At 60.9% G+C, this 112,123-nt stretch carries 113 protein-coding genes, 1 tRNA gene and 1 pseudogene (2 of these 115 only partly in view); 94 read left to right on the top strand and 21 right to left on the bottom strand.

The window, feature by feature from the left end; all coding sequences use genetic code 11:
• The 21 genes from RE432_RS18050 to RE432_RS17950 all read left to right on the top strand — a co-directional run.
• Nucleotides 1–825: the 3' portion of a TlpA disulfide reductase family protein gene (locus RE432_RS18050; protein WP_118994227.1), read on the top strand. 9 nt of this gene lie to the left of the window's left edge; 825 of the gene's 834 nt are visible here — the last part of the coding sequence; its start codon lies off the left edge, out of view; its stop codon occupies nt 823–825.
• Nucleotides 822–1,373: a TlpA disulfide reductase family protein gene (locus RE432_RS18045; RefSeq protein WP_118994228.1), complete on the top strand. Its 552-nt coding sequence runs from the start codon at nt 822–824 to the stop codon at nt 1,371–1,373. The genes RE432_RS18050 and RE432_RS18045 overlap by 4 nt, the downstream gene beginning before the upstream one ends.
• A gap of 35 nt (nt 1,374–1,408) precedes the next feature.
• Nucleotides 1,409–2,182, top strand: coding sequence for a thiol:disulfide interchange protein DsbG (gene dsbG / locus RE432_RS18040; RefSeq protein ID WP_118994229.1), 774 nt, complete (start codon nt 1,409–1,411; stop codon nt 2,180–2,182).
• Nucleotides 2,183–2,231: 49 nt separating this feature from the next.
• A complete protein-coding gene (locus RE432_RS18035) occupies nt 2,232–3,035 on the top strand; it encodes a sulfite exporter TauE/SafE family protein (protein ID WP_118994230.1) in 804 nt (267 codons plus the stop codon).
• A 74-nt stretch (nt 3,036–3,109) separates the two neighbouring features.
• Complete coding sequence (locus RE432_RS18030) at nt 3,110–4,477, top strand: dihydrolipoyl dehydrogenase (RefSeq protein WP_310934924.1); 1,368 nt, start codon at nt 3,110–3,112, stop codon at nt 4,475–4,477.
• Between the two features lie 27 nt (nt 4,478–4,504).
• Complete coding sequence (locus tag RE432_RS18025; protein ID WP_254499630.1) at nt 4,505–5,011, top strand: DUF302 domain-containing protein; 507 nt, start codon at nt 4,505–4,507, stop codon at nt 5,009–5,011.
• A gap of 583 nt (nt 5,012–5,594) precedes the next feature.
• On the top strand, nt 5,595–7,193 hold the full coding sequence (lnt, locus tag RE432_RS18020; protein WP_310934923.1) for an apolipoprotein N-acyltransferase: 1,599 nt from the start codon (nt 5,595–5,597) through the stop codon (nt 7,191–7,193).
• A 97-nt stretch (nt 7,194–7,290) separates the two neighbouring features.
• Complete coding sequence (locus RE432_RS18015; RefSeq protein ID WP_118994233.1) at nt 7,291–8,196, top strand: LysR family transcriptional regulator; 906 nt, start codon at nt 7,291–7,293, stop codon at nt 8,194–8,196.
• Nucleotides 8,197–8,228: 32 nt separating this feature from the next.
• The gene (locus tag RE432_RS18010; protein WP_118994234.1) at nt 8,229–8,495 is read left to right on the top strand and encodes an EexN family lipoprotein; all 267 of its coding nucleotides are present in this window, start codon (nt 8,229–8,231) and stop codon (nt 8,493–8,495) included.
• Nucleotides 8,496–8,728: 233 nt separating this feature from the next.
• Complete coding sequence (locus tag RE432_RS18005) at nt 8,729–10,744, top strand: conjugal transfer protein TraG (RefSeq protein WP_310934922.1); 2,016 nt, start codon at nt 8,729–8,731, stop codon at nt 10,742–10,744.
• Nucleotides 10,741–11,205 (top strand): ribbon-helix-helix protein, CopG family, encoded by a 465-nt coding sequence (locus tag RE432_RS18000; protein ID WP_118994236.1) that lies wholly within the window; start codon nt 10,741–10,743, stop codon nt 11,203–11,205. Before RE432_RS18005 ends, RE432_RS18000 begins: the two co-directional genes overlap by 4 nt.
• Nucleotides 11,202–12,272, top strand: coding sequence for a P-type conjugative transfer ATPase TrbB (trbB, locus tag RE432_RS17995; protein WP_118994237.1), 1,071 nt, complete (start codon nt 11,202–11,204; stop codon nt 12,270–12,272). Before RE432_RS18000 ends, trbB begins: the two co-directional genes overlap by 4 nt.
• Entirely contained in the window at nt 12,269–12,646 is a 378-nt protein-coding gene (locus tag RE432_RS17990; protein WP_118994238.1) for a TrbC/VirB2 family protein, read from the top strand. The genes trbB and RE432_RS17990 overlap by 4 nt, the downstream gene beginning before the upstream one ends.
• Nucleotides 12,643–12,927 (top strand): VirB3 family type IV secretion system protein, encoded by a 285-nt coding sequence (locus RE432_RS17985; protein WP_118994239.1) that lies wholly within the window; start codon nt 12,643–12,645, stop codon nt 12,925–12,927. The genes RE432_RS17990 and RE432_RS17985 overlap by 4 nt, the downstream gene beginning before the upstream one ends.
• Nucleotides 12,928–12,939: 12 nt before the next feature.
• The gene (gene trbE, locus RE432_RS17980; RefSeq protein ID WP_118994240.1) at nt 12,940–15,396 is read left to right on the top strand and encodes a conjugal transfer protein TrbE; all 2,457 of its coding nucleotides are present in this window, start codon (nt 12,940–12,942) and stop codon (nt 15,394–15,396) included.
• A complete protein-coding gene (trbJ, locus tag RE432_RS17975; RefSeq protein WP_118994241.1) occupies nt 15,393–16,133 on the top strand; it encodes a P-type conjugative transfer protein TrbJ in 741 nt (246 codons plus the stop codon). The genes trbE and trbJ overlap by 4 nt, the downstream gene beginning before the upstream one ends.
• A gap of 16 nt (nt 16,134–16,149) precedes the next feature.
• Nucleotides 16,150–17,397, top strand: coding sequence for a P-type conjugative transfer protein TrbL (gene trbL / locus RE432_RS17970; protein WP_118994242.1), 1,248 nt, complete (start codon nt 16,150–16,152; stop codon nt 17,395–17,397).
• Nucleotides 17,398–17,408: 11 nt separating this feature from the next.
• Entirely contained in the window at nt 17,409–18,113 is a 705-nt protein-coding gene (gene trbF, locus RE432_RS17965; protein WP_118994243.1) for a conjugal transfer protein TrbF, read from the top strand.
• Nucleotides 18,110–19,102, top strand: coding sequence for a P-type conjugative transfer protein TrbG (gene trbG, locus RE432_RS17960; protein ID WP_118994244.1), 993 nt, complete (start codon nt 18,110–18,112; stop codon nt 19,100–19,102). Before trbF ends, trbG begins: the two co-directional genes overlap by 4 nt.
• Nucleotides 19,103–19,104: 2 nt before the next feature.
• A complete protein-coding gene (locus tag RE432_RS17955; protein ID WP_254499622.1) occupies nt 19,105–20,445 on the top strand; it encodes a TrbI/VirB10 family protein in 1,341 nt (446 codons plus the stop codon).
• Nucleotides 20,399–20,641: a DUF2274 domain-containing protein gene (locus RE432_RS17950; protein WP_118994246.1), complete on the top strand. Its 243-nt coding sequence runs from the start codon at nt 20,399–20,401 to the stop codon at nt 20,639–20,641. The genes RE432_RS17955 and RE432_RS17950 overlap by 47 nt, the downstream gene beginning before the upstream one ends.
• Nucleotides 20,642–20,737: 96 nt before the next feature.
• On the opposite strand, the gene RE432_RS17945 is transcribed toward RE432_RS17950, so the two are convergent.
• Nucleotides 20,738–21,262 (bottom strand): rhodanese family protein, encoded by a 525-nt coding sequence (locus tag RE432_RS17945; RefSeq protein WP_118994247.1) that lies wholly within the window; start codon nt 21,260–21,262, stop codon nt 20,738–20,740.
• Between the two features lie 25 nt (nt 21,263–21,287).
• Entirely contained in the window at nt 21,288–21,587 is a 300-nt protein-coding gene (locus RE432_RS17940; RefSeq protein ID WP_228255684.1) for a helix-turn-helix transcriptional regulator, read from the bottom strand.
• Between the two features lie 87 nt (nt 21,588–21,674).
• On the opposite strand from RE432_RS17940, the gene RE432_RS17935 reads away from it, so the two are divergent.
• The 5 genes and pseudogenes from RE432_RS17935 to RE432_RS17915 all read left to right on the top strand — a co-directional run bounded on the left by RE432_RS17935 (nt 21,675) and on the right by RE432_RS17915 (nt 25,480).
• The gene (locus RE432_RS17935) at nt 21,675–22,547 is read left to right on the top strand and encodes an MBL fold metallo-hydrolase (RefSeq protein WP_118994249.1); all 873 of its coding nucleotides are present in this window, start codon (nt 21,675–21,677) and stop codon (nt 22,545–22,547) included.
• 281 nt (nt 22,548–22,828) lie between these two features.
• Nucleotides 22,829–23,008, top strand: a pseudogene (locus tag RE432_RS17930) (hypothetical protein); the annotation flags it as partial.
• Nucleotides 22,986–23,267: a DUF2274 domain-containing protein gene (locus tag RE432_RS19640; protein ID WP_118994250.1), complete on the top strand. Its 282-nt coding sequence runs from the start codon at nt 22,986–22,988 to the stop codon at nt 23,265–23,267. The pseudogene RE432_RS17930 and the gene RE432_RS19640, both read left to right, overlap by 23 nt.
• Nucleotides 23,268–23,364: 97 nt before the next feature.
• The gene (locus tag RE432_RS17920) at nt 23,365–24,270 is read left to right on the top strand and encodes an Abi family protein (protein WP_310934921.1); all 906 of its coding nucleotides are present in this window, start codon (nt 23,365–23,367) and stop codon (nt 24,268–24,270) included.
• Between the two features lie 583 nt (nt 24,271–24,853).
• Entirely contained in the window at nt 24,854–25,480 is a 627-nt protein-coding gene (locus tag RE432_RS17915) for a LysE family translocator (protein WP_310934920.1), read from the top strand.
• Nucleotides 25,481–25,561: 81 nt separating this feature from the next.
• Here RE432_RS17915 and RE432_RS17910 read toward each other — a convergent pair whose 3' ends face one another.
• Both RE432_RS17910 and RE432_RS17905 read right to left on the bottom strand, forming a co-directional pair.
• Entirely contained in the window at nt 25,562–26,602 is a 1,041-nt protein-coding gene (locus RE432_RS17910; RefSeq protein ID WP_310934919.1) for a metal ABC transporter solute-binding protein, Zn/Mn family, read from the bottom strand.
• A gap of 149 nt (nt 26,603–26,751) precedes the next feature.
• Nucleotides 26,752–27,444 carry a DUF421 domain-containing protein gene (locus RE432_RS17905; protein ID WP_310934918.1) on the bottom strand — a complete coding sequence of 231 codons (693 nt, stop codon included), beginning with the start codon at nt 27,442–27,444 and terminating at the stop codon, nt 26,752–26,754.
• A gap of 156 nt (nt 27,445–27,600) precedes the next feature.
• Between RE432_RS17905 and RE432_RS17900 the strand changes: the two genes are divergently transcribed.
• From RE432_RS17900 to RE432_RS17880, 5 genes are all read left to right on the top strand, one after another.
• Nucleotides 27,601–28,029, top strand: coding sequence for a DUF2231 domain-containing protein (locus RE432_RS17900; protein ID WP_310934917.1), 429 nt, complete (start codon nt 27,601–27,603; stop codon nt 28,027–28,029).
• An 11-nt stretch (nt 28,030–28,040) separates the two neighbouring features.
• Nucleotides 28,041–29,330: a sorbosone dehydrogenase family protein gene (locus RE432_RS17895; RefSeq protein ID WP_310934916.1), complete on the top strand. Its 1,290-nt coding sequence runs from the start codon at nt 28,041–28,043 to the stop codon at nt 29,328–29,330.
• Nucleotides 29,331–29,464: 134 nt separating this feature from the next.
• Nucleotides 29,465–29,746 carry a hypothetical protein gene (locus RE432_RS17890; protein ID WP_310934915.1) on the top strand — a complete coding sequence of 94 codons (282 nt, stop codon included), beginning with the start codon at nt 29,465–29,467 and terminating at the stop codon, nt 29,744–29,746.
• Nucleotides 29,746–29,982 carry a hypothetical protein gene (locus RE432_RS17885; protein ID WP_310934914.1) on the top strand — a complete coding sequence of 79 codons (237 nt, stop codon included), beginning with the start codon at nt 29,746–29,748 and terminating at the stop codon, nt 29,980–29,982. Before RE432_RS17890 ends, RE432_RS17885 begins: the two co-directional genes overlap by 1 nt.
• A gap of 157 nt (nt 29,983–30,139) precedes the next feature.
• Nucleotides 30,140–30,877 (top strand): SAM-dependent methyltransferase, encoded by a 738-nt coding sequence (locus tag RE432_RS17880; RefSeq protein ID WP_310934913.1) that lies wholly within the window; start codon nt 30,140–30,142, stop codon nt 30,875–30,877.
• Here RE432_RS17880 and RE432_RS17875 read toward each other — a convergent pair.
• The 6 genes from RE432_RS17875 to RE432_RS17850 form a co-directional block, all read right to left on the bottom strand.
• Nucleotides 30,841–31,593 carry a YggS family pyridoxal phosphate-dependent enzyme gene (locus RE432_RS17875; RefSeq protein ID WP_310934912.1) on the bottom strand — a complete coding sequence of 251 codons (753 nt, stop codon included), beginning with the start codon at nt 31,591–31,593 and terminating at the stop codon, nt 30,841–30,843. The genes RE432_RS17880 and RE432_RS17875 overlap by 37 nt on opposite strands.
• A gap of 105 nt (nt 31,594–31,698) precedes the next feature.
• Nucleotides 31,699–32,685: an LLM class flavin-dependent oxidoreductase gene (locus RE432_RS17870; RefSeq protein ID WP_310934911.1), complete on the bottom strand. Its 987-nt coding sequence runs from the start codon at nt 32,683–32,685 to the stop codon at nt 31,699–31,701.
• Nucleotides 32,686–32,715: 30 nt separating this feature from the next.
• Nucleotides 32,716–33,486, bottom strand: coding sequence for an alpha/beta fold hydrolase (locus RE432_RS17865; protein ID WP_310934910.1), 771 nt, complete (start codon nt 33,484–33,486; stop codon nt 32,716–32,718).
• Nucleotides 33,476–34,606: a DUF3182 family protein gene (locus RE432_RS17860; RefSeq protein ID WP_310935216.1), complete on the bottom strand. Its 1,131-nt coding sequence runs from the start codon at nt 34,604–34,606 to the stop codon at nt 33,476–33,478. The genes RE432_RS17865 and RE432_RS17860 overlap by 11 nt, the downstream gene beginning before the upstream one ends.
• Nucleotides 34,606–34,785 carry a hypothetical protein gene (locus RE432_RS17855; protein ID WP_310934909.1) on the bottom strand — a complete coding sequence of 60 codons (180 nt, stop codon included), beginning with the start codon at nt 34,783–34,785 and terminating at the stop codon, nt 34,606–34,608. The genes RE432_RS17860 and RE432_RS17855 overlap by 1 nt, the downstream gene beginning before the upstream one ends.
• A 78-nt stretch (nt 34,786–34,863) precedes the next feature.
• Nucleotides 34,864–35,349 (bottom strand): PRC-barrel domain-containing protein, encoded by a 486-nt coding sequence (locus tag RE432_RS17850; protein WP_310934908.1) that lies wholly within the window; start codon nt 35,347–35,349, stop codon nt 34,864–34,866.
• Between the two features lie 149 nt (nt 35,350–35,498).
• Here RE432_RS17850 and RE432_RS17845 point away from each other — a divergent pair, with 149 nt between their 5' ends.
• The 3 genes from RE432_RS17845 (at nt 35,499) to RE432_RS17835 (ending at nt 36,986) form a co-directional block, all read left to right on the top strand.
• Nucleotides 35,499–35,714, top strand: coding sequence for a glycine zipper 2TM domain-containing protein (locus RE432_RS17845; RefSeq protein WP_409079887.1), 216 nt, complete (start codon nt 35,499–35,501; stop codon nt 35,712–35,714).
• 34 nt (nt 35,715–35,748) lie between these two features.
• Nucleotides 35,749–35,895 (top strand): lmo0937 family membrane protein, encoded by a 147-nt coding sequence (locus RE432_RS17840; RefSeq protein WP_310934906.1) that lies wholly within the window; start codon nt 35,749–35,751, stop codon nt 35,893–35,895.
• Between the two features lie 233 nt (nt 35,896–36,128).
• A complete protein-coding gene (locus RE432_RS17835; protein WP_310934905.1) occupies nt 36,129–36,986 on the top strand; it encodes a mechanosensitive ion channel domain-containing protein in 858 nt (285 codons plus the stop codon).
• A 69-nt stretch (nt 36,987–37,055) separates the two neighbouring features.
• Here the strand turns inward: RE432_RS17835 and RE432_RS17830 are convergent, their stop codons facing one another.
• Entirely contained in the window at nt 37,056–37,826 is a 771-nt protein-coding gene (locus RE432_RS17830) for an IclR family transcriptional regulator (protein ID WP_310934904.1), read from the bottom strand.
• Nucleotides 37,827–37,963: 137 nt separating this feature from the next.
• On the opposite strand from RE432_RS17830, the gene RE432_RS17825 reads away from it, so the two are divergent.
• From RE432_RS17825 to RE432_RS17815, 3 genes are all read left to right on the top strand, one after another.
• On the top strand, nt 37,964–38,917 hold the full coding sequence (locus tag RE432_RS17825) for a tripartite tricarboxylate transporter substrate binding protein (protein ID WP_310934903.1): 954 nt from the start codon (nt 37,964–37,966) through the stop codon (nt 38,915–38,917).
• Between the two features lie 86 nt (nt 38,918–39,003).
• On the top strand, nt 39,004–39,675 hold the full coding sequence (locus RE432_RS17820; protein ID WP_310934902.1) for a 3-oxoacid CoA-transferase subunit A: 672 nt from the start codon (nt 39,004–39,006) through the stop codon (nt 39,673–39,675).
• Nucleotides 39,672–40,310, top strand: a complete 639-nt coding sequence (locus RE432_RS17815) for a 3-oxoacid CoA-transferase subunit B (RefSeq protein ID WP_310934901.1) — start codon at nt 39,672–39,674, stop codon at nt 40,308–40,310. Before RE432_RS17820 ends, RE432_RS17815 begins: the two co-directional genes overlap by 4 nt.
• Before the next feature lie 996 nt (nt 40,311–41,306).
• Here the strand turns inward: RE432_RS17815 and RE432_RS17810 are convergent.
• A complete protein-coding gene (locus RE432_RS17810; protein ID WP_310934900.1) occupies nt 41,307–42,149 on the bottom strand; it encodes an RNA methyltransferase in 843 nt (280 codons plus the stop codon).
• 104 nt (nt 42,150–42,253) lie between these two features.
• Here RE432_RS17810 and RE432_RS17805 point away from each other — a divergent pair, with 104 nt between their 5' ends.
• The 3 genes from RE432_RS17805 to RE432_RS17795 are packed head-to-tail and all read left to right on the top strand — an operon-like array spanning nt 42,254 to nt 45,510.
• Nucleotides 42,254–43,045: an inositol monophosphatase family protein gene (locus tag RE432_RS17805; protein ID WP_310934899.1), complete on the top strand. Its 792-nt coding sequence runs from the start codon at nt 42,254–42,256 to the stop codon at nt 43,043–43,045.
• 21 nt (nt 43,046–43,066) lie between these two features.
• Nucleotides 43,067–44,629 (top strand): TerC family protein, encoded by a 1,563-nt coding sequence (locus RE432_RS17800; protein WP_310934898.1) that lies wholly within the window; start codon nt 43,067–43,069, stop codon nt 44,627–44,629.
• Between the two features lie 2 nt (nt 44,630–44,631).
• Nucleotides 44,632–45,510, top strand: coding sequence for an undecaprenyl-diphosphate phosphatase (locus tag RE432_RS17795; RefSeq protein ID WP_310934897.1), 879 nt, complete (start codon nt 44,632–44,634; stop codon nt 45,508–45,510).
• Here RE432_RS17795 and RE432_RS17790 read toward each other — a convergent pair.
• The 3 genes from RE432_RS17790 to RE432_RS17780 form a co-directional block, all read right to left on the bottom strand.
• Nucleotides 45,507–46,304, bottom strand: a complete 798-nt coding sequence (locus RE432_RS17790) for a UDP-2,3-diacylglucosamine diphosphatase (RefSeq protein WP_310934896.1) — start codon at nt 46,302–46,304, stop codon at nt 45,507–45,509. The genes RE432_RS17795 and RE432_RS17790 overlap by 4 nt on opposite strands.
• Complete coding sequence (locus RE432_RS17785) at nt 46,297–46,806, bottom strand: peptidylprolyl isomerase (RefSeq protein ID WP_310934895.1); 510 nt, start codon at nt 46,804–46,806, stop codon at nt 46,297–46,299. The genes RE432_RS17790 and RE432_RS17785 overlap by 8 nt, the downstream gene beginning before the upstream one ends.
• Before the next feature lie 174 nt (nt 46,807–46,980).
• Entirely contained in the window at nt 46,981–47,754 is a 774-nt protein-coding gene (locus RE432_RS17780; RefSeq protein ID WP_310934894.1) for a tetratricopeptide repeat protein, read from the bottom strand.
• A 160-nt stretch (nt 47,755–47,914) separates the two neighbouring features.
• On the opposite strand from RE432_RS17780, the gene cysS reads away from it, so the two are divergent.
• The 6 genes from cysS to RE432_RS17750 all read left to right on the top strand — a co-directional run bounded on the left by cysS (nt 47,915) and on the right by RE432_RS17750 (nt 53,616).
• Nucleotides 47,915–49,363, top strand: coding sequence for a cysteine--tRNA ligase (gene cysS, locus RE432_RS17775; RefSeq protein ID WP_310934893.1), 1,449 nt, complete (start codon nt 47,915–47,917; stop codon nt 49,361–49,363).
• Nucleotides 49,364–49,376: 13 nt separating this feature from the next.
• A complete protein-coding gene (locus tag RE432_RS17770) occupies nt 49,377–50,024 on the top strand; it encodes a DNA-3-methyladenine glycosylase 2 family protein (RefSeq protein ID WP_310934892.1) in 648 nt (215 codons plus the stop codon).
• A gap of 36 nt (nt 50,025–50,060) precedes the next feature.
• Nucleotides 50,061–51,023 (top strand): acetyl-CoA carboxylase carboxyltransferase subunit alpha, encoded by a 963-nt coding sequence (locus tag RE432_RS17765; protein ID WP_310934891.1) that lies wholly within the window; start codon nt 50,061–50,063, stop codon nt 51,021–51,023.
• Between the two features lie 26 nt (nt 51,024–51,049).
• Nucleotides 51,050–52,078 carry a tRNA lysidine(34) synthetase TilS gene (gene tilS / locus RE432_RS17760; RefSeq protein WP_310934890.1) on the top strand — a complete coding sequence of 343 codons (1,029 nt, stop codon included), beginning with the start codon at nt 51,050–51,052 and terminating at the stop codon, nt 52,076–52,078.
• 72 nt (nt 52,079–52,150) lie between these two features.
• Nucleotides 52,151–53,416, top strand: coding sequence for an aspartate kinase (locus RE432_RS17755; RefSeq protein WP_310934889.1), 1,266 nt, complete (start codon nt 52,151–52,153; stop codon nt 53,414–53,416).
• 107 nt (nt 53,417–53,523) lie between these two features.
• A tRNA-Ser gene (locus RE432_RS17750) sits at nt 53,524–53,616 on the top strand.
• 250 nt (nt 53,617–53,866) lie between these two features.
• On the opposite strand, the gene RE432_RS17745 is transcribed toward RE432_RS17750, so the two are convergent.
• Entirely contained in the window at nt 53,867–54,352 is a 486-nt protein-coding gene (locus RE432_RS17745; protein ID WP_310934888.1) for an Lrp/AsnC family transcriptional regulator, read from the bottom strand.
• Nucleotides 54,353–54,477: 125 nt separating this feature from the next.
• On the opposite strand from RE432_RS17745, the gene RE432_RS17740 reads away from it, so the two are divergent.
• Both RE432_RS17740 and RE432_RS17735 read left to right on the top strand, forming a co-directional pair.
• Entirely contained in the window at nt 54,478–55,731 is a 1,254-nt protein-coding gene (locus RE432_RS17740; RefSeq protein WP_310934887.1) for a Zn-dependent hydrolase, read from the top strand.
• Between the two features lie 42 nt (nt 55,732–55,773).
• Nucleotides 55,774–56,991 carry a diaminopropionate ammonia-lyase gene (locus RE432_RS17735; protein WP_310934886.1) on the top strand — a complete coding sequence of 406 codons (1,218 nt, stop codon included), beginning with the start codon at nt 55,774–55,776 and terminating at the stop codon, nt 56,989–56,991.
• A 94-nt stretch (nt 56,992–57,085) separates the two neighbouring features.
• Here the strand turns inward: RE432_RS17735 and RE432_RS17730 are convergent, their stop codons facing one another.
• Complete coding sequence (locus tag RE432_RS17730; protein ID WP_310935215.1) at nt 57,086–57,757, bottom strand: metalloregulator ArsR/SmtB family transcription factor; 672 nt, start codon at nt 57,755–57,757, stop codon at nt 57,086–57,088.
• Nucleotides 57,758–58,052: 295 nt separating this feature from the next.
• Here RE432_RS17730 and soxC point away from each other — a divergent pair, with 295 nt between their 5' ends.
• From soxC to RE432_RS17680, 10 genes are all read left to right on the top strand, one after another.
• Nucleotides 58,053–59,429, top strand: coding sequence for a sulfite dehydrogenase (soxC, locus tag RE432_RS17725; protein WP_310934885.1), 1,377 nt, complete (start codon nt 58,053–58,055; stop codon nt 59,427–59,429).
• Nucleotides 59,413–60,552 carry a c-type cytochrome gene (locus RE432_RS17720; protein WP_310934884.1) on the top strand — a complete coding sequence of 380 codons (1,140 nt, stop codon included), beginning with the start codon at nt 59,413–59,415 and terminating at the stop codon, nt 60,550–60,552. The genes soxC and RE432_RS17720 overlap by 17 nt, the downstream gene beginning before the upstream one ends.
• Before the next feature lie 47 nt (nt 60,553–60,599).
• Complete coding sequence (soxY, locus tag RE432_RS17715) at nt 60,600–61,067, top strand: thiosulfate oxidation carrier protein SoxY (RefSeq protein ID WP_310934883.1); 468 nt, start codon at nt 60,600–60,602, stop codon at nt 61,065–61,067.
• A gap of 53 nt (nt 61,068–61,120) precedes the next feature.
• Entirely contained in the window at nt 61,121–61,435 is a 315-nt protein-coding gene (soxZ, locus tag RE432_RS17710) for a thiosulfate oxidation carrier complex protein SoxZ (RefSeq protein ID WP_310934882.1), read from the top strand.
• A 67-nt stretch (nt 61,436–61,502) separates the two neighbouring features.
• Nucleotides 61,503–62,327: a sulfur oxidation c-type cytochrome SoxA gene (soxA, locus tag RE432_RS17705; RefSeq protein ID WP_310934881.1), complete on the top strand. Its 825-nt coding sequence runs from the start codon at nt 61,503–61,505 to the stop codon at nt 62,325–62,327.
• 12 nt (nt 62,328–62,339) lie between these two features.
• Nucleotides 62,340–62,981: a sulfur oxidation c-type cytochrome SoxX gene (soxX, locus tag RE432_RS17700; protein ID WP_310934880.1), complete on the top strand. Its 642-nt coding sequence runs from the start codon at nt 62,340–62,342 to the stop codon at nt 62,979–62,981.
• Between the two features lie 38 nt (nt 62,982–63,019).
• The gene (locus RE432_RS17695; protein ID WP_310934879.1) at nt 63,020–63,529 is read left to right on the top strand and encodes a TlpA disulfide reductase family protein; all 510 of its coding nucleotides are present in this window, start codon (nt 63,020–63,022) and stop codon (nt 63,527–63,529) included.
• Nucleotides 63,530–63,625: 96 nt separating this feature from the next.
• Nucleotides 63,626–65,338 (top strand): thiosulfohydrolase SoxB, encoded by a 1,713-nt coding sequence (gene soxB, locus RE432_RS17690; RefSeq protein WP_310934878.1) that lies wholly within the window; start codon nt 63,626–63,628, stop codon nt 65,336–65,338.
• A gap of 39 nt (nt 65,339–65,377) precedes the next feature.
• On the top strand, nt 65,378–65,827 hold the full coding sequence (locus tag RE432_RS17685) for a DsrE family protein (RefSeq protein WP_310934877.1): 450 nt from the start codon (nt 65,378–65,380) through the stop codon (nt 65,825–65,827).
• A gap of 194 nt (nt 65,828–66,021) precedes the next feature.
• On the top strand, nt 66,022–66,852 hold the full coding sequence (locus RE432_RS17680) for an MBL fold metallo-hydrolase (protein ID WP_310934876.1): 831 nt from the start codon (nt 66,022–66,024) through the stop codon (nt 66,850–66,852).
• 101 nt (nt 66,853–66,953) lie between these two features.
• On the opposite strand, the gene RE432_RS17675 is transcribed toward RE432_RS17680, so the two are convergent.
• Nucleotides 66,954–67,460 carry a heme-binding protein gene (locus RE432_RS17675; protein WP_310934875.1) on the bottom strand — a complete coding sequence of 169 codons (507 nt, stop codon included), beginning with the start codon at nt 67,458–67,460 and terminating at the stop codon, nt 66,954–66,956.
• Between the two features lie 169 nt (nt 67,461–67,629).
• Here RE432_RS17675 and RE432_RS17670 point away from each other — a divergent pair, with 169 nt between their 5' ends.
• The 6 genes from RE432_RS17670 to RE432_RS17645 all read left to right on the top strand — a co-directional run bounded on the left by RE432_RS17670 (nt 67,630) and on the right by RE432_RS17645 (nt 73,346).
• Entirely contained in the window at nt 67,630–68,307 is a 678-nt protein-coding gene (locus RE432_RS17670) for a response regulator (RefSeq protein WP_310934874.1), read from the top strand.
• The gene (locus RE432_RS17665; RefSeq protein ID WP_310934873.1) at nt 68,304–69,662 is read left to right on the top strand and encodes an ATP-binding protein; all 1,359 of its coding nucleotides are present in this window, start codon (nt 68,304–68,306) and stop codon (nt 69,660–69,662) included. Before RE432_RS17670 ends, RE432_RS17665 begins: the two co-directional genes overlap by 4 nt.
• A 130-nt stretch (nt 69,663–69,792) precedes the next feature.
• Complete coding sequence (dsbD, locus tag RE432_RS17660; RefSeq protein ID WP_409079891.1) at nt 69,793–71,508, top strand: protein-disulfide reductase DsbD; 1,716 nt, start codon at nt 69,793–69,795, stop codon at nt 71,506–71,508.
• The gene (locus RE432_RS17655; RefSeq protein WP_310934871.1) at nt 71,505–72,308 is read left to right on the top strand and encodes a TlpA disulfide reductase family protein; all 804 of its coding nucleotides are present in this window, start codon (nt 71,505–71,507) and stop codon (nt 72,306–72,308) included. Before dsbD ends, RE432_RS17655 begins: the two co-directional genes overlap by 4 nt.
• Before the next feature lie 34 nt (nt 72,309–72,342).
• A complete protein-coding gene (gene dsbG / locus RE432_RS17650) occupies nt 72,343–73,116 on the top strand; it encodes a thiol:disulfide interchange protein DsbG (protein ID WP_310934870.1) in 774 nt (257 codons plus the stop codon).
• A 50-nt stretch (nt 73,117–73,166) separates the two neighbouring features.
• Complete coding sequence (locus RE432_RS17645) at nt 73,167–73,346, top strand: hypothetical protein (protein WP_310934869.1); 180 nt, start codon at nt 73,167–73,169, stop codon at nt 73,344–73,346.
• 110 nt (nt 73,347–73,456) lie between these two features.
• On the opposite strand, the gene RE432_RS17640 is transcribed toward RE432_RS17645, so the two are convergent.
• Complete coding sequence (locus tag RE432_RS17640; protein WP_310934868.1) at nt 73,457–73,642, bottom strand: CsbD family protein; 186 nt, start codon at nt 73,640–73,642, stop codon at nt 73,457–73,459.
• A gap of 495 nt (nt 73,643–74,137) precedes the next feature.
• Between RE432_RS17640 and tssA the strand changes: the two genes are divergently transcribed.
• From tssA to tssH, 8 genes are all read left to right on the top strand, one after another.
• Entirely contained in the window at nt 74,138–75,193 is a 1,056-nt protein-coding gene (gene tssA / locus RE432_RS17635) for a type VI secretion system protein TssA (RefSeq protein ID WP_310934867.1), read from the top strand.
• 56 nt (nt 75,194–75,249) lie between these two features.
• The gene (gene tssB / locus RE432_RS17630; protein WP_310934866.1) at nt 75,250–75,804 is read left to right on the top strand and encodes a type VI secretion system contractile sheath small subunit; all 555 of its coding nucleotides are present in this window, start codon (nt 75,250–75,252) and stop codon (nt 75,802–75,804) included.
• Nucleotides 75,805–75,817: 13 nt separating this feature from the next.
• Nucleotides 75,818–77,329, top strand: coding sequence for a type VI secretion system contractile sheath large subunit (gene tssC, locus RE432_RS17625; protein ID WP_310934864.1), 1,512 nt, complete (start codon nt 75,818–75,820; stop codon nt 77,327–77,329).
• A gap of 91 nt (nt 77,330–77,420) precedes the next feature.
• The gene (locus RE432_RS17620) at nt 77,421–77,903 is read left to right on the top strand and encodes a type VI secretion system tube protein Hcp (protein ID WP_310934863.1); all 483 of its coding nucleotides are present in this window, start codon (nt 77,421–77,423) and stop codon (nt 77,901–77,903) included.
• 78 nt (nt 77,904–77,981) lie between these two features.
• The gene (gene tssE, locus RE432_RS17615; protein ID WP_310934862.1) at nt 77,982–78,545 is read left to right on the top strand and encodes a type VI secretion system baseplate subunit TssE; all 564 of its coding nucleotides are present in this window, start codon (nt 77,982–77,984) and stop codon (nt 78,543–78,545) included.
• On the top strand, nt 78,545–80,434 hold the full coding sequence (tssF, locus tag RE432_RS17610) for a type VI secretion system baseplate subunit TssF (protein ID WP_310934860.1): 1,890 nt from the start codon (nt 78,545–78,547) through the stop codon (nt 80,432–80,434). Before tssE ends, tssF begins: the two co-directional genes overlap by 1 nt.
• A gap of 11 nt (nt 80,435–80,445) precedes the next feature.
• Entirely contained in the window at nt 80,446–81,519 is a 1,074-nt protein-coding gene (gene tssG / locus RE432_RS17605; protein WP_310934859.1) for a type VI secretion system baseplate subunit TssG, read from the top strand.
• 60 nt (nt 81,520–81,579) lie between these two features.
• Complete coding sequence (gene tssH, locus RE432_RS17600; RefSeq protein ID WP_310934858.1) at nt 81,580–84,201, top strand: type VI secretion system ATPase TssH; 2,622 nt, start codon at nt 81,580–81,582, stop codon at nt 84,199–84,201.
• Here the strand turns inward: tssH and RE432_RS17595 are convergent.
• Both RE432_RS17595 and RE432_RS17590 read right to left on the bottom strand, forming a co-directional pair.
• Nucleotides 84,186–84,911 carry an FHA domain-containing protein gene (locus RE432_RS17595; RefSeq protein ID WP_310934856.1) on the bottom strand — a complete coding sequence of 242 codons (726 nt, stop codon included), beginning with the start codon at nt 84,909–84,911 and terminating at the stop codon, nt 84,186–84,188. The two genes, tssH and RE432_RS17595, sit on opposite strands and share 16 nt — an antisense overlap.
• A gap of 28 nt (nt 84,912–84,939) precedes the next feature.
• The gene (locus RE432_RS17590; protein ID WP_310934855.1) at nt 84,940–85,389 is read right to left on the bottom strand and encodes a TssQ family T6SS-associated lipoprotein; all 450 of its coding nucleotides are present in this window, start codon (nt 85,387–85,389) and stop codon (nt 84,940–84,942) included.
• Nucleotides 85,390–85,629: 240 nt separating this feature from the next.
• On the opposite strand from RE432_RS17590, the gene tssJ reads away from it, so the two are divergent.
• The 22 genes from tssJ to RE432_RS17480 form a co-directional block, all read left to right on the top strand.
• A complete protein-coding gene (gene tssJ, locus RE432_RS17585) occupies nt 85,630–86,142 on the top strand; it encodes a type VI secretion system lipoprotein TssJ (protein ID WP_310934854.1) in 513 nt (170 codons plus the stop codon).
• 43 nt (nt 86,143–86,185) lie between these two features.
• A complete protein-coding gene (gene tssK / locus RE432_RS17580; RefSeq protein ID WP_310934853.1) occupies nt 86,186–87,517 on the top strand; it encodes a type VI secretion system baseplate subunit TssK in 1,332 nt (443 codons plus the stop codon).
• 17 nt (nt 87,518–87,534) lie between these two features.
• Nucleotides 87,535–88,851, top strand: a complete 1,317-nt coding sequence (locus tag RE432_RS17575; RefSeq protein ID WP_409079886.1) for a DotU family type VI secretion system protein — start codon at nt 87,535–87,537, stop codon at nt 88,849–88,851.
• On the top strand, nt 88,848–92,465 hold the full coding sequence (tssM, locus tag RE432_RS17570) for a type VI secretion system membrane subunit TssM (protein WP_310934852.1): 3,618 nt from the start codon (nt 88,848–88,850) through the stop codon (nt 92,463–92,465). Before RE432_RS17575 ends, tssM begins: the two co-directional genes overlap by 4 nt.
• A gap of 6 nt (nt 92,466–92,471) precedes the next feature.
• Nucleotides 92,472–93,203 (top strand): type VI secretion system-associated protein TagF, encoded by a 732-nt coding sequence (tagF, locus tag RE432_RS17565; protein WP_310934851.1) that lies wholly within the window; start codon nt 92,472–92,474, stop codon nt 93,201–93,203.
• A gap of 72 nt (nt 93,204–93,275) precedes the next feature.
• Complete coding sequence (locus RE432_RS17560; protein WP_310934850.1) at nt 93,276–94,673, top strand: hypothetical protein; 1,398 nt, start codon at nt 93,276–93,278, stop codon at nt 94,671–94,673.
• 146 nt (nt 94,674–94,819) lie between these two features.
• The gene (locus tag RE432_RS17555) at nt 94,820–95,479 is read left to right on the top strand and encodes a DUF3540 domain-containing protein (protein WP_310934849.1); all 660 of its coding nucleotides are present in this window, start codon (nt 94,820–94,822) and stop codon (nt 95,477–95,479) included.
• A 29-nt stretch (nt 95,480–95,508) separates the two neighbouring features.
• On the top strand, nt 95,509–97,857 hold the full coding sequence (locus tag RE432_RS17550; RefSeq protein WP_310934848.1) for a type VI secretion system tip protein TssI/VgrG: 2,349 nt from the start codon (nt 95,509–95,511) through the stop codon (nt 97,855–97,857).
• A gap of 61 nt (nt 97,858–97,918) precedes the next feature.
• Complete coding sequence (locus tag RE432_RS17545) at nt 97,919–98,395, top strand: DUF3592 domain-containing protein (RefSeq protein ID WP_310934847.1); 477 nt, start codon at nt 97,919–97,921, stop codon at nt 98,393–98,395.
• A gap of 21 nt (nt 98,396–98,416) precedes the next feature.
• On the top strand, nt 98,417–101,053 hold the full coding sequence (locus tag RE432_RS17540; RefSeq protein ID WP_310934846.1) for a DUF2169 domain-containing protein: 2,637 nt from the start codon (nt 98,417–98,419) through the stop codon (nt 101,051–101,053).
• Nucleotides 101,050–102,123, top strand: a complete 1,074-nt coding sequence (locus tag RE432_RS17535) for a pentapeptide repeat-containing protein (RefSeq protein ID WP_310934845.1) — start codon at nt 101,050–101,052, stop codon at nt 102,121–102,123. The genes RE432_RS17540 and RE432_RS17535 overlap by 4 nt, the downstream gene beginning before the upstream one ends.
• 15 nt (nt 102,124–102,138) lie before the next feature.
• Nucleotides 102,139–103,011, top strand: a complete 873-nt coding sequence (locus RE432_RS17530; RefSeq protein WP_310934843.1) for a PAAR-like domain-containing protein — start codon at nt 102,139–102,141, stop codon at nt 103,009–103,011.
• Nucleotides 103,012–103,028: 17 nt separating this feature from the next.
• On the top strand, nt 103,029–103,487 hold the full coding sequence (locus RE432_RS17525) for a hypothetical protein (protein ID WP_310934842.1): 459 nt from the start codon (nt 103,029–103,031) through the stop codon (nt 103,485–103,487).
• Nucleotides 103,474–103,908 (top strand): hypothetical protein, encoded by a 435-nt coding sequence (locus RE432_RS17520; RefSeq protein ID WP_310934841.1) that lies wholly within the window; start codon nt 103,474–103,476, stop codon nt 103,906–103,908. The genes RE432_RS17525 and RE432_RS17520 overlap by 14 nt, the downstream gene beginning before the upstream one ends.
• 304 nt (nt 103,909–104,212) lie before the next feature.
• Entirely contained in the window at nt 104,213–105,268 is a 1,056-nt protein-coding gene (gene dctP / locus RE432_RS17515) for a TRAP transporter substrate-binding protein DctP (RefSeq protein ID WP_310934840.1), read from the top strand.
• A gap of 77 nt (nt 105,269–105,345) precedes the next feature.
• Nucleotides 105,346–105,864: a TRAP transporter small permease subunit gene (locus tag RE432_RS17510; RefSeq protein WP_310934839.1), complete on the top strand. Its 519-nt coding sequence runs from the start codon at nt 105,346–105,348 to the stop codon at nt 105,862–105,864.
• Nucleotides 105,861–107,180: a TRAP transporter large permease subunit gene (locus RE432_RS17505; RefSeq protein WP_310934838.1), complete on the top strand. Its 1,320-nt coding sequence runs from the start codon at nt 105,861–105,863 to the stop codon at nt 107,178–107,180. The genes RE432_RS17510 and RE432_RS17505 overlap by 4 nt, the downstream gene beginning before the upstream one ends.
• Before the next feature lie 61 nt (nt 107,181–107,241).
• Nucleotides 107,242–107,892 carry a GntR family transcriptional regulator gene (locus RE432_RS17500; RefSeq protein ID WP_310934837.1) on the top strand — a complete coding sequence of 217 codons (651 nt, stop codon included), beginning with the start codon at nt 107,242–107,244 and terminating at the stop codon, nt 107,890–107,892.
• Between the two features lie 83 nt (nt 107,893–107,975).
• Nucleotides 107,976–108,851 carry a 4-hydroxy-tetrahydrodipicolinate synthase gene (dapA, locus tag RE432_RS17495; protein WP_310934835.1) on the top strand — a complete coding sequence of 292 codons (876 nt, stop codon included), beginning with the start codon at nt 107,976–107,978 and terminating at the stop codon, nt 108,849–108,851.
• Between the two features lie 9 nt (nt 108,852–108,860).
• Nucleotides 108,861–110,342: an aldehyde dehydrogenase gene (locus RE432_RS17490; RefSeq protein WP_310934833.1), complete on the top strand. Its 1,482-nt coding sequence runs from the start codon at nt 108,861–108,863 to the stop codon at nt 110,340–110,342.
• A 77-nt stretch (nt 110,343–110,419) separates the two neighbouring features.
• Complete coding sequence (locus RE432_RS17485) at nt 110,420–111,631, top strand: M20 aminoacylase family protein (protein ID WP_310934831.1); 1,212 nt, start codon at nt 110,420–110,422, stop codon at nt 111,629–111,631.
• Nucleotides 111,632–111,760: 129 nt separating this feature from the next.
• Nucleotides 111,761–112,123 carry the beginning of an alpha-L-glutamate ligase gene (locus RE432_RS17480; RefSeq protein WP_310934830.1) on the top strand. The gene runs 618 nt beyond the window's last position, so 363 of the gene's 981 nt are visible here — the first part of the coding sequence; its start codon is at nt 111,761–111,763; its stop codon lies off the right edge, out of view.

Raw genomic sequence — 112,123 nt, 5'->3', positions numbered from 1 at the left:
ATTGGTCCATTTCCTATACAGGTCGTCACGGTTATTGCCGCCGTACTGCTGGCTTGGCTGACAGCACGAATTGTCGGTCGGAGGACGCCTGATGTGTCTTACAAAGCCGCCGGATCAATGATTCTTGACGCCGTGTTTTGGGGGCTCTTGACGGCACGCTTGGCATACATTGCGCAGTGGTGGGAGGAGTACTCGGCCACACCCAGATCCATGATCGCCATCGGCGATGGTGGATTTGTCTGGTGGGTTGGCGTGCTGGTGGTCGTTGCTTACATCTGGCGGCGAACCCGGTCCGCTCAGATCTTGCGCGTCCCCGTGATGGCGGGCGTCATGGTCGGCGTCGCCGCATGGGCCCTCGCGGGCGGGGTGCTCGCTTTATTGCTGCGCGCCGCGCCGCCTTTGCCGGACCTGCAACTGGCGACGCTGGACGAACATCCCGTTTCGCTGAGCGAGTATGCGGGGCGCCCCATCGTGCTCAATCTTTGGGCGAGCTGGTGTCCGCCATGCCGACGCGAGATGCCGGTGTTTGAACAGGCTCAGACCGATTTTCCGGATGTGGCCTTCGTGTTGGTCAACCAAGGGGAAAGCGCGCAGCAGGCGCAGGCTTTTCTTGAAAGTGAGGGTTTGAGCTTGACGGATGTTTTACTTGACCCCGCTTCCGAGGCCATGCGCACAATGAACTCGCGTGGCTTGCCCACCACCTTGTTTTTCGATGCGCAAGGCCGTCAGGTGGACATGCATTTGGGCGAGATCACCATGCCCAGCCTCAAGGACAAGATGCTGCGTCGTTTTGACCTATCCTCCGGCTCGGGAGCCGAAAAATGATAACCAAGCTTACACCGGCTTTACGCCTGCTCATTCTTGTTGTCGTCACCCTCATGCTGATGGCGGGCTGCAATCAGGCAGACAACGCAGAAAACTCCTCAACAGCACTGGGATTGGAAGCTGACAAGCTGGCGCAGCAGGCCGCGCTGTCTTTGCCGGACTTGCAGTTAATGACGCTGGAGGAGCGTCCCGCCCACTTGAGTTCGTATGTGGGAGTGCCGGTCGTGCTCAATCTTTGGGCGACCTGGTGCCCACCATGCCGGCGCGAGATGCCGGTGCTCGAGCAGGCCCAGGCGGCATTTCCCGATGTAGCCTTCGTCTTGATCAATCAGGGGGAAAGCGCGCAACAGGCTAAAGCGTTTCTTCGTAGCGAAGGTCTGAATTTGAAGGATGTTCTGCTCGATCCATCGTCCAAGGCGATGCAGGAAATGCGGACGGGTGGCTTGCCCACTACCTTCCTTTTCGATGCACAAGGACGCATGGTGGACTTGCATTTAGGCGAGATCACGATGAGTGATCTCAAAGACAAGATATCACGCCATTTTTGACCATTCATTTAACCCAGTACGGATAAGGAACGACTATGTTTGCACCGCGGGTGCTTTTCGCTTTCATGACTGCGGCGCCTCTCATTCTGATGCCCAGCGGAGGCCTGGCCCAAGTCACGGATAAACCGCCAGTTATCGACGCGTTGGAAGACCAAGGTGTCATCTTCAAGCAGGAGTTCGAGGCCGGTAAAGGCGTGCGCGCCTTCGCCGGTGTTCTCGGCGACAGCCCCGTCGCGGTCTACGTCCTGGCCGATGGTAATGCCGTTGCGGGCACGCGCCTGAATGCCAAGGGCGAACCGATTGACCAAGCGACACTGCAGAGCCTGGTTGCCAAGCCAATCAGCGACCAGGCGTGGGCGCAGCTGGAGTCGGCCACGTGGGTGCTGGATGGCAAGGCAGACGCGCCGCGTATCGTCTATGCCTTCACCGATGCAAATTGTCCCTATTGCCATTTGTTCTGGGAGGCCGCGCGTCCGTGGGTTGATGCCGGAAAGGTCCAGTTGCGCCACCTGTTAGTCGGCGTCATCAAAGAGGACAGCCCGGCCAAAGCGGCGGCGATTCTTGGCGCAGCCGATCCTTCAGCCGCGTTGCGAGAGAATGAAGTCAAGTTCGACCAGGGCGGTATTACGCCCGCCAAGAGCGTACCGGACGATGTACAGCGGACGCTCGAAGATAATCAGATGCTCATGCTTTCGATGGGATTTCGAGGAACCCCTGGCATCATCGTTCAGGACGATAAAGGGTTGATCCAGAAGTACAACGGCATGCCGCAACAGGGCGCGTTGACCGAAGTGTTGGGTCCGCGCTGATGGATCATCTGAGTACAGACGTACGGAATTATGTGTCAAGGCAGGGGGCATGATGCTTAGTGGCGGGCTGCTTGGGCTTGTAATCGGCGCTGTCTTAGGACTCACTGGGGCTGGAGGCGGTATCTTTGCCGTACCGGCACTGGTGTTTGGCCTGGGTATGGATATGCGTGCGGCTGCTCCTATGGCACTCATGGCCGTTGGTTCCGCAGCGATGCTTGGTGCATTGCAAGGGCTGCGCCAAGGCCTTGTTCGGTACAAAGCCGCGATTGTCTTGGCGACAGCGGGTACCATTACTGCGCCACTCGGCATCAGGCTGGCTCACTGGCTTCCTTCCCGGTGGCTGAACTTGATCTTTGTCGCTGTCATGCTTGTGGTCGCCTACCGCATGTTCATGTCTTCACGCGGTGTTCAAAACGATGGCGAGTTGCCCCTGATGCAATCTGGGATTTGCAAAGTATCCAAGGAGACCGGACGCTTCATCTGGAACCCACGCACCGTCACAACGCTGGGCGGTATCGGAGTGGTCTCGGGCCTTTTTACCGGCATGTTGGGCATCGGCGGTGGATTCATCATCGTCCCCGCGCTGGGGTACTTCAGCGAACTTCGCATGCACAGCATCGTCGCAACATCTCTGTTGGTGATTGCACTGCTATCTGTAGTCACCGTCTTCATTGCGTCAGAACAAGGTCTTTCACTTACTGCTGCAACTTGGGCATTCTCGGCCGCCGCACTCGCAGGCATGGCGGGCGCTCGCTTGCTGGTGCCGAAGATTTCCTCAATGGTATTACAGCGAATTTTTGCCATCGCCTGCGTTGTGGTGGCGGCCATGATGCTCACGCGCAATATCGGCTAACGGTTCTTAGACAGGCGCGCTGTTGCGAACATGCTTCAACGCCCATTTCTTTAATTATGGATAAAGGGAGTTCAATGCCCAACCGGAAAATCGATGTCGCCATTATTGGCGCAGGCACTGCGGGAATCACAGCATTCCATGCGATAAAAGCTGCAGGCAAGCAAGTGGCTCTCATTGATCGAGGGCCACTGGGCACGACGTGTGCCCGCGTCGGATGTATGCCGTCGAAAGCTGCGTTGCATGCGGGTATGCGCTGGAAGACCGTAAAGCAATTGCCAGATGGCGCTGTGCTCTTCCCGCGAGGACGACAAGCTTTGTGGAAGCATGCTCGCGAGACACGGGACATGTTGGCCAACGGGGCAGCGGAGCGTACGCGCAATGCGGCAAAAGATAGTCTGATTCTGGCCGAAGCAAGCTTCATTGAACCTGGCGTCTTGCAGATAGGATCGGAGTGTCTCGAAGCCGATGCCTTTATTGTCGCTACCGGTTCTAGCCCTGTTGTGCCCAAAGCACTTGAAAGTGTTGCGACTAGAATCCTGACAACCGATACCCTTTTCGACCAGGAGTCTCTGCCGAAACGATTGGGAATTCTTGGCATGGGAGCGGTTGGCCTTGAGCTGGGTTTGGCGCTCGCTCGTCTAGACGTAGAAGTAATAGGAGCCGATCAGCGCCATACTATCGGTGGTATTCAAGATCCCATGGTTCAGGAGCGGGCCATTTCAGCATTCATAAGCGAGCTGCCGATGTGGCTGGGAGACTCGGTGGAAATCCACCTGGCGGGCGAAGGGGTACTCATGCGTACGAGTGAGCATAGTGCCGTTGTGGACCGCCTTCTGGTCGTCACAGGACGGGCTCCCAATACTGCTGCACTGAATCTGTCGGTTGCGGGAATTTCGCTGGATGATCAAGGTAGGCCATCTATTGACCCCGTTACCATGCAGGCCTCAGATGTGCCGATTTTCTTTGCCGGCGACGTGCAACCCGACCGAGCTTTGATGCACGAGGCAGCGGATGAAGGACTAATGGCGGCGCAGGCCGCATTGTCCTACTTGCGCGATGAGCAGCGGCCAAGTACTTCACGCCGAGTGCCGATGTCGATCTTGTTTACGGACCCGGATGTTTGCACTGTAGGGGTGTCCTACGATGCCGCGATGCAGCAGGGCGCGATCATAGGGTTGGCCGAAGGCAGTGGCAATGGTCGCTCCAAGATACTGGGTGCACAAGATAACCTGCTGCGAGTTTATGCCGAGCCGGATACGGGCATTTTGCTTGGCGCCAGCATGCTGCTGACTCGAGGTGAGCATATAGCGCACCTGCTCGCATGGGCGATTCAGGCGAAGCAAACCATCAATGATCTATTGACCATGCCGTACTACCATCCCTCCATCGAGGAGATGTTGCAGAGTGCATTGAAGTCGGCGTCCCAGCAAATCAGTGCTTGAAGTCATCTCAATTTATAGGAGCCGACTATGACTTTCCATGTCCGTTCAATTCTTATCTTTGTTCTTGGGTTGTCGAGCTTAATGGTTGCGGTGCAGGCCCCGGCAGCTACTCCCACTGAGGGATGGAAAGTGATAGATACCAGCCAAAGCTATTCGGAGTTACTAAGCCATCTAAAAGAGGCTGTTTCCGAGAGTGACCTGCAAGTGGTATTTGACGTCGGCCCCACAGAGGCTGCAGCAAAGCGAGGTATCGACATTCCAGGAAACCGAGTGATTGGTGTGTTCAATAACGAATTTGCCGTTGATATTCTGAACTTGAGCGTGTCGGCGATGATCGAAGCGCCAATTCGGTTCTATGTGACCGAAAGCGAACATGGCCAAGCTACGCTTTCATGGATTCAGCCTAGTCATATATACGCTCCATATATTGATTCTGCTGACAACGTAAACAGCGCAGAGAAGCTTCGTGAAAAGTCAAAGGAGCTTGATCTTCTCTTTTCGGGGATTGCAATAAGTGCCACGCAAAAGAAATAGAAGAAACGTGCTCGCATGGGTGGCTATGGCTATCAGCTTGGATAGCAAACTTGGATTCTCATTACGAGTAACACGATGCTTTAGCTTTTGCATTCCATATATAGCGTGGCCTTCGAGCCTCCACTTGCTTGATTTACCTTCCTAATTACGATGACCAGTATGCAACAAGATAATGAACTGAAAGTTGTGTTTCACGCACCGACGCCCGAGGCGCTTCAGCGGGCGCGTAACAACGCGATGAACTTGAGACGGGAGGACCCTGGAGCAGATGTGTGTATCGTCATTAATGCTGAGGCGGTTGCCGGAGCCTTGGATGAGGCGCATCCAGATGCGGATGAGTTCACATGGGTGTGTCCGAATACTCTTGCTCGAATCAATAGGGAGAATCGACAGCCGCTTCGCTTACTGGATAGAGCCGCAGTCCTTGAGCTTGTTCGCCTACAACAAAGCGGTTGGGCATACATTCGGTCGTAATAGCTTGTCCATCTGGCATAGCGTGTTCCCAAGCATAAAGTCAGCCTCTTTCCCGGTCGGGTATTTGCGTTCCGCTACGGTGTTGACCCTGTCTGGTGGCGTACACGCAATGACATTCGCGATAGGCCCGCTGCCTTCCTGGTCGTTGGCGATTGTACAGATCGCATCTTTGGCGGTGCTTGTGCGTGTCGTTGGCGATGCCAAGTCGCTTAAACAAGCTGCCATACGAGGTTGGTGGTTCGGCGCGGTGAGCTTCGGAGTCGGTTTGTACTGGCTCTTTATTAGCATGAATCACTATGGAGGTCTTTCCGCTACGCTGGCTGCTGCTGGTGTAATTGCGTTATCGGCCTTTCTGGCTTTATTTACCGGTATAGCATGTGCAATTTTTTCTTGGCTGCGGCCACCGTCTTTACGCACAGCGCCCCTAATGGGTGCTTTGGCTTGGTCGGGAGCATGGGCAAGTATGGAGTGGCTGCGCGCTGTGGCCTTTTCCGGGTTCCCATGGCTGAATATCGGCTACGCTCATGTTGATAGCCCGCTGGCAGGATGGGCGACAGTCCTGGGCGTGCATGGTACCGCGCTGTCAGCTGCGTTCGTAGCGGCTGCACTGGCCGCTCTTTGTTCGTCTCCTACTTCTTTGCGCCGGCCTGCCATTTTCACGCTGTCTGCGCTGGTAGTCGTCGTCGGCGTGGGCGAGCTTTTGACTCATGTCGAATGGGCTTCGGCCGAAGGTAAGCCATTGAATATTCGGCTAGTTCAAGGAAATATTAAGCAGTCTCAGAAGTTTGATCCGGCATTGCTTGAACTGGGCATTGCCAGGCACTTGCAGCTTGCGACGAAACCGCCTCTTCCTGACGAACCAGTTCCCGATCTAATCGTGCTGCCTGAGACCGTACTACCAGTATTCCAGGACCAGCTCGAAGCCCATGTCTGGAAAGCGTGGCGCGACGTTGCCGAGCGCCAGCACAGTACGATTGCTATGGGGGCGCCTCTTCGAATCGCACAAACGAACGGAGAGTTTCGGTATACCAATAGTGCAATTGGTTTTGACGCTAGTACGCCGGTGCAGCAGTTGATAGAAGGCACGATGCCGCAGCGATATGATAAGCGCCACTTGGTACCATGGGGCGAATATGTACCACCGGGCTTTGAGTGGTTCGTGCAGATGCTCGACATACCCATGGGCGAGTTCGACCGCGGTCCTATCCGACAGACTCCGTTCACGGTAGGCGATCAGCAACTGGCCTTCAACATTTGCTATGAGGACGTTTTCGGGCCGGAAATTCTACCGGCGTTACTCGCGAGCTCCGGCAGCGACGAAGGTGCGAGCGTTATCGTCAACATAAGCAATCTCGGCTGGTTCGGTGATACGTGGGCACTTCGCCAGCATCTACAAATCGGCCGGTTGCGCAGCATTGAGACTGCTCGACCTATGGTGACTTCCACCAACACCGGCATTACGGCATCTATTGATCCGCATGGCCGTGTTCTGGCCGCATTGCCCCCACACCGCTCTGGCGTGCTGCCGGTCACGGTGCAAGGTATGACGGGCCTAACCCCGTATACCCGCTTCGGCGATAGCCCCGTGCTGATGTTGGTAGCGGTATTTCTGGTGATTGCTGTCCGATGTCGTTATAGCCGTCGCTTGTCGAGCATGTGGCACTCGAATGCGCTGCAGTCCAGCAGCGGAAGTAACGGAGGCATTTGAGAAACCGGTCATCGATGGTGGGGAAAACACCTCTAACGAGCTACGGCATTTGCTAAGTGCTCGTGGGATCAGGTCAAGCTAATTAATGGAGAGTGCGGTGGAACTGCGTCATCTGCGTTGCTTTCTAGCGGTTGCTGAAGAGCTCCATTTTGCACGCGCCGCGGAGCGGCTCCACATCGAGCAGTCACCCCTGTCGCGCGCTATCAAAGAACTAGAAGATGAGTTGGGTGTTGTGTTATTCGCTCGAACTACACGAAGCACTCGACTGACCCGGGCGGGGCTGCTGTTCTTGGAGCATGCACAACGAGTCTTCGTCTCCTTAGAGCAAGCCAGAGACAGTGTCAAAGCGGCGGCCAATGGCTTCTACGGTCAATTGCGCTTCGCGTTATCCGATGGCATTACTCCATTACGCTTACCGGCCTTGTTAGCGCTCTGCCGCCAGGAGGAGCCTCAAGTTGAAATCCGCCTATTCGAGGTGCCTGTGTCGCAGCAGCTCAAAGGGCTGCAAGAAGACTTGTACGATGTGGGGCTTGCACAATCCAATGAGGTTGGAGATGGCATAGTTGCCGAACCGGTATGGAGCGACCCGCTGATGGTAGCCGTGCCGGCGAGACATCCGTTGCTGAGTTATAAGCGAATTCCTTTGAGTGAAGTCCTGCGGTATCCACTTGTGCTGTGTGATCCTTTGGCATGTGAAGGGTTCTCCCGTCAAATAGACCGGGTGTTGCGGCAGGCCGAAGTAGAGCCTCTAATCGCAGAGCGAGTTGCATCTTACGACCTGATGATGGCATTGGTGTCGGCGGGTTTTGCACTTAGCCTAGCTAGCGCCCCACATATTGCTGCAAGCCGGGAGCCAGGTATAGTGGCACGGCCGCTAGCGGGCCGCCCGCCGATGTTGATGACGTACCTGCTGCGTCGGGATGATGATGTTTCTGATGAGTTGTCCCGCTTTATCAAGCGCGTGCAGGCTATTGACATACTCCGTCAGTTCAAGCCGATGTAATCTGAAGTCGACTCTAAGGAGCAGATAGAGCCATGAAACGAGTCACCCTTATTCTTCTGGTAGCCACACTAAGCGGTTGCGGCCAATCAGAAATACCCGAACAGAAACCGGATGTCGCGACTGTAGAGGAGTTGGCTGCCGACCCGACGACGTTAAAAGAGCTACGCGAGCAGTGCAAAACAGATCGTACCAATATGGGAGATCTACTGTGTGACCGGGTGGCTCAAGCAACGCGCCAGCGCTTCTACGGTGACGGCACTGTACCTTACACCCCATCGGATACGCCACCCAAGTTCTGATTTGTCGGCATTTTCTGACAAATCCCGTTTTTCTTTGCCAACACGCCGCAGCGCGCCCACGCCTGCGGCTTTTTTCTTGTATTCGCTCCTATATGAATTGATGCTTTTTTCGTCAGCATTGTCCCGATAAGAGTCTTTGACCTGCACTGGCCCGGCACCGATCCTCATATGGCAGGCACACCCACGTGCCGCCTTTTTGAGGAATCAGCGCAGGAGACATCGGAGGCCAGGCTATGCAAGGGACGAACGTGCTGTTCGGGCAGATCGCCGTCGTATTCGGCATCGTGATCGCCGGCGTGTGGGGTGCCACACAATGGACAGCCGCCGCCCTGGGCTATCAGCTACGCCTGGGTTCGCCCTGGTTCGATGTCTACGGCACGCCGATCTATCTCCCTTGGAAACTGTTCGAGTGGTGGTTCTTCTTCGACGCCTATGCCTCCGAGGTTTTCAATATCGGTGGTCTGATCGCGGGCGGCAGCGGCCTGATTGCCGTGGTGGTTGCCATCGGCATGTCGATCTGGCGCTCGCGCCAGGCACGGATGGTCACCACCTACGGTTCAGCTCGCTGGGCCGAGACGAGCGACATCCGTGAAGCCGGACTGACCCAACCCGTTGGCGTTTTCCTCGGTCAGCACGAGGGGCAGTACCTGCGCCACGAAGGACCGGAGCATGTGCTGGCCTTCGCGCCCACGCGCTCGGGCAAAGGCGTGGGCCTGGTGGTGCCCACCTTACTCGCCTGGCCGGCGTCGGCCGTCATTCACGACATCAAGGGCGAGAACTGGCAGATCACGGTCGGGTGGCGCGCGCGCTTCTCGCACTGCCTGTTGTTCAACCCCACAGATAGCCAATCCGCAGGGTACAACCCGCTGCTGGAAGTACGGCGCGGCGCGCATGAAGTGCGCGATGTGCAGAATATCGCGGACATCTTGGTCGATCCCGAAGGTGCGCTGGAGCGCCGCAACCATTGGGAGAAAACCAGTCATGCGCTGCTGGTGGGCGCCATCCTGCATGTGCTCTATGCGGGCGAAGACAAGACGCTACGCGGCGTGGCGAACTTTCTGTCCGACCCGGCCTGCCCGTTCGAGCTGACCTTGCATCGGATGATGACGACCCCGCACCTGGGCACGGATGGGGATGAAGGCAGACCGCATCCGGTGGTGGCCTCCGCCGCGCGTGAAGTGCTCAACAAGTCGGATAACGAACGCTCGGGCGTGCTGTCCACCGCGATGTCGTTCCTCGGCCTGTACCGCGACCCCACGGTGGCCGAAGTCACTTCACGCTGCGACTGGCGCATTGCCGACCTGATCGCTGCCGACCATCCCGTGTCGCTCTATCTGGTGGTGCCGCCGTCCGACATCAGCCGCACCAAGCCGCTGATTCGCCTGATTCTCAATCAGATCGGGCGGCGGCTGACGGAATCGCTGGACGGTTCCGACGGCATCGCTCGCCGCCACAAGCTGCTGCTGATGCTCGATGAGTTCCCGGCCCTGGGCCGCCTGGACTTCTTCGAGACGGCGCTGGCCTTCATGGCCGGTTACGGCATCCGCAGCTTCCTGATCTCGCAGTCGCTCAACCAGATCGACAAGGCTTACGGCCAGAACCATTCCATTCTGGATAACTGCCATGTGCGCGTGACCTTCGCCACGAACGACGAGCGTACCGCCAAGCGGATTTCCGAAGCTTTGGGTACGGCCACCGAACTGCGCGCCCAGCGTAACTATGCGGGCCACCGGCTCGCACCCTGGTTGGGGCACCTGATGGTGTCGCGCCAGGAAACAGCGCGGCCGCTATTGACCCCCGGCGAAGTCATGCAGCTTCCTCCCGATGAGGCGGTGGTGATGGTTTCCAGCGTGGCGCCGATCAAGGCTAAGAAGCTGCGCTACTACCTGGATGCCAATTTCAAGCATCGCGTGCTGGCGCCGCCGGTACTTGCCGCCGGGCGCTATGCGGATGCACCGCCGGCCCGTCCCGATGATTGGAGCGGTCTGTCGATTCCGGCTGTTCCCGTTGCGCCCGCCTCGGCGGGTGGCGATGGCATGGCGGGCGTGGCCGATGACGGCGGCCCGCGCCATCGGCCCGAGCTAGACGAAGCCGCCACCTACAGCCCGCAGCCAGAGTACCCCGCCAGCGACCTGGCGCTGCTCGATGACGACGATCTGGCGCCTGTTCTTCCCAGCCAGCTTGATCCGGCCATGCAGCGCGTGGCGCGGCTGGCTGTCCTCGACCCTGATGACGGAATCCAGTTATGAGCCGATATCGCCTGAATCTCTTCATCCACCCTGAACACGCCAAGCGCCTGGACGAGCTGGCCGCCAAGAAAGGGGTGTCCAAATCGTCCATCGTCGCCGCCGCCTTGGCTTCGTGGCTCTCGCCCGATGCCGGCGACCAGCGCGAAGCGGCGATGGCCAAGCGCCTGGATCGCCTGTCACGCCAGTTCGAGCGCTTGGAGCGTGACCAGAATATCCAGATCGAAACGCTGGCGCTGTTCGTGCGCTACTACCTGACGGTCAGCACGCCGGTGCCCGAAGCCCATCAGGATGCGGCCCGTGCGCAGGGCAAGGCGCGCTTTGAGCAATTCGTCGAACAGCTTGGCCGCCACCTGCTGCGCGGTCGCAGCCTGGTGCGCGACGTGGTGGATGAGTTGCACCCCGAGCCGATACGTATGGACGACGCGCCAGCGCATTTCGAAGCGCAGGAGCGTGTCTCATGACTATCGCGCCGCAGTCCTTGCATGAACCTCGTTCGTCCGCGTCCACATCGCTGGACCGCCGCATCCAGATGCTGCGCACAGCAATGGGGCCGCTGATCGCCGCCGCGCTGGAAGACCCGGACGTGGTGGAAATCATGCTCAACCCCGACCGCAGCCTGTGGATGGATCGGCTCTCTACGGGCCGCACGCCGTTGGGCGTCGAGCTGTCCGAAGCCGATGGCGAGCGCATCATCCGGCTGGTCGCGACGCACGTTGGCGCGGAAGTGCATCGCGGCCAGCCGCTCTTGAGCGCTGAACTGCCCGAAACAGGCGAGCGCTTCGAGGGCATCTTGCCGCCCGCCGCACCCGGCCCGGCTTTTGCGCTACGCAAGCGGGCGGTGAGCATCCTCAGCCTGGATCGCTATGTGGCCGACGGCATCGTCACCGCTGATCAGGCCGGGTTTCTGCGGCTTGCGGTACGTGAGCGGCAGAACATCCTGATCGCCGGCGGCACCAGCACCGGCAAGACCACGCTTGCCAACGCCTTGTTGGCCGAGATCGCCGCCACGGGCGACCGCGTACTGGTGCTGGAAGACACCATTGAACTGCAATGCGCGGCCCGTGACCACGTGCCACTGCGCACCCGCGCCGGGGTCGTGTCGATGCAGGAGCTGGTGCGCGCCACCATGCGTCTGCGCCCCGACCGCGTGGTGGTTGGCGAAGTGCGCGGCGGCGAAGCCCTGGATCTCATCAAGGTCTGGGGCACCGGCCATCCCGGCGGTATCGCCACCATCCATGCTGGCTCCGCCTTGGGTGCGCTGCTGCGCCTGGAGCAACTGATTCTGGAAGTCGCGGTGAACCCGCCGCGTGCGCTCATCGCCGAGGCGGTCAACGTCGTGATCCACATCGCCGGACGGGGCCGTAAGCGCCGCGTCGAAAGCATTGCCCGTGTCATGGGTTTCGATGCGGCGGGCTATCGCCTGGGGGATGCGCTGGAGACGCCGCTTTCTGCACCGTCACCTATTTCCGATGCCGCACCCGCTGCGGCGATCTTCCCATCCCCTGATTCCGTTGGAGAACTGCCATGACGCCTGCTGATGTATTTCGTATTTCCGTGATTCCGCTTTCTACTATGAACCGCCTGCGTCTGCTTGTCCGGCCTGCCGCGCAAGGGTTGCTGCTGGCCATGATGTTGATGCTCCTGGCCGGCGCAGCACACGCCGCTGGTTCCTCCATGCCCTGGGAAGGGCCGCTGCAATCCATTCTGGAGTCCATTCAAGGGCCGGTGGCGCGCATTGTGGCGGTCATCATCATTATCGCCACGGGGCTGGCGCTCGCCTTTGGTGACACCAGCGGAGGCTTTCGCAAACTGATTCAAATTGTCTTTGGTCTGTCCATCGCGTTCGCCGCATCTTCGTTCTTCCTGTCGTTCTTTTCGTTCTCGGGCGGGGCCGTCGTATGAGTGTCGACACCAAAGGCGCATCGAGCTTCGCGTCCGGCTTTGAAATTCCGCTGCATCGCTCGCTGACCGAACCCATCCTGCTGGGCGGCGCACCGCGCACCGTGGCCATTGCCAACGGCACGCTGGCGGCTGCCGTGGGGCTGGGTCTGCAATTGTGGATACCGGGCGTCGTGCTGTGGATCGTCGGCCACTCTCTGGCGGTCTGGGGCGCGCGGCTGGACCCGCAGTTCATGCAGGTGTTCGCGCGCCACATTAAGCACAAATCGTTGCTGGACGTATAAGAGGATACCGTCATGCTGAACCTTGCCGAATATCGCCAGCGTCCCGCCTTGCTGGCAGACTGGCTGCCCTGGGCCGGATTGGTTGCGCCGGGCATCGTGCTGAATAAGGATGGTTCCTTTCAGCGCACGACTCGTTTTCGCGGACCTGATCTGGATAGCGCGACCCAAAGCGAGCTGATCGCCACGACGGCGCGCTTGAACAATGCACTACGGCGCCTGGGGTCGGGCTGGGCGCTTTTCATTGAGGCCGAGCGCCGCCCGGCGGCGGGCTACCCCCATTCGGACTTTCCTGAAGCCCTGTCCTGGCTGGTCGATCAGGAGCGCCGCGCCGCCTTCGAAGAGGCTGGGAATCACTTCGAGAGTGCCTATTACTTGACGTTCGTGTTCCTCCCACCCGAGGAGTCTCGCGCCCGCGCAGCGGGGCTGCTCTATGAGAACCGTCCCGCCGAAGGCGTGGACTGGCGTGAGCGGCTGGCCGCATTCGTAGCGGAAACGGATCGCGTCTTTGATCTACTTGATAGCGTGATGCCAGAAATCGGCTGGCTGGATGACAGCCAGACGCTCGCGTACCTGCATTCCACCATCTCGACACGGCGTTACGGCATCGGTGTGCCGGAAGTGCCGTTCCATCTGGATGCGCTGCTGAGCGATTGCGCACTGGTGGGTGGGCTGGCACCGACACTGGGCGACGCACATCTGCGCGTGGTATCGGTGCGGGGCTTCCCGACGTCCACCTGGCCGGGCATTTTGGATGACCTTAACCGGCTTGGTTTTGCCTATCGCTGGAGTACGCGCTTCATCTGTATGGACAAAGCCGAGGCGGAAAAGGAGCTGCGCCGCCTACGTCGTCAGTGGTTCGCCAAGCGCAAAAATGTCGTGGCGCTGCTGCGGGAAACGATTTTCCAGCAGGAGTCGCCTCTGGTCGATACCGATGCCAGCAACAAGGCCGCCGATGCAGATGCTGCCTTGCAGGAGTTGGGCAGTGATCAAGTCGCCTTTGGCTACGTCACCACTACCGTGACGATGCTGGATGCCGAACCCGCTGCGGCCGATGAAAAGCTGCGCATGATTGAACGCGTCATCCAGGGCCGGGGTTTTGTGACGATTCCTGAGACGCTGAATGCTGTGGATGCCTGGCTCTCGTCCATCCCCGGCAACGCCTACGCAAATGTACGGCAACCGATTGTGTCTACATTGAATCTGGCGCACATGATGCCGGTATCAGCAGTGTGGGCTGGACCGGAGAAAAACAACCATCTGGACGGCCCCCCGTTGATTATCACGCGCACCGAAGGCGCCACACCATTCCGGCTGGTGACGCATATCGGCGACGTGGGCCACACCCTGGTCGCAGGACCGACCGGCATGGGCAAGTCGGTGCTGCTGGCCGTCCTGGCCAAGCAGTTTCGCCGCTATCGCGGTTCACGTATTTTCGCCTTCGACATGGGCCGTTCAATGCGCGCCACCATCTTGGGCCTGGGCGGGGAGCACTATGACCTTGGCAATGATGGTGAGATTGCCTTTCAGCCGTTGGCGCGCATTGACCACGACGGCTACCGCACTTGGGCCGCAGAATGGATCGAAGGTCGCTTGCTGCACGAAGGCATGGCCGTCAGCCCCGACGATAAAGTCGCCATCTGGTCGGCGCTGGGGAGCCTCGCAGGTGCGCCGGTGGAGCAGCGCACGTTGACGGGTTTTTCCGTGCTGCTGCAATCGAACACATTGCGCCAAGCGCTTGCGCCCTATGTCCTGGGCGGCTCACACGGCAAGCTGCTGGATGCCGACCATGACCGGCTGGGCATGGCCGACGTGCAGGGCTTCGAGATGGAAGAATTGATGCACAGTCCGGCCGCCGTGCAGGCGGTGCTGCGCTATCTGTTTGCCAGGTTTGATGAACGCTTCGATGGTGCTCCCACCCTCCTGATTCTAGATGAAGCATGGTTGTTTCTCGATGAACCGTCCTTTGCCGCTCGTATCCGGCAGTGGTTGAAGACCCTGCGCAAAAAGAATGTCAGCGTCATCTTTGCCACGCAAAGCTTGGCTGATATCAAGGATTCGAGCATCGCGCCAGCCATCATCGAAAGCTGCTCCAGCCGCATCTTCCTGCCCAATCCACAGGCGACCGAACCGCAGATTCGCACGATCTACGAAGGCTTTGGCCTGAATAGCCGACAGATCGAGATTGTCGCCACCGCCCAACCCAAGCGCGACTACTACTACCAATCGCGTCTGGGCAATCGTCTGTTCGACCTTGACCTGGGACCGGCGACGCTGGCCTTTGCGGGGGTGTCCACCCCGCAAGACCAGCGCGACATCGACCGAATCCTGCTAGACGCTGGGGTCCCCGGCTTTGCGGGCGCTTGGCTGCGCCATCGCGGTCTGGGCTGGGCTGCCGATCTGCTGCCCGATTTTCCCGGTCTCTCGCCCGTTCCCGAGCTTTCCCCTTCATCCCTGGAGAACCTGCCATGAAAACCCGCGCGCTATCCGTATCGCTTGCCGTCGTGCTTTCGATGTCGTTACTCGCTGTTTCGCCCGCCTGGGCCTGGAAAACGGTCTTTGATCCGTCCAACTATACGCAAAATACGCTGACTGCCGTCCGCACGTTGGAGCAGATCAATAACCAGATTAGCCAGCTTCAGAACGAGGCGCAGATGTTGATGAATCAGGCACGTAATCTGGCGAGCCTGGATTTCAACGTCGTGAACCGTCTGCGTACCGCGCTGGCCGCCACCGACCGTTTGATCGGCCAGGCGCAGGGGCTCAGTTACGAGGTGGCGCACATGGATCAGGAATTCGCCCGCCTGTATCCCGACCAGTACGCCGCAACTGTCAGCGGCGACAGTATGGCTCAGGATGCGCGGGCGCGCTGGCAGAACACGCTTAATGGCTTGTACACGGCCATGCGGGTGCAGGCGCAAGCCTCGCAGAACCTGCGCGACGATGAAAGCGCGCTGGCAGATCTGGTGAACCAAAGCCAGTCGGCGCAAGGCGCGTTGCAGGCCATGCAGGCGACCAACCAGCTTCTGGCTTTACAGGCCAAACAGAGCATTCAGGCGCAGCAGCTTCAGATTACCCAGGATCGGGCTGCCGCCTTGGAGCTGGCCCAGCAAGCCGCCGTGACCGAGCGCGCCCGTGAAGTACGGCGGCGCTTCCAGGGCAGCGGCACGCCATACACGCCACAGGCCGTGACCTTCTACGGCAACTGACCGGAGCGCTTGAGCCATGAACGACGTGGCGGTGATCGACCGTTTTCTCGCTACCTTTGCGCAGTACATCGACTCGGGGTTCGGGCTGCTGCAAGGCGACGTGGCGTTTCTCACCGCCACCCTAGTTGTCATCGACATGACGCTGGCCGGCCTGTATTGGGCAATGGGTCACGCCAGCGGCCAGGGCGATGACGTGATCGCCAAGCTGCTGCGCAAGGTGCTTTACGTCGGCGCCTTTGCCTACATTATCGGCAATTTCAACGCGCTGGCTGGGATCCTGTTCCGCTCGTTCGCGGGATTGGGGCTGATGGCCTCGGGCTCGTCGTTGAGCATGGGTAACTTTCTGCAGCCAGGGCGGCTGGCCAAGACCGGCATTGATGCCGCCGCGCCGATTCTGGAGCAAATCGGCGACATGGCGGGCTTTCCCCAAGTATTCGCCAACATCGACCCCATCGTGGTGCTGTTCCTGGCCTGGATGGTGGTGGTGCTGAGCTTCTTCGTGCTCGCCATCCAGCTTTTTGTGACGTTGATCGAGTTTAAGCTGACCACGCTTGCCGGCTTTGTGCTGGTGCCGTTTGCCCTCTGGAACAAAACCTCGTTCCTTGCTGAGAAGGTACTGGGCAATGTGGTGTCTTCAGGGGTAAAGGTGCTGGTGCTGGCCGTGATCGTCGGCATTGGCAGCGGCTTGTTTGCCGAGTTCCAGGTGCATCCCGATGAGCCGTCCATCGACTATGCGCTGGTCATCATGCTGGCCTCGCTCTCTTTGCTGGCGCTAGGAATATTCGGGCCGGGCATCGCTACGGGGCTTGTCTCCGGCGGGCCGCAGTTGGGCGCGGGCTCCATGGCCGGTGCCGCCGTGGGTGCTGTCGGGACTGCGGTTGCCATCGGTGCGGCCGCCACAGGGGTGGGTGGTGCGGTGGCGGCAGGCGCGCGCATGGTCCCGGGTGCCGTCCGCATGACATCCGGCGCAGCGCGCTCCATCGGTTCAAGTGTGGGCAGCATCCGGTCGGCCTCTCAGACAGGTCCTACAGCGGGTAGCGGCCTTAAAGGAGCGGCGGGGGTGACTTCCGCTTCTGGCGCCGGGATAGGTGCGTCCGGTGTTGCGTCATCTGAACCAGCCGGCACCGCACAACCGGCCTGGGCCAAGCGCCTGCACCGCAGACAACAACTGACGCAAGCCGCCACGACTGCCGCCCATGCTCTACGCGGTGGGGATGGAGGCGGCACGGGCCAAGGTCCGAGCCTTCGTGATGCCGATTCATAAGGAGAACAACCATGCGTTTCAAACGACCGCAGGTGCGCTATGCCGAGACACCGCAACCTGCAACCCCATATCAATCCGCCGCCCAGGTCTGGGATGACCGGATCGGTTCGGCTCGCGTACAGGCCAAAAACTGGCGGCTTATGGCCTTCGGCTGCCTGCTGCTCGCGCTATTCATGGCCGGTGGCCTGGTGTGGCGCTCGATGCAGTCCACGATCGTTCCCTATGTAGTGGAGGTCGATAGCCTGGGGAATACGCGGGCGGTCGGCAAAGCTACAGAACCCTACAGCCCGAAGGAGGCTGAGATCGTTACGCATCTTGAACGCTTCATCAAGCTTGTTCGCTCGCTTTCTATTGACCCCGTGGTCGTGAGGGAAAGCTGGCTTGAGGCCTACCGCTACACGACGGATCGCGGTGCCGCCGTGCTGAACGAATATGCACGGCAGAACAGTCCTTTCGCAAAAGTGGGTAAGGAGTCCACAACTGTGGAGGTCTATAGCGTGGTTCGAGCCAGCGACATGACCTTCAACATTCGCTGGATTGAACGGCACTACGCCAACGGCGCTCTTGCGTCCACGCAGCGCTGGTCTGCCGTCATCACGCTTGTCCATAAGGCGCCGAAAACAGAGGACGAACTGAGAAAGAATTCCTTGGGCCTGTATGTCCATGGATTGTCCTGGAGTCGAGATTTGAACGTGTCGGAAGGAGCACAGCCATGATTAATGTTGTCCGCATGTGGGTTGCCCCCTTAACCCTGATCATCCTCGCTGGGTGCGCTACGCACGGCAAGCCACCACCAGCCATTTCGCTCGATGAGCCGGTAGCCGCCGAGCTGCTGCCCGAACCACCCAGCCCGGTCGAAGTGATTGCCGTGCCCGAACCGCTGGCGCTGCCGGCGCAACTGAAACCCTTGCCGGACACGGATGCGGGCAAGTCCACGCCCGAACCCACCGATGAAACCGTCCGGGTGTCCCGCGCCAATGCCGAAGCGCGGATTGCGCCCACACGCGAAGGTTATGTCAATGCCATTCAGGTCTGGCCCTATAGCGATGGGGCGCTTTATCAGGTCTATACCGGCGTGGGCCGCGTAACGGTGATTGCGCTGCAGCCCGGCGAGGAGCTGGTGACGGTGGCAGCCGGCGACACCGTGCGCTGGATCGTGGGCGACACGTCCAGCGGCAGCGGCGCGGACTTGCGCGTGAATGTGCTGGTCAAGCCTATCCGCTCAGGCCTGAAAACGAACCTCGTCATTACCACCAATCGCCGAACCTATCTGCTGGAACTGACGTCCACCGAAAAGACATGGATGGCGTCGGTGTCTTGGGAGTACCCGAAGGATCGGATGCTAGCCTTGCACCGCCAGAACCGGGCCGCGCAGGCTGGCGCGTCCGTCGATACCGGGCTGGCGCTGGAGAGCCTGCGCTTTCGGTATGCAGTCAGCGGCAGCAATCCGCCCTGGAAGCCGCTGCGCGCCTTTGATGACGGACAGAAGGTCTATATCCAGTTTCCTGCAGGGATTGCTCAAGGGGAGCTGCCACCGCTCTTTGTGATCGGTGCTGAGGGCGACGGTCAACTGGTCAACTATCGCTTCCGTTCGCCGTACTACATCGTGGATCGACTCTTTGGCGCAGCCGAACTGCGCCTGGGTGGTGATCGAGGCGACGTGGTGCGCATAGAGCGTACCGATGGCGTGGCGCGGAGGAACTGAGTATGAGCGAGGAACACAGATCCGAACAAGCCACGCCACAGGCGACGGATAAGGTGGCCCCCGAAACCGTGGCGCTGCGCGCACGGCCACGGCCCGTCACGCGACTAAACCGTCGCATGCTCGCCCTCCTGGTGGCAGGGCTGTCGGCGGCGGTCTTGGGTGCCACCATCTGGTCACTGCAACCGCAGCGGCGCGGCGCGGGCGAGCACACCGAGCTGTACAACGTCGACCGGGTGTCCAAGTCGGAAGGGTTGGACATCTTGCCCGCTGACTATTCCATGCTGTCGGCCCCGGACGTGCCGTCCGATGTGCCGGAGCTCGGGCCGCCCCTGCCGGGCGATCTGGGGCCGGCCATCGTGAATAGTCAGCAGCCGGCGGTTGCCACCTATGCGCCGCCGGGGGTTGACGCGCAAGCTGCCGAACGCGAAGCGCGGCGTAAGGAAGCAGAAGCAGCAGCCGCTTCACCTGTATTCTTCCGCACCGGCCAGCCCACGGTAACGGCTGCGCAGGCGATGCCTGTCGCGCCCGGAATGGATGATTCCTTAGCTGCGTTCGACCCGTTGGCCGCAGGGCCAGCCTCGACGGAGGCGCAACCTACCGATCCCACTGCGGCACAGAACCGGCAAGACCAGAAAGAAGCCTTCCTGCAATCCGGTTCTACGCAAACCCGTAATTCTGGGGATTTGCAAATGCCGGCCTCGCCGTATCAGGTTATGGCGGGGACTGTAATCGCCGCTGCGCTGGTTACGGGCATCAAGTCTGACCTTCCGGGGGATGTGATCGGCACCGTGACTGAACCCGTCTATGATTCCGCGACCGGCAAGCACCTGTTGATTCCCCAAGGTTCGCGCATCCTGGGGCGCTACAACAGCCAAGTCAGCTATGGGCAAAGTCGGGTGCAGGTCGTATGGCATCGGGTCATCCTGCCTGATACGGCCTCATTGACGCTGGATAACCTAGTTGGTGCCGACCCGACCGGGTTCGCCGGCCTGGAAGACGATGTGGACTGGCATTGGAATCGCATCATAGGCGGTGCCGTGCTGACGACGCTCTTGGGCGTCGGAGCCGAGTTGGCCGCGCCGGAAAACCGGCAGGACGGCAACCGCGTCATCATCGCCGGACGCGACAGCGCCCAGGACAACATCAATCAGGTCGGCCAAGAGATGACCCGGCGCAACATGAACATCCAGCCGACACTGACTATCCGTGCAGGAATGCCGGTGCGCATCATCGTCAACCGCGACCTGGTGCTGCGACCGTACCAGCCGCTTTTCTTCAACAAGGGAGCGTCACACAATGACCACCACCCGAAAACTGCGGCTGGGACCGCTTCCCAAGACTGAAACTGTCAAGGTAACCTTCGTATGTCCGGCCAGCCTGAAAGCCGATCTCGACCGCTATGCAGCGTTACACACGCAGACTTACGGGAAAACCGTGAGTACAGTGACGTTGATCCCGCACATGCTGGAGGCGTTCATAGCGGGAGATCGTGGGTTTAGAAGAGGTGGCGAATGGAGCAGCAGGGAGAAAAATGGCTGATTTGATGCCTTTTGCGAGTGCAGTGCGCCAGTCACATAGAAACGTCGGAAAGCCAGGAGCGTGGTGATAAGATGCCTGGAGGCAGACGTATCTAGCCTAGCCGGCCACAGCCTTACGATTCCATGGCATACGCATCAACAGGCGGGCCATCCCGCAGAATCCAGATACACCAGCAAACACCAGGCCAGCGCCGATGGTTGCCGACAGCGCATGAAACCAGGGCGAGACTGTGGCGCCCAGCACAGCGCCCAACAGGACCAGCGAGCCTGCCGTAATCTGCACCTGGCGCTGCAACTCCATCGGCTGGGAAGTATCTGTCACCACGGGCAGCCCGGCCTTCTTCCAGGCATCGAGTCCCCCGTCCAGTACATAAGCCTCGCAGGCCGCACATGCGCTGAGTGTCTGAGCATTGATACGTGTGCGATTGCCGGAACGGCAGTGAAAGATGAGGCCCGCCGTGGCGTCGAGCGGTGCTGAGCTTTTCAGATCTTCCATGGGGACGTGGCGTGCGGCGGCGATGTGCTCGCGAGCATATTCGTTCGCTGCACGGATGTCGATCAGGATTGCGCCGTGATTCATAAGGTCTCGGGCTGCTTGGGGGGAAATAGGCTTTAAAGACATGAAAATTGACTCCGGACAGTCGGGTTCAGGGGCAGAAAATAGCCTTGAGTGTGGCAATGAGGGTGGCCACGTTTGGGTTGTCGATCCGATAATGCAGCGTTTGTGCCTCTCGGCGGAACGTCACTAGGCCCTCTTCGCGCATCTTGGCCAGATGCTGGGACAGCGCGGATTGGCTCAAGGGTACGTATTCATGCAGCGCACCTACCGTCATTTCCCCATGCTCGATCAGTAAACAGAGGGTCAACAGGCGGTGCTCATTGCCGACGGTTCGTAACATGGCAGCCGCCTGCTTCGCTCCGTCTTGTAGGAACTGCTTGTCTTTCATAGTCACAATCACAATTTATTTCGTATTTTTCTAATTTAGCATAAACTAATATATATTCAAGACTCCGTACCCCTGGATGGACAAGTTATGTTTCCTGCCGCTGACATTCAGTCCTTCTTCGATGAAGCCACCAATACGGTGAGCTATCTAGTTTCTGACCCATCCACCCGCCAAGCCGCCATCATTGATCCGGTGCTGGATTACGACCACCGCAGCGGCAAGGCTTCCACCACCTCTGCTGATCGCATGCTGGCCGCCGTCCATGCGCGTGAACTGCAGATTGCATGGATTCTTGAAACCCATGCGCATGCGGATCACCTGAGCGCAGCGCCTTACCTCAAAACTCGTACAGGTGCGCCTGTCGCTATCGGTGAGCATATTCGCGACGTACAGCGGATTTTCCGTCCAGTGTTTAACCTGGACGATGTTTTCTGCGACGGCAGCGAGTTCGACCGGCTGTTTCGCGATGGCGAAACCTTCCACATCGGTGCGCTGACCGTAGAGGTTATGCATACGCCAGGCCATACGCCCGCCTGCGTGTCGTACCGTATCGGTGACGCTGTGTTCGTGGGGGACACCTTGTTCATGCCTGATTACGGCACGGCTCGCGCTGACTTTCCAGGCGGTAGCGCATATATGCTGTACCTGTCGATTCGTCGGCTTCTGGCGTTGCCGCCAAAAACGCGTCTGTTCATGTGCCACGACTACAAGGCTCCGGGGCGCACCGAGTATGCGTGGGAATCGACCGTTGCCGAGCAGTGCCAGAGCAATGTGCATGTGCGCGATGGCGTGGGTGCCGAGGCATTCACCGAGATGCGCCAGTCTCGCGATGCCACACTTCCGGCTCCCACGCTGCTGCTGCCTTCCATTCAGGTCAACATCCGTGCGGGCCGCTTGCCGGAGTCTGAATCCAACGGCGTGCGCTACCTCAAGATCCCCGTCAGTTTGGCCGAGGCATAGGCCGGTTTGCTGCATCGGATGTGATCGAGTGAGGTAGAAAAGTGACGAGCGTGCGCGGGCACATGTAGCATAAGTCAGCGGCACTGCTATTGCAGACCTGACTTCGCCAACGGAGCAAGCTCGACCTTGACGTTAAGCTCCAATGCGTGGAGGTGCCAGTGATGTAGTCCTTCGCAACTGCTTGGGTGACCGTTTTAAGTCCAAATGCGGTCAGCCCGTCCATGACTGAGCTCGCTGCAAGGCAGACATCGCCCACAGAAACTAGAGCGATAGCAGCGGCTCGCAACATGAACATCCAACCTACGTTGACCACCCGCTCAGGGTTGCCAGTGCACATCATCGTCAACCGTGATCTGGTGCTGAGGCCTTACCAACCGCTTTTCTTCAACAAGGGGGTGTTCACAATGAGCGCGACTAAAAAAACAGCGGCTTGGGCCGCTGCCGAAGACCGAAACTGTTAAGTTAACCTTCCCGTGTCTGACTGGCCTGAAGGCCGATCTAGACCGCTACGCAGAGCTGCACGCACAAACCTATGGGGAATCGGTCGATGCCGTGACACTGATTCCACACATGCTGGAAGCGTTCATGGCGGGGACCGGGGGTTCACGAAGGGCGGAGGACGTCGTGTTGTGTTTGCATCAGAGGCATTGCCGCGAACGGCTTGGCCCCAGTTTCTGTCGGCCTTTCCGGCGTTTGCGTGAGGAGGGCTGGTTGGGTTAGAATAGTCTCAACACACCCGCCACACGTCCTATCTTCGGGTAGGGTTCTGCTAACGCAGACGTGCAAAAGGCGGGTTTTTTGCGCCCATATTACGCCCATGGCAATAAATCGCATTCCATTTAGCAAACCAGCGTCCTCGCCGGAGCAGCTTCTCCAGAAGCTGGAGCGGCAGGGGTTGGTCGTGGATGATTTTAAGCGTGGGCAAGCGCGTAATTACATGCGTTTCGTGGGCGGATATCGTCTCAAAGGGTACTGGCATCATCTGGTCGATCCAGTCACGAAAAACTTTCCCGCTGGATATCGGTTCGAACAGATTGTCAGCCGCTGCGAGTTTGATAGAGAGCTGCGAGCCCTGACCATGGCTGCCGTCGAGCGCCTGGAAATTGCGGTGCGGGTCGTGATGGCAAACCATCTGAGTCTGAAGCATTCTCCGCATTGGTTCCTGGATGGTGACTTGTTCAGGCAAGGGCGGCGGCAGGGCGCAGCTGAGCTTGTGGCGAAGATCGAGGCCGAGGTAGATCGAGCCCGCGACAAGACATTTGTGAAGCATTATTTCTCGCGGTACAGCGAACCGCATCTTCCGCCCAGTTGGTCAGTATGCGAGTGCGTAACCTTTGGGCTTTGGTCCAGAACCTATCAGTTGCTGAAGAATCCCGATGATCGCAAAGCAATCAGTCGGCGCTTCAATGTGGATGCGACTGAAGTATTTGAATCGTGGATTCATACTCTGACAGTTGTACGGAACATGGTGGCTCATAGCGGGCAACTGCTTCGCGTGACGCTTGGCGTTGCTCCCAGAGATTATCGTAAGGCAGACATTCGGTTTTCCGATTCAAAATCGTTCTATGCCGTGGCAACGGTTATCAATTACCTATTGCGACAAATAGGCCTACCGCTGGAATGGTCAGAACAGTTGAAAGCCCTGTTTGCCAAATACCCAGAGGTGCATTTGGCAGAAATAGGCTTCCCGATAGATTGGGGAAATCGACCAGGCTGGCTGTAATTAGCATCGGATTTTTCCGTTCAATAATTCTCCACTATGCGACGGATATGAGAAGCAGGCATTCCATACGGCAGGGCAATACAGCGTACCTCAGCGAAGCGCTGCAAAGTATGCCTGCATACCCTTGAATATGCTCCACGTTGATGACCAAATTCTTGGGACAAATTTGGGACAATTCAGTCGCTAAATCATGCCAATCGATGCCCATATCAAGCCAGAGACAAGTAAGGCGTAGTTTTATTAACTAATTGATTATAAAAGATAATTTCGCCTTTCTGTCCCCGACAGCAACTGCTCCTCCTCCACCATCGGGGTGTGCGTGGATAAATCAGTTTTGCTCATTAAAATCAGCGGGTTGTTTTCTTTTCTGCAATGGTTTGGGGCAAATCCCGCCTTATGCGGCTGGATTCAGGATAGGCAAAAGATTTGCGCGGGCACGAAGTGCCATTGTAGTAAGAGATGGCCGGGAGTCCAGTGGCATATATTTGTTTCGAACAGCTTCCTTCCCGCTGGCTTGATTATCGCTACTATAGGGCCTTCCAAGTTCGCTTTTTGGCGTAAACCGTTTTGTGGGAGCAAGTGAATGATCGATCCGGCCACGTTGATCACCTTTACCGGGGTTGCAGTTGGTTTTGTCTTGCTGCCAGGCCCGGCCATGCTGCTGACGATCACCAGGGCGACGAGCTCGGGCACGCGGGTAGGCATCGCCACCGGTGCGGGCATCGCAGCCGGCGATATGATCCACACCTTGATGGCGGTCGTTGGAATCTCCGCGATTATCGCCGCTTCCGCCATGCTGTTCAGCATCATCAAATACATCGGCGCGGCGTATCTTGTTTACCTTGGGATCGGTGTGATCCTGAAGAAAAGCCTGATCGATCTGGCCCCGCAGACAAGGCCGATATCGACGGGAACGGCTTTTCGGCAAGCCATCCTGGCCGAGGTCCTGAATCCAAAAACCGCGCTCTTTTTCCTGGCGCTGCTGCCGCAGTTCGTACGGCCTGAAAATGGATCGGTCATGGTTCAGTTGGCGGTTCTGGGCATTCTGTATGTATTGCTGGGTTTTGCCGGAACGGTTGCTTTTGCACTGAGTGCGGGAACCTTGGGCAACTTCCTGCGCCGAAGCCCGAAAGTGCTGAAATGGCAGAATAAGGTGGTGGGAGGCATTTACTGCTTGCTGGGCGTGCGCCTGGCGCTGCAGGACCGCTGAATCGTTCTTGCTGCTTGGCGAGCGGGGGTGATGGCGGCCGATAACCCGGGCAAGGCGCAAAGGGGCATCGGCCGTCTTTTGTCATTCGCGGCCAAGAATGGCTTGCTGAATGGTCATGGCATTGTGGCGCATCATGTCGATATAGCTTGCCGCGGGGCCGTTTTCCGCCGACAGTGCATCTGAATACAGCGAGCCGCTCAGCTTCAGGCCGGTTTCCTGGGCAATTTGTCCGGTCAGGCGGGCGTTGCTGATGTTTTCCACGAAGATCGCCGACACGTGCTGTTCCTGGATTTGGCGTATCAGCGCGGCGATGGCCGCCGCCGATGGTTCGGCGCCTGTGGTCATGCTTTGCGGCGCAAGGAATCGAAGTCCGTACTCGCGAGCGAAATAGCCGAAGGCATCGTGCGATGTCATGATCGTGCGCCTGTCGGCGGGAATGGCGGCCATTGCCGTTCTGATCTGCGTGTCCAGGGCTTGCAACTGCTTGTCGTAGGCGGCGGCATTGGATTGGTAGGCGGCGCAGCCCTTGGTGTCGGCGGCGCAGAAGGCCTTGGCAATGTTGGCGACGTAAACCCGGGCATTGTTGACCGACTGCCAGGCGTGGGGGTCATACTCGCCATGGTGGTGTCCATGTTCATGGTCATGCTTATGGTCGTGTTCATGATCGTGCTTATGATCGTCGTCATGATCGTGCTTATGGTCGTCCTCATGGCCGTGGCTGTGGCCATGATCCTCTTTGCGCCCATGTGCGTGCTCTTCTTGCGTGTTGCGCAGCAAGTCGCCGCCCTGGGCAAGCTCGGCGACGGTTGCCTTGGTCCCGCTTGCTTTCAGCAGGCGATCAAGAAACCCTTCCAGATGCAGGCCGTTGGACAGGACTACGTCGGCCGCGCCGACGGCGGCGACATCGGCGGGTCTGGGTTCGTATACATGGGTGTCGCCATCCGGCCCCACCAGCGTAGTCAGCGCAATGCGCTCGCCGCCCACATTCCTGGCCAGATCGCCAATGATCGAAAAGGTGGCGACCACGTTGAGATCTTTGGCGGCGGCCACAGGGGCGGTCAAGCACAAGAGGATGGCGGCGCTGGCTGCGGCTGCAGCGGCGGATACCGTTGGCTTAGGCATGGGATTCCTTCCTGAAAAAATAGATATTGTTATGTTATAACATATCTTAAATCAGGCATTGAACCGGCCTTGTTGCCAGACCCGCTCTGTTTGGCAGGCAAGCAAGGCGCTACTTGCCCAGGCGGCCTCAGAGGTTCACGCCGAAGGGATCAGTGATTGCGCCGTGTGTTCAGGGCTGCGGACCACCGGGTATTCCGGCAGCGTTGGCATGTGGCTTGATCGCCCGCTGAAAGCGCTTGCACCCAACCGCAACGGCTGCAGGCATACAGATGATCGAACGGCGCGCATTCATGGGTCTTGCGATATTCCGGGGGCAGCACCGAGAGCCCGGGCCTTGTCGCTTCGGGCTCATAAAAGAACAGGCTGATGTTGCCGTCGACTTCGAGTATGGCAAGCCGGACTTGGCCCAGGTGTTCCACGCCTTGTTGGCGCAGCTCCATGAAAAACTCGTCATCGGTGATGTTCAGCTTATCCAGACTGGCCAACTCGTACAGCCCATCCCGGATCAGGGTGACAGGGTGGCCCTCCACCCAATCGTTGAAGCGGCGCGACCGCTGCATGGCGTAGGTGGTGGCGCGATACAGCAACAGAATAGTGGCAACCCCCATCACGACATGTACGATCGGCGTATCTTCGTACAGGACGACGTCACCCGCTGCGGAACCCAAGGTCAGGATCACCACTAGTTCAAATACAGATAACTGGCGGATGCCGCGACGCCCTGATGCCTTCAGGAACAGAAACACGATGGCATAGCCGGCGGCCGCGCGCACGGCCACTTCGCCCAGAAAAAGCAGCGGCATGTCGTTGAGTAAAACCCGTGACCAGTCGAAAGGAGTCATGTTGTACCTTTGGCGATTGCCTGTTGCCGGCTTCGGCAAACTATAACGCCATAACGGGCGCGGCACGACGCTTGCTGCCCATTTCCCCTAGATCGGACCCGCCGGTGTTGCTGATGCGCCGAGTCCCCGGTCTTGCCCATCGAGGAGGAAGTCGTTATGGCTGTGATGATTGAACGCAGATATTCTGAAGTGATCCATCCGCTGCATGCACTGTTGCTGGCGGGAACCATTCCCTTGTTTCTGGGCGCGGCGCTCAGTGATGCAGCCTACGCCGCGACTTACGAGATCCAGTGGAACAATTTTGCGTCCTGGCTGACCGCCGGCGGCCTGGTTTTTGGCGCTGCGGCCCTGGTCTTCGCGATCATCGACCTGTGCCGCGCCCATCGCCGTGCGCGAGGCGCCGCTATTTACGCGGGGCTGTTGCTGCTGATGTGGGTGCTTGGCTTTTTCAATGCGCTGATACACGCCCGGGACGCATGGGCCGGCATGCCCGCTGGCTTGAACTTGTCCGTCATCGTTACGGTACTGGCCTGCGCAGTCGCATGGTTCGGCTTTTGCACCCCGCACATGGGAGGAAGGAAATGAAACGCTTTGGCATGCTTACCGTTGTCACGTTTTCGGGAATGCTGGCTGCTTGCGGCGGCGAGACGCAACCCCTGCAATACGGCGCCGCGCCCGAACTCCCCCCACCTGAACGCGGCTTCTTGCCGGACATGGTGATTGCAAAACCTGCCGAATGGGGCGAGCAATTGCCGACGGTCCCGGATGGCTATACGATCAGCGCCATTGCCACCGGCCTGAAAATTCCGCGGCAAACCCTGGTGCTGCCCAACGGCGACATTCTGGTGGCCGAAGGCAAGGGCGGCAGTGCGCCCAGCCTCAAGCCCAAGGATGTGATCGCCGGCTATATCAAGGCCCAGGGCAACAGTCCGGTCCAGGGCGGCGACCGCCTGACTTTGCTGCGCGATGCGCAAGGCGATGGCGTTTATGAGTCGACGGTCTTTGCCGATAATTTGAATGCGCCTTACGGGCTGGCGCTGGTCGATGGAAACCTTTATGTGGCCAATCAGGATGCGCTGGTGCGATTCGACTACCAGCCCGGCCAGACCAAGGCAAGCGGTCCTCCGGAGACCGTCACGGCGCTGCCGTCGGAGATCAATCACCATTGGACCAAGGCGCTGGCCGCCAGTGCCGACGGGGAGTATCTGTATGTCGGCATCGGTTCCAACAGCAATATCACCGAACGCGGCATGACGGCGGAGGCGGATCGAGCCATGGTATGGCGGGTAAACGCGCGCAGCGGCGAGCACAAGCCCTATGCCACCGGCTTGCGCAATCCCACCGCATTGACCATTCAGCCCGACACCGGCCAACTGTGGTCGGTCGTGAATGAACGCGACGAAATCGGTCCAAATCTGGTTCCGGATTATCTGACCGCTGTCCAGGAAGGCGGCTTCTATGGCTGGCCGTACAGCTATTGGGGGCAGAACGTGGACGAGCGGGTCCGTCCGCAGGATCCGGATAAGGTGGCGTCGGCCATCAAGCCCGATTACAGCCTGGGGGCGCACGTGGCGGCGCTGGGCGTCGACTTTTCCAACGAGGCAATGGGTGCGCAGTTTGCCGATGGTGTCTTCGTGGGCGAGCACGGCAGCTGGAACCGGCCTGAACCCTCCGGCTATAAGGTCGTCTTCGTGCCGTTCAGCGACGGCCGTCCCGCTGGCCCGCCGGTTGATTTCGTGTCCGGCTTCCGCGATAGCGATGGCACGACGCGCGGCCGGCCGGTGGGGGTGACGGTGGACCCGGCTGGCGCCCTGATTGTGGCTGACGACTTGTCGAACACCATTTGGCGGATAACGCCATTAACAGCGGGCCAGCCCCCCGCATAAGCAGGCGGTGGCGGCGGGCAGCGCTTTCGCGGCACGAGTCCATACAGACGGGGCACGCCGCTTGCTGCCTGAATGGTTCAGGCGCTGTGCCGCACGCGCACAGTGTTTCACAACGGCCAGCAGAGGAGCAAACCATGCATAAAGATGAAGAATCGCGCAAACCCGAACGTGCCGACCGTGGTCCGTCTCACGCCGGAACGCATGCCGCGCGGCGCAATGAACCGGTGCAAAGCCGCAGCGCCGATCCGGGACAAAGCAGCTACGGCGGGTTTGCAAACCAGGATCCGCGTTTTCAGCGGCAGCAGCTCGGCGACTATTCGCGCGGCCAAAAGGCCGATGCCGACGCTCGGGGGCGTGCACAGAAAAAGGCGGTCCCCGCCCAGGACGCTTCGGATGACGATCAAGGAGAACCGTAATGGCAAAATGCGACCGCTGCGGCAACGACTACGACAAATCTTTTCAGGTCTCCGCGCATGACGGAAAGACATACACTTTCGACAGCTTTGAATGCGCCATTCATGTGATGGCCCCACTGTGCGTCCACTGCGGCGTAAAAATCATCGGTCATGGGCTGGAACAGGATGGGCGCATGTTCTGCTGCAATCATTGCGCGCAAGGTGAAGGGGTGACTCAGTTGCAGGACAGGACATAGTCCGGGCATAGACGCGCGAAAAGCTTCAAACACGCCGAGGTCGCAGCGGTCTGCTTGGCCTGATGGATGGCGCTTTTGAGCGCGATTGGTCAGAAGCGTTTATTTTGGGCATACTGAAGCATCAGCATTTCATGAGATTTTTCAGTATGTTGCGCTTATGACACCCGGCTATAGCACCAAGACCGAACGTATCGCCATTGCAGATACCGATGACCTGTTCATCCGCTCTTTGCTTGACCGCCAGCAGTATCATGATCCGGCGGGGATTGCACAGAGCCTGGGCATTTGCTCTGCCTCCTGGTCTTTGTTCGGCCTGTTGTGGCCGTCGAGCATGCAGTTGGCGGCATACATCGCCCGGCGCCCCGTCTGCCCCGACGAACGCATATTGGAGATCGGCTGCGGCCTTGCCTTGGCCAGCCTGGTGGGTCACCGGCGCGGAGCGCGCGTGACGGCCAGTGATTGCCATCCCCTGGCGTCAAGTTTCCTGGATCACAATCTGCAACTGAACCGTCTTCCCGACTTGAAGTACCGGCATGGGCAATGGGGGGCGGCGGACGTCCCCGCCGGGGTGCTGGACCTGGGCATCAAGGTACTGTCGGCGCGTTACGATCTGATCATCGGCAGCGATCTGCTGTACGAGCGCGATATGCCTGAAATGCTGGCCGACTTTATCGACGATCATGCCCGGCCCAACGCGGAAGTGTGGATTGTCGACCCCAATCGGGGCCATCGGCCTGCGTTCAATCGCCACATGGAGACGTTCGGATTCGAGCTCGAGCGCGACAGGCGCCTGCACGACAAGGCGGAAACCGATGCCGCCGGTGTGCGCTCCGAAGAATACCGGGGCCGTTTGCTGGTTTATCGGCGCGTGGCGGAAGCCTGCTCGGGCCAGTAGTAATCGTCGCCGTAGATGCGTCCGCCGAAGATGGCGGTGCCAATGCGTACTTCCGTCGAGCCTTCTTCGATGGCGATCTCGAAATCGCCGCTCATGCCCATCGACAGGCGGTCCATGTCGATGCCGTCTATGGCTTCCTGGCGCATCTGGTCGCGCAGTTCGCGCAGCTTGCGGAAGCAGGCCCGCACGGCGGCCTGGTCCGGCGCATTGATGGCAAGCGTCATCAGCCCGCGTATCTTCAGGGTGGGTATGTCGCGCGCCACCTGGCGCAGGAAGCCAGGCAGTTCTTCAGGCGGCAGCCCATACTTGCTGGGCTCGGATGAGGTCTTGATCTGCACCAGCGCATCGATGGCGCGGCCTTCTTGCTGAAGCCGGCGATCCAGTGCGATGGCAAGCTCCAGGCGGTCGAGCGACTGGATTTCCGATGCCATGCGGGCCACGTCCTTGGCCTTGTTGGTCTGCAGGTGCCCAATCATGACCCAGTCGATACCGCAGTCGGCCAGCGGGTCGTATTTGCTGCGGATTTCCTGGGCCTTGTTTTCGCCGAAGCGGCGGACGCCGGCTTTGACGGCCTCGCGTATGGCGTCTTCGCCAAAGGTTTTGCTGACGGGAAGCAAGGTGACGGCGTCGGGCGCGCGCCCGGCCTTCAGGGCGGCGCCGCGGATCCGGTCGTGGACGAGGGCGAGGCGCGATGCGATGGAACTGTCTTGATTCATGAGGCGTACTCGAAATGGCGGCGCCCTGGCCCGCAGGGCGCCTGAACACGGCAATGCCTTATTGTACGGCTCCTTGCCGGGCTGGATCGAAACGCCGCTGTTCCGCTATAGCGTGCCGCGCACCTGCGCAGTGATTTCGTACGAACGCAGCCGCGCTGCGTGGTCGAACATATTGGATGTGATCATCAGCTCGTCCGCACCGGTTTTGTCTATAAACGCCTTGAGCTGGCCCGCGACGGTATCGGGCGCGCCAATGGCCGAGCACGACAGCACGTGCTGCAGCAGGTCTTGGGCCGATGGGCCCAATTGTTCAAGATAGTGCCGCAGGGGCGGCGGCAGGCGCGAAGGACGGCCGCTGCGCAGATTGACGAAAGACTGCTGCCACGACGTCGCCAGGAACTGGGCCTCGTCGTCGGTATCGGCGGCAAAAACATTGAAACCCAGCATCACATAGGGTTTGTCCAACTGTGCCGAGGGCTTGAACGTGTCGCGGTAGAGCTGGATGGCGTGCATCATTTGCTGGGGCGCGAAATGAGAGGCAAAGGCGTAGGGCAGGCCCAGCGCGGCGGCCAGTTGGGCGCCGAACAGGCTGGACCCCAGGATCCAGATGGGAATGTCCACCCCTTTGCCGGGGACAGCCTGTACCGGCTGGCGCGGTTCGGCTGAAAAATAATCCATCAGTTCCAGGACATCGCGAGGAAACTCGTTGGCATCCGAAGACAGGTTGCGGCGCAGGGCGCGGGCGGTGGTCTGGTCGGAGCCCGGGGCGCGGCCCAGGCCCAGGTCGATGCGGCCGGGATAAAGCGATTCCAGCGTTCCGAACTGTTCTGCGATGACCAGGGGCGAATGGTTGGGCAGCATGATGCCGCCCGCGCCGACCCGTATGGTCGTGGTGCCGGCGGCAACATGGGCGATCAGAATCGAGGTGGCGGCGCTGGCAATGCCCGGCATGCCATGATGTTCGGCCATCCAATAGCGCTGATAGCCCCATCGCTCACCGTGCTGGGCAATATCCAGCGTGTTGCGGAACGACTCGGCGGCGGAGCTGCCTTCGATAATCGGGGAAAGGTCGAGTATGGAAAATGGAATCATTTGCCGTACATGGGGCCGGCCTGGCATAAATCAAGTGCGCTCGATGGGGATGCCGGGATGGGCGCCCACGCGGGCGCCGACGACCATTTCGGTAATCCAGCTCACCAGGATGGCGGTGTACGCCTGCTGGCTCGCTTTGTCGCTCAAGGCATGGTCGGCGCCGTCAACGACCCGGTGCGTCAACGAGTGGGAATTACGAAAGGCAGCCCGATAGCTCATGATGGTGGCATGGGGCACCAGGTGATCGTGTTCGGACTCGACGATCAATACGTCGCCGGTAAAACTGGCGCAGGCCGCCAGGGCGCGGTTCTCTTCGGGGGTGACGGGGGCGCCCCGGTAGACGGCCAGGTCCTCACGGTTCAACTGGCGCTTGGGCACGGCCCATTCCCCGTCCCGATATAAAGAGGGCACGCGCAAAGAGAGCCATTTGACCGGACGCATTGTGCTCAGTATGGTCGACAGATACGCGCCGTAACTGGTGCCCACCACGGCGATGGCGTTGGTGTCGATGGCGGGATGCTGGGCCAACAGGTCGTAGGCCGAGATGATATCGCGCAGGTTTTCTTCGCGTGTGACGGTTTTCTGGCGGTCGGAGCCTCTTTCGTGTCCGCGCAGGTCGAACGTCAGGCAGACGCAGCCCAGGCCGGCAATACCGCGGGCGCGATCCAGGTCGCGTTCCTGGCTGCCGCCCCAGCCGTGCACGAACAGGATGCCCGGCACTTTGGCGTGCGGCGTCAGGAAAGTGCCATCGACGTGTTCGTTATCGATGACGATCTGCACTTTGCTGCTGCTAGTTGCCATAGGGCTGCACCTTCACGTATTTATTCAACGGGCCGAGCTCGGGGTCTATGCCGCTGAACAGCGCCTCGGCGCCGGCCGGCGGCTCGGCGCGAGATCCGAAAAGCTCGACGGTCATGGCCCGTACCGACTGCAACTGCTCGTCCTCATGGAAGGCCTGTATGGCCGCGATTTCAGCCGCGCTGGCGCCGCCTATGCGCCAGCTTTGCTCCAGGACGCCGCAGCGCGGCTCACCGCGGCTGCTGGTGCCGCTGGCGATGTCGTAATTGCGACGGGAGGCAATCAGCCCGGTAAAGCAGCGCAGCGCGGCCTGGTCATACACCTGAGCCTTCGAAATGGCGGTTTGAAAGTCGGTGCTCAGGCTTAGATCCAGCAAGCGGTCGAAATCGCCCCGCACGATAATCAAGTCGGAGCCGCCATAAACCATCTCGCCGTTGTTGTCCTGGGTCAGGCACTGTGTTCCGACATAGCTTGCGACGATCCCGCCAATGCGTGCCTGTCCGACACTGAAGGTACTGACGTCGTTCAGGTTTTCTTCCAGGACCAGGCCGTAGCAGGCAAGCTCGTCCTGGTCTTGCGCGTCGAGCGCATGGTTCAGCTCGGCCTGGCTGGATACCACTTGCTGTCCCCGTCCCCCCGTTGCCAGGACCGGCTTGATGCGCACCGGGCCATCCCGCAGCAGTTGCCCTCCGGCTTCGCGCGCATCGTCCAGGGTGAAACTGGTGATGCCGGCCAGCACGCTGTCCTGTATGTCGCGTCCGAAAGCATGCGACCACCCCGCGGGTGCGCAGGCGTCGGCATGGAGCAGTGCGTGCGTAATGGCTTTTGTCGGCACGAAGGCGGCGGGGGCCACGCCGCCATACAGATCGCCGGTACTTCGTATGCCCAACTGGCGCGCAATGTCCGTGCCGATCAGCGTACAGGTGGGAATGGTATACAGCGGGCCGTCGTAGCGGCAGGCCGCATCGTACAGGCCGCCGAAATGCATTCCCAATACATCCGCGATGCGGGCGCCGAGCTTGAGATGAACCGTTCTTTCATGCTCGGGCTCATGTTTGCGCGCTGGATAGACGATGACAGTGCCCGGACTATGCCGCCCCGGCGAATCAGGCTTTGTCCCCATCAAGATGCTTTGTCGTCCGGTTTCGGGGTGGCAATGGACACAGGGTCGCTGGCCGGAAAGGAATCCTCGATGGCCTCGTCCAGTGCTTTATCCGTGGCTTCGTCGTTTTTCTTGGGGTTGTCCTGTTTGGTGGGAAAAGGCGTTTTCCCGCTTTCGGGTTTTTTGTCGGATGTAGACATGGTCAACTCCTGATAAGACGAAAAGAGACAATAAGGGCGGCGCCAGGAAGTGGCGCCGCCCATCGTATTTTCGCTGCGTTACTGGGTCACTTCGACCTTGGGCAGCGCTTTCAACTGGTCCTTGGTATAGCCGGCCAGAACCAGCTTGTCGCCATTCTGGGTGATTTCTTCAAAAGGAATGGCTACATTACGCTCGCCAAGACCAAGGAAGCCGCCGGCGCCCACAATGAAATAGGCCGCCTTCCCGTCCGAAGCCAGTACGACATCGCTGATGCTGCCGATTTTCTCGTCTCCCTCGTTATAGACAGTATTTCCGATGATCTTGTCCTTGACGCTCCAGCCCGAGATGGCTTCGACCACTTCCTCTTCCTTGGGAGGCGCGTCAGCGCCGGGCATGGCGCCGCCGCCTGCGCCTGCACCCGGTGCGGGAGCGGGCGCAGGGGCGGGTGCCGGTGCCGGGGCCTCCTGTGTGGCGCCGCCTTCAGGTGCGGTGGACTGCGCATAGACGACGGGCGCAATGGATAGCGGGAGCGAGCAAAGGGCAATGGCAAGAATTTTCTTCATACGGTTCTCCTGGTTATTGACCAAAAGGTCATTTACCCTGCAGCAAGCGCTGTGCCCAAGGGGTATTGGCCGTGGCGGGCACGGTGCTTGCTGAGCTGTAAAAGGCAAGTTGGCAGTCTGCTGCCCAAACCATTGAAAGGGGTATTGGAATGAAGAAGACGAAAAGAATTGCAAGCGCTACAGTTGTGTTGACGGTGTTATTGAGCCTGGGCGCATGTAGCGGCATGTCGAAGCAAGGAAAGAATACGGCCATAGGCGCAGGGGTAGGCGCGGTGGGCGGTGCGGTTCTGACCGGAGGCAGCGCGCTGGGCACCGTGGGCGGTGCTGCCGTGGGCGGTGTTGTAGGGCATGAAGCCAGTAAATAATACAAACGCAGCACATTTATAAAGGAAGATGCATATGCTTTACACCATTGCCGTTATTCTTGTTGTCCTGTGGCTTTTGGGGCTGGTTACCTCGTATACCGTAGGCGGCTTCATCCATATTCTTATTGTCGTGGCCATTATCATGGTGCTGGTGCGCCTGATCAGCGGCAGGTCGCTTTGACCACGGGAGCCTGAACAGCCCCACCCATCGCCGTGATGGCAGTGGGTGGGCAGTTTTCAACCGGGGGCGCTAAGCCTTTGTTATTGATTGCCTATTCCTGGTAGTCAAAAGCTTGTCCCCGCGCTTATCCACAATTTGCGTGGATAAGTTTTTGTGCGCCTGCGATAGGCGCAGCGGCCCGGGCCGGGTATCATGCGATCTGCTTCCCTACACAACTGCTCTGCGAACAAAAGATGCTGGAAAAAATGAATGAACTGGCGGCCCTGATGCCTGCCGTGGAATACCTTGCCTTCAATCTGGCCGTCACGCTGGTCATACTGGTGCTGGGCTGGGCTCTATCGTCATTTGCGGGGCGTAGCGTTCAAAAGCTGGCCAGCAGGTCGCCCAAGGTAGATCCCACCATTGTTCCAATGGTCTACACCGTCACGGTCTGGTCGATCAGGATTTTCGTCATCATTGCCGTGCTGGCGCGCTTCGGCGTACAAACCGCCAGCATCATCGCCGTACTGGGCGCGGCGGGCCTGGCGGTCGGCCTGGCGCTGCAGGGCACGCTGCAAAATATCGCGGCAGGCATCATGCTGCTGGCGCTACGTCCATTGCGGGCCGGCGAGTATGTCTCGGTCGTGGGCAAGGGCGATGGCACGGTGGCGGAAGTCGGCCTGTTCCTGACGCGCCTGATTCAGTTCGATGGCATTCACCTGACCCTGCCCAATAGCCTGGTATGGGGCAACCCCATCATCAATTACAGCAGGAACGCCACGCGCCGCCTGGATGTCGAAGTGGCTGTCCGTTATGGCGATGACCTCGAGCTGGCCATGCGCGAGCTTGGGGCCCTGATTCAAACGCATCAGTACGTATTAGCCGAACCCAAACCCCAGGTGATGGTGACGGGATACAGCGAAAGCACGACGACCGTGAACATGCGGGTATGGGTTGCCTCGGACAACTATTGGGATTTGCGCTTCGATCTGTACCGCAACGCCTTGCAGGTGCTGGGGCGCGCCGGTCTTAAAATGCCCATACCCCTGCGCGAGGTCCAGGCCAAGACGGTTGCCGAAGCGCTGGAGCAGGCCGACTCGTCCGCATCCTGACGCCGGGGCGTCAAGCCCGTGGCGTGTCGCCGCAGCCAGCATGCGAAGCGATGCGCTTGCCCCGGATGGTCAAAGTTTATCGGCCAGCGTTTTCAGCCCATCCTGTATCAGGCCCGCGATTTCGCGCTGGCGCAGGGCGGGCATGCGTTCGGTGATCGCGGTGACGCTGATGGCCAGATAGGGCTTTTTCCGGGCATCGCACAAAGCGCAGCCTACGCCCAGCGCGCCGCGCACTGCGTAATTGCCTACGACGGAATAGCCGCGCGTGCGCGTGTTCTGCACCAGTTGCCGCATCTCGCGCAGGGTCATGCCCCCATACTGCTCTATCTGCCTGCTGTTGTGCAAAATGATGTCCTCGACCAAGGCGTCGTCAAGCTTGGCCAGCAGGGCCATCCCGCCTGAACCGACGCCCAGCGGCTGTCGCTTGCCGGCGAACGTCGCAAGAATCTGCACAGGGTAGGGGCCGATTTCCCGCCAGAGGCTGACCGACTCATATTCGTCGCGTACCACCAGAAACACGGCGTCGCCCGTTTGCGCGGCAAGCTTTTGCATGACGGGCAAGGCCAGTTCGATGCGGGGGTCCTGATGAGGCGACGATACGGCAACGGTTGAGTGATTGGCCGAAAAACGCTTGGTGCCGTCGATGCTTTTGACAAAGCCTTCTTCCATCAGCGCGGCCAGCAATCGATAGATGGTGGGCCGCTGCAGGCCGGTCAGGCGCGCCAGATCGGTCACGCTCAGGCCGTTACCCGGGTTATCACGGAGCGTTCTGAGCAGATGCAGGCCGCGCCTGAGTGTGCGGGGGCCGGACGTCGCCGGTTCAGTCGGTAAAGTGTCCACGGGGCGTACGGGTAGATTGGAAGAAATGAAAACATGCTGGAAAATTCAGGTTCTATTATATAACTGTCCATACAGTGGACACCAAACAGGAGGATACTGTGTCAATTCATAGCAAATTCAAATCAGGCGTAAAGGTTTTGGGAAGCAGCTTGCTGCTTGCCGGCGCGCTTGGTTTCTCAAGCAGTGCCTCGGCGGCCTACCCTGACCATGCCATCCGCCTGGTTGTCGGTTTTTCGGCCGGCGGCACCACCGACGTGGTGGCGCGTATCGTGGGCAAGGAAATTGGCGATGCCCTGGGCCAACCCGTTGTCGTTGAAAACCGTCCGGGCGCAGGCAGCAATATTGCAACCGAAATGGTGGCGCGCGCCGATCCTGACGGCTATACCTTGTACATGGTGGCCGTAACCAGCGCGATCAACCAGACGCTGTACAAGAACCTGCGCTTCAATCTGGTCGAGGATTTCTCCCCGGTGGCCCTGGCCGTGCGCGTGCCCAATGTGTTGGTGGTGAACCCTAAAGTACCGGTCAACAGCGTGAAGGAACTGGTCGATTACGCCAAGGCCAATCCGGGCAAGCTGAATTTTGCCTCGTCGGGCAGCGGCACCTCCATACACATGGCGGGCGAGCTGTTCAAGCAACTGGCCGATATTGATGTTACCCATATCCCTTACAAGGGCAGCTCCCCGGCCACCACCGATCTGATCGGTGGCCAGGTCGACTACATGTTCGACAACATGCCCTCGGCATGGCCCCATGTCGAGGCCGACAAGCTGCGTGCGCTGGCAGTGACGACCGCCGATCGTTCCAAGACGGCTCCCAACCTGCCTACCATGCAGGAATCCGGTTTCCCGTCGTTCGACGTGTCGTCCTGGTTCGGCGTGATTGCGCCCAAGGGTACGCCTGACGATATCGTGACCAAGCTCAATGAGGCCATTCTGGCTGCACTGGCCAAACCCGAAGTTCAACAGCGTCTGGAAGACTTGGGCGCGGTGCCGGCGAAAACAACGCCCGCCGAGTTCGGTGATTTCATCAAGTCGGAAGTCGAAAGCTGGGCCAAAGTGGTCACCGCTTCGGGCGCGACGGTTGATTGATGCGCTAAGTGGTGTTTCCGATGGCCGGTCTTTTGGCTGGCCATCGGGCTGTTTGATCCTGCCTTGCGGCAGGAAATGGACGAGGCATGATTTCGAAGATTTTTGACAGTATGCGCGCCTGCCTGGAGGACGTTCCCGATGGGGCGGCCATCATGGTGGGGGGCTTTGGGCTGGCGGGCCAGCCCAAAGCGCTGATTGACGCTTTGCTGGACCAGGGCGCCAAGGACCTGGTCATCATCAACAACAACGCGGGCAATGGCGACACCGGTCTGGCTGCCTTGCTGGCGGCGGGGCGGGTACGCAAGATCGTCTGCTCTTTTCCGCGCCAGTCCGATTCCCATGTGTTCGATGCCCTGTATCGCGCGGGCAAGATCGAGTTGGAACTGGTGCCGCAGGGCAACCTGGCCGAAAGAATCCGGGCGGCCGGCGCGGGCATTGGCGGGTTCTATACCCCGACGGGCGCGGGAACGCCTCTGGCCGAGGGCAAAGAGCAGCGCCGTATCAATGGGCGCGACTATCTGCTGGAGTACCCCTTGCATGCCGACTACGCCCTGATCAAGGCTTTGCATGCCGATCGCTGGGGCAATCTGGTGTATCGCAAGACCGCCCGCAATTTCGGCCCCATCATGGCGACGGCGGCGCGTGTGGCCATTGCCCAGGTCGACAGCGTCGTCGAGCTGGGCGCGCTGGACCCCGAGGCCATTGTCACGCCGGGCCTTTTCGTTCAACGCGTCATTGCGACAGGAGCCTCTTCATGAACCGATTGACCCGAGACCGGATGGCAGCCCGTGTGGCGCAAGACATCCCCGAAGGCAGCGTCGTGAACCTGGGTATCGGTTTGCCCACCAAGGTGGCCAACTACCTGCCGGCGGACCGTGAAATCATGCTCCATAGCGAGAACGGTGTCGTGGGCATGGGGCCGGCGCCCGAGCCGGGCGCCGAAGATCCCGACCTGATCAACGCCGGCAAGCAGCCGGTTACGCTGTTGCCCGGCGGCGCTTTTTTTCATCATGCCGATTCTTTCGGCATGATGCGCGGCGGTCACCTGGACATCTGCGTGCTGGGGGCTTTCCAGGTGTCGCGGGGCGGCGATCTGGCCAACTGGCATACGGGCGAGGCCGACGCCATTCCGGCCGTGGGCGGGGCCATGGACCTGGCGATTGGCGCCAAGTCGGTCTATGTGCTGATGGATCTGCTGACCCGGGACGGTCAAAGCAAGCTGGTGGAGCAATGCACGTATCCCCTGACGGGGGTGGCCTGCGTGACGCGCGTCTATACCGATCTGGCGGTGTTCGATCTGAAGGACGGGCGGATTGTGCTGGTGGACGATGTGTCGGGCGCGGGTATCGATGCGCTTTCCCGCTTGGTGGGGATGGAAATCGTGGCCGGGTAATTTGTTTCTAGCTCGGGCTGTTTATTGTGTTCCAAACGGTTCGGTGCTTGATAAGCGACAGAACATGGTTCAGTGTCCCAAGCAGTAGAACGTTGTTCAGAGGTTCAAGTAGTACAACGTTGTTCAGCGTTTCAAGTAGTACAACGTTGTCTGGCGTGGGTGGGGGCACTCCGGCTACGGCGTGCTTGTTTCCGCATCTTCCTCGTCCGGCCGGGCGTCGGGCGAACTCACTCGCTACGCTCGTTCAGACAGCGCCCGACGAAAGCCCCCGGCCCTCCTTCGGAAGCCTGCGGCGCACGCCTAACCGCCGGACCGCCCCCACCCACGCCAGACAACTGCGGCATACGTTAGAAGTCGGCTGGACCGCTTCATCGGATTGTTCATATAAAGGCTCATGTGGGGGTGGGTTCATCATGGGGTGGTGCATATAGAAGCCTACACAAGAACTCCTATAAGAAACTTAGATGACGGCCCGCTTAGATAACGGCCCACTTAAAAAAAACGGCTTAACGGCTCACTTAGATCACGGTTCGCTTAAAAGTCCAGATAGGCATCCACATGGCCCCCTACATAAAAGGTGAGGGGCCCCCAACTTTCGCTCCTGCAAAAAGCCGGGTGTGGCAAAGGGCTGTGCAGGCGCCTCGCGCACGCCGGTTCAGGCGCGTAAATCGTGGATTCAAGAGTGCGGCCTGTTTGAGGCCGGCGCATGTCGGGCCACTGGCCCGACCGGCCGAGTTCCGCACTCGCCACGATTTGCGTGCCTGGACCGGGCAGCCCTGGCGCAGCCAGGGCCGTAGCGCGCGAAGCCGGAACAGCCCTTTGCCACACCCGGCTTTCTCAAGAACGAATCCACCTTACACAACCTACGCAGGCGATCAAGAACGAATCCACCTCACACAACCTATGCAGGCGATCAAGAACGAATCCGCCCCATAGAACAACCTACGCAGGCAATCAAGAACGAATCCCCAAGGCTACACACACGAAGACAGCCTTCTAGCCCCTTCGAGCCGCCTTGATCATCGCCGTGCACAAGCCGCGCAGCATATCGACCTCGTCGTGACTCAAGCCATTCCGGCCAAACATATGCCGCATGCGCGGCATCAGCTTCTTCGGATGCTGCGGGTCCAGGAAACCAACCTCCGTAATGGCCTGTTCCCAATGAACCATCAGCGCCTGAAGCTTCTCGTTGGGCGCCGGCTCGTCGCCGGCTTCGGCCTGGCCCTCGGTGCTGGGCAACAAAGGAAGCGAAGCCGCGCTGGCCAAGGCATAGCGCAGCTCCCACGCCGCCAGTTGAAGCGCCTGGGCCACATTCAGCGAACTGTACTCGGGATTGGCCGGAATATGGCAAACCCGCTGGCACAGGGCGATGTCCTCATTGGTCAGGCCCGACCGCTCCGTGCCCAGCACGATGGCGACCCGGCCCTGCGCAGGGCGCTGCAAATGCGCACAGCTGAGTTGCGCCGCTTCGCGGATATCGCAAGGCGGCGGGCCCAGCACGCGCGCCCGGGCGGTCAGGGCAAATGCCAGGGTCGTGAGGGCCAGCGCCTGCTCCAGCGTGGGCACGATGGTGACCGCCGCCAGCACATCGGTGGCGCCGCTGGCCAGCGACTGCGCCTCGGGCAGGTCAAGCACATCGGGAAAACGCGGCGCCACCAAGCATAGATCGTGAAAGCCCATGGTTTTGATGGCGCGCGCCGCCGCGCCCACATTGCCGGGGTGGCTGGGATGCACCATGACGAAACGAACATGCGCAAAAGCGGCCGCCGCATCGGCGGCGCCGCGTGCCGGCGTTTCAGGGTGAAACGGTTGCGATTCGGGAGAAAACGGCTGAGTCATTTAAAATAGATGCTTTCTTGCGTTGATCGCCAGGTCTTTTGCCTATGCAGCGGATCGAATCCGGCAATGCCAGGCCCAACAATTTTTGTTAAATACGGAATTTTATGCACCCGATGCTCAATACCGCCATCAAGGCGGCACGCCGTGCTGGCACCATCATCAATCGCGCCAGCCTCGACCTGGAACGTCTGCAAGTGGCACGCAAGGGGCCTAAAGATTATGTCACGGAAGTGGACCACGCTGCTGAAGAAGCCATTATCGATATCCTGCGCACCGCTTACCCCGACCATGGCTTCCTGGGCGAAGAATCCGGCACGCATCTGGCGACGGACCAGGGCGATGGGGAGCAGGCGGGGTACCAATGGATCATCGATCCGCTGGACGGCACCACGAATTTCATTCACGGCCTGCCCATCTACGCCATTTCCATTGCCCTGGCGCAGCATGGCCAGGTGACCCAGGCGGTGGTGTACGACCCCTCGCGCAATGAGCTTTTTACCGCCAGCCGTGGCGGCGGCGCCTTCCTGAACGACCGGCGCATACGCGTGTCGGGGCAGTTGCGCTATCACGATGCCTTGCTGGGCGCGCATGTGCCGGGCTCGGCCTCTTCGCCGACGACGGGGGGCCGTTTTGCCGGCATGTTGTCCGAGTGCGCCGCGGCACGCCGGCTGGGCTCGACGGTATTGGACCTGGCCTATGTCGCCGCCGGACGTCTGGATGGCTTCTGCGGCGTCAACCTCAAGCCCTGGGACTTGGCCGCCGGCAGCCTGCTGATCCTGGAAGCGGGCGGGCTGGTTGCCGATTTCGACGGTGAACAAGGCTGGATGAAAAGCGGCAGTGTGCTGGCGGCCACGCCCAAGCTGTTTCCGCAAATGCTGGGCTATCTGCAGGACTAATCTTCCTTTTGGGAGCGTTTGATGGAGTGGATGCTGGACCCGTCTGCATGGGTCGGCCTGCTTACCCTGGTCATCCTGGAAATTGTCCTGGGTATCGACAACCTGATCTTTATTGCCATTCTGGTCGAGAAGCTTCCGCCGGCATTGCGCGACCGGGCCCGGGTCATAGGATTGTCCCTGGCGCTATTGATGAGGCTGGCGCTGCTCTCGGTGATGTCCCGGCTGATCCAGCTCACCGCTCCGTTGTTCTCGGTGGGGCCGCTGGCGTTTTCGGGCAGGGACCTGATTCTGATCGTCGGCGGCTTTTTCCTGCTCTTCAAAGGCACGCTCGAACTGCACGAACGCGTCGAAGGCCGTACGCAGCACGCCTCGGGTTCGCGGCTGCATGCCAGCTTCTGGGTCATTGTGACCCAGATCGTCATCCTGGACGCGGTGTTCTCCATCGATGCCGTCATTACGGCGGTGGGGATGGTCGACCATCTGGCCATCATGATGATGGCGGTGGTGATTGCCATCGGGCTGATGCTGATTGCGTCCAAGCCGCTGACGCGCTTTGTGAACGCCCATCCTACCGTGGTCATTCTTTGCCTGGGCTTTCTGCTGACGATCGGTTTTTCGCTGGTGGCCGAAGGGTTCGGCTTTGCCGTGCCCAAAGGCTATCTGTATGCCGCCATCACCTTTTCGGTCATGATCGAAACGCTGAACCAGGTGGCCCGGCGAAACATGCGCCGGGCCGACGCCAGGCGCCCCTTGCGCGAAAGAACGGCCGAGGGCGTGCTGCGCATGCTGGGCAAGCAGCCCATGGCGGGCCCGGACCAAGAAGAGGCCGCCGCGCCAAGGCAGGTGTTCGAGGATGAAGAGCGCTATATGGTCAGCGGGGTCCTGACGCTGGCCGATCGTTCCATCCATTCCATCATGACGCCGCGCACGGATGTGTCGTGGATCAACCTGGATGACGAGCCGCAGGCCCAGCGCGAACAGATCGCCCAGACGCCCCATAGCTTTTTCCCGGTCTGCCGCGGTTCGCTCGACGAAGTGATCGGCATAGGCCGCGCCAAGGAAATGCTTGCCGACCTGATCGTGCACGGCAACATACGCCTGTCGCAGTTGCGCGATCCCATTATCGTGCACGAGTCGATGGGGATATTGCGGCTGATGGACACCCTGAAGCGTTCTCGCGGCCAGCTTGTCCTGGTGACCGATGAGTTTGGGGCCATCGAAGGCCTGGTGACCCCCATTGATGTATTCGAAGCGATTGCCGGTGAATTTCCCGACGAGGACGAAACCCCGGACATTGTCCAGGAAGGCCCGGATCGCTGGCGCGTGGACGGCGCGGCTGATCTTCATCATTTGGAATTGTTGCTGAATACAGAGGGCCTGGTCGACGATGACGAGGACTATTCGACACTGGCGGGCTACTTGCTTGAGCGGTTCGGGCATTTGCCCGAGCCAGGCGACCGTTGCGAACTGAAACAAGCACACACGACCTTCCGGTTTACCGTATTGCGTCTGGACGCCCGGCGTATTGCGACCGTGCGGATTGAGCGCCTGTATGATCAGGCGGATGATAATCACAATGAGTAACTATGACTGAAAGTACCTGGTTTATGTTGAAGGCCATGTTTTTAGGCCTGGTGGAAGGGCTCACCGAGTTCATCCCCGTTTCGAGTACCGCGCATTTGCTGCTGATTGGGGACTGGATCGATTTTTCGTCCAGCAGCGACAAAGTGTTCGAGGTCGTCATTCAGTTCGGGTCCATACTGGCGGTGATGTGGATATTCCGGGCGCGGTTGTGGCAGTTGATACACGGCACCCTGACGGGGGTGCGCAGCGAGGTCTTGTTTACGCGCAACCTGATCATCGCCTTTCTGCCCGCCGCCGTCATAGGCGCCCTGATGATCAAGTACATCAAGGCCTTGTTTCACAGTCCGGCCGTCTTTGTATTCACCCTGGTGGTGGGCGGGATGATCATGCTGTGGGTCGAGCGCAAGCCTCAGTATGCCAAGAACACCAGCGGCAATCCGCCGCAGGACGCGGGCCTGGACGACAGTGTGGCGTCGCAATTGGCCACCGCGCGCACCCTAGAGGAAATCACCTGGAAGCAGGCGCTGGTGGTGGGCTTTGCACAATGCCTGGCCATGGTGCCGGGCACTTCGCGTTCGGGGGCGACGATCATCAGCGGGATGATGGCCGGCATACAGCGTAAAACCGCCACCGAATTTTCCTTCTTCCTGGCCATGCCGACCATGCTGGCGGCAACGGTTTACGACCTGTATCGCAATATGGGCGCCCTGAACGAAACAGAAATGACCGCCATCGCCGTGGGTTTCGTGGCGGCCTTTCTAAGTGCGCTGGTGGTGGTGCGGGCGGTCCTGCGCTTCGTATCGAAACGAACCTACCGTCCTTTTGCCTGGTATCGCATCGGCTTGGGAACGGTTGTGCTGGCCTGGCTGCTGTTGCGTTAAGCCCCTGCCGCGGCGCCGGCTGGCGCCGCCGGGGCCAGGTGCAGCGCGCAGCCCTGGCTGCTGATTGCCAGCCAGCCGCCGCGTGCCGCGGCGCCGTGGTCGTAGTCCCAGTCGGGCAGCACAATACGCTGGCGCGCAATGCCATTGACCATCAGCGTATGGGTGGCGGGCCGATGGGTGTGGCCGTGCACCAGCGTGGCAATGTCATTGCCGGCAAAAGCTTTTTCAATGGCCGCCGGGCTGACGTCCATGATGTTGGCCGATTTGCCGCGATTGGCGGACATGCTGCGCTGGCGAGCCCAATGGGCGATGCCGCGCCTGAGCCCCAGGCTCAGGGCAAGAAAGACTTTCTGGACGGCGGGGCAGCGCACCACGCGCCGGAAGCGTTGATAGCTTTGGTCCGCCGTGCAATATTCATCGCCGTGCGACAGCAGGACGCGGCCTGCGTCCGTTTCCAGGCAAACCGGATCGGGCAACAGTTGAGCGCCCACATGCCGGGTCAATGATGTTCCGATCAGGAAGTCGCGGTTGCCGCGCCCCAGCCAGAGCGGCATCGTTGCCGATACCTGTTTGAACTTTTCGAGCGTTTCGCTGAGCCAGTCAGGCGGGGCGGCCAAGGCGAAATCATCGCCTATCCAGGCATCGAAAATGTCGCCGCATAAAATCAAGGCATCCGCCTGGACGCATGCCTGATCAAGAAATGCATGGAAGGCACGGGCCGTGGCCGGGGTGTCGGGCCCCAGATGGATATCCGACGCAACCCAGACCGTGCCCGTCAGCGGGAGGTTATTCAACGACCGTCGCTTTCTCGATGATGATGTCTTCGGCGGGCACGTCTTGATGGAAGCCCTTGTTGCCGGTTTTTACCGCTTTGATCTTGTCGACGACCTCGGTGCCTTCGACCACTTTGCCGAATACCGCATAGCCCCAGCCATTGGGCGTGGGCGAGGTAAAGTTCAGGAAGTCGTTGTCGGCGACGTTGATGAAGAACTGCGCTGTGGCGGAGTGCGGGTCGGCCGTGCGGGCCATGGCCAGCGTATAGCGGTCGTTCTTCAGGCCATTGTTGGCTTCGTTTTCAACTGGCGCGTGCGTCTGCTTTTGCTTCATGTTGGCGTCGAAGCCGCCGCCCTGGACCATGAAATTGTTGATCACGCGATGGAAAATGGTGCCGTCGTAAAAACCTTCGTTGACATAAGTCAGGAAGCTTTCGACCGTTTTGGGCGCTTTTTCAGCGTCCAGTTCGATCAGGATATCGCCCTGGCTGGTTTGAAGATTGACGCGTGGATGTGTGCTCATAGACTTACCTTGAGTAGAGTTGGGTGAGGCGGCCTGCGCGACGCTGCCCAGGCACAGGGCGAGCGATGTTGCGCAAGCGAGGCTGAAAACACGTAGCGGTGAGCCAAACGTGCCTGTAAAAAACGAAATTGAACGCATACGGATCCCGTGACGAAATGAACTGGTGAAAAAGGGCTATTGCGACAGGATGGCGCCCGCTTGCGCGGCTTTGGCGCCCGCCTGGCCGGCGCCGAGCCGGGCCGCTTCCTGGAAAGAGCGCTGTGCAAGCATCAGTTGGACCTGGCCCAGGTTTTCCTTGGCGGTGGCGTAATGCGGATTGGCCATGAGCGACATCGTCAGGGCATCGTAGGCCAGGTCGATCTTGCCTTGCTTGACGTATTCAGAGGCCAGGTTGTTCCAGGGTTCCGGCAGTTCGGGGTAGAGCGTGGTCATGTCCCGGTAGCCGGCGATGGCCTCGTTGTTGCGGCCCACCGCGGCGAGCGCCCGGGCATGCAGGAACAGCAACTGGACGTCGGTGCCAACGGTGCCTTGCGCTTCAAGCTGCGCCTGGCGCTTTTCAATGATCTGCAGCGCTTCCTGGTTCTGGCCCTGATCGAGCATGGCGCTGATGCGGGCAGTGATCTGCGACGAGGTCAGGGGAATTTGCGTGTCGATGCTGGGCGTCAGGGCTTCCAGCAGCTTGGCCAGGCCCTTCCAGCCGCCTTCTTCAGGGGCGGGGTCATGAAATAGCTTGTCGTCTTTAGCGGCTTGCTGCAAGCCTGTCGTGTCCACCTGGATGCCGCCTTCGATATCGCTGGCGGCAGGTTGGTCTGGACCCCCGTCCAGCGAGGCGTTAAGATCAACGTGCGGGGCAATGCCGGGCGCCGGAGTTTGCGCCCTGGCCGTTTGCACCGACAGCCCGCCGGCAAGAAGGGCAATCGCTAATACAGGACAAGAAATACGAAACACAGGTTTTGCACCTATATGTGAAGGTTGTGTTGCTGGCGGCTTGCTATACTAATCGACCATCATTTTAGCCTTGCTTGCCGGTTCGCGCCGAGTTTACAGCAAGCGGGGCCGTATTGATCGGGCCCGTAATCGACATTGACCGACAGATATTTATTCGCGCATGCTGCACATTTATAACACTCTTTCCCGCAACAAAGAGCCGCTCAAAACCGTGGAGCCCGGCCTTGTCCGCATGTATGTTTGCGGCATGACCGTCTACGACTTCTGCCACTTGGGCCATGCGCGGATGCTGGTGAGTTTCGATGTGGTGCAGCGCTGGCTCAGGGCCAGCGGCTACCAGGTCAAGTATGTGCGCAATATCACCGATATCGACGACAAGATCATCCGGCGCGCCGTCCAGAACGGGCAGCGGCTCAATCAGGTCACATCCTTTTTCATCGACGCCATGCACGCCGACGAGCGCGCGCTGGGCGTGGCCGCGCCCGACTTCGAGCCCCGCGCCACCGACTACGTGGGCGATATGCTGGGCATTATTAAGCGCCTCGAAGAGAACGGCCTGGCCTACCGGTCCGATGACGGCGACGTCAACTACGCGGTGCGCGGTTTTCCGGGCTACGGCAAGCTGTCGGGCAAGTCGCTGGACGACTTGCGCGCCGGCGAGCGCGTGGCGGTTGCCTCGGGCAAGCGCGATCCCCTTGATTTCGTGCTGTGGAAGGCGGCCAAAAGCGAAGAGCCGGCTGAATCCAAGTGGGAGTCCCCGTACGGCCTGGGCCGGCCGGGCTGGCATATCGAATGCTCGGCCATGAGCCGCGCCTTGCTCGGTTTGCCGCTGGATATCCACGGCGGCGGCCCCGACCTTAAGTTTCCGCATCACGAGAACGAAATCGCCCAGACCGAGGGCGCTTTCGGCGGTTCCCTGGCATCGGTCTGGATACACTGCGGTCCGCTGATGGTCGATGCCGACAAGATGTCGAAGTCTTTGGGCAACTTTCGCACCATACGCGCCACAATCGCCGCCGATGCCGACCCGGCCGACGACCAGGCCAGCTACCGCGCCAATCCGCGCGAGGCCGAAATGCTGCGTTTCTTCATCGTGCGCAACCATTACCGCAGTCCCCAGCACTACGCGCCCGACAATCTGTTCGATGCACAAAGCGCCCTTGACCGCCTGTATCAGACCTTGCACAACGTGACGCCGGAACCGGTCCAGATCGACTGGAACCATCCCTCTGCACAGGCGTTTCGCGCCGCCATGGACGACGACTTCAATTCGTCCGGCGCGGTAGCCGCTTTGTTTGAGCTGTCATCCGAAGCCAACCGCAGCGGCTCGGCTGCCGCATCGGGGCTGATGCGTGCATTGGGCGGTATTCTGGGGCTGTTGCAGTCCGACCCGGCCACCTACCTGCAATCGCCCACGCGCTACCTGCGCAGCGGCGGCGTCCAGACCGCCTGGACGAACGATCAGATCGATGCCTTGATCAGCGCGCGCGCAGCCGCCAAGGCGGCGCGCGACTTTGCCGAGGCCGACCGCATACGCAAGGAGCTTCAAGAGGGGGGCGTCGAGCTCGAAGACAAAGCCGGTGGTGTCACACAATGGCGCCGGGCCTGAAGGGGACAAGCCTATGTCTACGAGCTCAGCCGCAACCCACGCAAAGCCGGAATACTGGGATCAGGCGTCGTCCGAACTGATCGCGCGCGACCGTATCCTGAAGAAGCTGATTCCGCAGCACAAGACCGAATGGCTGGCGCCTTCGGCCACGCCCTTTGTCACACTGGCGCGGGCCGTGGTGGGCCACCAGATTTCCGTCAAGTCCGCCGACGCCATGTGGCGCCGGTTTACCGACGCCTGCGGGCGCAATCCCACCCCGCGCTGCATCATCAATCTGGCCGAAACCGATATTCAGCTCTCGGGCTTGTCCAAGCGCAAGGCCGAATACATTCTTGACCTGGCCGTGCATTTCGCCGAAAAGAAGATCAAGCCTTCCGCCTGGCGCTCGATGGACGACGAGGCCGTCATTGCCGATTTATGCGCCATCCGGGGCATTGGCCGCTGGACGGCCGAGATGTTCCTTATTTTCAATCTGCAGAGGCCCGACGTCCTTCCGCTGGACGATGCGAGTCTGCTGAAGGCAATTTCGTTACACTACTTTAGCGGCGAGCCCGTTTCGCGCTTCGAGGCCAGGGAAGTCGCCCAGGCCTGGGCCCCCTGGCGCACGGTGGCGACCTGGTATTTGTGGCGTAGCCTTGATCCGGCTTCTGTGCAGTACTAAACACAGTGAATGCTCTCATCTGGAAACCAAGCTCTTATGCGTAATACCTTCCTGGAATTTGAACAGCCTCTTGCCGAACTCGAGAACAAGATCGAGGAGTTGCGCTTTGTGCAAACCGATTCTGCCGTCGATATCTCGGAAGAAGTCGGGCGTTTGCAGCAAAAGAACCAGGCGCTGGCCAAAAGCATTTATGCCAAGCTTACGCCCTGGCAGACCGCCTTGGTGGCGCGTCATCCGCAGCGGCCTTACACGCTGGACTACGTGCGCGAAATATTCACCGACTTCCACGAGCTGCACGGCGACCGCATGTATGCCGACGATCTGTCCATTGTCGGCGGCCTGGCGCGCTTCAACGGCACCCCCTGCATGGTGATCGGGCACCAGAAAGGGCGCGATACCAAAGAGCGCGCCATGCGCAACTTTGGCATGCCGCGTCCCGAAGGCTATCGCAAAGCCTTGCGGCTCATGCGACTGGCTGAAAAGTTCCGCATGCCGGTCTTCACCTTCGTGGACACCCCCGGCGCCTACCCGGGGATCGGCGCGGAAGAGCGCGGCCAGTCGGAAGCCATCGGCCACAATCTGTATGCCATGGCCGAGCTCAAGGTGCCGATTATTTCCACCATCATCGGCGAAGGCGGTTCGGGCGGAGCCCTGGCCATTGCCGTGGGCGACGTCGTCATGATGCTGCAGTACTCGACCTACGCCGTGATTTCCCCCGAAGGCTGCGCCTCGATTCTCTGGCGTAGCGCCGATAAGGCCCCTGTGGCGGCCGAAGCGCTGGCCATTACGGCGCCGCGCCTGAAAGAGTTGGGCCTGATCGACCGTATCGTCAACGAGCCGGTGGGCGGCGCCCATCGCGATCCCGTCGTAATGGCGCGCCAGCTCAGCCGCGCCCTGTCCGACTCTTTGCGCCAGGTTGCGGGCATGTCCTCTAACCAATTGATCGAGCATAGGCTACAGCGCCTGATGTCTTACGGCCGCTTCCAGGAAGCGCGCTAGGGCATCGGCCCCGCCGGCGCAGGCCTATGTTACCCGCGACGTTCTGGCAGGATTTCGGTAGCGGGCCGTTGTTGCAGGCGATAGACAAGGCGGTCGCCGCCTTGCCGGGCATGCCGCGCCGTCTTGGCGTCGGGCTGAGCGGCGGCGCCGATTCCGCCATGCTGGCCGTGCATGCCGCCCTGTTTGCCCGCCGCGCCGGCGTTGAACTGCATTGCATGCATGTGCACCATGGCCTGCAGGCGCCGGCCGACGGCTGGCAGGCGCATGTGCACGACCTGGCCCAAATGCTCCGCCTGCCTTGCCATACCCGCTACGCCAGCGTAGACGCGTCGGGCGGCGACGGCATCGAATCGGCCGCGCGCGATGCGCGTTATGCGGCCTTGCGCGATCTTGCCGGGTTGGCGGGGCTAGAGCATGTGCTGCTGGCCCATCATCGCAACGATCAGGCCGAAACCGTTATGCTGCGCCTGCTTAGGGGGGCGGGCCCCACGGGCCTGGCCGCCATGGCGCCCAGCATGCAGCGCCAGGGCTTGATCTATCTGCGCCCCTGGCTGGACATCGATCGCGCCCTGATCTTGCAGCAGGCGCAGGCCTTCGCGGACATCAGCGGCTGGACGCCCGTGCACGATCCGAGCAATGCTGATGACCAATACACCCGGGCCGCCGTGCGCGAGCGCCTGGTACCCGAACTGAACGAACGCTGGCCGGGCTGGCAGGGCAGCCTGGTACGCCATGCGCGCCAGAGCGCCGAACTGCGCGAAGTGCTGGACGAGGTCGCCGCACAGGATTTCGCCCACCTGGCCCCATCGCCCGATGCGCGCAGCTTTTCGCTGGCCGCCTGGCGCGGGCTTTCCCCTGCGCGCCAGGCGCTGGTCTTGCGGCACTGGCTGACGCGGCAAGGACTGCGCACGCCCACCGATGCCCGTTTGCAAGACCTGATGCGCCAGTTGCGGGGGCTGCATGCGCTGGGGCATGACAGGCAGATGCAGGTCAAGCATGGCCAGGCATGGATACGCTGCGTCAAAGGCCGGGTCTGCGTGGACATACCCCACTAGGGAATGTCCTCATTGTGGAAAAACGGTAGAATAGTCCGTTTTGTCCGTCGTCCTTTTAAACCAGAGAAGAAGATGTCCCTGATTGTTCACAAATACGGTGGCACGTCCATGGGCTCGGTCGAGCGCATCCAGAACGTGGCGCGGCGCGTAGCGAAATGGCATGCCGCCGGCCACCAGGTGGTCGTCGTGCCGTCGGCCATGTCCGGCGAAACCAACCGCTTGCTGGGGTTGGCAAAAGAAATCTCGCCCCAGCCCGACACCCGCGAACTCGATATGCTGGCCGCCACAGGCGAACAGGCCAGCAGCGCCTTGCTGGCCATGGCGCTGCTGTCGCAGGGTGTTGCCGCCCGCAGCTTTACCGGATGGCAAGTGCCGGTACGCACCGACGCTTCGTACACCAAGGCGCGTATCCGGTCCATCGACGATGCCCGCATACAGGCCGAACTCGATTCCGGGCGGGTCGTCATTGTGACCGGCTTCCAAGGCATTGACGACGATGGCAATATCACCACTTTAGGCCGCGGGGGCTCCGATACCTCTGCCGTGGCGGTTGCCGCGGCGCTCAAAGCCGACGAATGCCTGATCTTCACCGATGTCGACGGTGTTTACACCACTGACCCCCGCGTCGTGCCCGAGGCGCGCCGCATGAATGTCGTTTCCTTCGAAGAAATGCTGGAAATGGCGTCGCTGGGTTCCAAAGTGCTGCAAATACGTTCGGTGGAGTTCGCCGGCAAGTATCAAGTGCCCGTGCGTGTCCTGTCCTCGCTGACGGACCCCCTGATACCGCTCGAAGAGGAAATGGCTTCGGGCACCCTTATTACTTTCGAGGAAGATCAAAAAATGGAAGCAGCCGTTGTTTCAGGCATTGCCTTTAGCCGCGATGAAGCCAAAGTCACGTTGCTGGCCGTACCCGATACCCCGGGCGTGGCCTACTCGATTCTTGGCCCTGTTGCCGCCGCCAATATCGACGTCGACATGATCCTGCAGAATCAATCCGTTGCCGGCACCACCGACTTTTCCTTCACCGTGAATCGCAACGACTTCGCCCGCACCCTGGAACTGCTGAAGAACCAGATCGGTCCCGCCGTGGGCGCAAAGGAAATTGCTTCCGACGACAAGGTGTGCAAGGTTTCCATCGTGGGCATAGGCATGCGCAGCCACGTAGGGGTTGCCAGCCTGATGTTCCGCACCCTGTCGGAAGAGGGCATCAACATTCAAATGATCAGCACCAGCGAAATCAAGACCTCGGTCATCATCAACGACAAGTACATGGAACTGGCAGTGCGCGCGCTGCACAAGGCCTTTGAGCTGGATCAGGATAAAACCAACGAGGCCTGATCGACTGTTTTCGGCTGGTATTTAGCCGCTGAAGATAGGTTCCCGGCCGGATTTTTGCGGGTTGGCCGTTGAGCATCTTTTATCGTGCTAGAATAGCGGCCTGTTTCGGAGACGTGGCCGAGAGGTTGAAGGTACTCCCCTGCTAAGGGAGCATACGGCTTATACCCGTATCGAGGGTTCGAATCCCTCCGTCTCCGCCAGTAGCTATGGCAAAAAGCCCTGTTTTTACAGGGCTTTTTTCTTGCCAGGATCGATCTGGTGCGGATTTGGTGCGGAATTCGACTTGATCGCGCATTCAATTCGACTTCGCAGGACCACTATTTTCGTGCGCTCCTTGTCTTTCCCAAGACACGCGCCCGGCGCCATCAATCAACAAGGAAGGTACATTACGGACCTAACCCGCGCCATCATCACAGCCGCCCTAGTAGGCATCGGGGCGCGTAGAGCATGTTAGGTTGCCTTGTCGGATTCATCGATAGGAACACTCATTCCTGTTTTAATCTGGTCCATGACAACAAGCGTCTTGAATGCTTTTACGTTGTTGTTGCCATGGAAAAGACATCGCGTTAATGCGATGTACTGTTCCATGTCGCGCACCAAAAAAATCAGCACGAAGTCACATTCACCCGCTACGTAATAGCATTGCTGAATCTGTGGGCATGCCTCAAACGATCTACGCATCTCATCTAGCAGGTCAGCACGTTCGCTTTCCATCTTGACCTCGACAACAATGGTCAGATCGTAGCCGACGGCCTTAGGGTTAATGCAGGCGGTGTAATGCTTGATAACGCCGTCTTTCGCCAGCAACCTGAGCCTGCGGTTTACGGCCGCCGTAGAAAGGTTCGCACGCGCTCCCAATTCGCTCTGGGGCAGGCGAGCGTCTTCCTGGATCGCGGCAAGCAGTAATCGGTCATAACTATCGAGCTTGGAAGGCATATAACAGACAGTACAGGGACGGGCGCTAAATTAATAAAAAATTCAATTATGGCCGCCGATTTTAAGCAAAAAATCAACGAGATAGGAAATAAAATTGCGTCATCGTGACTGGTTTTGGAAACTGAATGCCTACGAAAGCTGTTTCGCTGGATGGTCAGCACCTGCTTGCACAAATCCACGCCCTAGCTGCGGTGGGGGCCGATGCCGAAGCGGGCGGACGTACCCGCATTGCTCTCACCGACGCCGAGAAAGACGGCCGCGACTTGGTGGTGCAGTGGATGCGGGAACTGCGGCTCGATGTGCGCGTTGACCGCATCGGCAACATCTTTGGCATCTTGCAGGCCGCTACCGACGAAGGCAATCAGCGACCGCTGATGATCGGCTCTCACATCGACACGGTGCGCAACGCCGGCGCTCTGGATGGGTGCTACGGCGTATTGGCCGGCTTAGCCATCGTCCGTGCATACCGCAAGGCCCGAGCGCAGCCTATGCGGGCAATCATCATCGCAGCGTTCACGAACGAGGAGGGCGTACGCTATCAACCGGACATGATGGGCTCCCTGGTGTATGCCGGCGGTCTCGCGGTGGACGAGGCGCTTGCTACCATTGGCACCGATGGCACACGCCTGGGCGACGAGCTGGAGCGCATCGGCTATGCCGGCCTCCTGGAGCCTGGTTCCATGGTGCCGCACGAGTACCTGGAGCTGCACATCGAACAGGGCCCGGTACTGGAGGCCGAAGACCGGTTGATCGGTGTCGTCGAAAACCTGCAGGGGATATCGTGGCAGAAAATCACAGTGCACGGCACGGCAAACCACGCAGGAACAACGCCTACGAGACTGCGTCATGACGCGGGCTATGTGGCCGCCGCCATCGTTGCCTTCCTGCGCGAACAAGTGGTGGGGGCGGCCCCCGAGACCACATTGGCTACCACGGGTTCGCTACACCTGGAGCCGGACGTGGTCAATGTCATTCCACGCAAAGCGACATTCACGGTGGACCTGCGCGATCCGGACGAGAGCCGTCTGCAAATAGCCGAAAAGCGGTTGGCCGATTTTCTTGTGGAAATCGCCCGGCGCGAAGGCGTAACGATCGAGACCGAGCAACTGGTGCGCTTCGAACCCGTCGTGTTTGATGCGGGCCTGGCCGATGAAATCGAGGCGTCGGCGCAGCGTTTGGGCTTATCGCATCTGCGCATGACCTCAGGCGCTGGCCATGACGCGCAGATGATCGCGCGCATCGCGCGGGCGGCGATGATTTTCGTGCCCAGCCGCGGCGGCGTCAGCCACAATCCGCGTGAGCATACCGACGACGAGCAGCTTATCCACGGCGCGCGGGTGCTGTTGGACGTGGTTCAGCGACGCTTGGCCGTTGCGTAACTAAATTCCTTCTTACCCCGTTCTTTGGAGAAAATCATCCACATGTTGATCGCTAATCCTCGCGCCACGCGCGCTTCTTACCCCGCCGAACTCCGTACGATCATGAGCACCGAGCGTGCGCAGGAAAGCCGCCGCTGGCTCAGTGCCTGGAGCGGCATCGCCAGCGAGGCAACTCCCCTTTACGATCTGCCTGATATCGCGAAGAGGCTAAGCGTGGCCCGCTTCAGCGTCAAGGACGAATCGGTTCGCTCCCCGCTTGGCAGCTTCAAGGCGCTGGGAGCGCCTATCGCCCTTGTGCGCCAAATCCTGCGCCTGCACCCCGACTTCGATCCGGCCGCCATTCTCAAGGGCCGCTACGCGGAACAGCTCAAGCGCTACACCGTGATCAGCGCCACCGACGGCAATCATGGCCGAGGCTTAGCCGCCGCTGCCCGTGACGCAGGCTGCCGCTGCGTCATCGTGTTGCACGCCAATGTGAGCATGGAGCGCGAAGAGGCCATCGCGGGGCTGGGAGCACAAATTGTGCGTATCAAGGGCAACTACGATGCCTCGGTTGAGGAGGCCGCGCGCCTGGCTGAGGCCAGCGGCTGGCAGGTTATCTCCGATACATCTTATGAAGGCTACGAAGAGATCCCGCGTGACGTAATGCAGGGCTATGGAGTCATTGCGGCCGAAATCATCGATCAAACCAGAGCTCAACCGAACGAAGCCGGCGGCTTTACGCATGTATTGCTCCAAGGCGGTGTCGGCGGCATGGCCGCAGGCCTGATCAGCTTCCTTTGGGAGCACCACGGTGCACACCGGCCGCATTTCATCGTGGTCGAGCCTGTTCAGGCGGATTGCCTGCTGCAAAGTGCTATGCAAGGCCATGCCGCCAGAGCTACCGGCTCGGTCGATTCAGTGATGGCGGGACTGGCCTGCGGCGAAGCATCGCCACTCGCTTGGAGATTCCTGGCCACCAGTGTGGATCACTTTATGACCATCGAAGACGAGCAGGCCATCGAGGCAATGCGCTCCCTGGCTAAAGGTAGTGAAAAAGACATTCCCATCGTTGCAGGCGAATCCGGCACCGCCGGGTTAGCGGCACTTGAGATTCTGCGTGGCGATACCGGCCTGTCGATGCAAGTGAAGCTTGATTCGCGGTCCCGCGTGCTCATCGTGAATACCGAAGGCGCAACAGCGCCGCAGGTTTACGAGCAACTGATTGGGGAGTCGGCCGAAGCGGTAGCGGCTAGGCAAGCTGCATGGCTCGCCCGCTGAAATGAGCAGCCCGAAATTGGATGCGAGTTTTATAGCGCCATCCATCAGTTCGGTACTGGGCTGCGTATCGCTCAGCCCCCGTATGGTTCTTACGTCAGGCGGCGGCGGTTTCGATCTTGTATCCTGCGGCTTTCCATCCTGGAAAGCCTTTTTTCAACCGACGGGCGCGAAAGCCCTTGGACTGAAGCAGGGAAACGGCTTCTTTCGATAGCACGCAGTGTGGGCCACGGCAATAGGCAACGATTTCCCGGTTCATAGACAACCTGGAAAGATGTTTCTCGAGTTGATCCAGCGGTATGTTCAGGGCGCCAGGCAGATGGCCATCGGCATACTCATGCTCGGGCCGGACGTCGACCAACGTAACAGCGCCATCTTGAAGACGAGCAAACAATTCCTCTTGTGTGACGGGTTCCAGCGCCCCTCGATTAGAAAAATAATCCTGCATCAATTGCTGGGCTTCAGCCAGATTACGCTCACCAACGCAGCGTAACGCTTTCAACAGCGCGGACACTTCATTGTGGCCATCCAGGCTGTACAGGACATACTTGCCTTGCCGCTCAGGGGCGACCAGGCGTGCGCGGCGTAGTATCTGCAGATGGCGGGAGGTGTTGGCAGCAGTCAATCCGCTAACTTGGGCAAGTTCTTCAACGTTATGCTGGGCTTGCGCCAAGCATTCAAGCAGCTCAAGCCGGTGAGGGTGCCCAATGGCCTGCGCGAGCTCGGCCAGTTTTGAAAAAATGGTCTCTTTGGGCCTTGATTGCGACACGTATGCTCCTAAGCCAGTGTGGGTTGCCCCGTTCAACTGATTAAATTTTTGAAGAGTTTCTTCTAGCATGGCTCGGCTGTTTATGCAATGGCATCGCGCTGACTCGCTTTCAGATACTGGCGAATAGGCTGACTGACGTTGCTAATCCCGTCTGCGTTGCGGTGGAACGCAATGATTGGATATAAAAATTTTCTGCCTTCTTGATATTTGTCAAGAAAAAAATGCCAGTAATTACCCTTGTTTATGGCTTTTGGTTATTAGCATATATTAATAAAAAATATGCCAAAACAGGAGAATGATTGTGTGTCGTGGTAGGGAGCAGCGCTCAGTACCTGTCGGTCGACTGAGAAAGGCGCCGGAAAATTTCGTGCCGCCTACACTGGTGAACGAGGTCAGCGCCCAGGGCATGAGCGAGGAGCGGCGGGGTTTTCTGAAGCGGAGCTTTCTGGCCGCAGCGGCGACTTTGGCGGCAGGTCCGGCGCTAGCGGGACCGAGCCGGCAGGTTGCTGGAGACCCGATGATTCTTGAGCCGCGGCCCTGGAGCACTTCATTGGGCAATCCGGTGGCATCCAAGCCATATGGCCTGCCTTCGCACTTCGAATCCAATTTGCAACGCCGGCAGTCGCCCGGGTTGACACAAACCACCCAGGCGTCGGTGGCCTTTGCGCCGCTACAGGGCTTCTTCGGCATCATCACGCCGTCGGGCCTGCATTTCGAACGTCATCATCAAGGTTGGGTCGATGTAGACCCTGAGCAGCATCGGCTCATGGTCAACGGCATGGTCAAAGCAGCCAAAGTCTATACGATGGATGACTTGATGCGCCTGCCGTCGGTGTCGCGTATTCACTTTATCGAATGCGGGGCCAATACAGGAATGGAATGGGGCAATGCCGCAGTGCCGACGGTCCAATATACACATGGCATGCTGTCCTGTTGCGAGTATACGGGTGTGCCGCTTAAAGTGCTGCTGGACGACTGTGGCGCAGATTTCAAGAATGCGCGGTTTGTGCTGGCCGAAGGCAATGACGGGTCGAGCATGACACGCACTATTTCCATGGATGCGGCGCTCGACGACGTGCTGGTGGCCTGGGGGATGAATGGCGAAATGCTGCGCCCCGAAAACGGCTATCCATTGCGCCTGGTCGTGCCGGGTGTTCAGGGTGTGTCGTGGGTAAAGTGGCTGCGCCGCATTGAAGTCGGGGACAAGCCCTGGAATGCCAAGGACGAAGCCGTCCACTACATCGACATGATGCCCGATGGCATGCACCGTCAATACACGTCCATACAGGAATGCAAATCGGTAATCACCTCTCCCTCGGGCGGCCAAGTCTTGCTGGGAAAGGGGTACTACAACGTGAGCGGTCTGGCATGGTCCGGACGAGGAAAGATCAAACAGGTTGATGTGTCGTTCGACGGCGGTAAAAGCTGGAAGACGGCTCGTCTGGAAACGCCGGTGCTGGACAAATGCCTGACACGGTTCAACATTGATTGGGTCTGGGATGGCTCGCCGGTTATTTTGCAAAGCCGCGCCGTGGACAGCACCGGCTTTGTTCAGCCGCGCTATCGCCAACTGCGGGAAGTGCGCGGGACGCGATCCACTTATCACAACAATGCCATCCAGTCTTGGCAAATCGGGCAAAGCGGGGAGGTTTTTAATGTTCAGATGGACTAGGCGCGCCTTGGTGTCATGCGCGCTGGGCGCTGTGTTTTGTACCCCCGCTTTCGCTGGTGACGTCGTTAAAACACAATACAACATCGGCCGGCCCGCGACCGAAGCGGAAATCAACGCTTGGGATATCGATGTGCGGCCCGATTTCAAGGGCCTGCCCAAAGGAAGCGGCACGGTCGATCAAGGAGCGGATATCTGGGATTCGACCTGTGCCTCCTGTCATGGCTCTTTTGGCGAAAGCAATTCGGTGTTCACGCCGCTGGTGGGCGGCACCACGGCAGACGATAGCGAGTCGGGTCATGTGGCCGGATTGATAGCCGGCGGGCAGCCTTCGCGCACCACCTTGATGAAAGTGGCCACGGTCTCCACGCTATGGGACTACATACATCGGGCCATGCCTTGGGACAATCCCAAGTCGCTCGAGCCGGACGAGGTCTATGGTGTGTTGGCCTATCTGCTTAATCTGGCGGAAATCGTCCCGGCGGATTTCACGCTGTCTGACGAAAATATTGCGCAAGTGCAAGAAAAAATGCCCAATCGCCATGGCATGAAGTTCTGGGACGGGCTCTGGAAAGTTGATGGCAAGCCCGATACCAATAATGTTGCCTGCATGAGCGACTGTCCCGCCGCCGACGAGCCTTCGTCGCTGCTGCCGCCGCATGCGCGCGATGCGCACGGCGATTTGGCAGCGCAAATGCGTGTTGTCGGTCCGGTGCGGGGCGTCAATACACATGAGCCAGCATTGTCCGGAACGGTGGACGAGAACGAAGAAGGGGTGCGCGCGCACGCCCGCAGTACCTTGGCGGTGGAACAGGCTTCGGCTGCCGAAGGTCAGGACGCAGGCGCCGCTGGTTCGACTGATGAATCGGCCCAAAAGGTCATGGCGCTGTTGAAAGACGCCGGTTGCATGGCCTGCCATGCCACGGACAAGAAAGTGCTGGGCCCTTCATTTGCGGACATTGCCGCGAAATATAAAGGTCAGGACGGCGCCGTCGAAAAGCTGGCCGGCAAGGTGCAAAAGGGCGGGGCCGGAGCATGGGGCGCCGTGCCCATGCCGCCGCACCCGGCATTGCCCGATGATGACGCCAAGTCCATGATCGAGTTGATCTTGGCAACCGGTCAGTAAACACATACTTTAAGACACACTTCCGATTAGACAAAGAGGAGCGGGAAATGAATATACAACGTAGAAATGTGCTCAAGCTGGGTACTGTTTTGAGCCTGGCGGTCGCCGCCGGCATACTGCGGCCGGAGCAGGCGTGGGCCGTCCAGCAGGAGTGGAACAAAGCGGCTTTCGAGGCGACCAAGATAGACGATGTGATCAAGGCATTTGGCGGCGATCAGGCTGCCGAGAGCGACAAAATCACGCTGACTGCGCCGGACATTGCCGAGAACGGCGCTGTGGTCCCGGTGGGTGTGAGCAGCGATTTGCCCAACACGACGCAAATTTCGATCCTCGTTCCCAAGAACCCGAATGCGCTGGCGGCGCATTTCGATATGGTCGACGGTACGCTGCCCGAGGTTGCGACGCGTATCAAGATGGGCGAAACGTCGGATGTATATGCGTTGGTCAAATCCGACGGCAAGTTCTATACCGTTCACAAGGAAATCAAGGTAACGCTGGGCGGCTGCGGTGGCTAATCGCGTTGCTCGCCAGCACATCATCCTGAATCAACCACATACAAGGAACAACCATGGCAACTAGACCAATGCGCATTCGCGCTGTACAGAAAGATGGCGTCACCGAAGTCAAGGCACTGATGAGCCACATTATGGAAACCGGCCAGCGCAAGGACGGCGAGGGCAATATCGTTCCTGCCCACTACATCGACCTGGTTGAAGCCAAATGGAATGATCAGACCGTGCTATCGGCCCAGTGGGGTCCGGCGGTCTCGCGCGACCCATTCCTGTCTTTCAAGTTCAAGGGCGGCGAAAAGGGCGATAAGGTGGCGATTACTTGGAAGGACAACAAAGGCGAAAGCCGCACTGATACGGCCGAGATTCGATAGGCTCATTGCCACGTAGAAGAGAAAGAGAACGACAAGGTCGGACGTACTCAACAGGGAGGTAGGAGACATGAAGAGCAAACTGAGCAGCGCCGCGGCACTGGTGCTTGCCGCCGGCGCAGTACTGGCAGTTCAGCCTGCAAGCGCGCAAGACAGCACATCGGAGGGCATCGAGCAATACCGCGAAATGCTGAGTGACGGCGGTAATCCGGCCGAATTGGTCGAGATGATGGGCGAAGAATTGTGGGCCGAGAAACGCGGCCCCAAGAACGTTTCGCTCGAGCAATGCGACCTGGGCCAGGGTCCTGGCGTGGTCAAGGATGCCTATGCACATTTGCCGCGCTATTTCGAGGATGCGGGACAGGTCATGGATCTTGAAACCCGCTTGGTCTATTGCCTGGTCAATCTGCAAGGCATGGATCGGAAAGAGATCACCAAGAAGCCTTTTGCAGGCGGGGGCGAGTACTCCACCGATTTCGAATCCTTGGTCGCTTATGTGGTCGGCCAGTCACGCGGCACGATCATCGATGTGCCGCAGAGCCATCCCCAAGAAAAAGCTGCTTATGAGCGTGGCAAGCAAATTTTCTTTTTTCGCGGCGGGCCGTATGACTTCTCCTGTGCCTCCTGTCATGGTGTCGACAACCAGCGGATTCGGCTGCAAGAGCTTCCCAAGCTGAGCGACCCCGGTCCGGCGCAAGCGACCTATACCGTCTGGCCGGCCTACCGGGTGTCTCAAGGGGCGCTTCGTACCATGCAATGGCGGATAAGGGATTGCTTCCGCCAACAGCGCATGCCCAGCCTCAAGTTCACTTCGCAGGCCTCCGTCGATTTGCTCACCTATCTGGCGGTCACCGCAGATGGCGGAAAAATGGACGCCCCTGGCATCAAACGGTAAATGGAGACGCTCATGAAAAAATCCACAATAGCACCATTCACCGTACTGGCAGGCTTGTTGCTGGCAACTGCCGGTGCGTATGCCGATGAAGTCGTGACGGGTACCAGCGCAGAAGATGTCCAGGCCGTGCTGGAAGCTTCGTTCGAGCCCAAGGGCATTGCCAAAATGGACCGCTTGGAACAATCGGCCATGCAAAAGGCTTGCTCGCAGGCTGAAATGACGGGTAAGCCTTTATCGCAAGAGCAGGTGGCCCAGATCACTAAAGAAGCCATGGCTTCTGTAAAGCCGCCAGTTGACGGTAATTACCTGGGCGATTGGAAAGCCGGGGAAAAAATTGCCCAGAGCGGCCGAGGCCTGCAGCTTAGCGACAAACCGGGCGCGCCCAACGGAGGCAACTGTTATGCCTGCCATCAGATGAGCAAGGCAGAGATTTCTTTCGGCAATATCGGGCCGTCTTTGTTGCATTACGGCAAATTGCGCGGGTCTTCCAAAGAGATTCTGGACTACACCTGGGCCAAGGTCTACAACTCCCATGCGAACATGGCCTGTTCGAACATGCCTCGCTTTGGCGCGGCGGGTATTTTGACCGAGGAACAATTAAAGGATGTCATGGCCTTGCTGCTGGACCCCGAGTCACCGGTCAACAAGGATTGACGCTAAACGCGTTGCATAAGGGGAAAGGCATGCGGAGCATGAGGCTCGCCGCGACATGGGCGGGGGTTGGGTTGGCAGCCAGCATGGCGTTTGCAGCGCCGACGCTGGCTGCCAAAGTGGGTGATCAGATTGCACTGCCCGAGATTCGCCTGCTCGACGGAACCACGATTCCGGAAGGGCATTTCAAGGGCAAACCCGTCATCGTTGAGTATTGGGCCTCCTGGTGTCCATTTTGCGCGCGTCAGAACCCCTATGTTCAAAAACTGTGGCTGCAGGCGAAAGAACAAGGCCTGGATATCTTGACTGTCAGCATCGACAGCAAGACAGCGGATGCCATCGGTTATCTGGACAAGCATCAATACACCTTCCCCGCCGCCATGGAAACCCAGGCTCTGCGTGATGTGTTGGGCAAAAGAAAAGTGGTGCCTCATGTTTTTGTGATCAATTCGGAGGGTTATGTTGCGGAGTCGATACCCGGTGAAATGTTCGAGGAAGATGTACTGGGCCTCATCAAGTACGCTCCCGCACCGGCCAATACGACCAAGTAGAGCCGATCGCCGGTTCGCGATAGCGCGTCCGCAACTGGGGTGTGCGCCAGGGCACGCCTCGGTCCAATTTTTATTAATCAGCAGGAAGCCGTTTTTATGATTAGTCGTCGCGAGTTCCTACAAGTGCTGGGTATTGCCGCTGCCGGTGGAATGACTTTTTCGCATTCCGCGCGTGCCGCCCAAGAGTCGGCTGCCAAGTTTTATGACTTGCCGCGTTTTGGCAATGTGCATTTTCTGCACTTCACGGATTGCCACGCACAGTTGCAACCCATTTACTTTCGTGAGCCGAGTGTCAACATAGGACTTGGTTCCGCGCTTAACCGGCCCCCTCATCTCGTGGGCGAGCATTTTCTTTCGCACTATGGCATGAAGCCGGATACGGCCCAGGCCTACGCGTTTACATGCTTGGATTTCGAAAACGCGGCGCGCCAGTATGGAAAAGTGGGTGGATTTGCACATATGGCAACCCTGGTCAAGCAACTGAAGGCCGGCCGGCCTGGCGCATTGCTGCTCGATGGTGGCGATACGTGGCAAGGGTCGGCGACAGCGTTGTGGACCAAGGGCCAGGATATGGTGGACGCCTGCCTGGCGCTGGGTGTCGATATCATGACGGCACACTGGGAGTTCACACTGGGTTCTGATCGTGTCGAAGAAATCATAGCCAAAGATTTCAAGGACAAGGTCGAGTTCATTGCCCAGAACGTACAAACGTCTGATTTCGGCGATCCCGTGTTTCCGTCTTATACCTTGCGGGAGATGAACGGGGTGCAGGTGGCGGTGATTGGCCAGGCATTTCCTTACACCCCCATAGCGAATCCGGGCTACATGGTGCCGGACTGGACTTTCGGCATCCAGGAAAGCCAGCTTCAAAGCGTCATAGACGAAGTGCGAGGCAAAGGCGCCAAGGCGGTAGTGCTGCTCTCGCATAACGGCATGGATGTCGATCTCAAGCTGGCGTCCAGGGTGCGCGGCCTGGACGCGATTCTAGGCGGTCATACGCACGACGGCTTGCCAGCGCCCGTGATCGTGGAAAACAGCGGCGGCAAGACGCTGGTGACCAATGCCGGCAGCAACGGAAAATTTCTGGGCGTGCTGGATTTCGATGTCAGGGACGGCAAAGTGTCGGATTTCCGCTATAAGCTCATGCCGGTGTTCGCTAATTTTCTTGATGCCGACCCGGACATGGCGGCGCTCATCGAGAAAATCCGATCGCCCTTTGCTGAAAAGCTGGCCGAAACCTTGGCGACCACCGACGATATGCTGTATCGCCGCGGTAACTTCAACGGTACGTTCGACCAGCTTATTCTTGATGCGCTCATGACGCAGAAGGAGGCGCAGATAGCGTTTTCCCCCGGCTTCCGTTGGGGCACCAGCCTGCTGCCCGGATCGGATATCACGATGGAACACCTGATGGATCAAACGGCAATCACCTACCCCTATACGACGCTGACTGACATGCCGGGCAGTCAGATAAAGGTCATTCTTGAAGACGTAGCCGACAATCTGTTCAACCCGGATCCGTATTATCAGCAGGGGGGCGACATGGTGCGCGTGGGGGGTATGCAATACACCATTGATCCGCTCAAGGAAGCCGGTCAGCGCATCAGTGACATGATGCTCGACGGAAAGCAAATTGAGGCGGACAAGATCTATAAAGTTGCTGGCTGGGCCCCGGTTGCCGAAGGCGTCCAGGGCGAACCCGTGTGGGAGGTGGTTGCCCGCTATCTGCGCGACAAGAAAACCATTGCTGCGACCAAGTTGAACGAGCCCCGGATCAAAGGGGTCGACGAGAATCAAGGCATGGTGTGATGCAGCACTCGTTGCCACTTATTTTTCAGGAGGTACGTCATGAGTAAAATCGCTAGGTTTACGCTGGTTCTGGGCTTGGCCTTGTCGGGTGCTTCGCTTTCTGTGTCTGCGCAGGAGTCAGTAGCTGCAGCAAGCAAGGAACAAACCAAGGTTGTCTATCACATCAATGATGCGGCAAACCAGGCGCTGGCCGCCTTGCGTAGTATGCGAAATCACCTGGATACCGCTCGCAATACCAAAATTATTGCTGTGGCGCACGGAGACGGTATTGATTTCCTCCAAACAGACTACAAGGATGCGGATACGGTCGGTCCCCTCATATCGGGGTTGGCGTCGCGCGGCGTGCAGTTTGAGGTCTGTGAAATCACCATGAGCCGCAATGAATTGACAAAAGACGACTTTGTGATGGAAGCACAGTTCACTCCTTCAGGCGTGGTACGCATCGCAGAGCTGCAGAGCAAAGAGGGCTACGTGTATATCAAGCCCTGAACCATGCGTGATCCCTTATCGTGACAAATAAAAGGAAGCCTGACATGGCCTCTATGCTGCAAAGAGCGCTTGCCGTCCTGGGGGCCTGCATGACTGCAGGCCTAGTCCAGGCATCGGCTGCAGAGCAGGCGACGCTTGAGCTCAAGCCCATACAAGTCAGCCCTCATGTATATTATTTTGGTGGCGAGTCCAGCATGGCAAGCGCGGCGAACAAGGGCTTTATGTCCAATGCCGGCTTTGTTGTTACTGACGACGGTGTGGTCGCGTTTGATGCCCTGGGCACGCCTGCGTTGGGTGCAGCCATGCTGGCCGCGATTGCAAAAATCACTGACCAGCCGGTCAAGCGCGTGATCGTCAGTCACTATCATGCGGACCATGTCTATGGCCTGCAAGAATTCCAGAAGGCAGGTGCTGAAATCTGGGCGAACAGTAAAGGCCAAATCTATTTGAATTCTGACATCGCCCAGGAACGTCTTGCCCAGCGCCGGACTGACCTGGCGCCGTGGGTGGATGAAAATACCAGACTGGTTCCGGCCGACCGTTGGCTGGACTTCAAAGACGGTGAAGCCATTCCGTTCACCCTGGGCAACATGCAGTTTCAGCTTATCGATGTCAGCGGCGCGCATTCTGACGATGACATCATGATGTACGTGGCGTCGGATAAGGTCTTGTTCGCGGGCGATCTGTATTTCACCGGCCGTATTCCGTTCGTGGGCGACGCCGACAGCAAGGCTTGGCTTGCTGCGTTGGACAGCATGCTGGACGTGAATCCCAAAATCGTTGTTCCGGGCCATGGCGCCTCGTCTACCAATACCCAGGTAGATATGGCGCTTACGCGTGATTATTTAGAGTTTATGCGTAAGGAAATGGGGGCGGCTGTGGAAGAAATGATACCGTTTGAAGAGGCTTATGCAGCGATAAACTGGAGCCGATTCGAATCTTACCCCGCGTTTGACGATGCCAATCGCATCAACGCTTACGGGCAATACCTGGTCATGGAGCGGGAAAGCCTGGAGGGCAATTAGCGGCGGCAGCTTCATGACGAAACGTGCTGGGAAGACTCATCCGGTTTTTGCCGTGCAATGCCTGCAGCGAACTGATATTCGACAGGCATCGTCGTATGCGTTTATTGAAAATCAAGATCTGCTTGAATCGCGGCGATGCCGGCTTGAGCACAGGTTTCATCGGCATCGCCGCCCGGCGCCCCTGATACGCCGATGGCGCCGACTAGCGATCCCGCCGCTTCAATAGGTAAGCCTCCCCCCAAGGCGAGAACCTGATGCAGATGGCGGATGCCCGATGTTGGTTTGCCTGCTTGCGTGGCCTCTGCCAGTTCGCCGGACGGCATGCGGAATCCAGCCGAAGTATAGGCTTTGCGCGTGGCGGTTTCAGGTGTATGCGCACCGGCATAGCGATCGCGCAACACGGCGATCGGCGTACCTGATCGGTCAGTTACGCTGACAGCGACTTGGTATCCGCTTTTGCGGCAGGATTCAAGCGCCCCTTTTGCCGCTTCCAGAGCCGCCTCAGTGGTCAGGGTCTGGCTAGCGTAGGTGGTTTCAGCCGCCAGCGCGGTGCTGCCGGCGAAACAGGCCAAGCCTAGTACGGCCATGATCTGATATCGTCTCTTCATCCCGATTCTCCTTTTGATGTAGCCCGCATTGAATTGCCTTGATATTATTTCTAGGTATAAGTTTATATTACTTTTAGCATATGGAATTCGGAGTCTGGCGTACCCGCCGCAAGATATGGCTCGCCAGGCGCTAGGCGGCTATTTGGCGCCCGAAGAGAAGGAGTTTGGAATGCATATCTTGCTCGTCGAAGACGATCCCCTGGTGGCGAGCGGTATTGTGGCCGGATTGAAATTGCACGGCCTGACGATTGATCATGTGAACACCGCGAGCTTGGCGGATGCTGCTCTTGCCGCCTCGTATTTTGATGTCTGCGTCCTGGATCTGGGGCTACCCGATGAGGATGGCATGAAACTGCTGCGCCGCTGGCGCGATCAAGGCCGTGACCTTCCCGTCCTCATCTTGACCGCCCGCGACGCGCTGAACCATCGTGTGGAAGGGTTGCTCGGCGGCGGTGACGATTACCTGGTCAAGCCTTTCGACCTGGATGAATTGCAGGCCCGCCTGCATGTGTTGACGCGCAGGGTAGCGGGACGCAGCAAAGACTGTCTGGATCACGGAGAACTGACTTTCTGTGCTTCAACAGGCGAGGTGCGCCTGGCCGGCACGCCTGTAGCGCTGGCCCGTCGCGAGCTTGCGCTGTTGCGCGCCTTGTTGCAGAACCCTGAGGCCATTCTGAGTGCCGAACAGCTCTGCGACAGCGTCTATGGCTACGAACAAAATCTGGAAAGCAACGCGATCAACGTCCATATCCATCACCTGCGGCGCAAGCTTGGAAACCATATTGTTGAAACGGTGCGGGGGCTGGGCTACAGGCTCGGCTCGGCCGGAAAGGCAGAAGCACCATGAGTCTGCGTCTGCGGCTGCTGTTAATCATCGGCATGTCACTGTCGCTGCTGTGGGCTGCTGTGGCCGGCTGGATGTTCATGGATGCGCGCCAGTCCTTGCGCGACGCGCTGGATAATCGCCTGGCCGCCTCTGCCCGGATGGTGGCCGGGCTGGTCGCCCAGTTTCCGCAGCCCGGAGACATCGTGGCAAACAGCAGTAAACCTCTGGACGTCGTGGCGCGCGATGGGGTGGCGTGTGAGGTCAGTCTTGTGCGTGGGGAAGTTGTGATCGAAGCCGTCGCCCGTACAACGGGCAGCCCTGACCTGGCCCGTGCGCCTGTGGGGTTTGGCACGCATAGGTACGGCGACAAGCGATGGCGCACCTACGTGCTGCGTCAGGGCAATATTCAGATTGCCACGGCCGACAGCATTGATGTCCGAGAGGCGTTGGTCAAAGAGCTGATCTTATCCGCAGGGTTGCCATTTGTTGTTGCCTTGCTTGGAAGCCTGGTATTGGTGTGGTTTGGCATCACGCATGGGCTGGCGCCCCTGGAACGCATTCGCGATCTCTTGGCAAGGCGCCGTCCGGGCGATGATAGTCCCTTGCCCAAAGTCAAGGCGCCGGTCGAACTCCATCCGCTTCTGCATACCATCGAGCAGCTTCTTGAGCGATTGCAGGCTGCCATTGTGCGCGAACGCCGCTTTACCGATAGCGCCGCCCACGAATTGCGCACGCCTCTTACAGGCGTGAAGACACACATTCAGGTCGCAAAACTGGCGTCTCGGCGGCCCGGCGAGGGCCCAACGCTGGGCGCTGCGTTGGCCAAGGCCGATCAGGGAGTGTTGCAATTACAGAGTATTCTTCAGCGCTTGCTTGAGCTGGCGCGGCTGGAAGGCCAGCCTGCCGGAACGGAGGCCAGTGATCCGCTTGAAGCGGTGTACGCCGCGATCCAGGCGGTGCAGCCTCTTTACGGCGATGCTGCAAGCCGGGTAACGGTACAAGGAGCTGCGGATGCCTGCCAGGTACGTGTCGCCCGGCCCCTCTTGCTCGCTGCCTTGACGAACCTGATTGATAATGCGATACGCTACACGCCGGCAGGCACGCCCATCGCTATTCACATCGAAACGCAAAGCAACGGAACGCTGCGGCTCAGCGTACTGGACGAAGGCCCGGGACTGGATGACGAAGGCCGGGCTCAAGCCGCTAACCGGTTCTGGCGTGGAGATATAAAAACCCCGGGCAACGGCCTGGGCCTGTCGATAGTGGATGCCATTGCGCGCCGGCATGGGGGGACGCTTGAGCTTCTGGCGCGGGATGGCCCAGGCCTGGAGGCTAGGCTTGTGCTGCCTATTGCGCTCAAGACTGCGCCGTCTTGATTCCCCGTCTTGCTTTTTCCAGGTGAATCGCAATGCCTTAAGCTTCCCTTAATCCTACCGGTGCATGATCGACGGAAATCACTTGTAGGAGCCCAGCTTGTTTGTTTACCGGATCGTCCGCGCAGCGTTGATGCTGTGTTGTCTTGCCATGGGGAGCGCCTGGGCAAGCAGCGGTTTTTTCTCTTTGGGGAATGAGCCCGAATTTCTTGATCCTGCGGATGTCTTTACGCTGGAGCACTTGCAACAACAAGGCGACGAGTATGTGGTGCAAGGGCATGTTGCCGATCGCTATTATGTTTACCGCCATTCACTGAAGCTGGTCGACGCGCTAGATAATGATGTCGATTTGGCTCTTCCCGCCGGAGCTCCCAAGCATGACGAATTCTTTGGCGATACGGAAATCTATACAGGTAATGCCGCCCGCCTGCGTTTTCCCGCAACAGCGCCTGGCCCGCTGACGCTGCATTGGCAAGGGTGTGCGGAGGAGGGCATCTGCTATCCACCGCAGGCCATACAGATCAGCGCGGCAGCGGCATCCCCCGTTGGCGAGGATCAGGCGGCGGCCCAGCGGCTGGCGGCGCTGGGGCCCGTCGCCGGTACGCTGCTGTTCTTCGGTTTCGGCCTATTGCTGGCTTTTACGCCTTGCACCTTGCCGATGATTCCCATCGTCTCGACCATGGTCGTTGGTAGCCAGGCCAAGCCGCGGCGCGCTTTCGTCTTGTCGTCGTCATATGTCCTGGCGATGGCTGGCACCTACGCGGCGGTGGGGGTGGCAGCCGGGCTGGCGGGCGCCAATTTGCAAGCCACGCTGCAGTCGCCATGGCTGCTCGGCGCCTTTGCCGCGCTGTTTCTCATCCTGGCCAGCTCGCTATTCGGTCTATTCGAGTTGCGCTTGCCATCCGCCCTGATGAATCGCCTCCAGGCAGCGGGACCTGCACGTTCAGGCGGTAGTGTCACCGCTGCGGCCGCGCTGGGTTTTCTGTCGGCGCTTTTGGTCGGCCCGTGCATGACGGCGCCCTTGGCGGGCGCGCTGTTGTACATCGGGCAGACGGGCAGTGCGGTTCAAGGCGGACTGGCCCTGTTTGCGCTGGGACTGGGCATGGGCCTGCCGCTGTTGGCGATTGCTGTGTTCGGCGCCCGTGTCCTGCCCAGGCCCGGCGCGTGGATGGATCGGGTACGCGTCGCCTTCGGCTATGTCATGGTCGGCATGGCGGTGATGATGCTGACGCGCTTCTTGACCGGTCCGATGAGCCTGCTGCTCTGGGGAGCCTGGATATTGTTGGTGGCGGTAGGGCTCGTCGCCTGGGCGCAAGCCGTGGCGGCCAGGCAGCGGTTGGCGTGGGCCTTGCGTTCAGCGGCGGTATTCGTCGGCCTATGGTCCGTCCTGATGCTTGTGGGCGCCGCTTCGGGAGGCAACGCCATCTTGCAGCCGCTGGCGCATCTGCGCGGCGCGCCCGCTGCAGCCACGGCAACCGCCCAGGTCAGCTATGTCCAGGCGAAATCAGTGGCCGACGTGGATGCACGCTTGTCGGAAGGCGCCGCGCGCGGCCAGTGGACCTTGATTGACTTCTACGCGGACTGGTGCGTCAGCTGCCATGTGATCGAGCGCAATGTGTTCGGTGATCCCGCCGTCGCGGCGCGACTGGCGCGCATGCACATCGTGCGGCCCGACGTGACGCGCAATGATGCTACGGACAAGGAACTGCTCAAGCACTGGGGCGTCATGGGGCCGCCCACGCTCATACTGGTGGGGCCGGATGGCACGGAACGCCGCGACCTGCGTGTGGTGGGCGAGATCGGCGCACGCGAGTTTCAGGACCGCCTGGACGCGGCGGGTGTGTCATGAGCGGCATTGGCCCATTCCCTATACAGGTCGTCACGGTTATCGCCGCTGTGCTGCTGGCCTGGCTGACAGCCCGAATCGTCGGCCGGCGGATGCCCGATGTGCCTTACAAGGCTGCCGGGTCAATGATTCTTGACGCCGTGGTCTGGGGGCTGTTAGCAGCCCGTCTGGCGTACATCGCGCAATGGCGGGAGGACTACTTGGCCGCACCCCGGTCCATGATCGCCATCGGAGATGGTGGTTTTATCTGGTGGGTCGGCGTGCTGGTGGTGGTTGCCTACATTTGGCGACGAACTCGGTCAACTCCGATCCTACGCGTCCCCGTGCTGGCAGGCGTCATGGCTGGTGTCGTCGCCTGGGTCGTTGCGGGCGGAGTGCTCGCTTTGCTGCTGCGCTCCGCGCCGCCTTTGCCTGACCTGCAGCTGGCGACGCTGGATGAACGCCCCGTTTCACTGAGCGCGTATGCGGGGCGGCCCATCGTACTCAATCTTTGGGCTAGCTGGTGCCCGCCATGCCGGCGCGAGATGCCGGTGCTTGAGCAGGCCCAGACGGCGTTCCCCGGCGTTTCGTTCGTCTTGGTCAATCAGGGGGAAAGCGCGCAACAGGCCAAGGAGTTCCTACAGAACGAAGGCCTGAACTTGACAGATGTTCTGCTCGATCCATCGTCCGAGGCTATGCGGAAAATGCGAACGGGCGGCTTGCCCACCACTTTCTTTTTCGACGCGCAAGGGCGCATGGTGGATCTGCATCTGGGCGAGATCACGATGTCTGTTCTCAAAGACAAGGCATCACGCCATTTTTGACTAATCATTGGATTAATTCAGACAAGGAATAACGATGTTTGCACAGCGTGTGCTCTTCTCTTTCATGGCGGCGGCGCCACTCATTTTCATGCCCGGCGCCGGCCTGGCCCAGGCCACGGACAAACCGCCGGTTATCGAGGCGTTGGAAGGCCAGGGCGTCATCTTCAAGCAGGAATTCGAGGCGGGTGAAGGCGTGCGCGCCTTTGCCGGCATCGTGGGCGACGATCCGGTCGCGGTCTACGTGCTGGGCGATGGCCATGCCGTTGCGGGCACACGCCTGAATGCCAAGGGCGAGCCGATTGACCAAGCGACATTGCAGAGCTTGGTGGCCAAGCCGATCAGCGACCAGGCTTGGGCGCAACTGGAGTCGGCCACCTGGGTGTTGGATGGCAGGGCCGACGCGCCGCGCATTATCTATACCTTCACCGATGCAAATTGCCCCTATTGTCATCTGTTTTGGGAAGCCGCGCGTCCGTGGGTGGATGCCGGAAAAGTCCAGCTTCGACATCTTTTGGTCGGCGTCATCAAGGAGGACAGCCCAACCAAGGCGGCGGCGATCCTTGGCGCCGCCGATCCTTCGGCTGCATTGCTGCAGAACGAAGTCAAGTTTGATCAGGGCGGGATCACACCCGCCAAGCGCGTTCCGGATAATGTGCGGCAAACGCTCGATGACAACCAGATGCTCATGCTGTCCATGGGTTTCCGGGGTACGCCGGGTATCGACGTTCAAGGCGACGATGGCCTGATTGAAAAGCATAGTGGCATGCCGCAGCAAGGCGCACTGGCCGAAGTCTTAGGCCCGCGCTGATGGGTGGCAGATGGCATAATGGGCGCTGAACACCCCATACGAGACTCACCATGAATGCATACTCTACCGTCGCCATCCCGCTACTTTGTTGCGGCGTCACTTTTTTGCTTATCGGCATGGTCATGGGAAATGTGACCTTTCTTAGCCTGGGCGCTGCGTTTCTGGCTACCGGCTTGCCGTTCCTGATCGTGGGGGTCAATCGCAAGCGCGCCGCTACAGGCGGCAAGTAGGCCGCCCCCATCGCGTCAGTTCGCAAGAGGGCGGAATCAGTCCCATCCCCAGCGCCACAAAAGAAAAGGCCCCTCGCAAAGAGGGGCCAAGACTCATTGCCTAGGCCGTTTTAGGCGCGCTTGGCGGCGTCCTTCACAGCTTCTTTGGCATCGCCTGCCTTGCGCTGGGCCGTGCCTACGTTCTTCTCCACTTTACCTTCCAGCTCGGTTTGCTTGCTGTCGGTGATTTTGCCAGCAGCTTCTTTTACAGAGCCTTTGGCTTCTTTAGTGGCGCCTTTGACTTGATCTTTGTTCATCCGTGCGCTCCTTATCAGCGTTGAGGGTGGACGGGCTGCCCGGGTTTTTGCTGGCCCGGCTGGTTTTGACCGGGTTGTGCCGTGCCGGGTTGTTGTTGCCCGGGCTGATTGGGGCTGCCTTGGTTTGTGCCTTTCTGGCCCGGATTCTGTTCCGGTGGGCTGGCGGGTTTCTGATTCTGTTCCATGATGGTGCTCCGTTAACGCCGCCTGGGTAACCCTGAGCGGGCTGCCTTCAGGCGGTGCGATGAGACCAGAGCAAGCGCTGTGCCTGAAAAGGCCTGATCGCACTGCCGACGGTCCTTGCCCTGTCAGTGCGCCTATCCTCGCCACGTGCACTTGTTGCCGTCTGTAGCGACTTGAACACAATATATTAAAGACTGTAATAAAAAGAACGTGTCATATTCGATACGCGCGGCTTGCCTAGAATCTCCTCACTTTTAACGAAGGCCGGATCCATAACGGCCTTCTTGACGATTGCCACGCGGATTGAGATTCATGGCTGTATATGCTGACCTGTTCAAGGCGTTCGATGCGCCGTCTTCCTGCGGTGAAAACCTGGAATACAGTCCGGAATTCCTGGCTTTGCAGCAAGCGGTGGCGGGTAAGCCGGAGCAGCAGTTCGGCACGACCATCATTCCGGAACAGGCGCCCGATTGGGCCTTGATCGAACGCGAGGCGCTGCAGCTTTGCGAGCGCACCTGCGATGTCCGGATCGTGGTCCTGCTGACGCAGGCCTGGACCGAACTGAAGGGTTTGCCGGGCTTTGCCGAAGGGGTCGAGCTGCTGGCGTCGACGCTGGCGGCACAGTGGGACGATGTATATCCTTTGTTGCATGTAGACGATGAGTACGATCCCATGCCCCGCATCAATGCGTTGGTGGCGCTGGGCGATGTGCAAGGCGCTGTGCGCAGTGTGCGCTCCGCGACCTTGTTGAAGGGCATGCACGGGCAGGTGTCGGTGCGCGAGGCGGAAGCGCTGCTTGACGGCAGCAGGGCGCAGTCTGAAACCTATCCGGGCGGGCGTCCGCGCCTGGTCGACGCCTTGCGTCATGCGCATCTGCTGCGCGCGCCCGAACTACTGGCCGTTTCGCAGTCTTTGCAGGGCTTGCAGGCTATCGAGGACGCGGTGGCGTCGCGGATAGGCTCCGAATGGGCGCCTGACTTTTCGGGTATCCGGCGCACGCTGGGCATGATAGCCCATGCGATGGATGTGGATGCGGATGGCGCCGATGAACCGGCCCAGGCGCTGGGCGATGGGCCGGTTCCGGGCGAAGCGGGCTTGCCCGAGCCTACTGGCGCCGGGACTGCCGGGCCGGGCCCGGCCAGTGTCGCATGGCGGGACGTCGCCATTCAGTCCCGCGGCGATGCCCTGATGGCGCTCGAGCAGGTATGCAGCTATTTCGAGCGCTACGAGCCCAGCCACCCCGCGCCATTCCTGATACGCCGCGCGCAGCAGACTATTCCCCTGGATTTCTACGAAATGCTGAAGAACCTGGCCCCGCAGGGCCTGGATCAGTTTGAAGCCTGGGTTCCCAAGGGCGGGGCGCAATGATGGCGTCCGCGGCCTGGATTCAAGATCAATTTTCAACCCTGCACAAGGAGTGATGCATGGCGACCAGCAAGAGTGGACAGAAATTTGTAGCGCGTAACCGGGCGCCACGCGTACAGATCGAGTATGACGTCGAGATCTACGGCGCCGAGCGCACGATCAACCTGCCGTTCGTGATGGGAGTGATGGCGGATCTGGCGGGCAAGTCGACACAGCCGCAGCCCGAGGTCGCGGACCGCAAGTTCATGGATGTGGACATCGACAATTTCGATGATCGCATGAAAGCCATCAAGCCGCGGGTGGCCTTCCACGTGCCGAACACGCTGACGGGTGATGGCCAACTGGCTGTGGATATCGAATTCAACAGCATCAATGATTTTTCTCCCGCCACGGTGGCCAACAAGGTCGAGGCGCTGAAGAGCCTGCTGGATGCCCGCACGGAGCTGGCCAATTTGCTGACTTACATGGATGGAAAGACCGGTGCGGAAGAACTGATCGGCAAGGTGCTGGAAAACCCGGCCTTGATGAGCACCCTGGCGTCTGCGCCCAAGCCGCAGCCCGGCACGCATGACGCCGATGGCGAAGACAGCGGTACCACCCTTAACCAGGCTTGATACGGAACGTTTTATGAACGCACACACCCAGAGCACCGCGCTGCAGGAACCGGCAGACGATCAATATGCGGAACAGGCCGATGGCCTGTCGGCCTTGCTGCAAAAGGAATTCAAGCCCAAGACCGACCAGGCCAGAGTCGCGGTAGAGCATGCGGTCAAGACCTTGGCGCAGCAGGCCCTGGTGCATTCGGCCACGATGTCGTCGGATGCCTATCAGTCCATCCAGGCGATTATTGCCGAGATCGACAGGAAGTTGTCCGAGCAGATCAACCTGGTCCTGCATCATGAGCAGTTCCAGCAACTGGAGGGCGCGTGGCGCGGCCTGCATTACCTGGTCAACAACAGCGAAACCGACGAGATGCTGAAGATCCGGGCGATGTGCATCACGAAGAAGGAGCTGGGGCGTACGCTCAAGCGCCACAAGGGCGTCGGTTGGGACCAGAGCCCCATCTTCAAGCGGGTGTACGAAGAAGAGTACGGCCAGTTCGGCGGCGAGCCGCTGGGCTGCCTGGTGGGTGACTATTACTTTGACCACAGCCCGCAGGATATCGAGCTGCTTGGCGAAATCGCCAAGATCTCGGCCGCGGCGCACTGCCCCTTCATCTCGGGCGCATCGCCCGATGTCATGCAAATGGATTCCTGGCAGGAACTGGCCAACCCCCGCGACTTGACTAATATATTCACCAATACCGAGTATGCCGCCTGGCGCAGCCTGCGCGAATCGGAAGATTCGCGCTATGTGGGCCTGGCGATGCCGCGCTTCCTGGCGCGGCTGCCTTATGGCGTGCGCACCAACCCGGTGGACGAGTTCGATTTCGAAGAGGAGACCGAGGGCGCCAGCCATGACCGCTATACCTGGTCGAATTCGGCTTATGCGATGGCGGCCAACATCAACCGCTCATTCAAGGAATACGGCTGGTGCACGTCGATACGCGGCGTGGAGTCCGGCGGCGCGGTCGAGAACATGCTGTGCCACACCTTTCCAACGGACGATGGCGGTGTGGACATGAAGTGCCCCACCGAGATCGCCATCAGCGACCGGCGCGAGGCCGAGCTGGCCAAGAGCGGCTTCATGCCGCTGGTGCACCGCAAGAATTCGGATTTCGCCGCTTTCATCGGGGCCCAGTCGCTGCAGAAGCCGGCCGAATACTACGATGCCGACGCCTCGGCCAATGCCCGTTTGTCGGCACGGCTGCCCTACCTGTTCGCCTGCTGCCGGTTTGCGCATTACCTGAAGTGCATTGTGCGCGACAAGATCGGCTCGTTCCGCGAACGCGACGACATGGAGCGTTGGCTGAATGACTGGATCATGAACTACGTGGACGGCGACCCGGTCAATTCTTCGCAGGAAACCAAGGCGCGCAAGCCGCTGGCGGCGGCTGAAGTGCAAGTGCAGGAGCTGGAGGACAACCCCGGCTACTACGCCGCCAAGTTCTTTTTGCGGCCTCATTATCAGCTTGAAGGGCTGACGGTCTCTTTACGGCTGGTTTCCAAGCTGCCGTCGTTGAAACAGAACGAGGGCTAGCCGGTAGCCGGCCATTACCAGGAAGTTGAATCGGCCACGTCGTGGCGGATTGGGCTCATTTTTCTCACTGTTCTCTTACCAGGGGTGTTTTATGGCTGTAGATATGTTCATGAAGATCGATGGCGCCAATGGCGAATCGAAGGATGCGAACCACAAGGATTGGACCGATATCCAATCGTTTTCCTGGGGTGCGACGCAGCCCGGCGCCATCACCAGCGGCGGTGGCGGCGGTATCGGCAAGGCCAACTTCAATGACCTGCACGTGGTGGCGCGCATTGACAAGGCCGCGCCGGCCGTCATGAAGCATTGCGCCAACGGCAAGCACTTGAGCAAGATCGAGCTTTCGCTGTGCAAGGCCGGCGGCTCGCAGATCGAATATTCCAAGGTTACGCTGGAAGATGTGCTGGTGACATCGGTGCAGATCGCCGCCGATAAGGAATCGGAAGCGGTGCTGGTCAACTACGCATTCCAGGCGGCAAAAGTGAAGCAGCAGTACTGGGAGCAGACCGACGCAGGCGGCAAGGGCGCTGAAAGTCTGGTGGCCTGGGACATCAAGCAGAACAAAGAAGCCTAAGCAGCTGTGTAAAGACGGCCGGACAGCCAGGGAAGCAAGATGTGCTGTCCGGCTTTTTCTTGCCTGGACAAAACATATATGACCGTCAGATCGCACAGAGCGCAGCGCAGCCGCGACAAGCTGCGTGGCCCGGGCGACGATCCCCGCATTGCGCGCGATCGTCTGCAGCCCGCCTTGCTGGACCGCCTGACCGACGATATGCCGGGCCGGCGCGGCGAATCCCGGCACGAGATGTTGACGCATGCGCAGTTGCGCCTGGCCGTCCTGCGCGACCTGAGCTGGCTGCTCAATACCGTCAGCATCGAGTCATCCCACGATCTGGGGCATTGCGCCCACGTCAGGACGTCGGCCCTTAATTTCGGCGTGCGCGCGCTGGCGGGCAAGCGCATGTCGGAAGTGGACTGGGTGGACCTGGAACGCGCCATCACCGAGGCCATTGTCCATTTCGAACCGCGCATTCTGGCTGAAACCATCATGGTCCAGTGCATGACGGATGCCGATGTGCTTGAGCATCACAATATGCTGAGTTTCAAGATCAAAGGCCTGCTTTGGTGCGTGCCGTACCCGCAGGAGTTCCTGTTTCGCACGGTGATCGACCTGGAAAGCGGTCATATCGACCTGAGCGATATGGGTACGCACTGATGCAGCCGCGCTTGCTTGAATACTACAACCGCGAGCTCGAGTACCTGCGCGAGCTGGGCGCCGAGTTTGCCGAACGCTATCCCAAGGTTGCGGGACGCCTGGCCATGAATGGCACGGATGTGGCCGACCCGTATGTGGAGCGCCTGCTGGAAGGTTTCAGCTTCCTGACGGCGCGCATCCAGATGAAGATGGATGCGGAGTTTCCGCGCTTTACGCAGCGCCTGATGGATGTGGCGTACCCGAATTATCTGGCCCCGGTGCCATCGATGACGGTAGTGCAGTTTGCCCCCAGCATGAACGAAGGCACCTTGGCCACGGGCTTCCGTTTGCCGCGCGGGACCATGCTGCGCGCCGGACTGACGCCGGGCGAGCAGACCCGCTGCGAGTTTTCCACGGCGCATGACCTGACGCTGTGGCCCATGCGCGTGGCTAGCGCACAACTGACCGGGCCGCCGGCGGACCTGCCCTTGAGCCGGCTGGGCCTGGCGGGCCGCGGCTCGTCCGTGCGCGCCGCGCTGCGCCTGCGCTTTGAATTATGCGGCGGCGCCTTGCTGCATGAGCTGGACCTGGACCAGTTGATGTTCTACCTGAACGGGCAGGACGTCCAGATGAGCCGCTTGCTGGAACTGGTGGCCGGGCACACGATGACGGTGTTGTGCCACGATACGGGCCGGCCAGTAAGCCGCATCGAGCGTTTGCCCAGGACCGCCGTCCGGCACGAAGGCTTCGATACCGAACAGGCGCTGCTGCCCGCCGATCGGCGGCTGTTCCAGGGCTACCGCTTGCTGCAGGAGTACTTCGCGTTCCCCGATCGCTGCCGGTTCTTCAGCATCAATGGCCTGCAGCCTGCCTTGAAGCGGATAGGGGACAGCCAAGCCTGCAAGGCGTTCGAGCTGACCCTGCTGCTCGACAGCAGCGTGCCGGAGCTTGAAAACCTGATTACGGCCGAGCACCTGGCCCTGCATTGCACGCCCGCCATCAATTTGGTGCCCAGGCGGGCCGACCGCATCGCGGTCACGGCCCGGAACCATGAATATCATGTACTGGTCGAGCGTTCGCGGCCGCTGGACTACGAAGTGTTCAGCGTGGACAAAGTCATTGGCCACGTGTCGTCGGATCAGCAGCAGGAATTCCGCCCTTTTTATGGTTCGCTGGAAAAGGACGGCGGGGACTATGGCGCTTACTTCTCGGTCCGGCGCGAGGCGCGCGTGCTGTCGGATACCGGACAGCGCAATGGCACGCGCACTGCGTATACCGGCAGCGAGGTTTTCCTGTCGCTGGTGGACCGCAACGAGGCGCCGCATAATGCGCAGTTGCGCCATCTGAGCGTGGAAACATTGTGCACCAACCGCGACTTGCCCTTGCTGCTGCCGCGCGGCGGCCAGACGGATTTCACGCTGCGCGTTTCGGCGCCGGTGGCCTCGGTGCGCATTCTGAAAGGGCCGTCGCGGCCCCGGCCGGCGCTGACCGACAGCGCGGCGACCTGGCGGCTGATCAGCCATATGGGGCTCAATTACCTGAGCCTGGTCGACATCGATGACCAGCAAGGCGCGCTGGCCATGCGCGAGTTGCTCAGCCTGTACTGCAATGCGGCCGATGCGGCGGCCAGCCGGCAGATTTCCGGCCTGCGGCACATACGCATCCAGCCCATGCATCGCCGGCTTCCTGTGCCCGGCCCCATGCTGATGGGGCGCGGGGTGAAGATAGACGTCAGCGTGGATGAAACGGCTTTCGCGGGTATCAGCCCCTTCATGTTCGCCGCGGTGTTGGAACAGTTTTTTGCGCGCCATGTGTCCATCAACATGATGACGGAAATGTCCTTGTCGACGCTCCAGCGCGGGCATGCCGCAAGCTGGCCGGTGCGCCTGGGCGGCCGTCCCGCCGTGTAAGGGCCGCCGCCATGCGCACTGTATACCAAGAGGTAGAGCACGCGTCGGGCGGCGAAGGCGCGGCGCCGGGGCCCCCCGGGCTGCCCCCGGCATTCTGGGACGCGCTGATGGCCGACCCGTATTCGCACGACTTGTTCCATGTGCTGCGGTGGGTGGATGCCCGGGCCGGCGCCAGCAAACCGCTGGGCAAGGCCGGTGCGCCCAGGGGCGAGCCGGTGCGCATGCGCCAGACGCCCAGCATGGCGTTCGCGCCTTCGACGCTGTCGGCGGCTGCCTGCGATGGCCCGGGGGGCGCGGCGGAACTGTCCATACTCAGTTTCGGGCTGTTTGGGCCCAATGGGCCGTTGCCCTTGCACCTGACGGAGTATGCGCGCGGGCGGATTCATCACCATGGCGATGAAACGCTGTCGGCCTTTGCCGATGTTTTTCACCACCGGTTGATCTTGCTGTTCTACCGCGCCTGGGCCGATGCCCAAAGCACGGTCAGCCTGGATCGCGCCGAGCAGGCCTTCAGCCGCCACCTGGCCAGTCTGCTGCATATGGGGACGGGGGGCCAGCAAGGGCGGGACAGCCTGCCGGATCACGCCAAATACTATATGGCGGGGCATTTGCTGCGCCAGACGCGCAACCCCGAGGGCTTGTTGCAGATCGTGCGCAGCTACTTCGATGTGCCTGCGCGGATTCATGAGTTCATTCCGCAGTGGATTCATCTGGACCCGGGCCAGCAATGGGCCCTGGGCGACCCTGACGCGGCGCTGGGACGAACCACCTTGCTGGGGGCGGCGGTGCGCGATGGCCAGCACAAGTTCCGTCTTGAGCTGGGGCCCTTGCGCATTGACTCGTACCGGCAGTTCCTGCCCGGCGGGAAAAAAGCTCGGCAGTTGCTGGACTGGGTGCGCCAGTACTGCGGCCTGGAATACGAATGGGATGTGCAACTGGTGCTGGATCAGCGCGATGTGCAAGGGCTGGCGTTGGGGCGGCCCGCGCCCCTGGGCCTGGCCAGCTGGCTGGGCGATCGCCACCCCGCGCAGGGCGATGCGCGCGATGTCATGCTGAATCTTGAACGGCGCATGGGGGCGGCATGACAGCGCAACATGCCGCGCCCTGCGCAAGCCAAAAAACTTTTCTTTGTTGAAGTGGGAACCATGACGGACATTAGCCGTGTAGAACTTTTCGGAAAGCTGGACGATGTGATGTACCGGACGCTGGATGGCGCCACGGCATTCTGCAAGCTGCGCCATCACACCCATGTCGAACTGGTGCATTGGCTGCATCAGCTGTTGCATGCGCAGAACACCGATTTGCATGCCATTATGGCGTACTTCGAGCTGGATGCGGCCAAGGTCGAACGCGGCATGCTGGCCGTGCTGGACCCATTGCCGCAAGGCGCGGGGTCGGTGTCGGACCTGTCCGGCCATATCGACGAAGCCGTCGAACGCGCCTGGATTTATGCCTCGCTCAAGTACGGCGCCCCGCGCATACGCAGCGGCCACCTGGTGGCGGGCTTGCTGAAGGACGCCAGCCTGCGCCACGTGCTGTTTGGCATCTCGCCCGAGTTCAAGAAGATCGTGCCCGACCTCTTGCTGCTGAAGTTCGACGCCATTGTGCAGGGCTCGGCCGAACAGGATGCGGCCCGGCCCGCGGCGCCGCCGTCCGGCGCCGGCCCGGCCTCGCAGCGGGCCGTGGCCCTGGCGCAGTATGCTGTCGATCTGACGGCGCGCGCCCGGGCGGGGCAGATCGACCCGGTCTCGGGGCGCAGCGAAGAAATCCGCCAGATCATCGATATTCTGATGCGCCGCCGCCAGAACAACCCCTTGCTGACGGGCGAGGCGGGCGTGGGCAAGACGGCTGTGATCGAAGGCCTGGCGCTGCGCCTGGCGCAGGGCGACGTGCCGCCTGCGCTGCGCGGCGTATCCTTGTACATGCTGGACCTGGGCCTGTTGCAGGCCGGTGCGGGCATGAAGGGCGAGTTCGAGGCGCGCCTGCGCGGCATCATCGATGCCATCCAGGCAAGCGAGAAGCCCATCGTCCTGTTCATTGACGAGATCCATACGCTGGTGGGCGCGGGCGGCGCGGCCGGCACGGGCGATGCAGCCAATCTGCTCAAGCCGGTGCTGGCCCGCGGCGAGCTGCGCACCATCGGCGCCACGACCTGGGCCGAATACAAGAAGTACATCGAGAAAGATCCCGCGCTGACGCGCCGCTTTCAGGCTATCCAGATATCAGAGCCGTCAGAGGCGCAGGCCATGGTCATGCTGCGCGGCCTGGCGCATACGCTGGGCGAACACCACAAGGTCTTGCTGCTGGACGAGGCCATCGATGCCGCGGTGCGCCTGTCCCATCGTTATATTCCGGCCAGGCAGTTGCCGGACAAAGCGGTTGCCTTGCTGGATACGGCGTGCGCCCGGGTTGCGGTCAGCCAGCATGCCGTGCCGGGCGATCTGGAAGATTGCCGGCGCGAGATCGAGTCGCTGGAGGCCGAACTGGCCATGCTGCAGCGTGAACAGCAACTGGGCATAGCGCATGCGTCCCGTCATGAACAGGTCCAGGCCCATCTGGCGGCCAGCCTGCAAAAGCGGGATGCGCTGGACAGCCGGTGGCAGGCCGAGCAGGCGCTGATGACGCAACTGCAGGCCTTGCGCGGCGCCTTGCGCGAAGACGCACAGGAAGCCGATGAGCAGGCGCGGCTGCGCGAAGAACTGGCCGGGCTGCATGAACAACTGGCCCAGCAGCAGGGCGAGACGCCGCTGATCTTCCCCTCGGTGGATGCCGCCGCGGTGGCCGCGATCGTGGCCGAGTGGACCGGCATTCCCGTCGGGCGCATGATGCATGACGAGGTGGTGTCGGTGCTGAAACTGGCCGACACCATGGAACAGCGGGTGGTGGGCCAGCGCCACGGGCTGGAGGCCATCGCCCAGCGCATCGAGACCTCTCGCGCCAAGCTGACCGATCCCAATAAGCCGGTGGGCGTTTTTCTGCTGTGCGGGCCCAGCGGCGTCGGAAAAACGGAAACCGCCCTGGCCCTGGCCGAAACGCTATACGGCGGCGAACAGAATGTGATCTCGATCAATATGAGCGAGTTCCAGGAGCCGCATACCGTGTCCACCTTGAAGGGGGCGCCTCCCGGCTATGTGGGCTATGGCGAGGGCGGCGTGCTGACGGAAGCCGTGCGGCGGCGTCCCTACAGCGTGGTCCTGCTCGACGAGGTCGAGAAGGCGCACCCCGATGTGCACGAGATCTTCTTCCAGGTGTTTGACAAAGGCTGGATGGAAGACGGCGAGGGCCGCTACATTGACTTCAGGAATACCATCATCATCCTGACGTCCAACGCCGGCGCCGACCGGGTCGCGTCTTTATGCCGCGATCCGGACCAGCCGCCGGCGCCCGGCGACTTGGCGCAGGCGCTGCGCCAGCCTCTGCTGAAGCTGTTTCCGGCGGCCCTGCTCGGACGCCTGATCGTGGTGCCATACTATCCCTTGCCCGACGCCATGCTCGCGCAGATCGTCGCCATGCAGCTGGACCGCATACGCATGCGTCTGCTCGACCACCATCGGTTGCCGATGAGGGTCGAGCCCGAGGCGATTGCGCTGATTGTGGATCGCTGCACCGAAGTCGAATCAGGCGGGCGCATGATCGATGCCATCCTGACCAACACGGTGCTGCCCCGGATCAGCCGCGAGCTGCTTAGTGCCGCCGTCGCCGGCCGGGCCCTGGCCTCCATCACACTGGGCGCCGTGGACGGCGAGTTTGTCTACCGGTTCTTGTGATGCCCGTCGCCGGCGAGGCCCTGGGTCAGGGCCTCGTCTATCGGGTTGCGGCGCTGCGGCGCCAGCGGATCCGCCAGGTCCAGCGTGCTGGGCGTGGGGTTGCTGAAGATATGGCTGTCGCCGGCGTCGGGTTCGGTATCGACATGCTCCCGGTTGGTCTCGTAAAGGGCCGGCCGCTGCACATCCACCTGCAACTGCTGCAGGGGATCGGGATGGTTGCGCGGCGCCTGTGAGTCCAGTTCGAAGGGATGCAGATGGCCGGTTCCGGCCGGTACGCCGACCGGCAGCACCCCGGGGCCGTCCAGCAGCGCTTTGAAAATATCCGAGGTGTCCTGGACGGGGGCTTCCGGCTCCGGCGGCAGGAGCGCCGCCGCCGCAGTAGCGGCCGCTGCAACGACGGCCGGCGCGGGCTCATGCGCGGCGGCCTGCAGCGTGTAGTCGCCGATGGTCAGGGTGTCGCCCCGGGTGATGGGGGCTTCTTGCAGCAAGGGCAAGGCCTGCCCGTTCAACTGTATATCGGCGCGGCTGGATACGCTCATCAGGCTGCAGCGCCCATCCTTGATGCGGACCACCGCCTGGATCCGGCCGACTTCTGCGTCTTCGCTGAGCAGCAGGTGATTGCCCGGGCATCGGCCTATCGTGCCGCCCGGCTCTGTGAAGTCGAATGCGGCGCTGCGCGATGTCGGTGTATGGGTGGCAACGAGTTTCATGGGCGGCCTCTATGGCGTTGGGGCATGCTTATCGGGATGGCGCGCTTGCGCCGCGGGCATCCGTCAGCGTGTTGCCGGACGCTCTGTTGGCATCCGCCCTGGCCTCGGAAAACACGGGCCCCCACATGGGGTGATCGCGCTCGGACGGCTCCAGGTCGAAGCCTGGATAGCGCTGCAGCAGCCTGTCGAAGCTGCGTTTGCATTGGGCGGTTTTGTGTTCCAGGCAATAGCTGAACGCCTGCAGCTTCACGGCGGGAATATGCACCGCAGGCGGCGCCGATTGCAAGTCGGCGGACAAGCCCACCGTTTGGGCCACGTCCGCATAGCGGCCCGCGTTGTAGTCCTGTTCAAGCTCGGCCAGCGCCTGTTCCTGCGCCGGCGTGGCGGCCCTGTCCGAGTGGGTGGAGTCCAGCGCGCAGGCGCTCAATGCCATGCAGGCGGCCATGACGGCCCAGGGCGTTGCGAAGTTATGTGTCATGAAAGTTGCTCGGTTGTCGTTGTTGTAGGGGTGTTGTCACCGCGTTCCCGACATCCTAATGACTCAATGTGTCTCTTTTTTGACTTGGGCGGCAGCGGGGCGGCGGGGCTCAACCTTTTTATTATCTTGATGTAAATGACGTAAGACTCTGTAGGTTTAACCAAAATGTCTTCTGTCTTGTGTTTGATAGCGTTCTTATCTGTGATGTAACGAAGAACCAGCAAGACAGGAAACCAGTGCATGACCATATGGCCTCGTAGGCGGATTTTTTGGGCAGTCTGTTTTTGCGCGACGTTGGCGGGGTGCGCGGCCACGGCAAGCCGCCTGGCCGTGCCCTATGTGGTCGAGCTGCATGCCATGCCCGATGTGAATCCGGGCGCCCACGGCAAGGCGGCCCCCATACAACTGACCGTGTATGAATTGAAGTCGGTCAGCAAGTTCCAGGCGACTGGGTATTTCGGCCTGCAGGGCGATGCCGCCGCCGCGCTGGGCGAGGAACTGCTGGCTACGCATCGCGTGATGCTCAGGCCGGGGCAGACCGAGACAATCACCCGGCCCGGCGATGTCAACGCGAAGGCCCTGGGCATCGTGGCGGGCTACCGCGAGCTGGATGCAAGCCAATGGCGCCTGCTCGTCGACCTGCCCGAATCCCGGCGCACCAATATCTACAAGTTCTGGCAATTCTCGCCGGGTGAGCAACGCATCGGGGTCGAGGTCGGCAAGCATGGGATGACGCTGGCGCCCAATGACTGAGCCGTGAACGGATCCCAATCCTGTCAACAATCAAAGATCGAGTATGGAACGAAAGAGAGTGGTCTGGTCCGAGGGCATGTTTTTGCGTCCTCATCATTTTCAGCAGTTGGAGCGGCATCTGGAGTATCGCGGCAGTGTCCATACGCAATGCGCTGCCGGGGTGTTCTGGGGATTCAGGACCCTGCAGCTGGACGCGGATGCGCTGGCGCTGGGCAAACTGGCGCTGAAGCAGGCGACCGGTGTTTTTCCGGACGGCACGCCTTTTGACGTCAGTTCGCCGGCCGATGCGCCCCAGGCGTTTGAGCTGCCGGCGGGCGCGCACGACAAGAAGATTGTCCTGGCCATTCCCCGGCAACGGCGCGGCGGGCAGGACGTCTCGTTCGAGGAGGACGCCGACAAGCTGGCGCGCTACAGCGTCATGGAAGAAGAGGTGGCTGATTCCAGCGCCGTGGCGCTCGGTCCGGCGATGCTGCAATTGGGGCGGTTGCGCTTGTGCTTGATGCCGGAAGAAGAGGCCGGCGGCGAGTGGCTTGCCCTGGGTGTCGCCATAGTGCGGGAGCGGCGCAGCGACAATCGCCTGCTGCTGGACCCAAGCTATATTCCGCCCACGCTGGCCAGCGGCTTCAATCCCGTCTTGCGTTCTTATATTCATGAGCTGTATGGCTTGCTGGAGGCGCGCAGCGAATTGCTGGTGCAGCGGCTGGCTGAGCCAGGACGGGGCGGCGTGTCCGAAGTGTCGGAGTTCCTGCTGCTTGAAACCATCAATCGCTATCGCGGCGCCCTGTGGCACGCGCAGCAACTGGAAACTCTGCACCCGGAGCGCCTGTTCCGCGATCTGCTGATGCTGGCCAGCGACTTGTCCACGTTCTCCGCCGAAGGGCGGCGCCTGGCCTCGTTTCCCGAATACCGGCACGATGAACTGGCCTTGAGCTTTGAGCCCTTGATGGCGCAGTTGCGCCGTTCGCTGTCAGTCATCCTGGAAGATAAAGCCATTCAGATACCGCTGGAAGACAAAGGGCAGGGTGTGCGGGTGGCGCGCCTGAGCGACCTGGATATGGTGCGCAGCGCCGGCCTGGTGCTGGCGGTGCATGCGCAAATGCCGTCGGAGCTCACGCGCGCGCGGTTTCCGGCGCAGGCCAAGCTGGGACCTATCGAGCGCATACGCGATCTGGTGCACTTGCAACTGCCGGGCATTGCCTTGCGGCCCCTGGCCAATGTGCCCAAGCCGCTGCCTTATCACGCCGGCTATATCTATTTCGAGCTGGAAAAGAACGGTGAGATGTGGAAGCAGTTCGAACGCACAGGCGGGCTGGCCTTGCACCTGGCGGGCGATTTCCCGGGCCTGCAGCTTGAATTCTGGGCCATTCGCGAATAATGCAAGGAAGCGCCACCATGTCTTCACTGAACGATGCTACCGGCCTGGGCCATATGGGCATGCCCGCGGACGCCGCCTTTCCACCGCGGCATGACGAACGCTTGTGGCCCGATGAACGCGTGAACGCGGGGGCGGGCAACCCCTTGGTTGCCGCGGCCAATGCTTTGCTGATGCTGATCCCGCAGATTCGCGCCACCGCGACGCACCCCTCGCCTCAGTTGCTGCGCGAGCACCTGCTGGATGAGGTGCGCCGGTTCGAGATGCGGGCGCAGCAGGCGGGCATACCGAACGAAACCATACTGGGCGCGCGCTACTGCCTGTGCACGGCGCTGGATGAAGCGGCGGCCCTGACGCCCTGGGGCGGCGGCGGGGTATGGTCGGCCCATAGTCTGCTCGTCACCTTCCACAATGAAACCTGGGGCGGGGAAAAGTTCTTCCAGTTGCTGGCCAAGCTGTCGCAAAATCCCCGGCAGCATATTGATCTGCTGGAACTGCTGTACTACTGCTTGTTGCTGGGCTTCGAAGGGCGCTACCGCGTGGCCGACAATGGCCGCAGCCAGCTCGATACCGTGCGCCAGCGGCTGCTGCTGATCTTGCGCGATGTGCGGGGCGAGTACGCCGCGCCGCTGTCGCCGCATTGGCACGATGCCCCTTTGCTGGCGCAGGTCAGGCGCCTGCCGGTGCCCTTGTGGGTTTTCGCGGCCATTCTGTCCGTCATCGGGCTGTTTGCCTATTTCGGCCTGAGCTGGAGCCTGGGCAGCCGATCGGATGGCGTGTATGCCGCCATGTCTGCATTGAAGCCGCCTGTACTGCCGGCGCCCGCGCCTAAAGCGCCGAAGCCGGCGCCTGTCCCCTTCGGCCAGGCCCTGACCGGTTTCCTGGCGCCCGAGATCAGGGAGAACCTGCTGGCGGTGCGCAACGAGGCGGACCGCAGTGTGATCATCCTGCACGGCGACGGGCTGTTCACCTCGGGCTCGGATTCCGTGCGCTCTGAATATATCCCGGTGCTGTCGCGGGTCGCGGACGCCTTGAACCAGACGCAGGGCAGCATCCTGGTCAGCGGCTACAGCGATAACGTGCCGATACGGACGCTGCGTTTCCCGTCGAACTGGGAGCTTTCCCAGGCGCGCGCCGATGCCGTCAAAACGCTGCTGCAGGACCGCCTGATGCAGCCCGGGCGGGTTCGCGCCGAAGGCCGCGGCGATGCCGACCCCGTCGCGCCCAACGATAGCCCGGCCAACCGGGCCAGGAACCGCCGCGTTGAAATCACGCTGCTGGTGTCGCCGGTGGCGGGCGGCGCCGGCGATGCATCGCAAGCAGGAGTACGGCCATGATGGGCAGTGTGTTCAGTTTTCTGCTAAGCCGCGGGCTGTGGAATTTTTTTGGCTTGCTTGCCCTGGCCTTGCTGATCTGGGTGGCCGGTCCGCTGCTGGCGTTTGGCGCCGTGCGTCCGCTTGAATCGGCAGCGGTCCGCACCTATGCGATTGTTGCGCTGTTTGCCGTGTGGCTGCTGCGCGTGTTGTGGCGCAAATGGCGTGAAGGGCGGCTCAATGCGCAACTGCTGGGGCAGTTGCGGCGCCCGCCCAGAAAAGCCGCGCCCGAAGAGCCGGAGCAGAACGCGGAGATCAAGGCGCTGTCGGACCGCTTTGACGAAGCCATCAATCTGTTGCGCAAAATGCGTTTCGATGGCAAGGCCAGCCGTTTTTCCCTGGCGCGTTTTTCACGGCAGCATCTGTACCAGTTGCCCTGGTATGTGTTCATCGGTGCGCCGGGTTCGGGCAAGACCACGGCGCTGGTCAATTCCGGCCTGAACTTTCCCCTGGCGGAACGCTTCGGAAAAGTAGCGCTGCGCGGTGTCGGGGGTACCCGGAATTGCGACTGGTGGTTTACCGATGACGCCGTCCTGCTGGATACCGCCGGCCGCTACACCACGCAGGAAAGCGATTCGACCGGCGACGAAGAAGAGTGGAAGGGATTTCTGAACCTGCTGATCCGCTATCGCGGGCGTCAACCGGTCAACGGGGTGATGCTGACGGTCAGTATCGAAGACCTGTTGTCGGCGTCCGATACCGAACGGGTCCAGCATGCCGCCGTGTTGCGCCGCCGCCTGCAGGAGCTGCGCGAGCAACTGGGTATTCAGTTTCCCGTGTATGTCCTGGTCACCAAGTCCGACTTGATGTCCGGCTTCAACGAGTATTTTGCCTCGTGCAGCCGCGAAGCCCTCAAGCAGGTGTGGGGCTTCACTTTCCCCTATGCCTCGCTGCAGGCGGACGGCTTCAACCTGCAAGCGTCCTTCAATGCCGAATACGAATTGTTGAAGCAGCGCCTGTATGCGGGCTTGCCGGATGTGCTGAGCGCGGAACCCGATGAGGGCAGGCGCGCCCTGGCGTATTTGCTGCCCCAGCAGTTCGCGGGCCTGCAGTCTATCCTTGGTCACTTTCTGAGCGATGTGTTCGCCACGTCCAAGTTCGAATCGCGCCTGATGCCGCGCGGCGTGTATTTCACCAGCGGCACGCAGGGCGGGCGGACCTTCGATCATGTCACGGGCCAGCTCAAGCGCTATCTGAAGATCGAAGGCCTGCCTTCGAGCAGCCGCGTGGAAGGCGGCGCGGCCGGCGGCCGCGGACGCAGCTACTTCCTGCAGAACTTGCTGCAAAAAGTGATTTTTCCCGAGTCCGGCCTGGCGGGCCGCAATATGAAATGGGAACAGCGCTATCGGCGCCTGCAGTGGGGGGGCTATGCGCTGGCCAGCGCCTGCCTGGCGGTTCTGCTGATCGGCTGGATCAACAGCTATCGCAACAATAGCCAGTATCTGAAGAACGTCCAGGCGCGCATTCCCGAAGTCGAGTCGCTGGCGCGGGAAATCAAGCTGGATGCCTCCGGCGATGTCCTGGGCTTGCTGCCCTATCTGGATGCGCTGCATGCCCTGCCGGCCGGCGAAGGCTTTGCAACGGATGCGCCGCCGCTCAGCTATCGCTTTGGGCTGTATCAGGGCAACAAGGTACAGGCGGCGGCCGATGGCGCTTATCGGCTTGCGCAAGACCAGGTGCTTGGCCCGCAGGTGGCGCAGCGCGTAACGGCGGCGCTTGAGTCGGCGCCGGAGGATGACCTGGAGTATTCCTACGAAGCCTTGCGTGCCTACCTGATGCTTTATGACGCCAAGCGCTACGAGCCGGACTTCATGCATACCTGGCTTTTGTCCGACATGCGGGAACTGCTGGCGGCGGGGCACACCCGGAAACAGTACGAACAGTTGTCGGCGCACTTGCGCAGCCTGGTCGACAGCCGGGTGCTGAGCTCGCCGTATGCCAAGGACGAAGCCTTGATCGGCCGCACCCGCGCCAGCCTGGACCAGCATGCTTTGTCCGAGCGGGCTTACAGCCGCTTGAAGCGGCTGTTGCTGAGCGACGCCATGAGCGACACCACATTCCTGGACCTGGGCGGGCCGGCGGCCATGTCGGTGTTTACGCGGGTCAGCGGCAAGCCCCTGAACGAGGGCATTCCCGGCCTCTTCAGCTACAAAGGCTACTGGGACAAGGTCGACAAGCAGCTTGCCGAGGTCGCGTCCCGGCTCAAGCGCGACGATCTGTGGGTGCTGGATCTGGCATCGGCCCGCGGGGAAGACGCCGTGCCCGATGAACAGCTGATCGCCGATATCCGGCGCCTGTATCTGGCGGATTACGTCAGGCGCTGGGAGGCGTACCTGGCCGACCTGACCTTGAAGCCGGCCGAGACGCTGCTGCAAAGCATAGAAATGGCGCGCACGCTGTCCAGCGCCGATTCCCCCCTGGTCCGCCTGATTCAATCGGTCGCCCGGGAAACGACGCTCTTGCGCGATAGCGAAAGCGATGAGCGCTCTTTGGTGGACCGCGCCCGGGAAAGAGTGAGCTCGACGCAGAGTTCGCTGGAGCGGATGTTCGGCTCGGTCGTGCCGGGCGATCCGGCGCGCCAGGCGAATCCGGGCGAGCGCATCGAGGCGCTGGTCGACCGGCATTTCGGCGCCTACCGCACCCTGGCTTCTGCGCCGCAGGGCGGCCAGGCGCCCATTGCCGCGACGACGGACTTGATCAATGACTTGTACGTGTACCTGACGGCTTCGGACGCCGCCTTGCGCAGTGCCAGCCCGCTGCCCACCTCCAGCGTGGTGACGCAGCTTCAGGCTGAAGCCGGCCGGCTGCCCAAGCCCGTGAGCGGCATGCTGACCACGCTGTCGCTGCAGGCCTCGGACGAAGTGTCCGACGTCGAGCGCCAGCAACTGGGACGCAGCATTTCGGCCAACCTGGGCGTGTTCTGCCGCCAGGCCATTGCCGGCCGCTATCCTTTCTCGTCCACCTCAACGCGCGACGTGGCGCCCAACGATTTCGCGCGCCTGTTCGCGCCAGGCGCCATGATGGACGATTTCTTCCAGAAGAAGCTGGTGAACCATGTCGACATGTCGGGCGCGCGCTGGCGCTTCAAGCCCGGCATGGACGGAGAGCAGGGCGACATGGCGGGCTATTTGGATTCTTTTCAGCGCGCCAGCACTATACGCAGCGTGTACTTCACCGCAACCGGCACGGAACCGTCTTATCGGGTGTCGATCCGGCTCCTGCAGATGGATGCCGACATCACCCAGTTCATCATGAGCGTGGATGGGCAAACCGTCAGCTATGCCCATGGGCCCCAGGTGGGTACGACGGTGCAGTGGCCGGGAACCCGGGGCAGCAACCAGGTCAGCATTGAACTGCTGCCGCAGTCCGGCGTGTCGGGCTTGTCGGCGTCGGGGCCGTGGGCATTGAATCGGCTGCTCGACAAGGCGAGCCTGAAGCCAGGGCATTCCCCGGAAATCACCATCGCCACTTTCTCGATCGGCGGGCGGCAAGTGGTGCTGGAACTGAGCGCCAACACGGTCAAAAGCCCATTCAGGCTACCCGAAATGCGGGGCTTCACCTGCCCGGGCAAAGGATAGGACACCATGGATAATCGGGGTATCCACACAGGGTGGGGGGGCGTAGGCTGGTACGGCAAAATGCCCGCCAATGGCGACTTTGTGCACCGGCGCCTGAGCCGCGAGCTGGTGCTATGGTGGGACAAATGGCTGCAAACGGGGGTGGCCGGACTGCATCAGCGCGATACAGCCAATATCGAGGCAGCCTATCTGGGCGCGCCCTTATGGAACTTCGCCATTCCGGCGGGCTTTGGGTCGGGCGTCGTGCAACTGGGGTGCATCGGTCCCAGCCGGGACCGGGTCGGCCGCTGTTACCCGCTGGCCGTTATGCTGAATGTGCCCGAGCGGGACTTCAAGCCGGACGTACTGAGCGGCGCGACGGAATTCTATCGGCAGCTTGGCGTCAGCTTGCTGGCCGCTTTGCGCCATGGGTGCAATGCGGACCAGTTTGATGAGTCCTTGCGCATGGCCGGCGCCGCCATCCATGCGATGAGCGCGCCCCGGCCGCTGGTGGCCGATGATCCCGGCGCCGATATTCTGAGCGTGCTCAATGTGGGGCATGGCGCGCCCTTGCCCGTTGCGGCGCAGGATGCGCTGGGCTGGCGCGACCTGCCTTCGTTCTTCAATCCCGGCTCGCTCACCAGCTATTGGTGGACCAACACCATAGAGGGCGCCGCCTACAAGAGCCATGTGCACGGCGGGGCGCTCAATGCGACCTTGTTCAACAAACTGTTTATCTCTTATGCCGGCTATCGCTAGGGCCACAGCGGTTTCACGCCCCGTCCGCGGGGTGTGCCGCGTGCTTCGGGCCGGCTCACAATGGGGCGCTTTATGAACTACAACGAGCCAGACCGCGTTCATCCGGATTGGGTCCCGGTGGGTCTTAGCGGGTGGCTGGACCCGGGACGCACACCGGCCCAGGCCGATCTTCAGGCATGCCTGGCCCAGTTGTGCCGCGCTTTGCTGCCGCTGCATGAGCAGAACCTGCTGTACGGACGCATCTCGCCCGATCATGTGTTCGTCGACGCGCACGGAACCGTGCAGATCGACGCGCGGCAGGCCTCGCCTTTCGCGGCCCGGGCCGCGACAGCAAGCTTGCATGACGCGGTCCAGCCCGGGTTTGCAGCGTTCGAGCAATATGTGGACGATCCCGCCTGGCCGCTGGGGCCCTGGACGGATATCTACGGGATGTGCGCCCTGATCCGCACACTGATCCTGAAGCAGCCTTTGCCCGACGCCGTGCAGCGCATGGTGTCGGAGACGTCCGAGCCCTTGCGCGACATGGCCTTGCCCGGCTATGCGTGCGAATGGCTGTCCGTGATTGACCGGGGCACATCTTTGCTGCCGCAATTGCGTTTCGATTCGGTCCAGGCCTTCGCCGAAAAGCTGGGCTTGCCTCTGGCGCCGGCGGAGCCTGCAGGCCCGGCGGCAGGGCCTGCCGCGGCCTCTGCCGCCGGGTTTGTTGCCGTGCCTTCTGCCGCGCCCGCCGCGCCGGCGCCCGTGGAAGCCGCCGCGGCATCCCGGCAAGCGAAGGCGCCGGTCTGGATGATAGGCGTGGTGGCGGCCGCATTGATTGCGCTGCTGGGGTGGATGCTGCGCGACCCCGCCGACAGCACGTCGGTCGCGGCCGTGCCCCCGGCCTATGAGCCGGCGCCGGGGGGCGATGCGGCGTCCGGTCTTGAGCCTGCGCCTGAACCTGAGCCGGTGAGCGAGCCGGCGGCCCCTTTGGAGGCCGCGCCGGAATACCGCGTTGCGTCCGTCACCGCCACGCTTCCCGGGTCAAGCGAAGGCGTGGCGGAAGAGCAGGACATCGAACCTGCCGCAGCCGCCGCGCCTGCGCTCGACCTGGCGGCGCACACCGCGGCCCGCCAGACCCTGGCCGCGGCGGACCGGGAACCGGCCGTTGGCGAGCCAGCCCAGGCCGATGCCGCGCCGGCGGCGCGTTCCGAGCCAGGGGCTGAACAAAGGCCTGAACAAAAGCCTGACGAATCGCCCGCCGCCGAGAGCGCCGCCGGCATACGCGTTCAGTTATCCATCAAGCCCTGGGGCGAAGTGTTCATCAATGGCGCGTCCAGGGGGGTGTCTCCTCCGCTGCGGTCTTTGTCGCTCAAGCCGGGTGAATATCGCGTCAGGGTGATCAATGGCGACTTGCCGCCGCATCAGCAGACACTGACCGTGCGGGCCGCCGAGTCCGCCGCCATCGCGCACCATTTTGATTCGGACAGGTGACAGGGGCGCGGTGCAGCCCCCGCGTGGCCAGCTTTGTCAAAACGTAAAAAGGGTAAATAAGTATCCATGTCATCAAACTGAGTTTTTGCCTTTACATACTGCTGTGTGATCAACGTTGACCCCTACACCACAAGGAGAGCCAGGCAATGAGAACCGCCGTCAAACCAGGTGCCGTCCTGCATTACGATCCCGTGCAACTGCTGGGCACGGTGACTCGGATTGAAGAGGATGGATACTGCGCGGTGCAATGCGACGCCGCGGAATGGCGGGTGGAAAGGGCGGCCAGTTGCCTGCTGGCGCCCGGTATCGGCGATACGGTGCTGATCAGCGGCCCTGTGCCGGAACAGACGTATTTGATTGCCATCATTCGCCAGGCGGCGCCCGGGACGGCGCGCCTGGAAACCCGGGGCGATATGGTCATCGCCTGCCCGCAGGGCCATCTTTCCCTGCAGGCTGCGCAAACGATCGCGCTGCAGGGCCAGGACGGCCTGGCGCTGGACACGGCGGCGCTTCGCCTGCGCACCGACAAGGCCGAATGCACCGTGGGCGAGCTTGACTACATGGGGACCGGCGCCCGGCTGACCGTGGGCGCGGTGCGCCTGATCGGGACGGCCTGCGAAGTGGTGATGGACCGCATCTCGCAACTGGCGCACAACGTATTCCGGCTCACCCAGGACACCGAACAGCTCCGCGCCGGCCGCATTGACTATCAGGCCGAGCATACCGCCAGGCTGCATGCGCAGCACACACTGCTTACCGGCACCGATCTGGTCAAGGTCGATGCCGATCAGATTCACATGGGCTGACGCGCCCCGCGCAGGCAGGAGATAAAAGCGTGAACCGTATCGTTACCCTTACTACGCCGCTTCCCGAAGGGACCTTGATTTTCCGTTCGCTCCATGGCGAGGAAGAACTGTCTACCCTGTTCGAGTTCGACGTCGACATGCTGTCCGAATCCCACTCGCTGGATCTGAAGCAACTGCTGGGCGAGCCCCTGACCCTGAGCATAGACCTGGGCTTGGCGGGCGCCCGCTACCTGAATGGGCAGGTCATACGCTGCAAGCTGATCGGCCGCGCCAGCGCGACCTCGCGCTACTACGTTTACCGTGCCGTGGTGCGCCCCTGGCTGTGGTATTTGACCCAGACCAGCGACAGCAAGATCTTCCAGGAAAAATCGGTGCCCGATGTGATCCGCGAGGTGCTGTCCGATTACGAATTTCCCGCCGAGTTCAAGCTGACCGGCAGTTATCGCACCTGGGAATACTGCGTCCAGTACCAGGAAACCGACTTTGCCTTCATCAGCCGCCTGATGGAGCACGAAGGCATCTATTATTGGTTCAGGCACGAAGACGGCAAGCATGTGCTGGTGCTGACCGACGACATCGCCCAGCATGATCCGTTTCCCGGTCTGGATTCCCTGCCTTATATCGGGCCGGACCGCGTTGTGCAGCCGGACAAGGAGCATGTCTCGCGCTGGGAGCCGGCAGAGCAGGTGACGCCTGGAAAGTTCGCCACCGTCGACTACGACTTCAAGAAGCCGGCGGCCAGCCTGGATGCGCTGCGCAGCAACCCGGGCGCTTATTCGAACGGCGACCTGGAGGTATACGAGTGGATGGGCGGCTACACCGAACCCGACCAGGGCGAGCGCTATTCCCAGGTCCGGCTTGAAGCCCTGCAGGCCCAGCAGTCGCAGGCGACGGGGCACAGCAATGCCCGCGCATTGGCCCCCGGCCGTTTGCTGACCTTGTTCAACCATCCGCGCCAGGTCGAGAATCGGGAATACCTGATCCAGAAAGTGGTCTACCACGTACAGGAAAGCGATTATTCCAGCGCCGAGGGCGGGGAAAGCCGGTTTGACGTGGATTTTGCCGCGATTCCCGCCAGCGTGCCGTTCCGGCCCGAGCGCAAAACACCTTTGCCGCGCACCCACGGCCCGCAGACCGCCAAGGTAGTGGGCAAGTCCGGCGAACAGATCTGGACGGATCGCTACGGCTGCGTCAAGGTGCAGTTCCGCTGGGACCGCTACGGGCAGACCAACGAGAACAGCTCATGCTGGGTCAGGGTATCCAGCCCCTGGGCCGGCGGCGGCTTCGGCGGCATCCAGTTGCCGCGCGTCGATGACGAGGTCATCGTCGACTTCATCGGCGGGCATCCCGACCGGCCCATTGTCGTTGGCCGCGTCTATAACGCCAGCAATATGCCGCCCTGGGACTTGCCCGGAAACGCCACGCAAAGCGGGTTCCTGAGCCGCTCCAAGGATGGCGACCGCAATACCGCCAATGCCCTGATGTTCGAGGATGTGGCGGGCGGGGAGCGCATCTGGCTGCATGCCGAGCGCGACCTGACCACCGAAGTCGAGGCCAACGAACTGCATACGGTGGATGGCGACCGCAATACCGTCATCCTGGGCAATGACACCCTGACGGTCATGAGCGCGCGCACCAGCACGACCCACGGGCAGGAAACCGAGACGTTCATGGCGGGGGCGGATCGCACCGTGACGGGCGCGGTCAACGAAACCATTACCGGCGACGAAACCCGCAATGTGACCGGCAATGTAATCGAGACCATAACGGGTAATGTCGATGAGACGATCACCGGCAACCTGACCCAGACGACCACGGGCGATGTCACGCGCACCATCACGGGGCCGGTGGTGGACACGACCACGGGGACCGTGGATGAAACCATTACCGGCGACCTGACCCAGACCACGACCGGCACGGTGACGCGCACCATCACCGGCGATACGACCGACACCATCGAGGGCGTCGTCACCCATACGGTCACGGGCGACACCACCAGCACCCTGACAGGCACCTTGACCAAAACGATCACCGGCCCGGTAGAGATCTTCGCCGATAGCGGCGTGACCGTGACGACGCCGTCCTGGACACTCAACAACACCGGCCCTACTTCGTTCTGGCAGCCCAGCTATGCCCAGGCAACGCAGGCACGGGCCACGCTGACCCTGTACGCGGCCGATGCCTGGGGCGCCCGGGCGCAGGCGTATGGCATTAACCTGCAATGGGCGATGGCCAAGCTGGATTACTACGACTTCAAGAATGACACTGGCGCGGTCGAGATCACCCAAAAGGCGGTCAAGCTGGCCGGCACGGCGGCGGCCGAACTGCGGACCGGCGGGGCGCATGTGGTCAGCAAGCTGATCAACTTGTTTACGTGATGGCGCCATGATCGAGCAAACAAAAACGGAACAGGCGAAAAAAGGGAAATCCGGGTCGTCCATGCCAAGTGATCTGGCGGTCATACTGGGGGCGGCGGCCTTTGCCGTCCTGTTCGGCGGCATCATGATACAGACGCTGATCAAAGAGAACTCGCATCCGGCGTGGCTGTGGATTCTGCTGGCTTTCTCGGTGCTGATATTCGTGCTGTTGTCCGCCGCTTTCCTGCCCAGCCGCGAAGCCAAGCTGGCCGACAGGCTGAGCCGCAGCAGCCACGCGGGCCATGCCACGGGCCGGGTCGTGCATATGCGCCGCCTGAATACAAGCGAGAGCACCACCCTGCGCGAGACCAAGCTGGACCTGGAGCTATTGCTGCGCGAGTCCGATGGCCGTACCCGCACGGTCCCGGTGGTCGTATGGGTGGAGGATGTCATGCTGCATCGCTTTGCCACGGGCAGCACGGTGCATGTGCTGTACGACCCGCTGGCGCCGTCCAAGGTCGCCATCGACCGGCGCAAGACGCCTGTCCAGCTCCAATAAGCCGGGGCAGAATTTCACGTCATGCGCATCATCAAGCCATTAAGACTGGGTATTTTGAGCCGTCCGTACCAGTACCGTGGGCAATATCAGCTTGGCGTGGCCGTGCTGGCCATGGCCACGCTCGACCCGGACGCCGCCCTGGTGATGGAGGCCGATCTGTGGAAGATCGCCGGCCAGGCGCTGGACGAGGACGAGGTGCTGGACCTGGGCGTGCCCAAGCCTTGCGCCGAGTTCCTGGTGTCGGGCAAGGCCTGGTCGCACGATGCCGCCGAACCGGGGCGCGCTGCCGTAAGGGTGCGCGTGGACCAGCTCGAGAAAAGCCTGATCGTGCACGGGGAAAGGCACTGGGTGCAAGGCGGGGCCAGCAAAGCGGGTCCCGTGCAGGGCGTGCCGGTGAACTGGCGCCACACTTTTGGCGGGCAGGGTGTGGCTGAAAATGAATGCGGCATGGGGGCTGCGCGCGATCCGGACGGCGTCTGGCGGTTGCCGAACGTCGAGGCGCTGGCGCAACGCCTGACCCGCGAAGGGCAGACGGGGGCGCCGGTCTCGTTCGGGCCGGTGTCGCCGGTCCGGCCCCGCCGCTTCAAGCGTTCGGGCGGCTACGACGAAGCGTGGCTGAATGACGGCTTTCCGGGCTTGCCCGATACCCTGGATCCGCACTTCTTCAATAACGCATCGGCGGACCAGTGGTTTGTGAATCAGCCGGAACTGGCGCTCGCGGCGGAGTACGAAATCTGGAATATGCACCCCCGGCATGCTTGCCTGCAAGGCCAGTTGCCAGCCTTGCGCGCGCGCTGTTTCTTCCAGCGCCATGGCGGCGAGGCGCTGGAAGAAATCAGCATGCGGCACACCACGGCCTGGTTCTTCCCTGACCAGGAGCGGGCGCTGTTGATGTTTCACGGCACGGCGCCGGTGACGGCCGACGATGCGTCCGATGTGTCGGTCATCATGCCGGCGCTTGAGCCGGCCATGGGGCCGGCGCGCGGCGTGGACCACTACGGTAAGGTGCTGGCGCAGCGCCTGCCGCGCGATACCGGCGCGCTGTATGCCTTGCGCGACCTGGATCTGCTGCCCGCGCAGATGCTGCGCGGCAGTGATCTGCAGGCAGCCGGCAGCGGCGTGATGGACCGGCCGCAGATGATCAATCAGCGCCGGCGCGCGACCGCATTGAAAGAAGATATGCTGGCCCGGGCGCAGGCGGCGGGCCAGGACCCGGCCGACTACGCGATGGATGACGATGCCCCGGCGACGCTGGCGTCTTTGGATGAGCTGCCCGATTATGCGCGCACCATGCGGCGCAAGGTCCGCCGGATGAAAGCCGACATGCTGCGCAAACGCCGCGATGCGAAGGCCAGGATGGAGCAGGCCTTCAAGGACTCGCCTCAGGCCGGCGCCGCCATGGCGGCCAGCGACGGCAAGACGCCCGAACCGCCGCCCGGCGGTCCGCCCAGTCTCAAGGGCGATGAAGGGATGATCCGGATACGTTCGCTGGCCCGCGACGCCGAAGCGCGCGGCGGCGCCGACGGCGGCATGAGCGCCGCGCAGGTCCAGGCCATGCAGGATGACGCCCAGGCCCAACTGGGCCGGCTTTACCTGTATGCGGCGCATCATCAGGCGCCTGCCGAGCCTGCGCCGGGCGGGCGCAGCGTGCGCATGCGGCGCCGGGTGCAAAGCCTGATGCAGGGCAGCCGCGACCTGTCCGGCCTTGACCTGACCGGGGTCGACCTGTCGGGCCTGGATCTGTCGCACGCCCGCTGCCACGGCACATGGATGGAGCGGGCCGACCTGAGCGGCGTGAAGCTGGCGGGCGCCGATCTGACCCGGGCGGTGCTGGCGCGCGCGCACCTGCATGAAGCGGATTTGAGCGGCGCGATCCTGCAAGAGGCCAACCTGGGCGAAGCCTGGGTGCAGGCCAGCGTCTTCGACGGGGCGCGTTTTGATCAAACCATCCTGGATCGTGCCATATTCACGCAATCCCGCTTCACCGGGGCGCTTTTCAAAGATTGCGTGCCGGCGGGCGTTGAGTTCGACGCATGCCGTTTCGAGCAGGCCCGGCTCGATACCGTGACCTTCTGGCAGCAAGCACGGTTTGATCGCCTTGAGTTTCCCCAGGCCAGCCTGAATCGCGTGGTCTGGGTCGACTGCGGGCTGGAGGGCATGGACTATAGCGGCGCCAGCCTGACCGCCTGCGCCTGGGTGCAAAGTGTGTTCCTGAGCGCGCCGCGCTATGCGCAAAGCCGCTTGAAAACCTGCTGCGCGGTGCAGACCGACTTGACCGGCGCGGTCTTCACCGACGCCTTGCTGGACGAATGCTGCTTGCGCAGCCTGGATCTGGAAGGGGCCAATTTCGACGGGGCGCGCCTGAAGAACTGCGATTTGTCTGAAGCCAGCCTGCGGGATGCGAGCTTTGTGCGATCCGATGTGCGCGACTCTTTGTTCATGGAAGCCGATTTGACCGGCGCCGACTTCCAGGAGTCCGACCTGATCGACGCGCTGATGCAAAAAAGCGATTTCCGCTTTGCCGACCTGCGCGGCGCCAACCTGTTCCGCGCCGATATCTCGCAAGCCCTGCTGGAGTCCAGCACCCGTACGGAGGGCGCCTACATCAAGCTGGCGAAAACCCTGCCCAAGGCGCCGCCGTCCGGGAGCCGCGCATGACGCCTGACACGTTGCGAGCGCGCATCAAGGGCGGCGACCCGCTGGTAGAACTGGACCTGCGCCAGCTTGGCCTGGCGCCCGGCGATTATGCCGGCGCCGTCTTCATGCGTTGCGACTTGCGCGGCGTGAACCTGAGCGGCCTGGACCTGCGCGACAGCCGATTCACGCAGTGCCAGTTGCAAGACACGGTATGGGACGGCGCGCAGCTGGATCAGTGCGTGTTCCACCGCTGCGACGCCAGCCGCGCCCGGATGCGCGTGGCGCATATCCAGGAAATGACCTGGTCCGACAGCCAGGCCGGCCAACTGGACCTGACAGGCGCGACCCTGGTCTCGGTCAACTTCATCAAGACGGACATGACGGATGCCTGCCTGGCGGATACCGAACTGAAGCACACGACGTTTATTGAATGCGCCTGGGGCAAGGCCGACATGCGCCGGGCCCGGCAAGCGCATGCGCTGTATGTGCGCGGCGATTTAACGCAAGTGCGATTGAGCGATGCGCATTGGGACGGCGTGGTCTGCGTCGAGTCCGACTTGTCGGGCCACGATTTGCGCGGCCGTACGCTGCTGCGCTGCCAGCTGACCGAATGCTGGCTCGAGGGCTGCGATCTTCGGGATGCCGTCCTGGAGCAAAGCAACTTCAAGGGGGCGTTCATGCGCGGCGCAATGCTGGCCAACGCGCAGGCGCGCCGCGCCATGTTCGTACAGGCCGATTTGCAGGGCGCCCAGTGCCAGGGCGGGCAATTCACCCAAAGCCTGTGGGCCGATGCTTGCCTGGATTTTGCCGACTTCAGCGGCGCCGACCTGACGCAGGGCATTCTGCATCGCGCACGCTGCGACCGCAGCGCGTTCAAGAATGCGGAACTGGAGTATGCGGATTTCTCCTATGCGGATGTGTCGCGGGCCGATTTTCGCGGCAGCCGCTTCATGCGCACACAGTTTCATCGCGCGCTGACGGCCGATACCCGCTGGGGCGACCGGACCGGCCTGCTGGAAAAAGACCCTCATTTGTTCGAAGCCGAGCAGTGGTCCGCCGGGCGTCCCAGGGCGCTGCGGGCTGGACAGTAAAAGGAAGCCATTCGCATGTTTGCAAATTGTCAGTTGATGGGGCTGGATCTGGCCTTTCCGGATATCTGCAAGACACCGCCGGCTCTGTTGCCCATCCCGTATCCCAACCTGGCCGTGGGGCCCATGGGCATCCCGAACGCCTGGAATATTCTGCTGATGGGGATGCCGGCGCACAACCTGCTGACCACCATTCCCATGACCAATGGAGACAATGCCGGGCTGGCGCTGGGGCTGATTTCCCCCTCGGTCATGGGGCCGTCCCGCCACATTACCTGTGTGCCCAATGTGCTGTTCAAATGCATACCGGCCACGCGCCTGACCAGCCTGGCGGTGCAGAATCGCTGCAATGCCCTGGGCATGCGTGTCGTGCCCAGCCAGATCAAAGTGGTGCTGCTGGGCGCGGGCGGCGGCAAGGGCGGCGCCGGGCGGGGCAAAGGCGGCGGGGGCGGCGGCGGACGCGGTGGCAGCGGCAAAGGGGGCGGCGCGGGCAAGGCAGCCAAAGGCGGCAAGCAGGCCAAGACGGCCAAGCCGCGCAAGCAGAGCCTGCGCGAGCGCTTCCTGGGCAGGACGCCCGGCAAGAAATCAAAGACCGGACGCGCAGTGCAGGACCGCATGCGCAAGGATGGCAAGCTGCGCGAGAACCGTCGGGGCGACACGGAATTCCAGGCGTCGAATGGAAAATGGTATCCGCTCAAAGAGGCGGACATGGCTCACTTCCCCAAAGACGCTGTGTCGTGGTGGAACAAGGTCGGGCGCCGCTACGGACCCAAGTCGCCCGAGGTCAGGCGCTGGATGCGCGACCCCGACAACTACATACTGGATCATTTTCGCTTGAACCGTTCCGCAGGCGCTAAACTCAAAGAAACCTATCTACCGCCTCTATTCTAAGTGGCCCGGAGAATCGCATGACAGACGTTTTACCCTTGCCGCCCGAGGCGGAAACAAAGCTCTACGAGTATGGCGCATTAAGCCGCAAGGCCGAAGAGGCGGGCGATTTCGCCACCGCCGAAAAGTATGTGCTGGCATGCTGGAACTGCATTCCAGACCCCAAGCTGTCGTACGACCATGCGCAATCCATGACCGCCGACCTGGTCACGTTCTACCGCGACATCGGCCAGCCCCAGAAAGCCAAGGAATGGCTGCCGCTGGCCCGCGAAGCCTACGGACCCGAGCCTGATTCGTATGTCGAGTTCATTGCCGCCACCGTCCATTACGAAGCCGGCGAACTGGACCAGGCTTTTGATCTGTTCGATGGTCTGTTCAAGGCTTACAAGACACGTCCCTTTCAGGGCGAAAAGCCCGAGTACCTGGCTTTCTACCTGGATAGCGCCAAAGCACAAAAGGAAAAGCATGGAGCTGCCTGACGACCTATACGACCAGATCGAAAGCCTGTCCGAAGCGGGCAACACGTGCAGCGATGGCGGGGATTTTGCCGGCGCCATCGAAAAGTGGCGCCAGGCGCTGGCGCTGCTGCCCGAGCCCCAGGCGGACTGGGAAGCGGCCACCTGGCTGCACGCTTCCCTGGGCGACGCCTACTATCAATCGGGCGACTACGGCATGGCCAAAGATGCCTTGTTCACCGCCTTGAACTGCCCGGACGGGCAGGGCAATCCATTCATCCACTATATGCTGGGCAAGACGCTGCTGCGCCTGAACGACGCGGGCGCCATCGATGCGCTGTTGCGCGCTTACATGCTCGATGGCGTCGATATCTTCGACAGCGACGAGGACGAAGGTCCTGACTGCCTGCAGTTGCTGGAAGACCGAGGCTTGCTGGACGAATAGCCCGCCCGGGCTGTTCGACGGGCAGCCCGCTTCGCAACGCGCTTCCTGGCGAAACTCCGTGCCGCCGGCAAGGTCCGGCAGGCCCTTTTTACCCCTTTCCCGCATAAAAAAAGCAGCCATTGGCGCAAAGGCTTAGGGCAATCCCCTAGATAAATATGTTGTTAATATATTTACAGCATATTAGACTTCTTCCCACGGTGATGAGCGCCGTTACCGATCGAGTATCAGGGAAATTTGACGATAGCGTGTCCGGTGGTTGTGCCGGGTGATCGGTTCACTGCATCAACAAATCAACGAGGGACATATGAAAACCACGATTCGTACTATTGCGGCGGCAGCGGCGCTGGCCTGCGCAATGGCTCCTGCCATCGCAGCTGAAGTCACTTGGCGCGTACCCACTTCGGTGCCTGAAGGTTCGCCGTTCTACAAGAATTTCCTGGAAAGATTTGCCGAGCACACCAAGACACTGACAGCCGGACGTGTCGAGATCCAGCCGTTCGGCGCCGGTGTCATCGTGCCCGCGCTGAAGGTGTTCGAAGCGGTCGAGAATGGCGTGGTGGAAGCAGGGCATTCCACGTCCAGCTACCTGGTCAACCAGAATCCGGTCAATGCCATTTTCGCCGGCTTCCCCGGCGGGATGGGGCCCGATGCCTATAAAGCGTGGCTGTACGAGGGCGGCGGCAAGAAGCTGCTGGAAGAACTGCGCGCCAAGCAGGGCCTGAAGACCATGATCGTCGGCATCGGCTCGTCTGAAATCATGGCGCATGCCAACAAGCCCATCCGCAGCGCCGAGGATCTGAAGGGGCTGAAGTACCGTACCTCGGGCGCATGGGCGGAAGTCATGCGGGACTATTTCGGCGCTGTCCCCACGGTTGTCCCCGCCGGCGAGACCTATACGCTGCTGCAAAGAAAAGGCGTGGACGCGGTCGAGTGGGCGCCGCCATCGGCCAATATGCCTGAAGGTTTCCACCAGGCTGCCAAGTACATCGTCGTGCCGGGTGTGCATCAGCCCACCTTCATGTGGGAAGTGGTCACCAAGCAGGCCACCTGGGACAAACTGCCCGACGACCTGAAGCCCCTGATCGAAGCGGCCGCCGCGCTGACCACGCATGAAAGCCTGAACTTTTTCTACGATGCCGACATGAAGGCGATGGAGCAGTATCGCAAGGGGCGCAATGAAATCATTACCTTGAGCCCCGAATTCATTGCCGAACTGTCCAAGGCCGGCAGCGACTGGGCGCACAAGACGGCAGAGGCCCAGAAGGCCAAAGGCGACAGCACGATGGCGGACGTCCTGAGCGATTACGACGCCTACCACACCCGCTGGAAAGCCGAGAGCGGTTACCTGATCCGCGATTGAAGCGGGCCGTTCTTCACAACGTAAAAAGAACAGAGGCCGCGTCTTGATGCAGCGGCCTCAATCATGGGAGCGACCCAATGTTGGTTCGACTTTTCAGAATAGTAGATGGCATATCGTGGGTCGCTTCCCGGCTTGCCGATGTCTCTGTGGTGGTCTTGATTGTGGCCATGGTGTACGAAGTGGCTGCGCGCTACCTGTTCGATGCGCCAACCGATTGGGCTTTCGATATTGCTTATATGTGCAGCGGGGCGCTGTTCCTGCTGGGGGTGTCGTGGGCGCTTAAAGAAGATGCGCACATTCGCATCGACATCCTGCGCAACAGGATGTCCCCGCGCGTGGCCGGTGTTGTCGAAGGCATTACCTATTTGATGGTGCTGGCGCCATTTTTCGCGGTGCTGTCATACATCGCCATCGGCCGTACGTTCAAGGCCTGGCAAACGGGCGAGGTCGAAATGGTTAGCCCCTGGGCTCCCCTGATGTGGCCGTTCTATTTGACCATTGCCATTGGCCTGACTGCGCTGACCCTCCAGTTGGCGGTCGAGGGCCTGCGCGCGTTCTTGGGGCAACGCAGCCCGTCCAAAGAGGTTCACGCATGAGTGCCTTCGTCGCCGCCATGATGTTTCCAGCACTGTTCGTGCTGATTTTCCTGGGTGTGCCCATTTCCTTTTCGTTGATCATTCCGGCCGTCGCGGCGGGGATCTACGCCTTCGGCCCCCACGTTTTTGAACAACTGTATGGCGGTCTGTATACCGCCGCCACCAACTACATTCTGTCGGCCATTCCCATGTTTGTGCTGATGGGGGCGATTCTGGAGCGTTCGGGCATCGCCGCCCGGCTGTTCCGCACCATGCAGCTATGGCTGGGGCGTTTGCCTGGCGGCCTGGCGGTAGCCACCATCGCCATGGGGGCCACGTTTGCCGCCGCGGCCGGCGTGGTCGGCGCGGTAGAGGTCATGGTCGGCCTGATGGCCATTCCCGCCATGCAGCGGTTCCGCTACAACAATTCCCTGATCGCAGGCACCATTTGCGCGGGCGGTTCGCTGGGCACCATGATTCCGCCTTCGGTCGTTGCCGTGGTGTACGCCTCGCTGGCGCAAATATCGGTGGGCGAGCTGTTTGCCGCCATGCTGTTTCCCGGCCTGATCATGGTGGCGCTTTTCATCGTCTACATCATCGGCGTGTGCATCTTGCGCCCCGAGATGGGGCCGCCCGCCGATGACGACGACATGCGGCTGCCGATTGCCGACAAGCTCAAGATTACCGCCAGCGGGCTGTTGCCGACCATGCTGCTGATCTTTGCGGTCCTGGGCTCCTTGATGGCGGGGATTGCCTCGCCCACCGAGGCGGCGGCGGTCGGCGCCGCGGGCGCGTTGATACTGTGCATTTGCTATGGGCAGTTCAGCATCCCGATGATGCGTGAATCCCTGGCGATCACCGTGCGTATTTCCGCCATGATTTTGCTGATTGTGGCCGGCGGTATCATGTTCACCGGCATCTTTGCGGCCAATGGCGGTTCCCGGCTGATTCAGGCCATGACCTCGGACATGGGCCTGGGCGTGGTGGGCACCATGGTGTTCTTCCTGTTCATTGTGTTCCTGCTGGGATTCGTCCTGGACTGGACGGCCAATGTCCTGATTTGCGTGCCGCTGTTCCTGCCTTTCCTGACCAGCGCGGGCATAGACCCGATCTGGTTCGGCACCATGATGATCATTGTCATCCAGACCAGCTATTTGACGCCGCCCATGGCTTCATCGATTTTCTATCTGCTATCGATAGCGCCGCCGGACATGAAGTACGGACAGATTTGCAAAGGGGTGATTCCGTTTATCCTGATCCAGTTCGTCACATTGTTCTGCGTGGCGATGTTCCCCTGGCTGGCTACGTGGCTGCCAACGAAAATAGTAGGATTCTGATGTTTCAGATAGCCGTGATGGCGGCGCCGCATGGCGCCGGCCATCTTCAGACTGAGGTGTTATGACCAAGCGTACCGAACCCAAAGCTCGCGCAACAGAAGTGGCCTACGACGCCATCGAAAGCCTGATTGCCACGCTGAAGCTCGAGCCGGGCCAGGCCATTGTCGAGAACGATCTGGTGCAACTGACCGGATTGGGGCGCACGCCCATCCGCGAGGCATTGATGCGCCTGGTCGCCGCGGGGCTGATCGAGCAGCAGCCCCGCCGCGGGCTGCGCGTCAGTGATATCTATGTGGCCGAGCACCTGATCCTGATCGATACGCGCCGGGTGCTTGAACAACTGATTGCCGCGGGCTCGGCCCGGCGGGCCACGCCCTCGCAGCGGCAAGCCATCGTCCATTGCGCCGGCCAGATGATAGAAGCCGCGGCGGCGGGCGACCTGAATGGCTATATGCGGGCCGACCAGGCCCTGGACCATGTCAATCACGATGCCTGCCGCAACCCCTTCGCGGTCCAGGCCGTGGTGCCCATGATCGTCAAGTGCCGCCGGTTCTGGTACGCCTTCCAGTACGAAGGCGACCTGGAGCGGGGCGCCGCCTGCCATATGCAACTGGCCAAGGGGATCGCCGACGGCGATCCCGACCAGGCCAGGCAGGGCGCCGACGCCTTGATGGACTACCTGGCTTCTTTTACACGCAAAGTGATCGAATAGGCCGTCTGCACTGATACTCGCCGTCAGACCCTTTAGCGCAGACTTTTTTATTTTGTAGGCGATCTATACAAAGGAATATGAATATGAAAACCCAAGGTGTGCTGGTCCCTATCGTTACGCCGTTCGATGCGGATAACAAAGTGGATCTTCAAGCGTTGACGAAACTGGTGGAATCCTTCATCGAGCAGGGCGTCGGCGGGATTGTGGCCTGCGGTACGACGGGCGAATACTATGCCTTGGACGAAGACGAGCGCCAGCAGGTGTTGGCTTGCGTCAAGGATGCGGTCAAGGGCCGGGTCACGCTCATTGCAGGTGTCAATGGCCTGTCGACCCAAGAGGCCATAGGGCGCGCGCATCAGGCCGAGGCGCTGGGCTACGACGGCCTGATGCTGGCCACGCCCGCCTACAGCCTGCCGGGCCAGGCCGAGATCGTCGCGCACTTCCGCACGGTGGCCCAGGCCACCAAGCTGCCTATCGTGATGTACAACTTCCCGGCGCGTGTCGGTGTGGAAATCGGCTTTGAAGCCGTCGTCGAGCTCAGCAAGATTCCCAATATCGTGGGCATCAAGGAAAGCAGCGGAAACTTCAGCCGCGCCCTGGCGCTGATCAAAGCGGGCCTGCCCGGCTTCGAAGTGATTTGCGGCTGCGACGATCAGGCGGCCGACTTCCTGTTCTGGGGCGTTCGTAGCTGGATCAGCGGCGGCGCCAATGTGTTCCCCGGCGAACAGGCGGCCATGATTAATGCCGCCCTGGAAGGCAACTGGGACGAAGTGAAGTCCCTGATGAGCGGCATGCTGCCGGTGATCCAGGCCATGGAGTCCGGCGACTACAACCAGAAGGCAAAGCTGGGCTGCCGCCGCCACGGCATCGATGCCGGGCCGGTGCGCCAGCCCCTGTTGCCATTGCCGGACGCGGATGCGCAGGATTTTTCCCGTCTGCTCAATCAGTATCGCCGTTAAGGATTAGCCATGCCATTGAACAAGGAAGCCGTTTTCGCCCAGGCGCGCCAGGGCAAGCTATGGGCGGGCCATTTGATTCCGGGGCACGCCGGCACGGAGGCGCGCCTGGACAACATGACCCCGATCGACAACAGCCTCATCGGCTATATCGCCGAGGGCTCGTCAAACGATATCGATGCCGCCGTACAAGCGGCGCGCGCCTGCTTCGAGGCGGGCGAATGGTCGCGGCGCTCGCCGGCCGAACGCAAGCAGGCCATGTATGACTGGATCGCATTGATGCGCGAGCACGCCGAAGAACTGGCGGCGCTGGATTGCGTCGATGCCGGCAAGCCGATCACGGAATGCCTGAACACCGATATGCCCGCCACGCTGGACACCTTTGCCTGGTACGCCGAGGCCATCGACAAATGCTTCGGCAAGATCGCGCCCACCGGCCCCGACGCGCTGGGCATGATCGTCAAAGAGCCCATCGGGGTCGTGGGCGCGGTACTGCCCTGGAATTTCCCTGCGCAGATGTATGCCTGGAAGGTCGCTCCGGCATTGGCCGCCGGCAACTCGGTGGTCGTCAAGCCTGCCGAGCTGACCTCGCTGAGCGCTTACCGCATGACGCAGCTGGCGCACCAGGCCGGCATCCCGGAGGGCGCGCTGACGCTGGTCACCGGGCTGGGCGAAGCCGTGGGCGAGCCGCTGGGCCGCCATCCCGATGTCGACATGGTGTCGTTCACCGGCTCCACCGAAGTGGGGCGCATGTTCCTGAAATACTCCGCCGAAAGCAACCTGAAGGAAATCGTGCTCGAATGCGGCGGCAAGAGTCCCCAGGTGGTGTTCGACGACGCGCCGCTGGACGACATCATCGACCACCTGCTGGCCGCCGCCTTCTGGAACATGGGCGAAAACTGCAGTTGCGGCTCGCGCCTGATCGTGCAGTCCGGCATCAAGGATGCCTTGCTGGGCAAGCTCAAGCAGCGCCTGGACAACTGGAAAGTGGGCCTGCCCACCGACGAAAGCGTCCAGATCGGGCCGCTGGTCGAGAAAGTGCACTTCGACAAGGTCAAGGGCTTTCTGGACGATGCCAAGGCCGAAGGCGCCGTTTTATATCATGGCGGCCGGGTGCATGCGGAACTGGGTAGCGGCTGGTATATAGAACCCACCATTTTCGATGGCGTAGCGCCGGCCATGCGCCTGTTCCGTGAAGAAGTCTTTGGCCCCATCCTGGCCGTCACGACGTTTGAAACCGAAGCCCAGGCAGTGAAGCTGGCCAACGACAGCGCCTACGGCCTGGCGGCATCGGTCTATACGCTGGATGTCAGGCGTGCGCAAAGGGTGGCGGGCGCCATCCGGGCGGGCACGGTGTCGGTCAATGGCTTTTCGGAAGGCGACATCACCACGCCATTCGGCGGCTACAAGCATTCGGGCTTCGGCGGCCGCGACAATGGCCTGGAAGCCTTCGAACAATACCAGCAGACCAAGACAATCTGGTATGTAAACTAGGCCAGTCCCCGGCTTTGATGAACACCCTGCCGTCGGCGGTACACTGTACGTATCCGAACATGGCAGGGTGTACTGTTATGAAGCTTGTTGAACCGATACTGGGCTGGCAGGGCGAAATGGCCGCGATCCGGCGCGATCTGCATGCGCATCCCGAACTGGCCTATCAGGAAAACCGGACGTCGGACATCGTGGCGCAGCAGCTTGAATCGTGGGGCATCGAAGTGCACCGCGGGCTGGGCGTGACCGGCGTCGTAGGCATTATTCGCGGCGCGTCCGATAACGGGCGGACCATAGGCCTGCGCGCCGACATGGATGCCCTGCCCATGCAGGAACGCAATACGTTCGAGCACGCCAGCACCCACGCCGGAAGAATGCACGCCTGCGGCCATGACGGCCACACCGCCATGCTGCTGGCCGCGGCGCGCTACCTGGCGCAGTACCGTGATTTCGATGGCGTGGTCTATGTGATTTTCCAGCCGGCCGAAGAGGGCCACGTGGGCGCCGGCCGCATGATCGAAGACGGCCTGTTCACGCGCTTTCCCATGGAGGCAGTATTCGGCATGCACAATTGGCCCAGCCTGCCGGTGGGCCGGTTCGGCGTGTGCGTGGGGCCCATCATGGCGTCCAGCAACTATTTCACTGTGCGTATCTCGGGCAAGGGCGCCCACGCCGCCATGCCGCACATGGGTGTCGATCCCATCATGGCGGCCACCCATCTGACGCAGGCGCTGCAAAGTGTCATTACACGGAACCGCAATCCCTACGATCCCGCCGTCTTGAGCATCACCCAGATCCATGCCGGCTCCGCCGACAATGTCATCCCCGATACGGCGGAACTGCGCGGCACGGTGCGCACGTTCACCGAAGAAACGCTGGACATCATCGAGCAGCGCGTCCGCGAACTGGCTGGCAGCATCAGCGAAGGCTTCGGCTGCGCGGCCGAGGTGACTTTCGACCGGAAGTATCCGCCCACCATCAACCACCCGAAAGAAACCGCCTTCAGCGTTCAGGTGCTGAAAGACCTGGTCGGCCCTGACCATGTCGACGACGCGGTACAGCCGGCCATGACGGGCGAGGACTTTGCCCTGATGCTGAAAGAGCGGCCCGGCTGTTATCTATGGATAGGCAACGGCCAGGGCGATCACCGCCTGCCGGGGCACGGCGAAGGGCCTTGTACCTTGCACAACGCCAGTTACGATTTCAACGATGCGCTCATTCCCATCGGCGCCAGCTATTGGGTCGAGCTCGCGCGGCGCTGGCTGTCGACCACCCAGGTTGCCGGCAACTAATAACTTCTGGTAATAACGACATGATGATGTTGTCGTTCTGAATGGCATGAATCTTCACTATCCTGATGAATAACGCGGGCAAGCCGTCCCGGGCTGTTTGTTGCCGAGCCGGCGCTGTAGAAGATGGATATGTCCAAAATTTATGTGATTCATGAAAATTCGGCCTGGGTCGAGCCTTTGCAGGCCGCCTTCCAGGAACTGAACCTGCCTTTTGAAGAATGGTTTCTGGATGAAGGCAAGCTGGACCTTTCCGAGCCGCCGCCCGACGGGGTGTTTTACAACCGCATGAGCGCGTCGTCGCACACGCGCGACCACCGCTATGCACCCGAATACACCGCCGCGGTGCTGTCCTGGCTGGCGTCGCATGGCCGCCGCGTGGTGAACAACAGCCGCGCCCTGCAACTGGAAGTCAGCAAAGTGGCGCAGTATGCCGCGCTGGCGAACTATGGCGTCAAGACACCGCGCACGATTGCCGCCGTGGGCAAGCCGCAC

Source organism: Pusillimonas sp. SM2304 (assembly GCF_031628915.1).
GTDB lineage: Bacteria > Pseudomonadota > Gammaproteobacteria > Burkholderiales > Burkholderiaceae_B > Pusillimonas_C.
This window is presented reverse-complemented; position numbering and strand designations above follow the sequence as displayed.

What these genes read in the sequence shown, in the direction of transcription:
- RE432_RS17685 (WP_310934877.1), top strand. Translation starts at nt 65,378, where the DNA reads ATGAGTAAAATCGCTAGGTTTACGCTGGTTCTGGGCTTGGCCTTGTCG.
- RE432_RS17920 (WP_310934921.1), top strand. Translation starts at nt 23,365, where the DNA reads ATGGCAATAAATCGCATTCCATTTAGCAAACCAGCGTCCTCGCCGGAG.
- trbL (WP_118994242.1), top strand. Translation starts at nt 16,150, where the DNA reads ATGAACGACGTGGCGGTGATCGACCGTTTTCTCGCTACCTTTGCGCAG.
- RE432_RS17850 (WP_310934908.1), bottom strand. Translation starts at nt 35,349, where the DNA reads ATGAAGAAAATTCTTGCCATTGCCCTTTGCTCGCTCCCGCTATCCATT.
- RE432_RS17540 (WP_310934846.1), top strand. Translation starts at nt 98,417, where the DNA reads ATGCGCATCATCAAGCCATTAAGACTGGGTATTTTGAGCCGTCCGTAC.
- tssB (WP_310934866.1), top strand. Translation starts at nt 75,250, where the DNA reads ATGGCGACCAGCAAGAGTGGACAGAAATTTGTAGCGCGTAACCGGGCG.
- RE432_RS17885 (WP_310934914.1), top strand. Translation starts at nt 29,746, where the DNA reads ATGGCAAAATGCGACCGCTGCGGCAACGACTACGACAAATCTTTTCAG.
- RE432_RS17810 (WP_310934900.1), bottom strand. Translation starts at nt 42,149, where the DNA reads ATGACTCAGCCGTTTTCTCCCGAATCGCAACCGTTTCACCCTGAAACG.
- RE432_RS17845 (WP_409079887.1), top strand. Translation starts at nt 35,499, where the DNA reads ATGAAGAAGACGAAAAGAATTGCAAGCGCTACAGTTGTGTTGACGGTG.
- soxZ (WP_310934882.1), top strand. Translation starts at nt 61,121, where the DNA reads ATGGCAACTAGACCAATGCGCATTCGCGCTGTACAGAAAGATGGCGTC.
- dctP (WP_310934840.1), top strand. Translation starts at nt 104,213, where the DNA reads ATGAAAACCACGATTCGTACTATTGCGGCGGCAGCGGCGCTGGCCTGC.
- RE432_RS17575 (WP_409079886.1), top strand. Translation starts at nt 87,535, where the DNA reads ATGTCTTCACTGAACGATGCTACCGGCCTGGGCCATATGGGCATGCCC.
- RE432_RS17840 (WP_310934906.1), top strand. Translation starts at nt 35,749, where the DNA reads ATGCTTTACACCATTGCCGTTATTCTTGTTGTCCTGTGGCTTTTGGGG.
- dsbG (WP_310934870.1), top strand. Translation starts at nt 72,343, where the DNA reads ATGTTTGCACAGCGTGTGCTCTTCTCTTTCATGGCGGCGGCGCCACTC.
- RE432_RS17665 (WP_310934873.1), top strand. Translation starts at nt 68,304, where the DNA reads ATGAGTCTGCGTCTGCGGCTGCTGTTAATCATCGGCATGTCACTGTCG.
- RE432_RS17815 (WP_310934901.1), top strand. Translation starts at nt 39,672, where the DNA reads ATGAACCGATTGACCCGAGACCGGATGGCAGCCCGTGTGGCGCAAGAC.
- RE432_RS17695 (WP_310934879.1), top strand. Translation starts at nt 63,020, where the DNA reads ATGAGGCTCGCCGCGACATGGGCGGGGGTTGGGTTGGCAGCCAGCATG.
- RE432_RS18035 (WP_118994230.1), top strand. Translation starts at nt 2,232, where the DNA reads ATGATGCTTAGTGGCGGGCTGCTTGGGCTTGTAATCGGCGCTGTCTTA.
- RE432_RS17910 (WP_310934919.1), bottom strand. Translation starts at nt 26,602, where the DNA reads ATGCCTAAGCCAACGGTATCCGCCGCTGCAGCCGCAGCCAGCGCCGCC.
- tssC (WP_310934864.1), top strand. Translation starts at nt 75,818, where the DNA reads ATGAACGCACACACCCAGAGCACCGCGCTGCAGGAACCGGCAGACGAT.
- tssK (WP_310934853.1), top strand. Translation starts at nt 86,186, where the DNA reads ATGGAACGAAAGAGAGTGGTCTGGTCCGAGGGCATGTTTTTGCGTCCT.
- RE432_RS17820 (WP_310934902.1), top strand. Translation starts at nt 39,004, where the DNA reads ATGATTTCGAAGATTTTTGACAGTATGCGCGCCTGCCTGGAGGACGTT.
- RE432_RS17950 (WP_118994246.1), top strand. Translation starts at nt 20,399, where the DNA reads ATGACCACCACCCGAAAACTGCGGCTGGGACCGCTTCCCAAGACTGAA.
- trbB (WP_118994237.1), top strand. Translation starts at nt 11,202, where the DNA reads ATGACTATCGCGCCGCAGTCCTTGCATGAACCTCGTTCGTCCGCGTCC.
- RE432_RS17785 (WP_310934895.1), bottom strand. Translation starts at nt 46,806, where the DNA reads ATGAGCACACATCCACGCGTCAATCTTCAAACCAGCCAGGGCGATATC.
- soxX (WP_310934880.1), top strand. Translation starts at nt 62,340, where the DNA reads ATGAAAAAATCCACAATAGCACCATTCACCGTACTGGCAGGCTTGTTG.
- RE432_RS17555 (WP_310934849.1), top strand. Translation starts at nt 94,820, where the DNA reads ATGAGAACCGCCGTCAAACCAGGTGCCGTCCTGCATTACGATCCCGTG.
- RE432_RS17905 (WP_310934918.1), bottom strand. Translation starts at nt 27,444, where the DNA reads ATGACTCCTTTCGACTGGTCACGGGTTTTACTCAACGACATGCCGCTG.
- RE432_RS17895 (WP_310934916.1), top strand. Translation starts at nt 28,041, where the DNA reads ATGCTTACCGTTGTCACGTTTTCGGGAATGCTGGCTGCTTGCGGCGGC.
- tssE (WP_310934862.1), top strand. Translation starts at nt 77,982, where the DNA reads ATGACCGTCAGATCGCACAGAGCGCAGCGCAGCCGCGACAAGCTGCGT.
- RE432_RS17525 (WP_310934842.1), top strand. Translation starts at nt 103,029, where the DNA reads ATGACAGACGTTTTACCCTTGCCGCCCGAGGCGGAAACAAAGCTCTAC.
- RE432_RS17720 (WP_310934884.1), top strand. Translation starts at nt 59,413, where the DNA reads ATGTTCAGATGGACTAGGCGCGCCTTGGTGTCATGCGCGCTGGGCGCT.
- RE432_RS17940 (WP_228255684.1), bottom strand. Translation starts at nt 21,587, where the DNA reads ATGAAAGACAAGCAGTTCCTACAAGACGGAGCGAAGCAGGCGGCTGCC.
- RE432_RS17880 (WP_310934913.1), top strand. Translation starts at nt 30,140, where the DNA reads ATGACACCCGGCTATAGCACCAAGACCGAACGTATCGCCATTGCAGAT.
- lnt (WP_310934923.1), top strand. Translation starts at nt 5,595, where the DNA reads ATGACATTCGCGATAGGCCCGCTGCCTTCCTGGTCGTTGGCGATTGTA.
- soxY (WP_310934883.1), top strand. Translation starts at nt 60,600, where the DNA reads ATGAATATACAACGTAGAAATGTGCTCAAGCTGGGTACTGTTTTGAGC.
- soxA (WP_310934881.1), top strand. Translation starts at nt 61,503, where the DNA reads ATGAAGAGCAAACTGAGCAGCGCCGCGGCACTGGTGCTTGCCGCCGGC.
- RE432_RS17640 (WP_310934868.1), bottom strand. Translation starts at nt 73,642, where the DNA reads ATGAACAAAGATCAAGTCAAAGGCGCCACTAAAGAAGCCAAAGGCTCT.
- RE432_RS17655 (WP_310934871.1), top strand. Translation starts at nt 71,505, where the DNA reads ATGAGCGGCATTGGCCCATTCCCTATACAGGTCGTCACGGTTATCGCC.
- tssA (WP_310934867.1), top strand. Translation starts at nt 74,138, where the DNA reads ATGGCTGTATATGCTGACCTGTTCAAGGCGTTCGATGCGCCGTCTTCC.
- tagF (WP_310934851.1), top strand. Translation starts at nt 92,472, where the DNA reads ATGGATAATCGGGGTATCCACACAGGGTGGGGGGGCGTAGGCTGGTAC.
- trbE (WP_118994240.1), top strand. Translation starts at nt 12,940, where the DNA reads ATGCTGAACCTTGCCGAATATCGCCAGCGTCCCGCCTTGCTGGCAGAC.
- RE432_RS17745 (WP_310934888.1), bottom strand. Translation starts at nt 54,352, where the DNA reads ATGCCTTCCAAGCTCGATAGTTATGACCGATTACTGCTTGCCGCGATC.
- soxC (WP_310934885.1), top strand. Translation starts at nt 58,053, where the DNA reads ATGATTGTGTGTCGTGGTAGGGAGCAGCGCTCAGTACCTGTCGGTCGA.
- RE432_RS18000 (WP_118994236.1), top strand. Translation starts at nt 10,741, where the DNA reads ATGAGCCGATATCGCCTGAATCTCTTCATCCACCCTGAACACGCCAAG.
- RE432_RS17535 (WP_310934845.1), top strand. Translation starts at nt 101,050, where the DNA reads ATGACGCCTGACACGTTGCGAGCGCGCATCAAGGGCGGCGACCCGCTG.
- RE432_RS17985 (WP_118994239.1), top strand. Translation starts at nt 12,643, where the DNA reads ATGAGTGTCGACACCAAAGGCGCATCGAGCTTCGCGTCCGGCTTTGAA.
- RE432_RS17875 (WP_310934912.1), bottom strand. Translation starts at nt 31,593, where the DNA reads ATGAATCAAGACAGTTCCATCGCATCGCGCCTCGCCCTCGTCCACGAC.
- trbF (WP_118994243.1), top strand. Translation starts at nt 17,409, where the DNA reads ATGCGTTTCAAACGACCGCAGGTGCGCTATGCCGAGACACCGCAACCT.
- RE432_RS17520 (WP_310934841.1), top strand. Translation starts at nt 103,474, where the DNA reads ATGGAGCTGCCTGACGACCTATACGACCAGATCGAAAGCCTGTCCGAA.
- RE432_RS17890 (WP_310934915.1), top strand. Translation starts at nt 29,465, where the DNA reads ATGCATAAAGATGAAGAATCGCGCAAACCCGAACGTGCCGACCGTGGT.
- RE432_RS17990 (WP_118994238.1), top strand. Translation starts at nt 12,269, where the DNA reads ATGACGCCTGCTGATGTATTTCGTATTTCCGTGATTCCGCTTTCTACT.
- RE432_RS17595 (WP_310934856.1), bottom strand. Translation starts at nt 84,911, where the DNA reads ATGAAACTCGTTGCCACCCATACACCGACATCGCGCAGCGCCGCATTC.
- RE432_RS17800 (WP_310934898.1), top strand. Translation starts at nt 43,067, where the DNA reads ATGGAGTGGATGCTGGACCCGTCTGCATGGGTCGGCCTGCTTACCCTG.
- RE432_RS18045 (WP_118994228.1), top strand. Translation starts at nt 822, where the DNA reads ATGATAACCAAGCTTACACCGGCTTTACGCCTGCTCATTCTTGTTGTC.
- tssM (WP_310934852.1), top strand. Translation starts at nt 88,848, where the DNA reads ATGATGGGCAGTGTGTTCAGTTTTCTGCTAAGCCGCGGGCTGTGGAAT.
- RE432_RS17765 (WP_310934891.1), top strand. Translation starts at nt 50,061, where the DNA reads ATGCGTAATACCTTCCTGGAATTTGAACAGCCTCTTGCCGAACTCGAG.
- trbJ (WP_118994241.1), top strand. Translation starts at nt 15,393, where the DNA reads ATGAAAACCCGCGCGCTATCCGTATCGCTTGCCGTCGTGCTTTCGATG.
- trbG (WP_118994244.1), top strand. Translation starts at nt 18,110, where the DNA reads ATGATTAATGTTGTCCGCATGTGGGTTGCCCCCTTAACCCTGATCATC.
- tssG (WP_310934859.1), top strand. Translation starts at nt 80,446, where the DNA reads ATGCGCACTGTATACCAAGAGGTAGAGCACGCGTCGGGCGGCGAAGGC.
- RE432_RS17945 (WP_118994247.1), bottom strand. Translation starts at nt 21,262, where the DNA reads ATGTCTTTAAAGCCTATTTCCCCCCAAGCAGCCCGAGACCTTATGAAT.
- RE432_RS17590 (WP_310934855.1), bottom strand. Translation starts at nt 85,389, where the DNA reads ATGACACATAACTTCGCAACGCCCTGGGCCGTCATGGCCGCCTGCATG.
- RE432_RS17490 (WP_310934833.1), top strand. Translation starts at nt 108,861, where the DNA reads ATGCCATTGAACAAGGAAGCCGTTTTCGCCCAGGCGCGCCAGGGCAAG.
- RE432_RS18025 (WP_254499630.1), top strand. Translation starts at nt 4,505, where the DNA reads ATGACTTTCCATGTCCGTTCAATTCTTATCTTTGTTCTTGGGTTGTCG.
- RE432_RS17870 (WP_310934911.1), bottom strand. Translation starts at nt 32,685, where the DNA reads ATGATTCCATTTTCCATACTCGACCTTTCCCCGATTATCGAAGGCAGC.
- RE432_RS18005 (WP_310934922.1), top strand. Translation starts at nt 8,729, where the DNA reads ATGCAAGGGACGAACGTGCTGTTCGGGCAGATCGCCGTCGTATTCGGC.
- RE432_RS17530 (WP_310934843.1), top strand. Translation starts at nt 102,139, where the DNA reads ATGTTTGCAAATTGTCAGTTGATGGGGCTGGATCTGGCCTTTCCGGAT.
- RE432_RS17620 (WP_310934863.1), top strand. Translation starts at nt 77,421, where the DNA reads ATGGCTGTAGATATGTTCATGAAGATCGATGGCGCCAATGGCGAATCG.
- RE432_RS17835 (WP_310934905.1), top strand. Translation starts at nt 36,129, where the DNA reads ATGCTGGAAAAAATGAATGAACTGGCGGCCCTGATGCCTGCCGTGGAA.
- dsbD (WP_409079891.1), top strand. Translation starts at nt 69,793, where the DNA reads ATGCTGTGTTGTCTTGCCATGGGGAGCGCCTGGGCAAGCAGCGGTTTT.
- tssF (WP_310934860.1), top strand. Translation starts at nt 78,545, where the DNA reads ATGCAGCCGCGCTTGCTTGAATACTACAACCGCGAGCTCGAGTACCTG.
- RE432_RS17935 (WP_118994249.1), top strand. Translation starts at nt 21,675, where the DNA reads ATGTTTCCTGCCGCTGACATTCAGTCCTTCTTCGATGAAGCCACCAAT.
- RE432_RS17795 (WP_310934897.1), top strand. Translation starts at nt 44,632, where the DNA reads ATGACTGAAAGTACCTGGTTTATGTTGAAGGCCATGTTTTTAGGCCTG.
- RE432_RS18030 (WP_310934924.1), top strand. Translation starts at nt 3,110, where the DNA reads ATGCCCAACCGGAAAATCGATGTCGCCATTATTGGCGCAGGCACTGCG.
- RE432_RS17900 (WP_310934917.1), top strand. Translation starts at nt 27,601, where the DNA reads ATGGCTGTGATGATTGAACGCAGATATTCTGAAGTGATCCATCCGCTG.
- RE432_RS17675 (WP_310934875.1), bottom strand. Translation starts at nt 67,460, where the DNA reads ATGAAGAGACGATATCAGATCATGGCCGTACTAGGCTTGGCCTGTTTC.
- RE432_RS17505 (WP_310934838.1), top strand. Translation starts at nt 105,861, where the DNA reads ATGAGTGCCTTCGTCGCCGCCATGATGTTTCCAGCACTGTTCGTGCTG.
- RE432_RS17485 (WP_310934831.1), top strand. Translation starts at nt 110,420, where the DNA reads ATGAAGCTTGTTGAACCGATACTGGGCTGGCAGGGCGAAATGGCCGCG.
- RE432_RS17500 (WP_310934837.1), top strand. Translation starts at nt 107,242, where the DNA reads ATGACCAAGCGTACCGAACCCAAAGCTCGCGCAACAGAAGTGGCCTAC.
- RE432_RS17955 (WP_254499622.1), top strand. Translation starts at nt 19,105, where the DNA reads ATGAGCGAGGAACACAGATCCGAACAAGCCACGCCACAGGCGACGGAT.
- dsbG (WP_118994229.1), top strand. Translation starts at nt 1,409, where the DNA reads ATGTTTGCACCGCGGGTGCTTTTCGCTTTCATGACTGCGGCGCCTCTC.
- RE432_RS17865 (WP_310934910.1), bottom strand. Translation starts at nt 33,486, where the DNA reads ATGGCAACTAGCAGCAGCAAAGTGCAGATCGTCATCGATAACGAACAC.
- tssJ (WP_310934854.1), top strand. Translation starts at nt 85,630, where the DNA reads ATGACCATATGGCCTCGTAGGCGGATTTTTTGGGCAGTCTGTTTTTGC.
- RE432_RS17855 (WP_310934909.1), bottom strand. Translation starts at nt 34,785, where the DNA reads ATGTCTACATCCGACAAAAAACCCGAAAGCGGGAAAACGCCTTTTCCC.
- tilS (WP_310934890.1), top strand. Translation starts at nt 51,050, where the DNA reads ATGTTACCCGCGACGTTCTGGCAGGATTTCGGTAGCGGGCCGTTGTTG.
- cysS (WP_310934893.1), top strand. Translation starts at nt 47,915, where the DNA reads ATGCTGCACATTTATAACACTCTTTCCCGCAACAAAGAGCCGCTCAAA.
- RE432_RS17560 (WP_310934850.1), top strand. Translation starts at nt 93,276, where the DNA reads ATGAACTACAACGAGCCAGACCGCGTTCATCCGGATTGGGTCCCGGTG.
- RE432_RS17740 (WP_310934887.1), top strand. Translation starts at nt 54,478, where the DNA reads ATGCCTACGAAAGCTGTTTCGCTGGATGGTCAGCACCTGCTTGCACAA.
- RE432_RS17755 (WP_310934889.1), top strand. Translation starts at nt 52,151, where the DNA reads ATGTCCCTGATTGTTCACAAATACGGTGGCACGTCCATGGGCTCGGTC.
- RE432_RS17510 (WP_310934839.1), top strand. Translation starts at nt 105,346, where the DNA reads ATGTTGGTTCGACTTTTCAGAATAGTAGATGGCATATCGTGGGTCGCT.
- RE432_RS17915 (WP_310934920.1), top strand. Translation starts at nt 24,854, where the DNA reads ATGATCGATCCGGCCACGTTGATCACCTTTACCGGGGTTGCAGTTGGT.
- tssH (WP_310934858.1), top strand. Translation starts at nt 81,580, where the DNA reads ATGACGGACATTAGCCGTGTAGAACTTTTCGGAAAGCTGGACGATGTG.
- RE432_RS17545 (WP_310934847.1), top strand. Translation starts at nt 97,919, where the DNA reads ATGCCAAGTGATCTGGCGGTCATACTGGGGGCGGCGGCCTTTGCCGTC.
- RE432_RS17680 (WP_310934876.1), top strand. Translation starts at nt 66,022, where the DNA reads ATGGCAAGCGCGGCGAACAAGGGCTTTATGTCCAATGCCGGCTTTGTT.
- RE432_RS17805 (WP_310934899.1), top strand. Translation starts at nt 42,254, where the DNA reads ATGCACCCGATGCTCAATACCGCCATCAAGGCGGCACGCCGTGCTGGC.
- RE432_RS18010 (WP_118994234.1), top strand. Translation starts at nt 8,229, where the DNA reads ATGAAACGAGTCACCCTTATTCTTCTGGTAGCCACACTAAGCGGTTGC.
- RE432_RS17645 (WP_310934869.1), top strand. Translation starts at nt 73,167, where the DNA reads ATGAATGCATACTCTACCGTCGCCATCCCGCTACTTTGTTGCGGCGTC.
- dapA (WP_310934835.1), top strand. Translation starts at nt 107,976, where the DNA reads ATGAAAACCCAAGGTGTGCTGGTCCCTATCGTTACGCCGTTCGATGCG.
- RE432_RS17770 (WP_310934892.1), top strand. Translation starts at nt 49,377, where the DNA reads ATGTCTACGAGCTCAGCCGCAACCCACGCAAAGCCGGAATACTGGGAT.
- RE432_RS17670 (WP_310934874.1), top strand. Translation starts at nt 67,630, where the DNA reads ATGCATATCTTGCTCGTCGAAGACGATCCCCTGGTGGCGAGCGGTATT.
- RE432_RS17860 (WP_310935216.1), bottom strand. Translation starts at nt 34,606, where the DNA reads ATGGGGACAAAGCCTGATTCGCCGGGGCGGCATAGTCCGGGCACTGTC.
- RE432_RS17735 (WP_310934886.1), top strand. Translation starts at nt 55,774, where the DNA reads ATGTTGATCGCTAATCCTCGCGCCACGCGCGCTTCTTACCCCGCCGAA.
- soxB (WP_310934878.1), top strand. Translation starts at nt 63,626, where the DNA reads ATGATTAGTCGTCGCGAGTTCCTACAAGTGCTGGGTATTGCCGCTGCC.